This is a genomic window from Mycobacterium kyorinense, assembly GCF_001672775.1.
Lineage (GTDB): Bacteria > Actinomycetota > Actinomycetes > Mycobacteriales > Mycobacteriaceae > Mycobacterium > Mycobacterium kyorinense_A.
The window spans coordinates 1-115,343 of the sequence record NZ_LZKJ01000049.1 but is presented as its reverse complement, the minus strand read 5'-3'; the positions used below and the strand labels follow the sequence as shown (position 1 = coordinate 115,343).

General features: G+C 66.0%; 107 protein-coding genes, 1 tRNA gene, 7 pseudogenes and 1 riboswitch (1 of these 116 running past the window's edge). Of the genes and pseudogenes, 59 read left to right on the top strand and 56 right to left on the bottom strand.

Going from position 1 to position 115,343, the window contains the following annotated elements:
• The 3 genes from A5707_RS04745 to rpmF form a co-directional block, all read right to left on the bottom strand.
• Positions 1–1,442, bottom strand: partial view of a HAMP domain-containing sensor histidine kinase gene (locus tag A5707_RS04745; RefSeq protein ID WP_065013354.1) — the 5' portion only. The gene continues 67 nt to the left of window position 1, outside the view; 1,442 of the gene's 1,509 nt are visible here — the first part of the coding sequence; the start codon lies at positions 1,440–1,442; its stop codon lies beyond the left edge, outside the window.
• Positions 1,442–2,128: a response regulator transcription factor gene (locus tag A5707_RS04740; RefSeq protein ID WP_065013380.1), complete on the bottom strand. Its 687-nt coding sequence runs from the start codon at positions 2,126–2,128 to the stop codon at positions 1,442–1,444. Before A5707_RS04740 ends, A5707_RS04745 begins: the two co-directional genes overlap by 1 nt.
• A gap of 88 nt (positions 2,129–2,216) precedes the next feature.
• A complete protein-coding gene (rpmF, locus tag A5707_RS04735) occupies positions 2,217–2,390 on the bottom strand; it encodes a 50S ribosomal protein L32 (RefSeq protein ID WP_065013353.1) in 174 nt (57 codons plus the stop codon).
• A gap of 203 nt (positions 2,391–2,593) precedes the next feature.
• On the opposite strand from rpmF, the gene A5707_RS04730 reads away from it, so the two are divergent.
• The 7 genes and pseudogenes from A5707_RS04730 to A5707_RS04700 all read left to right on the top strand — a co-directional run bounded on the left by A5707_RS04730 (position 2,594) and on the right by A5707_RS04700 (position 11,832).
• On the top strand, positions 2,594–4,288 hold the full coding sequence (locus tag A5707_RS04730) for an acyclic terpene utilization AtuA family protein (protein WP_065013352.1): 1,695 nt from the start codon (positions 2,594–2,596) through the stop codon (positions 4,286–4,288).
• Positions 4,285–5,433, top strand: coding sequence for an acyl-CoA dehydrogenase family protein (locus A5707_RS04725; RefSeq protein WP_065013351.1), 1,149 nt, complete (start codon positions 4,285–4,287; stop codon positions 5,431–5,433). The genes A5707_RS04730 and A5707_RS04725 overlap by 4 nt, the downstream gene beginning before the upstream one ends.
• Before the next feature lie 106 nt (positions 5,434–5,539).
• A complete protein-coding gene (locus A5707_RS04720; protein WP_065013350.1) occupies positions 5,540–7,135 on the top strand; it encodes an acyl-CoA carboxylase subunit beta in 1,596 nt (531 codons plus the stop codon).
• Positions 7,135–9,123 carry an acetyl/propionyl/methylcrotonyl-CoA carboxylase subunit alpha gene (locus A5707_RS04715; RefSeq protein WP_197495244.1) on the top strand — a complete coding sequence of 663 codons (1,989 nt, stop codon included), beginning with the start codon at positions 7,135–7,137 and terminating at the stop codon, positions 9,121–9,123. Before A5707_RS04720 ends, A5707_RS04715 begins: the two co-directional genes overlap by 1 nt.
• Positions 9,120–10,286, top strand: a complete 1,167-nt coding sequence (locus A5707_RS04710) for an acyl-CoA dehydrogenase family protein (protein WP_065013349.1) — start codon at positions 9,120–9,122, stop codon at positions 10,284–10,286. Before A5707_RS04715 ends, A5707_RS04710 begins: the two co-directional genes overlap by 4 nt.
• Positions 10,286–11,174: pseudogene (locus tag A5707_RS04705) on the top strand (enoyl-CoA hydratase family protein). The gene A5707_RS04710 and the pseudogene A5707_RS04705 overlap by 1 nt, the downstream one beginning before the upstream one ends.
• Positions 11,175–11,232: 58 nt before the next feature.
• Positions 11,233–11,832 (top strand): DUF1707 SHOCT-like domain-containing protein, encoded by a 600-nt coding sequence (locus tag A5707_RS04700; protein WP_065013378.1) that lies wholly within the window; start codon positions 11,233–11,235, stop codon positions 11,830–11,832.
• On the opposite strand, the gene A5707_RS04695 is transcribed toward A5707_RS04700, so the two are convergent.
• Positions 11,829–13,859, bottom strand: coding sequence for a vWA domain-containing protein (locus A5707_RS04695; protein ID WP_065013347.1), 2,031 nt, complete (start codon positions 13,857–13,859; stop codon positions 11,829–11,831). The two genes, A5707_RS04700 and A5707_RS04695, sit on opposite strands and share 4 nt — an antisense overlap.
• Positions 13,852–15,237: an ATP-binding protein gene (locus A5707_RS04690; protein WP_065013346.1), complete on the bottom strand. Its 1,386-nt coding sequence runs from the start codon at positions 15,235–15,237 to the stop codon at positions 13,852–13,854. Before A5707_RS04690 ends, A5707_RS04695 begins: the two co-directional genes overlap by 8 nt.
• A gap of 90 nt (positions 15,238–15,327) precedes the next feature.
• Between A5707_RS04690 and A5707_RS04685 the strand changes: the two genes are divergently transcribed.
• On the top strand, positions 15,328–16,338 hold the full coding sequence (locus tag A5707_RS04685) for an alpha/beta hydrolase (RefSeq protein ID WP_065013345.1): 1,011 nt from the start codon (positions 15,328–15,330) through the stop codon (positions 16,336–16,338).
• A 74-nt stretch (positions 16,339–16,412) separates the two neighbouring features.
• Here the strand turns inward: A5707_RS04685 and purH are convergent, their stop codons facing one another.
• From purH to A5707_RS04665, 4 genes are all read right to left on the bottom strand, one after another.
• Positions 16,413–17,981 (bottom strand): bifunctional phosphoribosylaminoimidazolecarboxamide formyltransferase/IMP cyclohydrolase, encoded by a 1,569-nt coding sequence (gene purH / locus A5707_RS04680; protein ID WP_065013344.1) that lies wholly within the window; start codon positions 17,979–17,981, stop codon positions 16,413–16,415.
• Positions 17,978–18,607 (bottom strand): phosphoribosylglycinamide formyltransferase, encoded by a 630-nt coding sequence (purN, locus tag A5707_RS04675; protein ID WP_065013343.1) that lies wholly within the window; start codon positions 18,605–18,607, stop codon positions 17,978–17,980. The genes purH and purN overlap by 4 nt, the downstream gene beginning before the upstream one ends.
• 28 nt (positions 18,608–18,635) lie before the next feature.
• Positions 18,636–19,919, bottom strand: a complete 1,284-nt coding sequence (locus A5707_RS04670) for a DUF6350 family protein (RefSeq protein WP_082969251.1) — start codon at positions 19,917–19,919, stop codon at positions 18,636–18,638.
• Positions 19,920–20,016: 97 nt separating this feature from the next.
• The gene (locus A5707_RS04665) at positions 20,017–20,919 is read right to left on the bottom strand and encodes a DUF5336 domain-containing protein (protein ID WP_065013342.1); all 903 of its coding nucleotides are present in this window, start codon (positions 20,917–20,919) and stop codon (positions 20,017–20,019) included.
• Positions 20,920–21,164: 245 nt separating this feature from the next.
• Between A5707_RS04665 and A5707_RS04660 the strand changes: the two genes are divergently transcribed.
• On the top strand, positions 21,165–22,013 hold the full coding sequence (locus tag A5707_RS04660) for an LLM class F420-dependent oxidoreductase (protein WP_065013341.1): 849 nt from the start codon (positions 21,165–21,167) through the stop codon (positions 22,011–22,013).
• A gap of 70 nt (positions 22,014–22,083) precedes the next feature.
• Here the strand turns inward: A5707_RS04660 and A5707_RS04655 are convergent, their stop codons facing one another.
• The 3 genes from A5707_RS04655 to sucC form a co-directional block, all read right to left on the bottom strand.
• Entirely contained in the window at positions 22,084–23,613 is a 1,530-nt protein-coding gene (locus tag A5707_RS04655; protein ID WP_065013340.1) for an acetyl-CoA acetyltransferase, read from the bottom strand.
• A 5-nt stretch (positions 23,614–23,618) separates the two neighbouring features.
• A complete protein-coding gene (gene sucD, locus A5707_RS04650; RefSeq protein WP_065013339.1) occupies positions 23,619–24,521 on the bottom strand; it encodes a succinate--CoA ligase subunit alpha in 903 nt (300 codons plus the stop codon).
• A 66-nt stretch (positions 24,522–24,587) separates the two neighbouring features.
• Positions 24,588–25,751, bottom strand: coding sequence for an ADP-forming succinate--CoA ligase subunit beta (gene sucC / locus A5707_RS04645; protein WP_065013338.1), 1,164 nt, complete (start codon positions 25,749–25,751; stop codon positions 24,588–24,590).
• A gap of 254 nt (positions 25,752–26,005) precedes the next feature.
• Here sucC and A5707_RS04640 point away from each other — a divergent pair, with 254 nt between their 5' ends.
• Complete coding sequence (locus A5707_RS04640; RefSeq protein ID WP_065013337.1) at positions 26,006–27,070, top strand: M23 family metallopeptidase; 1,065 nt, start codon at positions 26,006–26,008, stop codon at positions 27,068–27,070.
• Positions 27,071–27,196: 126 nt separating this feature from the next.
• Positions 27,197–27,739: a hypothetical protein gene (locus A5707_RS24345; protein ID WP_232000627.1), complete on the top strand. Its 543-nt coding sequence runs from the start codon at positions 27,197–27,199 to the stop codon at positions 27,737–27,739.
• A 5-nt stretch (positions 27,740–27,744) separates the two neighbouring features.
• Here A5707_RS24345 and pcrA read toward each other — a convergent pair whose 3' ends face one another.
• Entirely contained in the window at positions 27,745–30,048 is a 2,304-nt protein-coding gene (gene pcrA, locus A5707_RS04630) for a DNA helicase PcrA (protein WP_065013336.1), read from the bottom strand.
• 202 nt (positions 30,049–30,250) lie between these two features.
• On the opposite strand from pcrA, the gene A5707_RS04625 reads away from it, so the two are divergent.
• A complete protein-coding gene (locus A5707_RS04625; protein WP_082969247.1) occupies positions 30,251–30,559 on the top strand; it encodes a chorismate mutase in 309 nt (102 codons plus the stop codon).
• A 72-nt stretch (positions 30,560–30,631) separates the two neighbouring features.
• On the top strand, positions 30,632–32,296 hold the full coding sequence (gene pgi, locus A5707_RS04620; protein ID WP_065013334.1) for a glucose-6-phosphate isomerase: 1,665 nt from the start codon (positions 30,632–30,634) through the stop codon (positions 32,294–32,296).
• An 85-nt stretch (positions 32,297–32,381) separates the two neighbouring features.
• Here pgi and A5707_RS04615 read toward each other — a convergent pair whose 3' ends face one another.
• On the bottom strand, positions 32,382–32,960 hold the full coding sequence (locus A5707_RS04615; protein ID WP_065013333.1) for a TetR/AcrR family transcriptional regulator: 579 nt from the start codon (positions 32,958–32,960) through the stop codon (positions 32,382–32,384).
• A 92-nt stretch (positions 32,961–33,052) separates the two neighbouring features.
• Between A5707_RS04615 and A5707_RS04610 the strand changes: the two genes are divergently transcribed.
• Positions 33,053–34,372: an oxygenase MpaB family protein gene (locus tag A5707_RS04610; RefSeq protein WP_065013332.1), complete on the top strand. Its 1,320-nt coding sequence runs from the start codon at positions 33,053–33,055 to the stop codon at positions 34,370–34,372.
• A gap of 1 nt (position 34,373) precedes the next feature.
• On the opposite strand, the gene A5707_RS04605 is transcribed toward A5707_RS04610, so the two are convergent.
• The 5 genes and pseudogenes from A5707_RS04605 to cobF all read right to left on the bottom strand — a co-directional run bounded on the left by A5707_RS04605 (position 34,374) and on the right by cobF (position 37,241).
• Positions 34,374–35,123, bottom strand: a complete 750-nt coding sequence (locus A5707_RS04605; protein WP_065013331.1) for an SDR family oxidoreductase — start codon at positions 35,121–35,123, stop codon at positions 34,374–34,376.
• A 91-nt stretch (positions 35,124–35,214) separates the two neighbouring features.
• Positions 35,215–35,688, bottom strand: coding sequence for a zinc finger domain-containing protein (locus tag A5707_RS24340; protein ID WP_232000629.1), 474 nt, complete (start codon positions 35,686–35,688; stop codon positions 35,215–35,217).
• A gap of 153 nt (positions 35,689–35,841) precedes the next feature.
• Positions 35,842–36,078: pseudogene (locus A5707_RS24335) on the bottom strand (DNA-formamidopyrimidine glycosylase family protein); the annotation flags it as partial.
• 16 nt (positions 36,079–36,094) lie between these two features.
• Positions 36,095–36,496 carry a phage holin family protein gene (locus A5707_RS04595; RefSeq protein WP_065013329.1) on the bottom strand — a complete coding sequence of 134 codons (402 nt, stop codon included), beginning with the start codon at positions 36,494–36,496 and terminating at the stop codon, positions 36,095–36,097.
• A gap of 10 nt (positions 36,497–36,506) precedes the next feature.
• Positions 36,507–37,241 (bottom strand): precorrin-6A synthase (deacetylating), encoded by a 735-nt coding sequence (cobF, locus tag A5707_RS04590; RefSeq protein ID WP_065013328.1) that lies wholly within the window; start codon positions 37,239–37,241, stop codon positions 36,507–36,509.
• A 174-nt stretch (positions 37,242–37,415) separates the two neighbouring features.
• Between cobF and A5707_RS04585 the strand changes: the two genes are divergently transcribed.
• The 5 genes and pseudogenes from A5707_RS04585 (at position 37,416) to A5707_RS04565 (ending at position 43,266) form a co-directional block, all read left to right on the top strand.
• The gene (locus tag A5707_RS04585) at positions 37,416–38,318 is read left to right on the top strand and encodes an AurF N-oxygenase family protein (RefSeq protein WP_065013327.1); all 903 of its coding nucleotides are present in this window, start codon (positions 37,416–37,418) and stop codon (positions 38,316–38,318) included.
• A complete protein-coding gene (locus tag A5707_RS04580; RefSeq protein ID WP_232000626.1) occupies positions 38,315–39,472 on the top strand; it encodes a DUF4873 domain-containing protein in 1,158 nt (385 codons plus the stop codon). The genes A5707_RS04585 and A5707_RS04580 overlap by 4 nt, the downstream gene beginning before the upstream one ends.
• Before the next feature lie 109 nt (positions 39,473–39,581).
• Positions 39,582–40,587, top strand: a pseudogene (locus tag A5707_RS04575) (chemotaxis protein CheB).
• The gene (locus tag A5707_RS04570) at positions 40,580–41,338 is read left to right on the top strand and encodes an STAS domain-containing protein (protein WP_065013326.1); all 759 of its coding nucleotides are present in this window, start codon (positions 40,580–40,582) and stop codon (positions 41,336–41,338) included. The pseudogene A5707_RS04575 and the gene A5707_RS04570 overlap by 8 nt, the downstream one beginning before the upstream one ends.
• Before the next feature lie 86 nt (positions 41,339–41,424).
• The gene (locus tag A5707_RS04565) at positions 41,425–43,266 is read left to right on the top strand and encodes a CheR family methyltransferase (protein ID WP_065013325.1); all 1,842 of its coding nucleotides are present in this window, start codon (positions 41,425–41,427) and stop codon (positions 43,264–43,266) included.
• Positions 43,267–43,275: 9 nt separating this feature from the next.
• Here the strand turns inward: A5707_RS04565 and A5707_RS04560 are convergent, their stop codons facing one another.
• The gene (locus tag A5707_RS04560) at positions 43,276–43,992 is read right to left on the bottom strand and encodes a Crp/Fnr family transcriptional regulator (protein WP_065013324.1); all 717 of its coding nucleotides are present in this window, start codon (positions 43,990–43,992) and stop codon (positions 43,276–43,278) included.
• A 67-nt stretch (positions 43,993–44,059) separates the two neighbouring features.
• Here A5707_RS04560 and A5707_RS04555 point away from each other — a divergent pair, with 67 nt between their 5' ends.
• Positions 44,060–44,701, top strand: a complete 642-nt coding sequence (locus A5707_RS04555) for a chemotaxis protein CheB (protein ID WP_065013375.1) — start codon at positions 44,060–44,062, stop codon at positions 44,699–44,701.
• 5 nt (positions 44,702–44,706) lie between these two features.
• Here A5707_RS04555 and A5707_RS04550 read toward each other — a convergent pair whose 3' ends face one another.
• Positions 44,707–45,084, bottom strand: a complete 378-nt coding sequence (locus A5707_RS04550; RefSeq protein ID WP_082969245.1) for a hypothetical protein — start codon at positions 45,082–45,084, stop codon at positions 44,707–44,709.
• Entirely contained in the window at positions 45,081–45,779 is a 699-nt protein-coding gene (locus tag A5707_RS04545) for a GAF and ANTAR domain-containing protein (RefSeq protein WP_419866387.1), read from the bottom strand. Before A5707_RS04545 ends, A5707_RS04550 begins: the two co-directional genes overlap by 4 nt.
• A 115-nt stretch (positions 45,780–45,894) precedes the next feature.
• On the opposite strand from A5707_RS04545, the gene A5707_RS04540 reads away from it, so the two are divergent.
• Positions 45,895–46,761 (top strand): LLM class flavin-dependent oxidoreductase, encoded by an 867-nt coding sequence (locus A5707_RS04540; RefSeq protein ID WP_065013323.1) that lies wholly within the window; start codon positions 45,895–45,897, stop codon positions 46,759–46,761.
• Between the two features lie 16 nt (positions 46,762–46,777).
• Here the strand turns inward: A5707_RS04540 and A5707_RS04535 are convergent, their stop codons facing one another.
• Positions 46,778–47,578, bottom strand: a complete 801-nt coding sequence (locus A5707_RS04535; protein WP_065013322.1) for an enoyl-CoA hydratase/isomerase family protein — start codon at positions 47,576–47,578, stop codon at positions 46,778–46,780.
• 124 nt (positions 47,579–47,702) lie between these two features.
• On the opposite strand from A5707_RS04535, the gene A5707_RS04530 reads away from it, so the two are divergent.
• A complete protein-coding gene (locus A5707_RS04530; protein ID WP_065013321.1) occupies positions 47,703–48,206 on the top strand; it encodes a PAS domain-containing protein in 504 nt (167 codons plus the stop codon).
• Between the two features lies 1 nt (position 48,207).
• On the opposite strand, the gene A5707_RS04525 is transcribed toward A5707_RS04530, so the two are convergent.
• Both A5707_RS04525 and A5707_RS04520 read right to left on the bottom strand, forming a co-directional pair.
• Entirely contained in the window at positions 48,208–50,145 is a 1,938-nt protein-coding gene (locus A5707_RS04525; RefSeq protein WP_065013320.1) for a fumarylacetoacetate hydrolase family protein, read from the bottom strand.
• Between the two features lie 9 nt (positions 50,146–50,154).
• Positions 50,155–50,907, bottom strand: coding sequence for a GAF and ANTAR domain-containing protein (locus A5707_RS04520; RefSeq protein WP_082969244.1), 753 nt, complete (start codon positions 50,905–50,907; stop codon positions 50,155–50,157).
• A gap of 123 nt (positions 50,908–51,030) precedes the next feature.
• Here A5707_RS04520 and A5707_RS04515 point away from each other — a divergent pair, with 123 nt between their 5' ends.
• Positions 51,031–51,414, top strand: coding sequence for an anti-sigma factor antagonist (locus A5707_RS04515; protein ID WP_065013319.1), 384 nt, complete (start codon positions 51,031–51,033; stop codon positions 51,412–51,414).
• Here the strand turns inward: A5707_RS04515 and A5707_RS04510 are convergent, their stop codons facing one another.
• Positions 51,415–53,673: an ATP-dependent DNA ligase gene (locus A5707_RS04510; RefSeq protein ID WP_269455135.1), complete on the bottom strand. Its 2,259-nt coding sequence runs from the start codon at positions 53,671–53,673 to the stop codon at positions 51,415–51,417.
• A gap of 121 nt (positions 53,674–53,794) precedes the next feature.
• Here A5707_RS04510 and A5707_RS04505 point away from each other — a divergent pair, with 121 nt between their 5' ends.
• The 16 genes and pseudogenes from A5707_RS04505 to A5707_RS04430 all read left to right on the top strand — a co-directional run bounded on the left by A5707_RS04505 (position 53,795) and on the right by A5707_RS04430 (position 72,420).
• Entirely contained in the window at positions 53,795–55,336 is a 1,542-nt protein-coding gene (locus tag A5707_RS04505; protein WP_065013317.1) for a mannitol dehydrogenase family protein, read from the top strand.
• The gene (locus tag A5707_RS04500) at positions 55,333–56,112 is read left to right on the top strand and encodes an HAD family hydrolase (RefSeq protein WP_065013316.1); all 780 of its coding nucleotides are present in this window, start codon (positions 55,333–55,335) and stop codon (positions 56,110–56,112) included. Before A5707_RS04505 ends, A5707_RS04500 begins: the two co-directional genes overlap by 4 nt.
• A gap of 13 nt (positions 56,113–56,125) precedes the next feature.
• Positions 56,126–57,532 (top strand): mannitol dehydrogenase family protein, encoded by a 1,407-nt coding sequence (locus A5707_RS04495; protein ID WP_065013315.1) that lies wholly within the window; start codon positions 56,126–56,128, stop codon positions 57,530–57,532.
• Complete coding sequence (locus A5707_RS04490; protein ID WP_065013314.1) at positions 57,529–58,440, top strand: carbohydrate kinase family protein; 912 nt, start codon at positions 57,529–57,531, stop codon at positions 58,438–58,440. The genes A5707_RS04495 and A5707_RS04490 overlap by 4 nt, the downstream gene beginning before the upstream one ends.
• Positions 58,441–58,477: 37 nt before the next feature.
• Positions 58,478–59,398 carry a Ku protein gene (locus tag A5707_RS04485; RefSeq protein WP_065013313.1) on the top strand — a complete coding sequence of 307 codons (921 nt, stop codon included), beginning with the start codon at positions 58,478–58,480 and terminating at the stop codon, positions 59,396–59,398.
• Positions 59,399–59,485: 87 nt separating this feature from the next.
• Positions 59,486–59,905 (top strand): hypothetical protein, encoded by a 420-nt coding sequence (locus tag A5707_RS04480; RefSeq protein WP_065013312.1) that lies wholly within the window; start codon positions 59,486–59,488, stop codon positions 59,903–59,905.
• A gap of 65 nt (positions 59,906–59,970) precedes the next feature.
• Positions 59,971–60,762, top strand: a complete 792-nt coding sequence (locus A5707_RS04475; RefSeq protein ID WP_065013371.1) for an SDR family oxidoreductase — start codon at positions 59,971–59,973, stop codon at positions 60,760–60,762.
• 293 nt (positions 60,763–61,055) lie between these two features.
• Entirely contained in the window at positions 61,056–62,279 is a 1,224-nt protein-coding gene (locus tag A5707_RS04470) for an Nramp family divalent metal transporter (RefSeq protein WP_065013311.1), read from the top strand.
• Positions 62,279–63,334 (top strand): annotated as a pseudogene (locus A5707_RS04465) (poly-gamma-glutamate hydrolase family protein); the annotation flags it as partial. The gene A5707_RS04470 and the pseudogene A5707_RS04465, both read left to right, overlap by 1 nt.
• Before the next feature lie 19 nt (positions 63,335–63,353).
• Positions 63,354–64,172 carry an LLM class F420-dependent oxidoreductase gene (locus A5707_RS04460; protein ID WP_156657557.1) on the top strand — a complete coding sequence of 273 codons (819 nt, stop codon included), beginning with the start codon at positions 63,354–63,356 and terminating at the stop codon, positions 64,170–64,172.
• 485 nt (positions 64,173–64,657) lie between these two features.
• Entirely contained in the window at positions 64,658–65,161 is a 504-nt protein-coding gene (locus A5707_RS04455; RefSeq protein WP_156657555.1) for a hypothetical protein, read from the top strand.
• Positions 65,162–65,379: 218 nt separating this feature from the next.
• Positions 65,380–65,452 (top strand) — tRNA-Arg (locus A5707_RS04450).
• Positions 65,453–65,597: 145 nt separating this feature from the next.
• The gene (locus tag A5707_RS04445) at positions 65,598–68,447 is read left to right on the top strand and encodes an RND family transporter (protein ID WP_065013308.1); all 2,850 of its coding nucleotides are present in this window, start codon (positions 65,598–65,600) and stop codon (positions 68,445–68,447) included.
• Between the two features lie 312 nt (positions 68,448–68,759).
• Positions 68,760–69,977, top strand: coding sequence for an acetyl-CoA acetyltransferase (locus tag A5707_RS04440; protein WP_065013307.1), 1,218 nt, complete (start codon positions 68,760–68,762; stop codon positions 69,975–69,977).
• 4 nt (positions 69,978–69,981) lie between these two features.
• A complete protein-coding gene (locus A5707_RS04435) occupies positions 69,982–71,499 on the top strand; it encodes a carotenoid oxygenase family protein (RefSeq protein WP_065013306.1) in 1,518 nt (505 codons plus the stop codon).
• Positions 71,500–72,420 (top strand): winged helix-turn-helix transcriptional regulator, encoded by a 921-nt coding sequence (locus A5707_RS04430; RefSeq protein ID WP_065013305.1) that lies wholly within the window; start codon positions 71,500–71,502, stop codon positions 72,418–72,420.
• Here the strand turns inward: A5707_RS04430 and A5707_RS04425 are convergent.
• Positions 72,407–72,844 (bottom strand): hypothetical protein, encoded by a 438-nt coding sequence (locus tag A5707_RS04425; protein ID WP_065013304.1) that lies wholly within the window; start codon positions 72,842–72,844, stop codon positions 72,407–72,409. The two genes, A5707_RS04430 and A5707_RS04425, sit on opposite strands and share 14 nt — an antisense overlap.
• Before the next feature lie 81 nt (positions 72,845–72,925).
• On the opposite strand from A5707_RS04425, the gene A5707_RS04420 reads away from it, so the two are divergent.
• Positions 72,926–73,366: a cupin domain-containing protein gene (locus A5707_RS04420; protein WP_065013303.1), complete on the top strand. Its 441-nt coding sequence runs from the start codon at positions 72,926–72,928 to the stop codon at positions 73,364–73,366.
• On the opposite strand, the gene A5707_RS04415 is transcribed toward A5707_RS04420, so the two are convergent.
• The 6 genes from A5707_RS04415 to A5707_RS04390 all read right to left on the bottom strand — a co-directional run bounded on the left by A5707_RS04415 (position 73,363) and on the right by A5707_RS04390 (position 79,146).
• Positions 73,363–74,136: a VOC family protein gene (locus A5707_RS04415; protein ID WP_065013302.1), complete on the bottom strand. Its 774-nt coding sequence runs from the start codon at positions 74,134–74,136 to the stop codon at positions 73,363–73,365. The genes A5707_RS04420 and A5707_RS04415 overlap by 4 nt on opposite strands.
• Before the next feature lie 94 nt (positions 74,137–74,230).
• Positions 74,231–74,668: an SRPBCC family protein gene (locus A5707_RS04410; protein WP_065013301.1), complete on the bottom strand. Its 438-nt coding sequence runs from the start codon at positions 74,666–74,668 to the stop codon at positions 74,231–74,233.
• Positions 74,669–74,670: 2 nt separating this feature from the next.
• A complete protein-coding gene (locus A5707_RS04405) occupies positions 74,671–74,850 on the bottom strand; it encodes an antitoxin (RefSeq protein WP_065013300.1) in 180 nt (59 codons plus the stop codon).
• A gap of 55 nt (positions 74,851–74,905) precedes the next feature.
• The gene (locus tag A5707_RS04400) at positions 74,906–77,296 is read right to left on the bottom strand and encodes a cation-translocating P-type ATPase (protein ID WP_065013299.1); all 2,391 of its coding nucleotides are present in this window, start codon (positions 77,294–77,296) and stop codon (positions 74,906–74,908) included.
• A gap of 4 nt (positions 77,297–77,300) precedes the next feature.
• The gene (locus tag A5707_RS04395) at positions 77,301–78,410 is read right to left on the bottom strand and encodes an MBL fold metallo-hydrolase (protein WP_156657553.1); all 1,110 of its coding nucleotides are present in this window, start codon (positions 78,408–78,410) and stop codon (positions 77,301–77,303) included.
• 4 nt (positions 78,411–78,414) lie between these two features.
• The gene (locus tag A5707_RS04390) at positions 78,415–79,146 is read right to left on the bottom strand and encodes an enoyl-CoA hydratase (protein ID WP_065013298.1); all 732 of its coding nucleotides are present in this window, start codon (positions 79,144–79,146) and stop codon (positions 78,415–78,417) included.
• 27 nt (positions 79,147–79,173) lie between these two features.
• On the opposite strand from A5707_RS04390, the gene A5707_RS04385 reads away from it, so the two are divergent.
• The 3 genes from A5707_RS04385 (at position 79,174) to A5707_RS04375 (ending at position 82,923) form a co-directional block, all read left to right on the top strand.
• Positions 79,174–80,667 (top strand): carboxyl transferase domain-containing protein, encoded by a 1,494-nt coding sequence (locus A5707_RS04385; RefSeq protein ID WP_065013297.1) that lies wholly within the window; start codon positions 79,174–79,176, stop codon positions 80,665–80,667.
• Between the two features lie 203 nt (positions 80,668–80,870).
• Complete coding sequence (gene prrA, locus A5707_RS04380) at positions 80,871–81,572, top strand: two-component system response regulator PrrA (RefSeq protein WP_065013296.1); 702 nt, start codon at positions 80,871–80,873, stop codon at positions 81,570–81,572.
• 10 nt (positions 81,573–81,582) lie between these two features.
• Positions 81,583–82,923, top strand: a complete 1,341-nt coding sequence (locus A5707_RS04375; protein WP_065013295.1) for a sensor histidine kinase — start codon at positions 81,583–81,585, stop codon at positions 82,921–82,923.
• 14 nt (positions 82,924–82,937) lie between these two features.
• Here A5707_RS04375 and A5707_RS23680 read toward each other — a convergent pair whose 3' ends face one another.
• The 7 genes and pseudogenes from A5707_RS23680 to pdxH form a co-directional block, all read right to left on the bottom strand.
• Positions 82,938–83,093: a hypothetical protein gene (locus A5707_RS23680; RefSeq protein WP_156657551.1), complete on the bottom strand. Its 156-nt coding sequence runs from the start codon at positions 83,091–83,093 to the stop codon at positions 82,938–82,940.
• Positions 83,090–83,242 carry a hypothetical protein gene (locus tag A5707_RS24065; protein ID WP_197495243.1) on the bottom strand — a complete coding sequence of 51 codons (153 nt, stop codon included), beginning with the start codon at positions 83,240–83,242 and terminating at the stop codon, positions 83,090–83,092. Before A5707_RS24065 ends, A5707_RS23680 begins: the two co-directional genes overlap by 4 nt.
• 27 nt (positions 83,243–83,269) lie before the next feature.
• Positions 83,270–83,899, bottom strand: coding sequence for a BON domain-containing protein (locus A5707_RS04370; protein ID WP_065013294.1), 630 nt, complete (start codon positions 83,897–83,899; stop codon positions 83,270–83,272).
• Positions 83,900–83,952: 53 nt separating this feature from the next.
• Positions 83,953–84,315, bottom strand: a complete 363-nt coding sequence (locus A5707_RS04365; protein ID WP_065013293.1) for an FKBP-type peptidyl-prolyl cis-trans isomerase — start codon at positions 84,313–84,315, stop codon at positions 83,953–83,955.
• A gap of 38 nt (positions 84,316–84,353) precedes the next feature.
• Positions 84,354–85,649 (bottom strand): citrate synthase, encoded by a 1,296-nt coding sequence (locus A5707_RS04360; RefSeq protein ID WP_065013292.1) that lies wholly within the window; start codon positions 85,647–85,649, stop codon positions 84,354–84,356.
• 109 nt (positions 85,650–85,758) lie between these two features.
• A pseudogene (locus A5707_RS04355) lies at positions 85,759–87,068 on the bottom strand (MFS transporter).
• 30 nt (positions 87,069–87,098) lie between these two features.
• Positions 87,099–87,755, bottom strand: coding sequence for a pyridoxamine 5'-phosphate oxidase (gene pdxH, locus A5707_RS04350; protein ID WP_197495242.1), 657 nt, complete (start codon positions 87,753–87,755; stop codon positions 87,099–87,101).
• 83 nt (positions 87,756–87,838) lie between these two features.
• On the opposite strand from pdxH, the gene A5707_RS04345 reads away from it, so the two are divergent.
• The gene (locus tag A5707_RS04345; RefSeq protein WP_065013291.1) at positions 87,839–88,960 is read left to right on the top strand and encodes a citrate synthase 2; all 1,122 of its coding nucleotides are present in this window, start codon (positions 87,839–87,841) and stop codon (positions 88,958–88,960) included.
• Positions 88,961–88,982: 22 nt separating this feature from the next.
• On the opposite strand, the gene A5707_RS04340 is transcribed toward A5707_RS04345, so the two are convergent.
• The gene (locus tag A5707_RS04340) at positions 88,983–90,677 is read right to left on the bottom strand and encodes an FAD-dependent oxidoreductase (RefSeq protein WP_065013290.1); all 1,695 of its coding nucleotides are present in this window, start codon (positions 90,675–90,677) and stop codon (positions 88,983–88,985) included.
• 16 nt (positions 90,678–90,693) lie between these two features.
• A complete protein-coding gene (locus A5707_RS04335) occupies positions 90,694–91,716 on the bottom strand; it encodes an AurF N-oxygenase family protein (RefSeq protein ID WP_065013368.1) in 1,023 nt (340 codons plus the stop codon).
• A 172-nt stretch (positions 91,717–91,888) separates the two neighbouring features.
• Here A5707_RS04335 and serC point away from each other — a divergent pair, with 172 nt between their 5' ends.
• Together serC and sepH are read left to right on the top strand one after the other, a co-directional pair.
• Positions 91,889–93,007, top strand: coding sequence for a phosphoserine transaminase (serC, locus tag A5707_RS04330; RefSeq protein WP_065013367.1), 1,119 nt, complete (start codon positions 91,889–91,891; stop codon positions 93,005–93,007).
• 90 nt (positions 93,008–93,097) lie between these two features.
• Positions 93,098–93,865: a septation protein SepH gene (sepH, locus tag A5707_RS04325; protein ID WP_065013366.1), complete on the top strand. Its 768-nt coding sequence runs from the start codon at positions 93,098–93,100 to the stop codon at positions 93,863–93,865.
• Positions 93,866–93,871: 6 nt separating this feature from the next.
• Here sepH and A5707_RS04320 read toward each other — a convergent pair whose 3' ends face one another.
• Genes A5707_RS04320 through A5707_RS04310 form a run of 3 tightly spaced genes read right to left on the bottom strand, consistent with a single transcriptional unit; the run spans position 93,872 to position 95,367 of the window.
• Positions 93,872–94,147 carry a DUF2537 domain-containing protein gene (locus tag A5707_RS04320; protein ID WP_065013289.1) on the bottom strand — a complete coding sequence of 92 codons (276 nt, stop codon included), beginning with the start codon at positions 94,145–94,147 and terminating at the stop codon, positions 93,872–93,874.
• A 9-nt stretch (positions 94,148–94,156) separates the two neighbouring features.
• On the bottom strand, positions 94,157–94,987 hold the full coding sequence (locus A5707_RS04315) for a TrmH family RNA methyltransferase (protein ID WP_065013288.1): 831 nt from the start codon (positions 94,985–94,987) through the stop codon (positions 94,157–94,159).
• Positions 94,984–95,367: a MarR family transcriptional regulator gene (locus A5707_RS04310; RefSeq protein WP_419866388.1), complete on the bottom strand. Its 384-nt coding sequence runs from the start codon at positions 95,365–95,367 to the stop codon at positions 94,984–94,986. Before A5707_RS04310 ends, A5707_RS04315 begins: the two co-directional genes overlap by 4 nt.
• 156 nt (positions 95,368–95,523) lie before the next feature.
• Between A5707_RS04310 and A5707_RS04305 the strand changes: the two genes are divergently transcribed.
• Both A5707_RS04305 and A5707_RS04300 read left to right on the top strand, forming a co-directional pair.
• On the top strand, positions 95,524–95,832 hold the full coding sequence (locus tag A5707_RS04305) for a DUF2530 domain-containing protein (RefSeq protein ID WP_065013365.1): 309 nt from the start codon (positions 95,524–95,526) through the stop codon (positions 95,830–95,832).
• A gap of 16 nt (positions 95,833–95,848) precedes the next feature.
• Positions 95,849–96,304, top strand: a complete 456-nt coding sequence (locus tag A5707_RS04300) for an SRPBCC family protein (protein ID WP_065013286.1) — start codon at positions 95,849–95,851, stop codon at positions 96,302–96,304.
• On the opposite strand, the gene A5707_RS04295 is transcribed toward A5707_RS04300, so the two are convergent.
• The gene (locus tag A5707_RS04295; protein WP_156657566.1) at positions 96,301–97,101 is read right to left on the bottom strand and encodes a DUF3027 domain-containing protein; all 801 of its coding nucleotides are present in this window, start codon (positions 97,099–97,101) and stop codon (positions 96,301–96,303) included. The genes A5707_RS04300 and A5707_RS04295 overlap by 4 nt on opposite strands.
• A 148-nt stretch (positions 97,102–97,249) precedes the next feature.
• On the opposite strand from A5707_RS04295, the gene A5707_RS04290 reads away from it, so the two are divergent.
• From A5707_RS04290 to A5707_RS04280, 3 genes are all read left to right on the top strand, one after another.
• Positions 97,250–98,836, top strand: coding sequence for an MFS transporter (locus A5707_RS04290; protein ID WP_065013364.1), 1,587 nt, complete (start codon positions 97,250–97,252; stop codon positions 98,834–98,836).
• Positions 98,833–99,321, top strand: a complete 489-nt coding sequence (locus A5707_RS04285; protein WP_065013284.1) for a DUF2771 domain-containing protein — start codon at positions 98,833–98,835, stop codon at positions 99,319–99,321. The genes A5707_RS04290 and A5707_RS04285 overlap by 4 nt, the downstream gene beginning before the upstream one ends.
• Before the next feature lie 95 nt (positions 99,322–99,416).
• The gene (locus A5707_RS04280; protein ID WP_065013283.1) at positions 99,417–100,283 is read left to right on the top strand and encodes a DUF559 domain-containing protein; all 867 of its coding nucleotides are present in this window, start codon (positions 99,417–99,419) and stop codon (positions 100,281–100,283) included.
• A 64-nt stretch (positions 100,284–100,347) separates the two neighbouring features.
• Here the strand turns inward: A5707_RS04280 and A5707_RS04275 are convergent, their stop codons facing one another.
• The 3 genes from A5707_RS04275 to A5707_RS04265 form a co-directional block, all read right to left on the bottom strand.
• Entirely contained in the window at positions 100,348–101,346 is a 999-nt protein-coding gene (locus A5707_RS04275) for a glutathione S-transferase family protein (RefSeq protein ID WP_065013282.1), read from the bottom strand.
• 4 nt (positions 101,347–101,350) lie between these two features.
• Positions 101,351–103,288: an acyl-CoA dehydrogenase family protein gene (locus A5707_RS04270; RefSeq protein WP_065013281.1), complete on the bottom strand. Its 1,938-nt coding sequence runs from the start codon at positions 103,286–103,288 to the stop codon at positions 101,351–101,353.
• Between the two features lie 98 nt (positions 103,289–103,386).
• Positions 103,387–103,794 carry a cold-shock protein gene (locus A5707_RS04265; RefSeq protein WP_065013280.1) on the bottom strand — a complete coding sequence of 136 codons (408 nt, stop codon included), beginning with the start codon at positions 103,792–103,794 and terminating at the stop codon, positions 103,387–103,389.
• 206 nt (positions 103,795–104,000) lie between these two features.
• Between A5707_RS04265 and A5707_RS04260 the strand changes: the two genes are divergently transcribed.
• The 4 genes from A5707_RS04260 to A5707_RS04245 all read left to right on the top strand — a co-directional run bounded on the left by A5707_RS04260 (position 104,001) and on the right by A5707_RS04245 (position 107,125).
• Positions 104,001–104,405 (top strand): YccF domain-containing protein, encoded by a 405-nt coding sequence (locus A5707_RS04260; protein ID WP_065013279.1) that lies wholly within the window; start codon positions 104,001–104,003, stop codon positions 104,403–104,405.
• On the top strand, positions 104,402–105,484 hold the full coding sequence (gene moaA / locus A5707_RS04255) for a GTP 3',8-cyclase MoaA (RefSeq protein WP_065013278.1): 1,083 nt from the start codon (positions 104,402–104,404) through the stop codon (positions 105,482–105,484). The genes A5707_RS04260 and moaA overlap by 4 nt, the downstream gene beginning before the upstream one ends.
• Before the next feature lie 3 nt (positions 105,485–105,487).
• Positions 105,488–105,766, top strand: a complete 279-nt coding sequence (locus tag A5707_RS04250; protein ID WP_065013277.1) for a MoaD/ThiS family protein — start codon at positions 105,488–105,490, stop codon at positions 105,764–105,766.
• A gap of 211 nt (positions 105,767–105,977) precedes the next feature.
• Positions 105,978–106,195, top strand: a riboswitch (cyclic di-AMP (ydaO/yuaA leader).
• 9 nt (positions 106,196–106,204) lie between these two features.
• Positions 106,205–107,125 carry a transglycosylase family protein gene (locus A5707_RS04245; protein WP_065013276.1) on the top strand — a complete coding sequence of 307 codons (921 nt, stop codon included), beginning with the start codon at positions 106,205–106,207 and terminating at the stop codon, positions 107,123–107,125.
• A 9-nt stretch (positions 107,126–107,134) separates the two neighbouring features.
• On the opposite strand, the gene A5707_RS04240 is transcribed toward A5707_RS04245, so the two are convergent.
• Genes A5707_RS04240 through A5707_RS04225 form a run of 4 tightly spaced genes read right to left on the bottom strand, consistent with a single transcriptional unit; the run spans position 107,135 to position 108,738 of the window.
• Entirely contained in the window at positions 107,135–107,566 is a 432-nt protein-coding gene (locus A5707_RS04240) for a molybdenum cofactor biosynthesis protein MoaE (protein WP_065013275.1), read from the bottom strand.
• The gene (locus A5707_RS04235; protein WP_065013274.1) at positions 107,563–108,045 is read right to left on the bottom strand and encodes a MogA/MoaB family molybdenum cofactor biosynthesis protein; all 483 of its coding nucleotides are present in this window, start codon (positions 108,043–108,045) and stop codon (positions 107,563–107,565) included. The genes A5707_RS04240 and A5707_RS04235 overlap by 4 nt, the downstream gene beginning before the upstream one ends.
• Positions 108,045–108,530: a cyclic pyranopterin monophosphate synthase MoaC gene (gene moaC / locus A5707_RS04230; protein WP_065013273.1), complete on the bottom strand. Its 486-nt coding sequence runs from the start codon at positions 108,528–108,530 to the stop codon at positions 108,045–108,047. Before moaC ends, A5707_RS04235 begins: the two co-directional genes overlap by 1 nt.
• Positions 108,531–108,537: 7 nt before the next feature.
• Positions 108,538–108,738, bottom strand: a complete 201-nt coding sequence (locus tag A5707_RS04225; RefSeq protein WP_197495241.1) for a hypothetical protein — start codon at positions 108,736–108,738, stop codon at positions 108,538–108,540.
• Positions 108,739–108,857: 119 nt separating this feature from the next.
• Here A5707_RS04225 and A5707_RS04220 point away from each other — a divergent pair, with 119 nt between their 5' ends.
• The 3 genes and pseudogenes from A5707_RS04220 (at position 108,858) to A5707_RS04215 (ending at position 112,840) form a co-directional block, all read left to right on the top strand.
• On the top strand, positions 108,858–111,104 hold the full coding sequence (locus tag A5707_RS04220) for a helicase-associated domain-containing protein (RefSeq protein WP_065013271.1): 2,247 nt from the start codon (positions 108,858–108,860) through the stop codon (positions 111,102–111,104).
• Positions 111,105–111,194 (top strand): annotated as a pseudogene (locus tag A5707_RS24905) (hypothetical protein); the annotation flags it as partial.
• Positions 111,191–112,840 carry a DNA repair helicase XPB gene (locus tag A5707_RS04215; RefSeq protein ID WP_065013270.1) on the top strand — a complete coding sequence of 550 codons (1,650 nt, stop codon included), beginning with the start codon at positions 111,191–111,193 and terminating at the stop codon, positions 112,838–112,840. The pseudogene A5707_RS24905 and the gene A5707_RS04215, both read left to right, overlap by 4 nt.
• Here the strand turns inward: A5707_RS04215 and A5707_RS04210 are convergent.
• From A5707_RS04210 to A5707_RS04200, 3 genes and pseudogenes are all read right to left on the bottom strand, one after another.
• Entirely contained in the window at positions 112,837–113,979 is a 1,143-nt protein-coding gene (locus tag A5707_RS04210; RefSeq protein ID WP_065013269.1) for a thiolase family protein, read from the bottom strand. The genes A5707_RS04215 and A5707_RS04210 overlap by 4 nt on opposite strands.
• Before the next feature lie 15 nt (positions 113,980–113,994).
• The gene (locus tag A5707_RS04205) at positions 113,995–114,408 is read right to left on the bottom strand and encodes a Zn-ribbon domain-containing OB-fold protein (protein ID WP_065013268.1); all 414 of its coding nucleotides are present in this window, start codon (positions 114,406–114,408) and stop codon (positions 113,995–113,997) included.
• Positions 114,409–114,491: 83 nt separating this feature from the next.
• Positions 114,492–115,196, bottom strand: a pseudogene (locus A5707_RS04200) (LLM class flavin-dependent oxidoreductase); the annotation flags it as partial.
• On the opposite strand from A5707_RS04200, the gene A5707_RS23675 reads away from it, so the two are divergent.
• A partial coding sequence (locus A5707_RS23675; protein ID WP_156657549.1) for an LLM class flavin-dependent oxidoreductase occupies positions 115,147–115,343 on the top strand: 197 nt, incomplete at its 3' end. The pseudogene A5707_RS04200 and the gene A5707_RS23675 overlap by 50 nt on opposite strands.

Below are 115,343 nucleotides of genomic sequence, written 5' to 3'. Positions count from 1 at the left end.
TTTTGCCCCTCACTAACTTCCGGCTCCGGATACGGCGTAACCGGCAGCGGACGTCCCGGCAACAACATGTATATCGACGTCCCCGGCGGCTGGCCGCCGGGCACAGTGTCCTCGACGCGCAGCGCTCCACCGTGTTTGAGGACCACCTGTTTGACGATCGCCAGCCCCAGACCCGAACCCGGCATTGCCCGCGCGGCGGCGGAGCGGAAGAACCGTTCGAACACCAATTGGCGTTCCTCCGGCGGGATGCCCGGGCCGTTGTCGGCCACCACCAGTTCGGCGTGCGAGGGGTCCAGTTGCGTCATCCGGACACTGACCCGCCCACCCGACGGGCTCCACTTGGCCGCGTTGTCCATCAGATTCAGCACCGCGCGCGACAGTCCTGCCAGGTCACCGTAGACCTGCCAGCCGATCACCTGCGCCTCGAAGTCGATGTCGTTGCGGCGCCGCCGGACCCGCTCGAGGCTGCGGTCGATGACCTCACCCATGTCCACCGCCTCATGCAAAACCTCACCGGCGTCGTCTCTGGTCAGGTCCACCAAATCGCCTATCAGCGTGGACAATTCCTCGATCTGGGCGATCACGTCGGCACGCAGGTCGATCATTTCCTGCTCCGGTAGTCGCGGCGCACCGGGCTGCATCGACGCCATCAGCAACTCGACGTTGGTGCGCAGCGACGTCAGCGGCGTCCGCAGTTCATGGCCGGCATCGGTGACCAGCTGGGCTTGCCGTTCTCGCGACTCGGCGAGCGCCCGCAGCATCAGGTTGAACGCTTCGGTCAGCCTGGCCAACTCGTCGCTGCCGAATACCGGGATGGGCCGTAGGTCGTCGGTGCGGGCCACCCGCTCGGCGGCCTCCGTGAGCCGGCCCACAGGGCGCAGCCCAGCGCGGGTGACCATGCCCCCGGCCACCGCGGCCACCACGACGCCCACGCCGCCGACGATCAGCAGCACCCAGCGCAGCTTCATCATCACCGCATCGGTGGGCGCCAGGCTCTTGGAAATCAGCAGCGACGCGCCGTTGGGCAGATGAATGGCCAGCACCCGCTGATCAGCCGCCGTGCGCCGGGACATGAACAAGTCACCGCGAATCACTGCTTTCTCCGGGTTGCCGACCGGCAGGATCTGACCTTCCTGGTTAGCGGTGTAGATCGATCGGCCCGGGTTGACCAGCATCGCGTTGACGTCCGAATACGCCGTGCCCTCAATAGCTTTGCCCGGGTCGGCGGACAGCGACCCGCTCGCGATCAGCAGTTGCGCTCTGCTTTGCAGTTGGTTGTCGATGTCTTTGTAGAGCGCCGCCGAGATCACTGCGTACACCGCGACGGCCATCAGCACGACGACCATCGCCACCATCGACATCGCCAGAAGCATCACCCGCCACCGCAGGGACAACGAGGGAGTCGCTCGCAGCGGAGCGCGCCGCCGGCCGAACATGGACATCAGGGGGGCGATTCGCGAAGCACGTAACCCACGCCGCGAACGGTGTGGATCAACCGCGGCTCGCCGTCGGCTTCGGTCTTTCGGCGCAGATACCCGACGTAAACCTCCAGCGCGTTGCCCGAGGTGGGAAAGTCAAAGCCCCACACCTCCTCCAGGATGCGACTGCGGGTGAGCACCCGGCGCGGGTTGGCGATCAGCATCTCCAGCAGCGCGAACTCGGTGCGGGTCAGGCTGATCTGACGCTGTCCGCGCGTGACCTCGCGGGTCAGCGGGTCGAGCGTCAGATCGGAGAACGTCATCGCCACCGACTCGGCGGAGTCCTCCGGCTGGGTGCGGCGCAACAGCGCCCGCATCCGGGCCAGCAGCTCTTCCAGGGCAAACGGTTTGGGGAGATAGTCATCTGCGCCGGCGTCCAGGCCGGCGACCCGCTCGGAGATCGCGTCGCGGGCGGTCAACACCAGGATGGGCAGATCGTCGCCGGTGCTGCGCAGCTGACGGCAGACTTCCAGGCCGTCCAGCCGGGGCATCATGACGTCCAGCACCACGGCGTCGGGCCGGTCGGTGGTGATCATGTCGAGAGCCTCGACACCGTCTTGAGCCAGCGTCACCGAGTAGCCGTTGAACGACAGCGACCGCCGCAGCGACTCACGCACCGCACGATCGTCGTCGACGACAAGAATCCGCACGGCCACCAGTTTTATCCAATCGCCTGAGAGCGACCTAAGAGGTCCGCGGCCTTACTGCAGTGCGCGCAGTCGCGTTCGACGGGCGAAGTCAGCGCCGGTCGAGGTCGATGAGACCCAGCCGGGCGGCCTTGAGCAGCCGGCGCGGCACCTTATGCCGCTGACCGGCCACCGTCACATTGACGAGTTCGGGCTTGGCGGCCTTCCACTGGGCGCGCCGGCTTCGGGTGTTCGCACGCGACATCCTGCGCTTGGGCACAGCCATAATCGAGCCTTACTCCTGGTAGGGGGGTCGCCGCGCAACAGATCGACAGCGACGATTGCTGCCCAGAATAGTCGGTGTCCTGTTAGCCACCCAAATCGGGTGATCGGCCGGGCATCCTTGACGTGACGCCTGCCGCACCGGCTAACCTACCGGTTGGTTGGTACGTTGGCTGCTCTGTCGCCGGGGAGGGAGGGAGGACGCCGATGAGCACTGCGGTCCGAATCGGGAACTGCTCGGGGTTCTACGGCGACCGGCTTTCGGCGATGCGCGAGATGCTCACCGGCGGCGAGTTGGACTACCTGACCGGTGACTATCTCGCCGAGTTGACCATGCTGATCCTGGGTCGCGACCGGATGAAACACCCCGAGCGCGGCTACGCCAAGACCTTCCTCACCCAGCTCGAGGAGTGCCTGGGGCTGGCCCACGACCGCGGTGTCCGCATCGTGGCCAACGCCGGGGGACTCAACCCCGCCGGCCTGGCCGACGCGGTGCGGTCGCTGGCCGAGCGGCTGGGCATCCCGACGCAGATTGCCCACGTCGAGGGCGATGACCTGCAGCCGCGCGCCGACGAGCTCGGGCTGGGCACACCGCTGACCGCCAACGCCTACCTGGGCGCCTGGGGCATCGTCGACTGCCTGAACGGCGGCGCCGACGTCGTCGTCACCGGGCGGGTCACCGACGCATCGGTGATCGTAGGTCCGGCGGCTGCGCATTTCGGCTGGCAGCGCGGCGACTACAACCAGTTGGCCGGGGCGGTGGTGGCCGGCCACGTCATCGAATGCGGCATCCAGGCCACCGGCGGCAACTACTCGTTCTTCACCGAGGTGCCCGACCTGACCTACGCCGGCTTCCCGCTGGCCGAGATTTTTCCCGACGGCTCCTCGGTGATCACCAAACATCCCGGCACCGGAGGTCTGGTCAGCGTCGACACATTGACCGCCCAGCTGCTCTACGAAGTCACCGGCGCCCGCTACGCCAACCCCGACGTCACCGCCCGGATGGACACCATTGCGTTGTCCGACGACGGCCCGGACCGAGTGCGGATCAGCGGTGTGGTCGGCGAGCCGCCACCGCCGACGCTGAAGGTGTCGCTGAACAGCATCGGCGGATTCCGCAACGCGATGACGTTCGTGTTGACCGGTTTGGACATCGAGGCCAAAGCCGAGCTGGTGCGTCGGCAGCTGGAGGCCGGATTGCCGGTCAAACCCGCGGAGCTGGAGTGGACGCTGGCCCGCACCGACCACGCCGACGCCGACACCGAGGAAGCGGCCAGCGCGCTGCTGCGCTGCGTGGTCCGCGATCCCGACCCGGCGAACGTCGGACGTCAATTCTCCTCGGCCGCAGTCGAACTCGCGCTGGCTAGCTATCCGGGGTTCACCGTGACAGCCCCGCCCGGCGACGGCCAGGTGTACGGCGTGTTCACCCCCGGCTACGTCGACGCGGCCAAGGTGCCGCACCTTGCAGTGCACGCCGATGGCAGTCGGGTTCAGATCCCTTGCGCCACTGAGACTCTCGAACTGGCCCCAGCCGACCCGCCGGAGTCTCCCGAGCCATTGCCGGCCGGACCGACCCGGCGGCTACCGCTGGGCGTGTTGGCGGGCGCCCGAAGCGGCGACAAGGGCGGGTCGGCCAACGTCGGCGTATGGGTGCGCACCGACGAGCAGTGGCGTTGGCTGGCCCACACACTAACCGTCGAGAAGCTGCGCGAATTGCTGCCCGAAACCGCGGATCTGCCCGTCACCCGGCACATGCTGCCCAACCTGCGCGCGGTGAACTTCGTCATCGACGACATCCTCGGTCAGGGCGTCGCCTACCAGGCGCGTTTCGATCCGCAGGCCAAAGGGCTGGGCGAATGGTTGCGCAGCCGCCATGTCGAGATTCCGGAAAGGCTGCTGTGACTATCTGGACCACACCCGAGCGCGATCAACTGCGCAAGACCGTCCGCTCGTTCGCCGAGCGGGAGATCCTGCCGCACGTCGACGAGTGGGAGCGGATCGGCGAGCTGCCACGCGACCTCCACCGCCGCGCCGGGCAGGCCGGCCTGCTGGGAGCGGGATTTCCCGAGGCGGTCGGCGGTGGCGGCGGCGACGGCGCCGACTCGCTGATCATCTGCGAAGAACTGCACGAGGCCGGCGTGCCCGGCGGGGTGTTCGCGTCGCTGTTCACCTGCGGGATCGCGGTACCGCACATGATCGCGTCGGGCGATCAGCGGCTCATCGAAGAGTTTGTCCGGCCCACGCTGCGCGGTGAGAAGATCGGCGCGCTGGCCATCACCGAGCCGGGCGGCGGTTCCGACGTCGGGCACCTACGGACGGCCGCGGTGCGGGACGGCGACGACTACATCGTCAACGGCGCCAAGACCTACATCACCTCCGGGGTGCGGGCCGACTACGTGGTGTCCGCGGTGCGCACCGGCGGTCCCGGCGCCGCCGGAGTGTCGCTGTTGGTGGTGGAAAAAGGCACGCCCGGTTTTGACGTCACTCGCAAGCTGGACAAGATGGGTTGGCGCTCCTCGGACACCGCGGAGCTGTCCTATGTCGACGCGCGGGTACCGGCAGCCAACCTGGTGGGCGCCGAGAACAGCGGCTTCGCCCAGATCGCCCTGGCATTCGTGTCCGAACGCGTTGGGCTTGCCGCGCAAGCCTATTCGAGTGCACAGCGCTGTTTGGACCTGACGGTTCAATGGTGCCGCGACCGGGAAACCTTCGGCCGGCCGCTGATCTCGCGGCAGACCGTGCAGAACACGCTCGCCGAGATGGCCCGCCGCATCGACGTGGCCCGCGTCTATACCCGCAATGTGGTGGAACGTCAGCTCGCCGGTGAGACCAACCTGATCGCACAGGTGTGCTTCGCCAAGAACACCGCGGTGGAAGCCGGCGAATGGGTCGCCCACCAAGCCGTCCAACTGTTCGGTGGGATGGGATACATGGCCGAGTCCGAAGTCGAACGCCAATACCGCGATATGCGGATCATCGGCATCGGCGGCGGAACCACCGAAATCCTGACATCACTGGCCGCCAAAACCCTTGGATACCAATCATGATCATTCCGCCTCCTCCTCATCGCTTCGCCCCCCTCGCCGTCCCCTCGCTACGCTGGGGTACCCCCGCGCGGCCGGGGGTGCCCCCACTGCATCGTCGGCGGTGGCTATGACCGTCCTGCAGTCGGTACTTGATCCCACCGCTCCCACCTACACCGAGGCGGCGGCGGCGCTGTCCGCCAAGCTCGACGAGATCAACGGCGAGCTGGCCAAAGCGCTGGGCGGCGGCGGGCCGAAATACGTCGAGCGCCACCATGGCCGGGGCAAGCTCACCGCGCGGGAACGCATCGAGCTGCTCGTCGACCCGGATTCGCCGTTTCTCGAGTTGAGCCCGTTGGCAGCGTGGGGCAGCAACTTCCAGATCGGCGCCAGCCTGGTGGTCGGGATCGGCGCGGTCTCCGGGGTGGAGTGCATGATCGTCGCCAACGACCCGACCGTCAAGGGCGGCACCAGCAACCCGTGGACGCTGCGAAAGATTCTGCGGGCCAACCAGATCGCGTTCCAGAACCGGCTCCCGGTGATCTCGCTGGTGGAATCCGGCGGCGCCGACCTGCCCACCCAGAAGGAGATCTTCATCCCGGGCGGTCAGATGTTCCGCGACCTGACCCGGCTCTCGGCCGCCGGAATACCAACGATCGCTCTGGTTTTCGGCAACTCCACCGCGGGCGGCGCCTACATCCCCGGCATGTCCGATCACGTGGTGATGATCAAAGAGCGCTCGAAGGTCTTTCTGGCCGGGCCGCCGCTGGTCAAGATGGCGACCGGCGAGGAGTCCGACGACGAGTCGCTGGGCGGCGCCGAAATGCATGCCCGCATTTCGGGATTGGCGGACTACTTCGCCGTCGACGAGCTCGACGCGATTCGGCTCGGCCGGCGCATCGTGGCGCGACTGAACTGGGTCAAGCAGGGTCCCGCACCGAAACCGGTGACCGAGCCGCTGTTCGACCCCGAAGAGCTGATTGGCATCGTCCCGTCGGATTTGCGCATCCCATTCGATCCCCGGGAAGTGATCGCGCGCATCGTCGACGGCTCCGAATTCGACGAGTTCAAGCCGATGTACGGCTCGTCGCTGGTGACCGGATGGGCGCAACTCCACGGTTACCCGCTGGGCATCCTGGCCAATGCCCGGGGAGTGTTGTTTTCCGAGGAGTCGCAGAAGGCCACCCAGTTCATTCAGCTGGCCAACCGTTCCGACACGCCACTGCTGTTCTTGCACAACACCACCGGCTACATGGTGGGCAAAGACTATGAGGAAGGCGGCATGATCAAGCACGGCTCGATGATGATCAACGCCGTGTCGAACTCCACGGTGCCGCACATTTCGCTGCTGATCGGCGCGTCGTACGGGGCCGGGCACTACGGGATGTGCGGCCGGGCCTACGACCCGAGATTCCTGTTCGCTTGGCCCAGCGCCAAATCAGCGGTGATGGGCGGCGCTCAGCTGGCCGGCGTGCTGTCGATCGTGAGCCGGGCCGCCGCCGAGGCTCGCGGCCAGCAGGTCGACGAACAGGCCGACGCCGCGATGCGGGCCGCCGTCGAGGGCCAGATCGAAGCCGAGTCGCTGCCCATGGTGCTATCCGGGATGCTGTACGACGACGGCGTGATCGACCCCCGCGACACCCGCACCGTGTTGGGAATGTGTTTGTCCGCCATCGCCAATGGCCCGATCAAGGGGACGTCGAACTTCGGCGTCTTCCGGATGTGATGCCCGTGATTACCCGAGTATTAGTGGCCAACCGCGGCGAGATCGCGCGCCGGGTATTCGCCACCTGCCGTCGGCTCGGCCTGAGCACCGTCGCCGTCTACACCGACCCCGACGCCAATGCGCCACACGTCGTTGAGGCCGACGCCAAGGTACGGCTGCCGAAGACCAACGACTACCTGTCCATCGATGCGCTGATCGCCGCGGCCCACGCTGCCGGCGCCGATGCAGTCCATCCCGGGTACGGGTTCCTTTCGGAGAACGCGGATTTCGCGACCGCCGTGCAGAACGCCGGACTGACGTGGATCGGACCGCCGGTAGCCGCGGTGCAGGCAATGGGATCCAAGATCGAAGCCAAGAAGATGATGGCCGCCGCCGGCGTGCCGGTCCTCGACGAGCTCGACCCGGAAACCGTGACACCGCAGCAGCTGCCGGTGCTGGTCAAGGCATCGGCAGGCGGCGGCGGACGCGGCATGCGGGTGGTCAACGACCTGGCGGATCTCCCCGCCCAGGTCGCGGCCGCTACACGGGAAGCGCAATCGGCGTTCGGCGACCCCACGGTGTTCTGCGAGCGCTACCTGCCCACCGGGCACCACGTCGAGGTGCAGGTGCTCGCCGACTCCCACGGCACCGTATGGGCTGTGGGCGAACGCGAATGCTCGATCCAGCGGCGCCATCAGAAGATCATCGAGGAGGCGCCCTCACCACTGGTCGAACGCACGCCGGGCATGCGCGCCAAGCTGTTCGACGCCGCGCGGCTGGCCGCTGAGGCGATCGGCTACACCGGCGCCGGAACCGTCGAGTTCCTGGCTGACGACGACGGCGAATTCTACTTCCTGGAAATGAACACCCGACTTCAGGTCGAACACCCGGTCACCGAGGAGACGACCGGACTTGACCTGGTCGAACTTCAGCTCGCCGTGGCCGACGGCGCCCGTCTGGACCCCGAACCCCCGGCTGCGCAAGGGTATTCGATCGAAGCGCGGCTCTACGCCGAAGACCCGGCTCGGGGCTGGCAGCCGCAGGCCGGGGAGGTGCAACGCATCGACGTCGCCGGCGCGCGGACACAGTTCGAGACGCTCGGTTCACGCACCGGGATCCGGCTGGATTCCGGCATCGTCGACGGGTCGGTGGTGTCCATCCATTACGACCCGATGCTGGCCAAGGTCATCTCCTACGCGCCGACGCGCCGTCAGGCGGCGCTGGTGCTCGCCGACGCACTGGCCCGCGCCCGCGTGCACGGGCTGCGCACCAACCGCGACCTATTGGTCAACGTGCTGCGCCATCCGGCGTTCCTCGACGGCGCCACCGACACCGCGTTTTTCGACACGCATGGCCTCGACACGTTGTCGGCACCGCTAGCCGACGCCGCCGGCATCCGGCTGTCCGCCGTGGCGGCCGCCCTCGCCGACGCCGCGCACAACCGCTCGACCGCGGTGGTTTACGGCTCGATTCCCAGCGGCTGGCGCAACCTGGCCTCGGGCTACCAGGTCAAGGCCTACCTCGACGACAGCGGCGAAGAACATCGAATCGAATACCGGTTCGGCAGAACCGGTTTGGAGCTTGCCGACGAGATGCGCCTGATCTCGTCCACCCCGCACGAGGTCGTGCTGGCCGACAACGCCGGGGTGTCGCGCAATTTTGCTGTCGCCCGCTACGGCGACGACGTCTACGTCGACTCGCCGCACGGACCGGTGCACCTGGTCGCGCTGCCGCGCTTCCCCGAGCCGGGCTCGGCCGTCGAACAGGGCTCGCTGGTTGCACCGATGCCGGGCAACGTCATTCGGGTCGGCGCTCAAGTGGGTGACACCGTGATCGAAGGACAACCGCTGATCTGGCTGGAAGCCATGAAAATGGAACACACCATCACCTCGCCCACCGACGGCGTGCTCGCCGAACTCGACGTCCAGCCCGGCCAACAGGTCGAGGTGGGCGCCGTCTTGGCGCGCGTCGACGCATCCGAAAACCCAGAAGGAGACCCGCAATCGTGACCGACACCAGCTTCATCGAGAGCGACGAACGCCAAGCGCTGCGCCAGGCGGTAGCCGCGATGACGGCCAACTACGGCCAGGACTACTACCTGGAGAAGGCCCGCGCACAGCAGCACACCGACGAATTGTGGAACGAGGCAGGCAAACTCGGCTTCCTCGGGGTCAACCTGCCCGAGCAGTACGGTGGTGGCGGCGCCGGAATGTATGAGCTGTCACTGGTGATGGAAGAGATGGCAACCAACGGCTGCGCGCTACTGATGATGGTGGTGTCACCGGCGATCAACGGCACCATCATCGCCAAGTTCGGCACCGACGACCAGAAGCAACGCTGGCTGCCCGGCATCGCCGACGGGTCGATCACGATGGCCTTCGCCATCACCGAGCCCGACGCCGGGTCCAACTCACACAAGATCACCACTACTGCGCGTCGTGATGGCAGCGACTGGATTCTGTCCGGGCAGAAGGTTTTCATCTCCGGCGTCGACCAAGCCCAGCTGGTGCTGGTCGTGGGCCGCACCGAGGAAACCAAAACCGGCAAGCTGCGTCCGGCGCTGTTCGTCGTGCCCACCGACGCACCCGGTTTTTCCTACACCCCGATCGAGATGGAGCTGATCAGCCCCGAACGCCAATTCCAGGTGTTCATCGACGAGGTGCGGTTGCCATCCGATGCGCTGGTCGGATCCGAAGACGCCGCGATCGCCCAGCTGTTCGCCGGCCTGAACCCCGAGCGGATCATGGGTGCGGCCAGTGCGGTGGGCATGGGCCGGTTCGCCATCAACAAGGCCGCCGACTACGTCAAGACCCGCAAGGTGTGGGGCACCCCGATCGGTGCGCACCAGGGACTTTCACACCCGTTGGCGCAGAACCACATTGAGATCGAACTGGCCAAGCTGATGATGCAAAAGGCCGCCACACTCTACGACAGCGGCGACGATTTCGGCGCCGCCGAAGCGGCCAACATGGCCAAATACGCCGCCGGGGAGGCGTCGACGCGGGCCGTCGACCAAGCCGTGCAGTCGCTGGGAGGCAACGGGCTGACCAAGGAATACGGCATCGCCGCGGCGCTGACCGCATCGCGGTTGTCGCGGATCGCGCCGGTGAGCCGGGAAATGGTGCTCAACTTCGTCGCGCAGACGTCGCTGGGTCTGCCACGCTCCTACTGATGGACAGGCTGGTCGAGTATGCCGCCGACGGGCACGTCGCGCGGCTGACGCTGAATTCCCCCCATAACCGCAACGCGTTGTCGACGGAACTTGTCAACCAGTTGCACGAGGGCCTTCGCGAGGCCGACGCCGATCCGGCAGTACGGGCGGTGGTGCTCGGCCACACCGGCGGGACGTTCTGTGCCGGCGCGGATCTCGCCCAAGCCTCAGGCGGCGATCCCCGCGGCGATCGCGAGCGCGGCGAAGCCGGGCGAAGCGGGCACCCCCAGCCGCGGAGCGGCGAGGGGGACAGGTCGCCACTATCGGCATTCGACATGGCCGCCGGCCGGGCCCGCGAGCTCACCGCGCTGCTGCGCGCCTTCGTGGCGTCGCCGCTGCCGGTGATCGGGGCAATCGACGGCCACGTCCGGGCCGGCGGCTTCGGCTTGGTAGGCGCCTGCGATATCGCGGTCGCCGGCCCGCGCAGCACGTTCGCGCTGACCGAGGCCCGGATCGGGGTCGCACCGGCGATCATCTCGCTGACGTTGCTGCCGAAACTCTCGGCGCGTGCCGCGGCCCGCTACTACCTGACCGGCGAGAAGTTCGGCGCCAGCGAAGCCGCCGCGATCGGGTTGGTCACGATGGCCGTCGACGACGTCGACGCCGCGGTGGCGTCGCTCGTCGCCGAAGTGGCGCAGGGGTCTCCGCAGGGCCTGGCGGCATCAAAAGCGCTGACCACGGCTGAGGTTCTGGCGGGCTTCGACCGCGACGCCGAACGGCTTACGACGGACTCGGCGCAACTGTTCGTCTCCGAGGAAGCGCGCGAAGGCATGCTCGCCTTCCTGCAGAAACGCCCACCCCGGTGGGTGTCCGACGACGACGCGGGCCGCTGACCGGCCCGCGAGGTAGCAAGCCACTTTAGCGAAGATGCCTTGCAGCAAAAATTCTTCGTCGTAGGCTCATGGTGATGAGCAATTCAGCGCAGCCAGGCGCGGAGGGCGAGCGGAGCGGTCTGCCGCGCGCCGCCGAAACCGACCGCATCCAGGTGGCTCAGTTGCTCACCGAAGCCGCTGCCCAGGGCCGGCTGCAGATGAGCGACTACGAAGATCGGCTCACCAAGGCGTACGCGGCCAAGACGTATGCAGAATTGGACCGCCTGCACTCCGACTTACTTGGCTCGGTGAGCCCTTGTCGTGGCGGCGACTGCCAACCCGCGCCGTCCACTCTGCTGCTGGCGATCATGAGCGCATTCGAGCGGCGCGGCCGGTGGAATGTGCCGAAGAAGTTGACGACGTTCGCGCTGTGGGGCGGTGGGGTCGTCGATCTCCGCTACGCCGACTTCACCTCCACCGAGGTGGAGATTCGCGCCTACTCGATCATGGGCGGGCAAACAATTCTGCTGCCGCCCGAAGTCAACGTCGATATCCACGGCCACGGCGTGATGGGCGGGTTCGATCAACGTGTCAGCGGCGAAGGCTCACCGGGCGCTCCGACAGTCAAGGTTCGCGGCTTCTCGCTGTGGGGCGGTGTGGGTATCAAGCGGAAGAACCGCAAAGCTCAGCGCTAGCGGCGCCGCCGCCTGGACCGCAGGTAGTCGCCGACCACCGCGGCGCCCAGCCCGTCGAGGTCGGGCACCACGACCCGGCCCTCCACGCGTCGCGCCACCTGGTCGATGAACCGGGCCAGGCCCGGATCGCTGCCGAGTCGGAAGATCGTCACCTGCGCGCCCAGCCGGGCCATGTCGTCGAATCCCCGCACGGTGTGGGCGATGGTCCGGGGGTGCGGCGGATAGTCGAAAAATACTGCCGTGCCCTCGCCGTCGATTCCTTCCAGATGCGCAGTCGGCTCGCCGTCGGTGACCACCAAAACCACCGGCTGCGCGTTGGGATGGCGACGCAGATGCTGGCCGGCCAGCGCCAGCGCGTGGTGCAGGTTGGTGCCCTGCTCGTAGACACCCTCCAAGCCCATCAGCTCGGCCGGTGTCATCGTCCGCGCGTAGCGGCCAAACGCGATGATCTGCAACGCATCCGAGCGGAATCGGGTGCTGACCAGATGGTTGAGCGCCAGCGCGGTACGCTTCATCGGCAACCAGCGGTTCTCCATCACCATCGAAAACGAGGTGTCGACCAGCAGCGCCACCGCGGCCTGTGTGCGGGTCTCGGTCTCGGAGACCTCCACGTCGTCCACGGTGATCCGGATTGGCCCGTCGACGGTCGCGGTGCCGGCCCGCCGGAGCACCGCATTGGTCAGCGTGCGGGTGACATTCCACGGCTCGGTGTCACCGAACTGCCACGGTCGGGTGGCACCGGTCAGTTCGCCTGCCGCACCGGCACGCCGGTGATCACGCTCGCCGCGCCGACTGGAAAGCTGTTCTGCCACATCGCGTAACGCCGTCTCACCCAGCCGCCGCATCGCCTTGGGCGAGAGCCTCCACTGGCCGTCCGAACCGCGGTCGAAGAAGCCTTGGTTGACCAGCGCACGCTCCAGCTCGGCCAGCGTCTGCGCGTCGATGGCCGCCTGGTCGCCGAGCTGGCGAGCCAGCGCATCGAGGTCGACGTCATCCATGGTCGCGCCCGGATAGCTCTGGGACAGCTGCTCGGCCAGTTGTTCCAGCTCGGCGATGTCGGCCAACGCCTGCGCGCCCTCCCCCATCCCCAAGGGGTTGTCACCGGAGAACTCCGACGACCCGGTCCAGTCCTCGCCCGGGCGGGCGGCCTGCAGATGCATGTCCAGCCGATCCAACGCCTGCATCAACGCCGGCGACCCAAATGCTTGCTGCGCCAGCGCATCCAACTCGGCGCGCTGCTCGGCGCTCAGGCTGTTGCGAAACCGCTGCGCTGCGGCAGCCCGCTTGGCCAGCGAGTCGAGCAGCTCGTCGACGTTGCGTGGATTCTCCGGGAAGAACTCGCCGTGCTTGTTCATGAAGTCCTGAAAGTCCTGCTGCGTGTCCTCACCCCGGGAGTGCTTGTCCAGCAGGTTGTTCAGGTCGTCGAGCATCTCGGTGACGCGCTGGCGGTCCTCGTCGGTAGCGCCCTCCAATGCCTGCTTCATCCCGGCGAAGCGCTGGTCGAGCATCTCGCGGCCCAGCAGATCTTTGATCTGCTCGTACTTTTCGCGGGCCTCGCCGCTGCGCCAGTTGTACTCGGAGAGCTCCTGAACAGCTTTGGCCGGCGATGGCGACAGCGCCTCGAGCTGCAGCTCGCCGAAGCGTGCGTCGTCGTCGAGCGCGCGGGCCAGTGCTTTGCGCTCGGCCAGCACCGCCTCGTCGAGAAGCTTTTTAACCTCCTGCAATGTGCCGTCTAAATTGTTCTGGCGCAACAAGTCCCGTCGTCGCCGGTTGGCTTCGGCAGCTAGCCGGTCGGCACCAGGCAGATTCTTGGTGCCCCGCCGCAGCAGCTCGGACAACGCCCGGCGCGGCGAAGTGCCCGCCATCACGTCCTGCCCGATCTGCTCCAGCGCCTCGCGCAGGTCCACCGGCGGAGCAAGCGGGTCCGGCCCGCCGGTGTACGCCGAGTACCGCGACGAGTGCCCTTGTGACGATCGCAAGCGCGGCGAAGCCGGGCGCAGCGAGTCGTCACCATCGAAATTAGCCATAGACGGTTTCGCCCTCACCGGACACTTTGTCGACTCGCTTGGCCAAATACAGTGCCTCCAGCGCCAGCTCCAGGGCCGCGGCGCGCTCGCCCTCGGATTCCGCGCCCAACCGCTTGGCGACCGCGTCGATCACCGGCAATTCGGGCAGCGCCGCCAGCACGTTCTTGGCCGACACCCGCTCCCCCGTCGTCACCGCCGAACCACCCTCGACCGCGGCCACTAATGGGCCGACATCGAGACCACCAAGCACCCGCGACGCGGTGTCGGCGGTGGCGCGGCGCAACAAGTGTTCGAGCACTGCCTGCTCGCGCCCTTCCTCACCGGACTCGAACTCCAACTTGCCGCGCAGCACGTCGATGACGGTGCCGAGATCCACCACTCGGGCCACCGGGTCCGTTTCGCCGAGCACCGCGCCGCGATGCCGCGCGGCGGCAGCCACCGTCTCGGCGGCCGCGATCGCGAATCGGGCCGAGACGCCGGAGCGCTGATCGACCGAGTGGGATTCACGCAAGTAGCGAGCGAACCGCGCGATGATCTGGGTCAGATGTTCAGGCACCTGAGCACTCAGGTGCGCCTCCTGCACGATGACACCCACTTCGGCGTCGAGCTCCAACGGGTAGTGCGTGCGGATCTCCGCGCCGAACCGGTCTTTAAGCGGAGTGATGATCCGACCGCGGTTGGTGTAGTCCTCCGGGTTGGCGCTGGCCACCACCAGCACGTCGAGCGGCAGGCGCAGGGTGTAACCGCGAACCTGGATGTCACGCTCCTCCATCACGTTGAGCATCGACACCTGGATGCGCTCGGCGAGGTCGGGCAGCTCGTTGACCGCAACGATGCCGCGGTGCGCTCGCGGGATCAGCCCGTAGGCGATGGTCTCGGGGTCACCGAGGCTGCGTCCCTCGGCGACTTTGATCGGGTCGATGTCGCCGACCAGGTCGGCCACGCTGGTATCCGGTGTCGCCAACTTCTCGGTGTAGCGCTCGCTGCGGTGTCGCCACTCCACCGGTAGGTCGTCGCCCAGGGTGGCGGCGCGCCGGATCGACTCCGGGGTGATCGGCGAGTAGGGATGCTCGCCGAGTTCGGCGCCGCCGATCACCGGGGTCCACTCGTCGAGCAACCCCACCAGCGCCCGCAGCAGTCGCGTCTTGCCCTGACCCCGTTCGCCGAGCAGGACGAAGTCGTGGCCGGCGATCAGCGCGCGTTCCAGCTGCGGCAATACGGTGTCGTCGAAGCCCAGGATTCCCGGCCAGATGTCGTCACCCTCGGCCAGCGCGGTGAGCAGGTTTTCCCGGATTTCCTGTTTGACTCCCCGCTCGCGGTGCCCGCCGGCGCGCAGTTCGCCGACGGTGCGGGGCAGATGGGTCGGTGCGGTCACCACTCCACGCTACGACGGCGTCTCAACCTGCGTCATGCCACGTCGGATCCGCCATGTGTCGGGCATACCCAGCTACCCGATACCCTTGGTCCCGTGAACCTGCTGGATTGGCGTGATCGTCCCGCGACCGCGCATTTCGGGCCGGCCTGCTGGCAGCAGAGCCTGCTTGCCCTGTTGACGGCGATCTTCGTGCGGCCCGTGCTGGCAACCCTGACTGTTGTCGGCATGGTCATCAACCGCTTCCGCCCAGATGCGCTGCAGCGCGCCCGCCTCGACGTGATCGACAAGCCGCTGCGAGTGATTCCGCCGCTGCCGGACACCGACATCACTGCGGTTCGGCTGCCGCACTGCTCGGCCGAGTGGGTGGTCGCGGGGTCGGCGCGGGGCGCTGAGCGGGTCATCGTCTACTTCCACGGCTCGGCGCTGGTCACCCTGGGCCTGAATTCACATCGCCGCTTCGTCAGCAAGCTCTCAGCTGCCACGGGCGCCCAGGTGTTCAATGTGGGCTATCGGCTGGCGCCGCAGGTCGGCATTGACGACGCGGTGTCCGACGGACTCGACGCCTACCGGTACGTGCTATCCCGCGGCTTTGCTGCGGAACACGTTGTGGTGGCTGGGGATTCGGCCGGCGGTTTGATGGCAGCGCAGACCGCGCTGGCCGCCAGGGACGCCGGGCTGCCGGTGCCGGCCGGGCAGGCGCTGCTGTCCCCGCTGACGTCGTCGGACATGGAGTTGAAATACCGCGCGCTGAAAAGTCACCGCGACGTGATGTTTCCGTTCATGACGGTCAAGTTCATTTACGACGTGTTCGCCACCGTCAACGGCACCCGCCCGCTACCGGTGATGCCGCCCGAAGCAGACCTGCGCGGACTCGGCCCGTTCCTGCTGCAAGTGGGCACCCACGAGATGCTGCTCAACGACGCCCGGACGCTGGCCGAGCGATTGCGGGCGGCCGAGGTGCCGGTGTGGCTGCAGGAGTGGCACAAGTCCATGCACATGTTCCAGCTGAGCTTCGACGTCAACCCCGACGCCCGCCGAGCAGTCGAGGAGGTCGCCGGATTCATCCGCTACGTGACGACCGTGCCGGACGAAGCCAGCGCCTAACTACACCGCCGAATGTGGGCTTGATGCACGCTTTTCGCGATTTCGCGTAACACAATCCCACACTCGGCGGGCTCTTAGTGCGCGAAGTGCCGCGCGCCGGTCAGATACAGCGTCACGCCGGCGTTGGCCGCAGCGGCAGTCACCTCGTCGTCGCGAACCGAGCCGCCGGGATGGACGATCGCCGTGACCCCGGCCGCGGCCAGTGTCTCCAGCCCGTCCGGGAACGGGAAGAACGCGTCGGACGCCGCGACCGCGCCCTGCACCCGCTGCCCGCCGCGCTCGACGGCCAACCGGGCCGCGTCCACGCGGTTGACCTGACCCATGCCGACACCGACCGTGGCCCCGTCGGCCGCAACCACGATCGCGTTGGACTTCACCGCGCGGCAAGTACGCCAGGCAAACACTAAGTCTTCCAACGTTTCTGGGCCAGCCGGCGACCCCGCCGCCAACGTCCAGTTAGCCGGATTGTCCCCCGGCGCGTCGAGCCGGTCACGTTGCTGCATCAGAAGTCCGCCGCTGATTTGCCGCACCTCGGTTCCGCCGCCAAGCGGTTCGGAAGCCACCAACACCCGGATGTTCTTCTTGCGCGCCAGCACGTCGACGGCCCCGGGAGCATACGCCGGCGCCACAATCACTTCGGTGAAGATAGTGCTGACGTATTCGGCCATCTCGACGCTGACTTCGGTGTTGGTCGCGATCACTCCACCGAACGCGCTGAGCGGGTCGCACTCGTGGGCTTTGCGATGCGCGTCGGCCACCGAAACCGAGGAGATCGCGATCCCGCACGGGTTGGCGTGTTTGATGATCGCCACACACGTCTGCTCGTGGTCGAACGCTGCCCGCCAGGCGGCATCAGCGTCGGTGAAGTTGTTGTAGGACATCTCTTTTCCGTGCAACTGCTCGGCTTGCGCCAAGCCGGGCCAACCACTGTCGTCGGTGTAGAGCGCTGCTTGCTGATGCGGGTTTTCGCCGTATCGCAGCAATGTCGACCGCCGCCACGACCCGGCGAACCACTCCGGGAAAGATGTCTGCGGCTGCTCGGGCGCCAGCGTCGACTCCATCCAGCTGGCGACCGCGATATCGTAGTCGGCAGTGTGCCGGAATGCCAACGATGCCAACTTCTTTCGCTCAGCCAGCGTGAACCCGCCGTTGGACACCGCGGCGAGCACGCCGTCATAGCCGAGCGGATCGACCACCACTGCGACGCTGGGATGGTTCTTGGCCGCGGCCCGCACCATCGACGGTCCGCCGATATCGATCTGTTCGACGCACTCGTCGACACCGGCGCCGGAATCCACCGTCTCACCGAACGGATACAGATTGACCACCACCAGCTCGAAGGCGGCAATCCCGAGTTTCTCGAGGGCTGCGACGTGCTCCGGCTTGCGCAGGTCGGCGAGCAACCCGGCATGCACATGCGGGTGCAAGGTCTTCACCCGGCCGTCCAGCACCTCCGGGAAGCCGGTGACGTCTTCCACCGGGGTGACCGGAATGCCCCTATCTGCAATCGTTTTCGCTGTCGAGCCGGTCGAGACGATGTCGACGCCGGCGGCGTGCAGACCGCGGGCGAGGTCGATCAGTCCCGTCTTGTCGTACACGCTGATCAATGCGCGACGGACCGGCCGTCTCCCGTCGTTGCTCACCCGATGATCGCCTTTCGTCCGCTCCACGTCACGCCGCCGGTTGCCACCGCGGCCACCACGTCCACCAACAACTGCCGCTCGGTGATCTTGATTCTCTCGTGCAGGGTCTGCTCGTCGTCGCCGTCGAGCACCGGAACGGCTTGCTGAGCAAGTATCGGCCCGGTGTCGGTGCCGGCGTCGACCAGGTGCACCGTACAGCCGGTGATCTTCACCCCGTAGTCCAGCGCGTCGGTTACCCCGTGCGGGCCGGGGAAGGCCGGCAGCAACGTCGGATGTGAGTTGACGATTCGACCCGAGAAGCGTGAAAGAAACTGCGGTCCAAGGATTTTCATAAACCCGGCGGAGATGATCAGGTCGGGCGAATGCGCGGCGGTGGCCTCGGTGAGCGCGGCGTCCCACGCGTCGCGGCCGGGGTAGTCCTTGAGCCGGGCGCTGAAGATCGGCAGCGCCGCTACAGCGGCGACCTCGGCCGCCCGGCAAGCGCGATCCACCCCGACGGCGACCACCCGGCCGGGGTAGTCCCCCGCGGCGGCGCCGAGCAGCGACTCGAGCAGCGAACCGGTACCCGAAGCCAAAACCACCAGCCGTGCCGGCGCGCTGGGAGGCACATGGAGCGGTTGCTGCACAGGCTGAGCGTAGCTGGACACCCGATCCTCAGTCCGCGCCCGGCGGCACGTCGTCCGTATCGGTCGGTGTGACGGGCTCGGCAGCGTCGGCGTCGACGACCGGATCGTGTTGCGCCTGGTCCGGCTCGACTGGTCGGTCGTCGGGTTCGGGGGCAGGCGGTACGGTCTTGGGCTTCCGGGGCCGGCGGCTGATCCCGCCGGCCATCACCACCGTGAGCAGTCCCACGATCGCAAACCAGAGGAACACCGCGACACCGAAGGTGCCTTGGTCGACACCCACACCGCCAAAGTTGCCCAACTGCCCGCCGCCGGCGTACCCCAGCAGAGCCATGGTCAGCGCCGCCAACACCGCGGCAACCACCACGTTGGCGACTGCCGCCGACGCCGGAAGCGGGCGCCGTGCGCATTGCTGCCCGACCGCCACTGCCGAGGATGCGCCGATGATCAGCAGCGCGACCCACACCGGCCCCAGCGGCGGGCTCGGAGCCGCAGCCAGCACCGGCAGCGCGGGAATGTCGCCGCCGAACACGGTGAACGAGCTAAATGTCGCGAAACCGAGATGGACACTGGATCCCACCGCAACCGCGGCGGTACCGACGATGACGTTGGGTGCATACAACACCGACAGCACGGTCAGGCTGAATTGGCCGAAAATCGAATCGGTGATCGCATAAAGGTCGTGCATCGTCCCCCAGTGCACGATCAGCGATCCGGCCGTCACCACGCCGGACAGTCCCAGCAGCGCCAGCATGCCTGCGACCGCGCCGCGCAGTGAATCAAATAGCCAGTCAGGCAACGGCGAAACCGCCAACGCCCGGCGCCCCACCCGCGAACCGACCCCGATCAGTGCGCCGATGCCGTGTACCACCAGCACGCTCACGAATGCCCGCAGCGCGCTCGGCGTCTGCAGTTCGGTGATCACCGAGGCGGCATCGTGGATCACGGCTAACGAGACCGCGGCGATCAGCAGCGGCCCGCCCAACGCTGAGGCCACGATCCAGCGGATGACAAACCAGGACGTCGTGCCGGCGGTGGCTTGGGCCGTCGTGCGGGCAACCCCCCACACCATCAGCAGCACCGGCAACAACGGCATCACACCGAGCTCACGGCCGCCGATCGAGATCGGCACCTGATGGGCACCCAGCCACATACTGGCGATGGCGCCCAGCGCGCCGGTCATGTCGCTGTTGGCCATCAGCAACTGCAGCAACGTCACCGCGGCGATGATGACCAGCGCCACCACCGCCGGGCCGAACGCCACCCGCAACAGGTCACGGGCCTGGCGGGCGCCTACCGCTGGATTGTCAGCCACCCACGTCACTCTTTGCGCACGTTGCTAACCCGCTGCGCCCGTCGTCGCCGCGCTGGCGATCACCACCGGGGTACTCGGACGCGACCCGCTGGGCTCGTCAGGACTGCGACGGGCCAGACGACGGAGACTGTGGTTGCTGGCCCTGGCCGTACGACTGCTGGCTCTGGCCCGAACCGCTTTGGGTGCCGGAACTCCCCTGACCTGTGCTCTGGGATCCCGAACCGCTCGACGGCGGTTGGCCGTAGCTGGGGAAGCCGGTGGGCGGCGTGGCCGGGCCGTGTTGGGACGACCCCTGCTGCGAAGACTGTTGCTGCTGCTGCGGGCCGGTCTGCTGGCCGACGGTGCTGAAACCGCCGGTCGACGGCGACGACGGGTAGCTGCCGTACTGCGACCCATAGCCCTGCGGCGACTGGGGGCTGTGCTGCTGGTAATGGCCCTGTTGCTGGCCGTAGTAACCGGACTGGCCGCCGTACTGGCCGTAGTGACCGCCGTACTGCTCGTATTTGGGTCGCGGCGCGGGCGGGGTGATGACGCCCGCCTCCAGCAGGAGTGCAACGACCGCGACGATCGCCTGAATCACGCCGCAGGCCAGAATGAACCACAACGCCCACGCGGCCGAGACACCGCTTGGCGTACTGAGCGTCTCTTTGATCGCCGTCAACGCGCCCAGCACCGCAATCGCCGCGACCACCGCCGCGTAGTTCTTCGCCTTGGGCACCAAACTGACGGCGGCGAGCAGCGCGGCCACCAGCGCCGCGAGGATCCCGATCCCGATGTCGCCGGAAACCGGTACGGCCGGGCCGACGTCGGAGTCGACATTAAACATTGTGCCGAAGCTCGCCAGATAGCTCGCCAAGCCGAGCGCCACCACTGCGATGGTCAAGTAGAGACCCAAATTGCTCGCGTGGTCATCGGATTTCGCGAACGACGGTGAAGACGCTCCGTAGGAGCCCGGCGACTGAGCGGGCGGATATCCGGGACTGCCGGGCGAGTAGGTCATGGCTTCTCCTGTGCTTCCAGTGCTGTTCCGGCCCCACTGTCGTGCGGCGCTTGTCACTCCCATGCGCCGCTCCCCGCGACGCTGCGTCGGACCGCTCCATGAACGCCGTGACGGCTGGCGCGGCGTTGCGACGCGATTCGATCATCCACGCTAGCGCACAGACTGGTGAAGGCGCTGCGCCCCACGCGTGTCAATCTGTGACCCCGCGGTTGCCCGGTGGATTGGAACACGTTCTAATTCAGGGCATGGATTACGGGCTTGTGCTGTTCACCAGCGACCGTGGTATCTCCCCGGCCGCGGCCGCCACCCTCGCCGAAAACCACGGCTTCCACACCTTCTACGTCCCAGAACACACGCATATCCCGATCAAGCGCGAGGCGGCGCACCCGACTACTGGCGACGAGTCGTTGCCCGACGACCGTTACATGCGCACGTTGGATCCGTGGGTGAGTTTGGGCGCGGCGTGCGCGGTCACCTCACGGGTTCGGCTGTCCACGGCAGTGGCACTGCCGGTGGAACACGATCCGATCACGCTGGCCAAATCGATTGCCACTCTGGACCATCTGTCCGGCGGCCGGGTGAGTCTCGGCGTGGGGTTCGGCTGGAACACCGACGAACTGGCCGACCATGGTGTGCCGCCCGGCCGGCGTCGCACGATGCTGCGTGAATACCTCGAGGCGATGCGGGCGCTGTGGACGCAGGAGGAAGCCGCTTACCAGGGTGAGTTCGTCAACTTCGGGCCCAGTTGGGCCTGGCCCAAGCCGGTGCAGTCGCATATCCCGGTGCTGGTGGGCGCGGCCGGTACCGAGAAGAACTTCAAGTGGATCGCACGGAGCGCCGACGGCTGGATCACCACGCCGCGGGACGTCGACATCGACGAGCCGGTGAAGCTATTGCAGGACACCTGGGCGGCCGCCGGCCGCGACGGGGCGCCGCAGATCGTGGCGCTGGACTTCAAGCCGGTGCCCGAGAAGCTGGCCCGCTGGGCCGAACTGGGTGTCACCGAGGTGCTGTTCGGGTTGCCGGACCGCTCCGAAGACGAGGTGGCCGCCTACGTGGAGCGGCTGGCCGGCAAGCTGGCCGCCTCGGTTTAGCGTCGAGCGTGCGCAGAAACGGGTTTGATGTCGGCGTGTCGACCGGGGACACGCACGCTCGCGCAAGAAGTTAAGACAGCGTGCAGCGGTTGCCGTAGTCGAACGAGCGCACCGAAACCGACTGTCCGAGCGGGTCGCCCTCGGTCAGCAGCGCGATCAAGTCGTCGTCCTCGGTGGTAGCCAAAAACCGGCTGTCGTCGGCGGTTAAGCGGCCGATGATGATCCCGGTCAACCGGCCGTTGTCGCGCCGCACCGTGTAGGTCTCCACGGTGCCGGTCCCCTCGGCCTGCTCGGTCACCGCCACGGTCGGCGCTGCGGCGATCTGTGCCTGCAGCTCGGCGCTGCGATCGGCTTTCCATTCCACCGGTGTGCTCGAGTACACCCCGACCGAGTACTTGCTCATGATGCCGCCGTTGGCGCCGACGACACCGAATTGCCCTGGCCTACTGCGCATCTGCGCGACGGTCTCGGCCACGCCGTGCATCGAGTAGTTGTTGCCGGCCCCGCCGAAGAACGGCAGGCCACCGGTCAAGGTCAGCCCGCGCCGATCGTCGGGCGCAATGCCCATCCCGTCGCAGATGTTGAACACTGGCACGGGGAAGCAGCTGTACAAGTCGAACGTGGCGATGTCGTCGATGCCGATGCCGGCTACCGCCAGCGCTTCGCGCACCGCCATCACCGCCGACGGGGCGTGCCCGAGATCGGGCCGCTCCAGCAGGCTTTGCTCTTCCATATCGGCATGCCCATGCAGGAAAACCCAATTCTCTTCGGGCACACCGAGTTTGCGCGCAGCCTCCACCGACATCAGCAGGGCCGCCGCACCTTGGTTGACCTGGTCGCGGGCGACGAGCAGCCGCGGGTACGGCTCGGAGATCATCCGGTTGCTCTCGGTGACGGTGATCAGTTCCTCGACATCGCGCCGCACCGGCGCAGCGGCGAACGGATTGTCCGCGGCCACCTTGGAAAACGGCGCGAACAGCTCACCCATTCGCCGCAGATAGTCGGCCGGCCCCAGTCCCGTCCCGGCCCGTCGGGCATTCTCCAGCAACGCGTATTGCGTGGGCGCGTCCACCAAGCCGTGCACCACCGTGTAGCGGCTGATGAGTCCCTCGATGCCGTAGCCGCGGTCTTCCAGCGAGCCCTCGACCGTCTCGGTGAAGTCCGGGCGGTTGTCGGCCGTGGCGAAGTAGCGCGTCGTCGACGTCGCGTCCGACCCGAAGATCAACACGACCTCGGCCTGGCCGGCGGCGATCCCACCGGCCAATTCGGTGATCAGGTGCTGCGGGCCTTGTCCGCCCACCACCTCCAGAATCGCCCGGGCCGGGTCGGCGCCGATCCGGTTGGCCACCGAGCGTGGGTAGTTGTTCGACTTGCCCAACACCGGCTGAGCCGGTCCGGAGATCTCGAACTGGCGCACGCCCGCGACGGTGTCGATCGCCGCGGCAACCTTGGCCACGTCGGCGCCGCAATCGTCTAACGCGGCACGAGCCCCGGCGGCGGCCAACTCCACGGCCGACATTGCGCGGTAGTACGGGTCGTCGATCCGTTCGGCAGCCTGCCCGACACCGACGACGACGGGGGTGCAGGCGTCGATACTCACCGGACCTACATGCTTTGCAGGATCTGGCGCGCCAGCGCCGCAGTCTCCGAAGGAGTCTTACCGACCTTGACGCCGGCCGCCTCCAGGGCTTCCTTCTTGGCGGCCGCGGTGCCCGACGAACCGGACACGATGGCACCGGCGTGCCCCATCGTCTTGCCCTCAGGCGCGGTGAACCCGGCGACGTATCCGACGACGGGCTTGGAGACGTTGGCCTTGATGTAGTCGGCGGCGCGTTCCTCGGCGTCGCCGCCGATCTCGCCGATCATCACGATGACTTTGGTCTCCGGATCCTTCTCGAATGCCTCGATGGCGTCGATGTGAGTGGTGCCGATCACCGGGTCGCCGCCAATGCCGATTGCGGTGGAAAACCCGAAGTCCCGCAACTCGAACATCATCTGATAGGTCAACGTGCCCGACTTCGACACCAGGCCGATCGGACCCGGCCCGCTGATGTTGGCCGGCGTGATACCGACCAGCGCCTGGCCCGGGGTGATGATCCCGGGACAGTTCGGGCCGATGATGCGGGTCTTGTTGCCCTTGCTCACGTTGTAGGCCCAGGCATAGGCGCTGTCCTGCACCGGAATTCCCTCGGTGATGACTACCAGCAGGGGGATCTCGGCGTCGACGGCCTCGATGATGGCGTCCTTGGCGAACTTGGGCGGCACGAAGATGATCGAGACGTCGGCGCCGGTCTCCTTCATGGCCTCCGCGACACTGCCGAACACCGGCAGCTTGATGACCCGGCCGCCCTTGTCCTCATGGGTGACAGTGGTGCCCGCCTTACGGGCGTTGACGCCGCCGACGATCTGGGTGCCGGCCTTGAGCATCCGAGCGGTGTGCACGGTGGCCTCGCTGCCGGTGATGCCCTGAACGATGACCTTGTTGTCCTTGGTCAGAAAGATAGACATATCTAATGGTCCTTTCAGTAGTGGCGACCCGCTGCGCCCGGCTTCGCCGAGCTTGCGATCGCCACGTCAGGCGCTCGCCAGCTCGGCGGCTTTGTCGGCGGCCTCATCCATCGTGGGCACCAGCGTCACCAGCGGGTGGTTGGCCTCGGCCAGGATGCGCCGGCCCTCCTCGACGTTGTTGCCGTCGAGCCGAACCACCAGCGGCTTGGTGGCGGTGTCGCCCAGCATCTGCAGCGCCGACACGATGCCACTGGCCACCGCGTCGCAGGCGGTGATGCCGCCGAACACGTTGACGAACACGCTTTTGACCTGCGGGTCGCCCAGGATGACGTCCAGCCCGGCCGCCATCACTTCGGCGGAGGCGCCGCCGCCGATGTCCAGGAAGTTGGCCGGCTTCACGCCGCCGTGCTTCTCGCCGGCGTAGGCGGCTACGTCCAGCGTCGACATCACCAAGCCGGCACCGTTGCCGATGATCCCGATCTGGCCGTCGAGCTTGACGTAGTTGAGGTCGTGTTCTTTGGCCTTGAGCTCCAGCGGGTCGGTGGCGTCGCGGTCTTCGAACTCGGCGTGGCCGGGCTGGCGGAAGTCGGCGTTGCCGTCGAGCGTCACCTTGCCGTCCAGCGCCAGGATCTGGTCGTCGGGGGTGCGCACCAGCGGGTTGACCTCGACCAGCGTCGCGTCCTCGGCCACGAAGCACTCCCAGAGCTTCTGGATGGTGACTGCAGCGGCGTCGAGCACCTCGGCCGGCAGATGCCCCTGCTCGGCGATGGACCGGGCGAACGCCAGATCGACGCCCTTGACCGCGTCGACGGGCACCTTGGCCAGCCGCTCGGGCTTGGTCGCGGCGACCTCCTCGATCTCCATGCCGCCCTCCACCGAGCACATCGCCAGGTAGGTGCGGTTGGCCCGGTCGAGCAGGAAGGAGATGTAGTACTCCTCGGCGATGTCGCTGGCCTCCGAGACCAGCAGCTTCTTCACGATGTGGCCCTTGATGTCCAGACCGAGGATGTTGTTGGCGTGGGTGTAGGCGTCCTCGGGCGTCGCGGCGTACTTCACCCCGCCGGCCTTGCCGCGGCCACCGGTCTTGACCTGCGCCTTGACCATCACCGGGCGACCGATTTCCTGGGCTATCGCCTTCGCGTCGTCGGCGTCGGCGGTCACCCGGCCGGGCGTGGTGGGGACGTTGTGCTTGGCGAACAATTCCTTCGCCTGGTACTCGAAAAGATCCATGGGCTCACTTCTATGTGTCGGCCTTTGTGTCCACGGGTCGGTTTCCCGAACCCCGCTTGCGGGAACTGTATCGACACGGCCGGAAGGTTCCATCGTCGGCATCCGCCGATGTGGTCGATCTCACCGCCCGGGCTGCGTGATTCAAGTCACATTCCCGGGCGGATCTTTGGCGCGGGATTGCGAGCGTCGGCGCTCTGCGGTTAACGTCTCAGGGTCCAGATAACGTTATGGTTACGACCCGAGGGACAATCAGGTTGACCCAGCACCTTTCCGCCCGGTCTCCTGCCTTAGGAGACTCCCGCGGATCGAGCGACCGCTGGTCAGATTTCGACCGCAACGAAGTCACCGACATCATCCCGTTCAATGAGTTCGGGGAGCTCGCCAACCTCGATGACTTGGACTTCTGCGACAACAGCGTCTTCGACACCGAGGCAGCGGTGCTGCGGGCGCCCGAATTGGATGACCTCGACGAGTCCGACGATCTGACCCCGCTGCAACTGGCCCGCCCCCGCGCGCACCGGCCGGCGCCGGACGAGGCGCGCACCGACCGCCACCGATTCGACCTGCACAGCCATCCCCAGGGCGTCGACGGCACCGACCTTCCTTGGCGCCGCGGACAGCACCGCAAGCAGCCGAGCAGCGCGGTGCGCGGCCGGGTGTTGATCACCGCGATGGCGGCTGGAGCCGCCGCTGCGGCCGCACACTCTGCGACGCATCCGTCCGATACCGCGAACGCCGAAACCGTGCTCGCCGCCGACGCCTCAGCGCTCAACGGCGGCTCGATCACCACGTCGCCGCGGGGCATGCAAATGGTCACCGTGCAACCGGCCGCCAGCGCAGCGGTGCACAGTGCGGAGCTCGCCAAGGGCGTGGCGTTTGCCCAAGAGCGCGCACAGCGCGAGGCGCGACTGCAGCAGCCGCTCTACGTCATGCCGACCAAGGGCCTGTTCACCTCCAATTTCGGCTACCGCTGGGGCGTGCTGCACGCCGGTATCGACATCGCGAACTCGATCGGGACGCCGATCGTGGCGGTGTCCGACGGGGTCGTCATCGACGCCGGCCCGACTGCCGGCTACGGACAGTGGGTCAAGCTGCGCCACGCCGACGGGACAGTGACGCTCTACGGCCACGTCAACACCACCACGGTCAGTGTCGGTGAGCGGGTAATGGCCGGCGATCAGATCGCCACAATGGGTAACCGCGGCAATTCGACTGGACCGCACCTGCACTTCGAGGTGTTGCTCAATGGCTCGGACCGGGTGGATCCGGTTCCGTGGCTGGCCAAGCGGGGTCTCAGCCTCGGCAGCTTCGCCGGTTGATCGGTGGCCAAGCCGACTCGGCGGTAGTGCGCCTACCATCGATCTGATGGTCCTGTTCGCGACGGCGGTGCTGCGGACGCCTCCGCGGCCACACCGCCACCCGAGGACACCACAGGAAGGCCTGAGGTGACGACATCCCACGACGAAGCGCCCCGGACTCGCATCATCCGCCGAGCGCCGACCACGCCGCTTCCGGCGATCGCAGACGATGCCCGCACCACCCACATCCCGCGCCAGCCGCCGACCCCCAGCGGCTACCAAGCGCAGCGCCCCGGCGCGGGGGCGCACACCACGGAGGTACCGGCCAGCCGGGTAGCCATCGCCGCCGCTGCGGTCAGCATCGTCAGCGGTTGGGCCACCTCCGTGGTGGCCACCGAATTGATCGCCGGCTGGTGGCAATCCGACCGGTTGTTTTGCGTCGCGGTCGGGTTTCTCGCGCTGGTGTTCGCGCTGGCCACCGTATCGGGCGTGATCCTCCTGCTGCGGCGGCGGACGCTCGGTCGCTACCTCATCGTGGCCGGTGCCGTGGTTGCGGTGCTGACTTACCTCGGGGTATTCATCGCCGGCGCACGCGTCGCCTGGATCGTGCACACGCTGTGGATACTGCCGGTCGCCAGCGCGGTGCTGGCGATGCACCCGCAAACCAAACGCTGGTTGCCTCAGCGTTAGCCAAGCTAAAGCTTGGTGACCGGGGCGTGGTTGTGCATCAGCTTGACCCGCCCCGAGCTGCCGAAGTCGATCAGCGACATCGCGGATTCCCCGACCCCGGAAACTTCCTCCACCCGGCCCAGCCCGTACTTGTCGTGTGACACCCGGTCACCGGGTTGCAGCACCAGCAGCGGGCGTTTGCTCGACGACGCGCGAGCCGGTGACGGCCGTGCCGGCCCGAATCGGCCGGCGCCGCTGACCGGTGCGCTGAATGTCGGCGCGGGGTCGGTGCGCCGCCAGTCGATGAGTTCCTCGGGGATTTCGCGCAGGAACCGCGACTCGGGGTTGAGCATCGGCTGTCCCCACGACGAGCGGACCTTGGCGCGGCTCAGATACAGCCGCTGCCGCGCCCGGGTGATCCCGACGTAGGCCAGCCGCCGCTCCTCGCAGAGCTCGGTCGGATCACCCAATGCCCGCATGTGCGGGAACATTCCGTCCTCCCACCCGGTCACGAACACGACCGGAAACTCCAGTCCCTTCGCGGTGTGCAGCGTCATCAATGTCACCACACCGGCGGTGTGCTCGGGGATCTCGTCCGCGTCGGCGACCAGCGAAACCCGTTCCAGAAACTGTGCCAGCACACCGGTGTCGGGCACGTCCTCGTCGTCCGGAGCGTCCTCGAGGGCGGCGGCGTTAGCCAGATCGGTCGCGAATTCGTGTGCGACGCTGACAAGTTCGTTGAGGTTGTCCAGTCTGGCCAAGTCTTGCGGGTCGCTGGAGGATTCCAACTCGGTGCGGTAGCCGGTGCGGTTCAGCACCGCCTCGACCAACTCGCCCAGGTCGCCGTCAAGGTGTCCCCGCAGCTCGTCGAGCATCTCGACAAAGCCCTTGATCGCATTGACCGCACGGGAATTCAGCATCGGGACTTTGCCGTCGGCGGCGGCAGCCAGCGCGTCGGCAAAGCTCGCCCCGGTGTTCTCGGCGTAGACGGCCACGCAAGCCTCGGCGCGGTCACCGATCCCGCGCCGCGGTGTGTTGAGGATGCGGCGCAGGCTCACCGCATCGCCCGGGTTGTCCAGCACCCGCAGGTAGGCGACGACGTCGCGGATCTCTTTGCGCTCGTAAAACCGCACTCCGCCAACGACTTTGTAGGGGATGCCGGCCCGGATGAACACCTCTTCCAGCGACCGCGACGAGTTGTTGGTCCGGTAGAAAACCGCCACGTCGTTGTAGGTGATCTCACCGTTCTGCGCCAGCGCGTCGATCTCCTCGGCGACAAAGCGTGCCTCGTCGTGCTCGTTGTCGGCGACGTAGCCGACGATCAGTTCGCCCTCGCCGGCATCGGTCCACAGCCGCTTCTCCCGCCGCCCGGAGTTCCGCGCGATCACCGAGTTCGCCGCCGACAAGATGTTCTGCGTCGAGCGGTAATTCTGTTCCAGCAGAATCGTTGTGGCGTTCGGGTAGTCGCGTTCGAAGTCTTCGATGTTGCGGATCGTGGCGCCGCGGAAGGCGTAGATCGACTGGTCGGCATCGCCGACCACGCAAAGCTCGGCAGGCGGCACGTCGTCGTCGCTACCGTGCCCGGCGAGTTCGCGCACCAGCACGTATTGCGCGTGGTTGGTGTCCTGGTATTCGTCGACCAGGATGTGCCGGAACCGCCTGCGGTAGTGCTGAGCGATCTGCGGGAAGGCTTGCAGCACTGCGACGGTCTCGCCGATCAGGTCGTCGAAGTCCAGCGCGTTGGCCGCCCGCAGCCGGTGCTGGTATTCGGAGTAGACGGCGGCCACGGTGCGGGCCAGGTCATCGGATTCCTCGGAAAGATCCGACAGTGCCCGTTGCGGATCGATCAGCTCGTTTTTCAGGTTGGAGATGGCGTTGGCCAGCAGCCGCGGCGAATACCGCTTGATATCCAGCCCCATGTCCTTGCCGATCATCTGCAGTAGCCGCCGCGAATCGTCGGCGTCGTAGATCGAGAAGTTGGAATTCAGGCCCGGCACCAGCGAGGCCTGGTTGCGCAGGATCCGCACGCAGGTCGAATGGAACGTCGACACCCACATCGAGAACCCAGCGCGGGCTCCTGTCAGCTGGACCACCCGCTCGCGCATCTCGGCGGCGGCTTTGTTGGTGAAGGTGATGGCCAGAACCTGGCCAGGGCTGACGCCGCGGGCGGCCAGCAGGTAGGCGATCCGTCGCGTCAAGACGGCGGTCTTGCCCGAACCCGCGCCCGCGACGATCAGCAACGGCGAACCTTCGTGCAGCACGGCCTGACGCTGCTGCGGGTTGAGCCCGTCGAGGAGTTGGTCTGCTTCGGCGTTTACATGCAGAGTCATGTCTGTCCAAACTTACCGCCGTTCGGCGACACCTTTTGCGCTGCCACGACCGTTAGTGGCACACTTCAATTCGTGCTCTACACGCAGCGTCGATTTTTCTACGGGTACCGGACAGCGGTGCCCGTGGTCTAGCTGCTTCCCAGAGCCCCGCGGTCCGCATCTGCGATCCGGGGCTCGTCTGTTGTGTGAGGCCCGGACACGGATGAGATCAGAAGCCACCAACAGCGAGAATGCGGAGTCACGACCCATGTCTACAGAAACCGAACAGCTTTCCGACATCGATGAGCTGCGGCGGGAGATCGATCGGCTGGACGCCGAGATCTTGGCCGCGGTCAAGCGCCGCACGGAGGTCTCCCAGGCGATCGGCAAGGTCCGGATGGCCTCCGGCGGCACACGCTTGGTGCACAGTCGCGAAATGAAAGTCATCGAGCGCTACAGCGAGCTCGGTCCCGACGGCAAAGACCTGGCCATGCTGCTGCTGCGGATGGGCCGCGGACGGCTCGGTCACTGACTCGCCCGTTTAGCCGCTCGTTCACCTCGCGTTCATCAGGCCCCGGCCCCGCCGTGACTAGGGTCGAAAGGTATGACTGCGGTTGAACAGATCCCTGACATCACCGCCACTCCGGCCTGGAGCGCGCTGCGCGGACACCACGACCAGATCAAAGACCGGCACCTGCGTCAGTTCTTCGCCGACGACCCCGACCGCGGCCGCGAACTGACGATCACGGTCGGTGACCTCTATATCGACTACAGCAAGCACCGCGTCACCCGCGAGACGCTCAAGCTGCTGGCCGACCTGGCCCGGGCGGCCGGCCTCGAGCAGCGCCGCGACGACATGTTCGCCGGCAAGCACATCAACACCTCGGAAAACCGGGCGGTGCTGCACACCGCGCTGCGGCTGCCGCGCGACGCCACACTGACCGTCGACGGGCAGAACGTCGTCGAGGACGTGCACGCCGTGCTCGACGCGATGGGTGATTTCACCGACCGGCTGCGCAGCGGCGAGTGGACCGGCGCGACGGGCAAACGGATCAGCACGGTGGTCAACATCGGCATCGGGGGCTCGGATCTCGGCCCGGTGATGGTGTACCAGGCGCTGCGCCACTACGCCGACGCCGGCATCTCGGCGCGGTTCGTCTCCAACGTCGATCCGGCCGACCTCGTCGCGACACTGGCTGACTTAGACCCGGCCACAACACTTTTCATCGTCGCCTCCAAAACGTTTTCCACGCTGGAGACGTTGACCAATGCGACCGCGGCGCGGCGCTGGTGCACCGACGCCCTCGGCGATGACGCGGTGGCGAAGCATTTCGTCGCGGTGTCCACCAACTCCGAACGCGTCTCGGACTTCGGCATCGACACCGAGAACATGTTCGGCTTCTGGGACTGGGTCGGCGGACGATATTCGGTCGATTCGGCGATCGGGTTGTCGGTCATGGCCGCAATCGGCCGAGAAGCCTTCGCCGACTTTTTGTCCGGATTCCACATCGTCGACGAGCATTTCAAAACCGCTCCGCTGGAATCCAACGCGCCGGCGCTACTCGGGTTGATCGAGTTGTGGTACTCCAACTTCTTCGATGCGCAGTCACGGGCGGTGTTGCCGTATTCCAATGACCTGGCCCGGTTTGCGGCCTATCTGCAGCAGCTGACCATGGAGTCCAACGGCAAGTCGACTCGCGCAGACGGCACGCCGGTGGTCACCGACACCGGCGAAATCTATTGGGGCGAGCCGGGAACCAACGGCCAACACGCCTTCTACCAATTGTTGCACCAGGGCACCCGGTTGGTGCCCGCGGATTTCATCGGGTTTTCTCAACCGCTCGACGACTTGCCGACCGCCGACGGCGACGGCAGTATGCACGACTTGTTGATGAGCAACTTCTTCGCTCAGACGCAGGTGCTGGCGTTCGGCAAGACGGCCGACGAGATCGCCGCAGAGGGAACACCGCCGGATGTGGTGCCGCACAAGGTCATGCCCGGTAACCGGCCGACCACATCGATTCTGGCGAGCCGGCTCACACCGTCGGTGCTCGGACAGTTGATCGCGCTCTACGAACACCAGGTCTTCACCGAGGGTGTGGTGTGGGGTATCGACTCGTTCGACCAGTGGGGGGTCGAGCTGGGCAAGACTCAGGCCAAGGAGCTGTTGCCGGTGCTGGCCGACGACGCCTCGCCTGGTAAGCAGTCAGACAGCTCGACCGATGCGCTGGTGCGCCGCTACCGCACCGAAAGAGGCCGCGCGAGCTGACGTTTCGCGCCGCGCCTTTAGACCGCGAGCGTGCGTGTCCCCGGGCGACACGCCGCTAGTTATTGCGGGATTGCGCACGCTCGCGCTAGAGGTGGGTTGGGACGACGAGCTCGGAACCGAATCTCCGCACAAAGGTGCGCAGGCGTTCCACGGTCGCGGTGTGCGGATCGGACAGGTGCAGCTGCAGTAACTCGCGGCCGGAAGCGTGCAGAATCCGAGCCGTGTATTCGGGGTCATGCAGTTGGGGATTGATGCGCAGCAATTCGCGGATGAAGAACTCCCGGACGGCGGCCTCAGACTGAGCAAGGCGGGCATACAACTCCGGCGGAGCCCCCTGCGGCGGGAACAAAAACAGCCGCCACGTTGCCGGGTGGGCGTCGACGGCGGCCAGCACACCGTCGAACGCGAGCACCAGCGACTCATCGCCGGCGGCAGCGTCTAATCCGGAGATCGCCTCGGCGAACTGCGCGCCGGCCCGTGCCGCCTCGCGGTCGATCAGCTCGACGAACAGCCCAGCCAGATCGCCGAACTTCTGATAGATCAACGATCGGTTGATACCGGCCTGCGCCGCAATGCGGTTCGGTGTTGCCGCGTGAAAGCCCTCGGCGTCGACGATCGCGTGCGTGACGTCGAGGATCTGCTCGCGCCGCCCTTCGGCGGTCATGCGCCGCCTGGGGCTTTCCACAGTCACCCTTGACAGCATAACTAACAACTTGTGAGTATTACTCACTAAGTGTTAGTTAGCCGGAGGCAGTGATGGTCATGTACTACCCCGAACTCGCGAAGCGAGTCCGCAGCCAGCGCGAATTGCAGCCCGACCTCTATGGGGACTTCGACTTTGACCAGCAGCCCGACCGCCTGGCCACCGAGCCCGACGTCGATTCGGCCCTGCCGAAATGGGTCGCCGACCGCGAGCCAATTCTGGAAGACGACCGTGTTCTCGAATTGATCAGCACGGCCACCCTGCTCGGCGACGTCGTCGCCGATCCCTATGCGGCGCTGATGGCCACGCACAGCGTCACGCAGCTGATCGACATGCTCAAGCGGGCATGCCGCGAAGGCATCGAGGCGGTACCGGAGGCACCCCCCGAGCTCGCGTCGTTCATCGCCGCCATGGAGGCCACCCCGGAGTGGATCGACTTCGACCAGGTACGCGAAGGCGCCCGCCAGGAACGCATCCCCGCGGCGCTGCTGGCCCCGTTCATTACCCGCGGGGCCTTCATCGCGACCTTCACCAACACCTACGCCGCGCTGCCGATGGCGTTGACCGGCGCGCTGTCGGGCAAGCGGGCCGCCCGCCGAGTCAACGAGACGGCCAGCTTCTTCGCGGTCACCACCCTGCCCGGCGCGCTGGACCGGTACGGGCCCGGCTTTGAGGCCGCGGCCATGGTGCGGCTGATGCATTCGATGGTCCGCTACAACGCGCTGAAGAAATCCGACAAATGGGACGTCGGGATCTACGGTATGCCGATCCCGCAGGTCGACCAGATGCCCGCTGGCATGATCGGCCAGTACCTGTTGGCCCGCAAGGCGCGCCAGCAGGGCCGGACGAAGTTCACCAAGGAAGAACGCGCCGCCGTCGAATTCGCCAGGTATCGCTGCTTTCTGCTCGGTTTGCCGCCCGAACTCCTGCCGTCAGAACCCGCCGACATCATGCATGTGCTGCACGCGCGCTCGGCGCTACTGCGCGACGGATTCGACGACACCTGCCGCGAACTCGTCAGCGGCACGATGGCGGCCTATCTGCGCCCCGACACCACGCTGTTCGACCGCGGCGCCGAAGCGGTCGAGAAGAGCTTTTCCAAGCTCACGTTCGTCCGCACATTTTGCGGTGGTGACCGCGAAATCGCCGAGGCGATGGGTGTTTCGATGGGAGCGACGGACCTCATGCGCGTCGCGCTGACCGCGCCGTTCATCATCGGCCGGTTCACCGCGGTTCAGCAGGCCAGCCGCATCCCCGTGCTTCGGGACATCACCGACGCCTACGTCATCGGGCTCCTCAAGCTCCGGCTGGCAACCTACGGCAAACCCGAATTCACTACTGACGCAGCGCATTACACGCCAGTGCCAGTCTGAGCTACGCGAAGCGTTTGGTCAGCCGCGGCGGCAGCACCCTCAGCAGCTGCACCAGCGGCACCCACGGCCAGGCCGGGACGACGGCGCGGCCGGATTCGCGTTCGATCGCGGCGACCATCGCATTCACCCCGGTCTCGTTGTCGACCATCAGCATGGTGCTCGCCGACTTGGCGGTCATCTCCGATTCGATGTAGCCGGGTTCCACCACTGTGATCTTGATCGGGCCCTTCGCGTACTCCGCGCGCAGCGATTCGCCCAGCGACGTCACCCCGGCCTTGCTCGCGGCGTAGGCCGCTTTCACGCCCGGCACTCCCTTGTTGCCCAGCACCGACGAGATCAGCACGAGATGCCCCGCGCCGGCCTGCTTGAACATCTCCAGCGCGGTCTCGATCTGCACCAACGCCGACACCAAATTGGTCTCGATGGTCGCCTTGTTGGCCCACAGCTTGCCCGAGCCCAGCGGCGCGCCTTTGCCGATGCCGGCGTTGACGATGACGCAGTCGATCCCGCCGAGTTCGTCGGACAGTTCGCCGAACACCTTGGGCACCTGCTCGTGGTCGTTGACGTCCAAGGCCGCGACGGCCACCGTGATGTTCGGATACTGCTGCGCCAGTTCGGCTTTGAGCTCGTCCAGCCGCTCGGTACGACGGGCGCACAGCGCCAGGTCGCGACCCTTGGCGGCGAACGCGCGGGCCATCCCGGCGCCCAGGCCAGAGCTTGCGCCGGTGATCAGAATCTTCTGTCGAGGCATTGCCACACCCTAACGGGTGTCCCTCGAACGTCGAGTTGTCGGGCCAAATCGCGGGTGGGCCGCACACCAACTCGACGCTCGCGAAGCGCAGTTATTTCAACAGCCGCGACATCCGTCGGTCGGCCAGTACCTTGCCGCCGGTCTGACACGTCGGGCAGTACTGAAACGACTTGTCGGCAAACGACACTTCGCGCACGGTGTCCCCGCACATTGGGCACGGCATCCCCGTGCGCGCATGCACCCGCAGCCCGGAGCGTTTCTCGCCCTTCAACGTCGCGGCCTGTTGGCCGACCGAGCGGGTCACCGCGTCGGTCAGCACCGACACCATCGCCTCGTGCAGCGCCGCCAGCTGACCGTCCGAGAGTTTGCCGGCGGTGGCGAACGGCGAGATCTTCGCGACGTGCAGGATCTCGTCGCTGTAGGCGTTACCGATGCCGGCGATCACCTTCTGATCGGTGACGACGGTCTTGATCCGGCCGGTGTTGCCCGCCAGCAACTCGGCCAACTCGTCGGCGCCGACCTGCAGCGCGTCCGGCCCGAGCGCGCTGATCCCCGGCACGGCCATCGGGTCGTCGACGAGCCACACCGCCAACCGTTTCTGGGTCCCGGCCTCGGTGAGGTCGAACCCGGGCGCCTCGCCGGGCACACCAAGGTGAACCCGCAGCGCAATTGGGCCCTTGCCGGGCCGCAGCGGCGCCCCGGCCAGCTTGTCGGACCACCGCAACCAGCCGGCCCGCGAGAGGTGCGCGATCAGAAACCAATCGCCGACCTGCAGCCCCAGGTACTTGCCCCAGCGCTGCGCACCGGTGACTGCCCGGCCGTGCAGCGCGTCCACCGGCGGGTCGAAGGTCTTGAGCACCGAAAACGCGACGACATCGACCCGGCCGATCGTCAAGCCGACCGCGTGCTGGCGCAGGTAGTCGGCGAGTGCTTCGACCTCGGGTAGCTCGGGCATGCGTCCAGTCTGCCGGTCACACCCGGGTGATGCGCCGGGCGTCGCGCACCACGAGGGACAACAGCCAGCTCACGATCGACAAGACAATCGCAGCCCAGATGGCGGTCCACCAGAAGTGGTCGATGTGCAAGCCCCAGTGCGTGGTGTGGTCGGTGATTCCGGCGGTGATCCACAGCATCAATGCATTGATGACGATGTGGATCAACCCGAGCGTCAGGATGTACAGCGGAATCGACAGGATCTGCACGATCGGTTTGATGAACGCGTTGACCAGGCCGAAGATCACCGCGACGATGAAGACGATCCCGGCCCTCTGCATCGGTGTGCTGCCACCGACGAAGCTGATCCCGTCGACGACGAGCGTGACGACCCACAACGCGAAGCCGGTCACCGCAGCGCGAAACACAAATGGAGCCATGGCGAGGAACCTACTCCGCAGCGCGCAATAAGTAGGTATCCATAATCCAGCCGTGGCGGGCCCGGGCCTCGGCGCGCAGCGACGCGATCCGTTCGCCGACCGCGCCGACGGTGCCCGCCACCAGCAGCTCGTCGGCGGTGCCGAGGTAGGCGCCCCACCAGATCCGGGCGTCGGCGGGACAGCCGAGAAACGAGCAGTCGCCGTCGAGCATGACGACCGCTGACCCGGTCAGCCCATGGGCGCGAAGCTGTCGGCCGGTGGTGATCAACACGGGTTCGCCGACGTCGTTGAGCGGGATCCGATGACGTGCCGTCAGCGCCTGCACGGCGGTGATGCCGGGGATGACGTCGTAGCCCACGCCGACCATGTCGAGGATGCGCAGCGTGCTGTCGTAGAGCGACGGGTCGCCCCAGGCGAGAAATGCGCCGACGTCGCCGGGGGCCAGTTCGGCGGCGATTGCGGCCGACCAGAGCCGCGCGCGGGCCGCGTGCCAATCCGACACCGCGGCCCGGTAATCACCCTCAACAGAACGCGCAGGGTCGGGTAACTCGACGAATCGATACCCCGGCTCACGGATGAACCGTGCGCAGATCTCTCGACGCAGCGCCAGCAGGTCGGTTTTGGCAGAACCCTTGTCTGCGGCAAAGAACACCTGAGTGTCGTTGAGTGCCTCAATCGCCTGCACGGTCAGATAATCGGGATCGCCGGCACCAATCCCGATGACGTGGATGTGTCGATGGCTCATTGCCGGGAAAGCCTAATCGGCATGAATAGCCAGAACCGCCAGTACCCGGTACCGTAGGTATTGACATCTGGCCTTCGCTCTTCCTACCGTCAGGGAACAGGCACCCAGAGAAGGACGTCGCCATGACTCGCGCCGGCGACGATGCAGAGCGAAGCGATGAGAAGGAGCGGCGCCATGACTACTGCGGTGAAGCCGGCCGGGCCCGGTCGCGAGGAATTCTCCGAGCGGCTGCTCAAGGGCTCGGTCAAGAAGTCCTACGCGCCCGTCGTCGACATCGACTGGGACGCCCCGCTGGACCCGGACAAGTTCTTTCTTCCGCCGAAGATCGTGTCGCTGTACGGCACGCCGATGTGGGACGAGATGACTCGCGCGCAGCGCATCGAGCTGTCCCGTCAGGAACTGGTCAACACGCTGTCGGCGGGCATCTGGTTCGAGAACATGCTCAACCAGGCCTTGCTGCGCAAGCTCATTCACAAGGACCCGACCACGCGGTCGTCGCACTACGCGCTGACCGAACTGGGTGACGAAACCCGGCACATGGTGATGTTCGGCAAGGCCATCGAGCGGGTGGGCGCCAAGCCGGTGCGCCCGCGGCTCTACCAGCGGATGGTGATCAACATCCTGCCGCTGTTCTTCCGAGGGCCGGTGCTGTGGGTGGCGGCGCTGATCGGTGAAGAGATTTTCGACTCCCTGCAGCGGCAGATGATGGACGACCCCGAGTTGCAGCCGATGATCCAGCGGCTGATGCGAATTCACGTCACCGAAGAAGCCCGCCACATCCAGTTCGCGCGCGACGGGCTGCGCAAGCGGGTGCCGCACATGGGGCGGCTCAACCGGTGGCTGGTCGCCAACATCAACGGCCTGGGCGGATGGTTCTTCCGCTACTTGTTCACCAACCCGGTGCCCTACGCGCGGGCAGGCCTGGATGCGCGACGGGCCCGGATCGCGGCCCGAAATAGCCCGCACCGACACGAGATTCAGGTGGCCGGCTTCGCCCCGTTGGCTGCCTTTCTGACCGAAGTAGGTCTGATGGGCCGGATCGCGCGGCGCGACTGGACACGCAGCAAATTCTTGTGATCGACAACGTCGTCGTCGTCGGTTCCGCGTCGGCAGCCGCGAAGCTGCGCGATGCCGGTATCACCGACTTCACGCTCGTCGACCGTGAAGTCGTCAGTTCGGTATTCGACGACGAGACCGCCACCTGGACAGTAGCGACCAATGGTGGCGAAACATGCCGTGGCGGCGTTGTCGTAGCCTGCACATCGCCTTTCGTCCCGTGGATCCCAGACCTGCCCGGGCGCAACGACTTTCGCGGGCCAGCAGTCGCGGCCGCGGCAGGCGATACACCGTTCGACCCAACCGGTAAACGGGTGGCGGTAATCGGCGGCGACTTTGCCGCCGGGCAGTGGGTCGACCGGCTGACCCCATCGGCGGCGTCGGTCGAGATCTTCCCCTATTCGCCGCGGAGGGCCATCCGCACGAACCGCCGACGATGGCGGCGCAGGCGCACATCGGTCACGCCGATGCGCTCACCCATCGACGTCATCACCGCCTCGGGCATCCGCACCCGTGACGGGGCTCACCATGACGTGGACGCGATCATCTACGGCACCGGTTTCGCGGTTCGCAAACAACTCCGCCAAGACACGCTCGTCGGCGCCCAAGGATTGCGCATCCAAGAGGCATGGCAGGACGGCATGGAACCCTACCTCGGTGTCGCTATCCACGGTTTCCCCAACTACTTCCTGGCCACCGCACCCGATAGCGAACGCTACGTCGCCGAATGCCTGCGATTGATGCACCGCAGCGGCAGCACCCGCATCGAGGTGCGCCGCAGCAGCGCGCAGACCTTCAATGAATACGTCAACACGGGCCGTCCAAGAAATCTCAAAGCATCGGCGTTCGACCTGGCATCCGGCGCGCAACTCCACGACGAGACCTATGCCGGCCCCGCAACGCTGACCATTGCCGGCACTTGCCGCGAGGTACGCGTCCACCTGACCGGCCACGTAGATCCGATCGACGGTCAATACCATTGGCAGGGAACCGTTTTCGACCAGCTTCCGCCGGATCTGCTTCGACAGGCGCGAACGGCGACGCTGGCGGTCGGCGAGCGCAACTCCTCGGCGCGCATCACCGAAGCGACACCGCAAGGCGGCTATTCGATCGCCGGCGCGGGCCCGCCACCATTCGCGCTCACGAACACCGAACTCGCCGTGCAGCGGCCCTAGAATTTCCGATTGCCCCACCCCCCGTAGACGCGCGTACTCTGGACAGACGCCCCGATAACAGGGTTGCCCTCGCATGCCTGTGGGTAACCCAGAGATGGTGGGGAGCGCTATGCCAGTCGAAAACAACACCCTCAACGTGGTCGCGGTCGGCGCCTCGGCCGGCGGGGTGGAGGCGCTCACCCAATTCGCAGCCGGCCTGCCACCGGATCTGCCGTACGCGGTCCTGGTAGCACTGCATATGCCCGTGGGCGCGCCCAGTGTTTTGGCGCGCATCCTGGACCGCAATGGTCCGCTGCCCGCGGCGCAGGCCGTCGACGGCGCACCCTTAGAACACGGCACCATCTGGGTAGCGGTTCCGAACCGGCATCTGATGGTGGAAGACAACCGGATTGCGCTCTCCGAGGGGCCTACCGAGAACGGCCACCGTCCTGCCATCAACGCGCTGTTCAGGTCGGTGGCGCTGGGCCACGGCCAACGCGCGGTGAGCGTGTTGCTGTCCGGTGTGCTGGACGACGGGACATTGGGCTCTGCCGCGATCCGATCACGCGGTGGTACGACGATCGCCCAAGCGCCCTCTGATGCGCTGTTTCCGGCGATGCCGCTGAATGCGATCGGCGCCGGCGTGATCGATCACGAGGCGGCGGCAGCGGAGGTGGGTGGTCTGCTCAAGCAGTTGGCCGACCGAGTATTTGAGGAATGTGAAATGGAGCCGGACGCGCGCATGGAGTTGGAAAACCGGATCGCGATGGCCCGGCGATTCTCGACCGAATTCGACACTGAGTCGTTGGGCCCCCGTGTCCGGGTACACCTGCCCGGATTGCAATGGCTCGCTGATCTCCGTCAGCGAGGGCAATTACCGCTGCCACGTCGGCCATGCCTGGACAGCTGATGCGTTGCTACGGGCGCGGGATGAGGAGGTCGAAAATGCGATGTGGATTGCCATGCGCAGCCTCCAGGAGAAAGCCAAACTGTCCCGCCGGCTCGCCGACCAGGTCAACCCCGGGCTCCTCAGCGAACGTTATCAAGCAATCGCCGACGAAGCAGAGCATGCGATGGCCGTCCTCGGCAGCAGGTTGTCGGACGCCTATACGAAACACCGGGAAACCAGTGGCTAGATACGCGAGCGAGCTAGCCGTTTCCAGTGACACCGTGGCGACGGCCTGCCTGCTGACCATCGACGGTGTTCTCGACAGCAGTACCTACCTGAAATTGAGGGACGCCATCATCAAAGCGGCGTTGGACGAGCCGCGGGCGGTCCTCGTCGATGTCAACGCGCTCGACGTGCCGGCGTCCTCCGCCTGGTCGGTGTTCACCAGCGCCCGCTGGCACGTGAGCACTTGGCCCGATGTTCCGATCGTTCTGGTGTGTGGCGATGCCGACCGACGGACCACCATCTCCCGGATCGGTGTGACGCGCTACGTGCCGGTACACGCAACCGTCGAAGCAGCCCTGAACGCGCTGCCCGTCGAGGGGCGGCAGGCCAGGCGGCGGGCCCGGGTGGAGTTGCCCGCTTCGCTGGCCAGCCTGCGTCGCGCGCGTGATCTGGTTGGCGAGTATCTGACGGCGTGGTCGCAGACCGAGCTGATTCCGGTGGCCACCGTCGTCGTGAACGTATTCGTGGAGAATGTCTTGCAGCACACCGCGAGCACGCCTGTGCTGGTGCTGGAAACCAACGGAGCAACTGTCACGGTGTCGGTGCAGGATTGCAGCACGACGCCGGCGGCTCGTCGGGAGGACCCGTTCCGCGGCGGCGAGCGAGTGTCCGGCTTGGCCATCGTCGCTGCGGTCTCCTGTGCCTGGGGCAGCACACCGACCCCGTCAGGGAAGGCGGTGTGGGCGGTCGTCGGTCCGGAAAACAAGCTCTAGGCAGCGTCCGCGACGATACGGACCAGGCGTCTCCGAGCCCCGAGTAATGTTCAAATTCGCCACGTTTTATCGCCAGACGGGACGAGATGGACACGAAGACCGACGAATCGTTCGAGGCCCTGCTGCGCTACATGCGGGATTCACGGGGGTTCGACTTCACCGGATATAAGCGCACCACGCTGATGCGGCGGGTGCGTCACCGGATGGCCCAGTCCGGCCATGACACCTTCGAGGAATATCTCGATGTGCTGCAGGCCAGCTCCGACGAGTTCTCGGCGCTGTTCAACACGATCCTGATCAACGTCACGGCGTTCTTCCGGGACCCGGACGCCTGGGAATACATCGCCGCCGATGTCATCCCGAAAATGCTTGCCGAGCGCGGCCCGGACGACCCGATCCGGATCTGGAGTGCCGGCTGCGCCTCCGGTCAAGAGGCCTACACGCTGGCCATGCTGCTGGCCGAGGCACTCGGATCCGATAGCTTTCGGCAGCGGGTGAAAATTTATGCGACCGACGTCGACGAGCATGCGCTGACCGAGGCGCGAGCCGCCAGCTACGACGCCAAAGCCATCGAGTCGGTTCCCACAGACCTTCTGGAGAAGTACTTCGAACAACTCAACGGCCGCTACATCTTTCACAAAGATCTACGCCGCGCGGTGATCTTCGGCCGCAACGACGTGGTCAAGGACGCCCCCATCTCCCGGGTGGACCTGCTGGCGTGCCGGAACACGCTGATGTACATGAACGCAGAAACTCAGCGGAATGTCTTGGGACGCTTGCACTTCGCGCTGGCTGCGCAAGGCACGTTGTTCCTCGGCCACGCTGAGATGTTGTTGAGTCATACCGATCGGTTCACCCCGCTGAGCCTCAAACACCGTATCTTCAAAAAGACGCCGGGATCGCACACCGGCTTGGACCGTTACGATCCAGCGGCGGCGATGTATGACCGCCGCGGAGAACTGCCCGGCCTGGGCACTGTGCGCGACTTGGCTTTCCGCGCTAATCCCGTTGCGCAGCTGGTGGTGACCGGCGAGGACACCGTGGCGATGATCAACCAGCAGGCCGAGACCATGTTCGGGCTGTCGGCCCGCGACATCGGCCGGCTGCTGCGCGACCTGGAGGTCTCGTATCGGCCGGTGGAGCTGCGCGCGTTCTTGGAGCAGGCCAAGGTCGAGCGGCGATCGGCGCGGATTCCCGACGTCAAATGGCAGCGGCCGGGCATGGAAGCCGTATGGTTCGAAATCCATGTCAACCCGCTCGTCGACGCTGAAAACGGGCTGCTGGGCGTGTCGATCGTGTTCTTCGACGTCACGGCGACACGAGCGTTGCTGGACAAGGTGGTTCAGACCAACCGCCAACTCGAAGCCGCTTATGAAGAACTGCAATCCACCAACGAAGAACTCGAGACCACAAACGACGAACTGCAGTCAACGGTCGAGGAGTTGGAGACCACCAACGAAGAGCTGCAGTCCACCAACGAAGAACTCGAGACGATGAACGAGGAGTTGCAGTCCACCAACGACGAGCTGCACACCATCAACGATGCTTTGCGCGAGCGCAGCGTCGAACTCGACGATGCCCGTACTTTCCTTGATTCCCTGGTCAATTCGGTTCATCTCGGCATGGTGGTGGTCGATCGCGAGATGCGGGTGGTGGTGTGGAACCATCGCTGCGAGGAGCTGTGGGGTTTACGCGCCGACGAGACCACCGGCGAAGTGTTGACCGCTCTGGACATCGGACTGCCGATGGACAATGTGCGGCCGCTGATCGGCAATGCGTTCGTGGACCCGGACAACCCGGGCGAGTCGATCGTCGAGGCGGTCAATCGGCGCGGCCGGCCTACTCAGGTTCGGGTGACCTGCACCGGCTTTCAAGCCCCCGAGGGCGGCGTCAACGGTGCCCTGCTGTTGATGGATGCGCAATCCTGACACGAAAGTTCACGAGTTTCGGCGGTGGTTACGCAAGTCGTCGAATTCAGCCTTGACGATGCCGTAGCACTCACATGCCCGCTGCACCAACCCGTCGCGATCGGCGATCGTGATGACGCCACGTCGGTAGCGAATGAGCTCCTGCGCCTGGATTCGTTGCGCGGTCTCGGAGACAGTTGGCCGGTGCACGCCCAGCATCTGGGCGAGAAATTCCTGGGTGAGCGGAAATTCGTCGCGGCCGACCCGGTCCTGGGTGGTGAGCAACCAGCGCGCCATCCGGGCTTCGGTGGCATGACTGCGGTTGCAGACGACATTCTGGGAGACCTGCACCATTGTCGCCTGAGTGAAGCGGTTCAGCAGTGCGTGTAACGCCCCGTCACGGTTGAGGGCCTGCCGGAAGTCACCCACGCTCATCACAGCTGTATCCCCCGGAACCTGGCAAAAGGCAGCCTGTGGGCTACTGGTGGCACCGAGATATACCGGAAGCCCCACCATCCCTTCGTGACCGACGGTGGCGACCTCGAGCTGGATCTGCCCGTCGGCCATGGCCACCAGCGAGTACACCGAGGTCAGTGGGAAATAGATGTCGGCGATCGGCTTTCCCGGCTCGTATGCCGAATGTTTGACTTCGCTCTGCTCCAGACGTAGGTGACCCTGCAACTGGGCGAATTCGTTTTCAGGTAGCTGGGCCAGGATCGCGTTGCGCCGAACCTCTTCCTCGGTCATTGCCGTCGGGTACCCAATGTGTCTGCGGTTATGTCGGGAACCCGACATAACGACTACGCTGATGGAGATGATCCCGGCCGGCGGTTCCGTTACGACACCGAACTTCGGGCGGGTCGTCATCGTTGCATCACTCGGCGGGATACCAGCCATCACGACCCTCTTGGCAGGGCTTCCAGGGGCCTATCCCGTCCCGATCGCGGTGGTGCAGCATCGTCGCCGCACACAGGCCTACGACCTGCTAGCGCCAATTTTGGCCCGCCGTACGGGCCTGCCCGTCCGGGCCGCCGAAGCCGGTTGCGCGGCGGACCAACCCGGCGTCACCGTGATACCAGCGGAGACCATGGCGACCATCGACGACGCGGGCCGATGGGTACTCGACGACAACGCCGGTGACGTCGGTCCCGGCAACGCGCTGCTGAACAGTTCGGCGCAACTTACTCCGACTGTTGCCGTCATCTTGACCGGTGCGCTCGGCGATGGGGCGGATGGATGTCGTGCAGTCAAGCGGGGCGGCGGGCGGGTGCTGGTGCAGGATCCGGCAACGGCTCGCGCCTCGAGCATGCCCGCCAATGCGATTGCGACCGGTTGCGCGGACTTCGTGCTACCGCCGGAGCGGCTGGCACCCGCGCTGCTGGCCCTCACTACTGCGCCAGGAGCGGCGGAATTGCTGACGGTGCCGCTGCCGCCGTGGGCTCGGCTCAGCTCGTAGGCGAGCTACTCCGATTTTTGCTGCTCGGCGGCGGCGTCGTCGTGGGCCGCGGCGGCGGCGCGGTGTGCCTCGGCCGCGTCCTGATGCGCCTCGCCGTTACCGTCTCCGGCGAGCATGGCGGCCTGCTCGTGCGCGGCAGCGGCACGCCGGTGCGCCGCACCGGCCTCGCGGTGCCGCTCGGCCGCGGCGTGATGCGCCCGTTTGGCTCGCGCTAGTGATTCTTGGGCGTGCAGCCGCGCCTGTTCTGCTGTGTCGGCGTCAGCGCCCAGGCCAGAAGCGAGTTCGCTTCTGCGCTTTTGCAACTCGCTGGCCCGTCGCCGCGCCGCCTCGGCCCGTGCCGCCGCGCGATCCAGGTTTGGCGGCTCCGGCTCGGTCGCGGTCATCGACTGGGATGTTCTGACTCGACCAGTTGGCGGGCTACCACGACCAGCGGCGTGTTCGAACTCTGCGACAGCCGCTTGAGCAGTTCGAATGCCTGCACCGCATCGATCTTGAACCGCTCCATGATCATGCCCTTGGCCTGGCCGATGATGTCGCGCGATGCCAGCGCGCTGCGGAACTGCTCGTCGCGGCGCACCAGATTCCATGCCAGCGCGGTGTGGGTGGCGACGATCAACCCGAGCTCGGTCGCCTCGTAGTCGAACACGTTCGGCCGCTCGGCGTAGAAGTTCAACGCTCCCATCGTCTGATGGTCGGCGAACAATTGAAACGACATGATCGACCGGATCGGCGTCTCTGCGATGGCGTCGCGGCAATACGCCGGCCAACGGTGCTCCAGCGTCATGTCTTTGATCCGGATCATGTGCTGTTCCCACGCCGCCGACAGGCACGGCCCCTGCTCGTGGCGTCCCTGAATCTCGTCGAGCAACACTGGATACCGGCCCGTCGCCGACGCCGTTCGCACTTTGCCGTTGCGGGTTGCGATCGTGATGCCGGCGTACTGCGCACCTGGCACGGACTTGACGGCACTTTCGGTGAGTTCTCCGAGGACCATGTCGGCATCGGTCTCCTGCTGTTGCAACGCCTGAATCAGGTCCGCGACTTCGCGGATCTGCTCACCCCGGTGGCTACCCATCATTCGGTTGGCTCCGATCGGCTGCTTCGATCGCGATCCCGTTATTCTTCCGCCGTCCGGCAAACGAGGCAACCTAGTATTCCGTTGACGCTTTGCGATTCCCAGGACTGGAGGCAGTGTGCGGTTCAGCTATGCCGAGGCGATGACCGATCCGACGTTTTACATTCCGCTAGCAAAGGCGGCCGAGGCAGCCGGGTACGCCAGCATGACGATTCCCGACAGCATCGCCTACCCGTTCGAGTCCGAGGCGAAGTATCCGTATACGCCCGACGGCAACCGCGAATTCCTGGACGGCAAGGCGTTCATCGAGACGTTCGTGCTGACTGCTGCGCTGGGTGCGGTGACGACGACGCTGAGGTTCAACTTCTTCGTGCTCAAGCTGCCGATCCGGCCGCCGGCCCTGGTGGCCAAGCAGGCCGGTTCGCTGGCGGCGTTGATCGGCAACCGGGTGGGTCTGGGCGTGGGCACCAGCCCCTGGCCCGACGATTACGAGCTGATGGGTGTCCCGTTCGCCAAGCGCGGCAAGCGCATTGACGAATGCATCGAGATCGTGCGCGGGCTCACCACCGGCGACTACTTCGAGTTCCACGGCGAGTTCTACGACATCCCCAAGACCAAGATGACCCCGGCACCCACCAAGCCGATCCCGATCCTGATCGGCGGGCACGCCGATGCCGCGCTACGACGGGCGGCGCGCGCTGACGGCTGGATGCACGGCGGCGGCGACCCCGCCGAACTCGACGAGTTGCTGTTGCGGCTCAAAAGATTTCGCGAAGAAGAAGGCAACGACGGCCCGTTTGAGATCCATGTGATCTCGGCCGACGCGTTCACGCTCGACGGGATCAAGCGGTTGGAGGACAAGGGCGTTACCGACGTCATCGTCGGCTTCCGCGTCCCCTACATCAAGGGACCCGACACCGAGCCGCTGGATACCAAGATCCGTAACCTGGAGAAGTTCGCCGAGAAAGTGATCGCGAAAGTCTAGGCACGTCAACCTCGCGCTACAGCGGATCCCAAGTCGCGGTCCGCTTCTCGCGGTGCGCCCTGGCCGCCTCGACCGGATTGTTGGTGAAGCCACTGATGATCTGGGTGCGGTTCTCGATCTCTTTGGCGTGTCGCAGACTGGGCGCATCCAGCGCGGCGTTGAGCCCGATTTTGGTCTGCCACACCCCGTAGGCATTGTTCGCGGCGATCGCGCGCGCCATCTCCAGCGCTGCATCGGTCAACTCGTTCGGTGCTACCACTTGATGGACCAGGGTGATCCGATAGGCCTCGGCCGCGTCGATGATTCGGCCGGTCAACATCAATTCTCGCGCCACACCCGCTCCGACGATCTTGGGCAGCAGATAACTGGTGCCCATGTCCATCGACGAGAATCCGGCTTTGATGAATACCGACCCGAACCGGGCCGCCTCGGACGCGATCCGGATGTCGCAATGCAGCGCGTACGCCAGTCCACCGCCCACGGCGACGCCGTTGACCGCGGCGATCACCGGGATGGGCAACTCGTAGAGCCGGGTCAGTTGGTCGGCCAGCCGGACCTGGCCGTCGTAGTTGGTCTTGAAGTCGGCCGCTGCCGGCGCTGTCCAGGGCTCACCCGTGCCGCTGAGGTCGGCGCCGGCGCAAAAGCCGCGTCCGGCGCCGGTCAGGATCGCCGCCCGGTACGTGCCCGCGCTGAGCTGGTCCAGCGCGCCGTCGACACCGTCGAGCAGTGCCCCGTCGATCGCGTTGAGGCGTTCCGGCCGGTTCAGCGTGACGCAGGCGATGTCGTCGTCGAGGCGTTCCACTTCCACAGCAGCCATACCGGAACCGTAGGCAAGAGGGGTAACTCGCCGAGCAACCGGGTACACAGCCACCAATCGCTGAGCCACAAGCGATGTATTTGTGGCGCGCGCCTCATCATGCGCGCCGACAAGGGGGGTCCTCATGGACACGACGTATCTGCACTCAGAACATGGTGTCGGCACGCAGCCGCACCGGATCGCGCAGCCGCTGGCCGGCGATTGGTCGGCGCAGCTGGGCTGGTTCCGGTTCTATTTCGACGACGACCGGTGGGTCTGGTCGTCGCAGGTCGAGCGGATGCACGGGTACAAGCCCGGTACCACCGCGCCGAGCACTCTGCTACTGCTCTCGCACGTTCACCTCGACGACTATCAGCGGGTGGCGGCCACGCTCTACGATGCTCGCCGCAAGCATCACCCGTTCAGTTCGCATCACCGGATCATCGACACCCGCCATCACACGCATGACGTCATCATGGTCGGTGCGCCGTTCTACGGCGCGGACGGAACGCTCCTGGGAACGCACGGCTTCTGGCTGGACGCCACACCGCTGACCCAAGCTCGGGCGAACAACCCGGCGACCAGGGCCGCCGACAAACAGCGTGCCGAGCATCGACAGCAACGGATCCGCGCCGCGACGCAGTGCTGAGTCAGCTGTGTTTGGCGAACCATTCCGCTTGCATGACCAACAGCGCCATCGGCTCCAATTCCGGTGTGGCCGGGTCGAGTTCGCGGTAGCGCTGATAGACGTTGACGACGACGCGTTCGGCGTCCAACCAGGTCGCATACTCGCCGAGGTCGATGGTGTCCGCCGCCTCGGCGAACGATAAGCCTTGGCGCCAAGCCGCTTCAGCCTGCTCGTTGACGTGAACGAGATACCCGCGAACCGCGCGGATACCGTCCGGGTCGGTCACCGGGCCGTGGCCTGCGACCACCGTCGCCGGGTCCAGGGCGATCATCGCGTCGCAGGCCGCCACCCAGTTGCCGATCGGACCAGCCCATACGATCGGCGTGCAGCCGATGAACAGCAGATCACCGGCGAACAGCACGCCGGCGTCGGGCACGTGCACCACCGAGTCGGCCGCGGTGTGGGCCGGACCCAGGTTCAGCAGCCGCACTTCCCGTCCGCCGACCTCGACGGTGAGCTCGTCGTCGAAGGTCTGGTCGGCATTTCGCAGCCGAATCCCGCTGAAATCGAAGGGCCCGAAGCGGTCTCGCAGATACCGCGTTGCGATGGGGCCCAGGTCGGCGGTCTGGGTCATCGCCAACATTTCGGGGGCCATCCCGTGGGCGATTTCCTCGGCGGTGCCCTTGGCGGCGATGATCCGCACCGAGGGATCCAGCAGTTGGTTGCCGTGGGTGTGGTCGCCGTTGGAGTGGGTGATCAGCGCATCGCTGATCGGCGCCTCATCGGTGACCGGCTTGACCGCGGCCAGCATTTCACGGGACAGCGGTAGGTCGAAGAGCGTGTCGACGAGCAGCGACGCGCCGCTGCCGGCGACCAACCCGGCGTTGCTCCAGCCGTATCCGCCGTCCGGCAGCATCCATGCCCACACCCGCGGGGCGACCTCGTGCAGGCCTCGGGTGTAGGGGACCTTCGCGGACGCCCGGTTGACCCGGGTGCCGGCCGTGGCTTGCGGGTTGGGTCGTGGCGGGAGGCGGTGCGGTGCGGGTGTGTGGCGGACTGTTTGGCGGGTTTCGCCCAGTCCCTGGACTTTCAGCGTGACGACGTCGCCGTCGTGCAGCCAGCCGGGAAACGATGCCGGGTTCGCTGGGTCGAGATGCTCGACGAGGGTGCATGTCGGAACGGTGCCCGAGCCGAAAACGTCCCCGGGAGAAAGGGTTACGCCCCGCGAAGCGTAGGAGATCACCTCACCGAAGCTCCAGTCCATCGAGCTTGTCGAGCCCGAACCGATCACCGCGTCGTTGACCATTGCGGTGACGTCGAGGCTGAGTTTGCCGTCGCGGCGGTAGGGCTCCAACTCATCGGGTGTCACGAGATAAGGGCCCAACGTCACTCCACTGTCCTTGCCCTTGGCCTGACCGATGCCCAGTTGGCCTTCCAACTGTTGCAGGTCGCGTGCCGACCAGTCGTTGAAGATCGTGTAGCCGATGATCGCCTGCTCTGCCTCCTCGACCGACAAGTCTTTAGCGGCGCCGCCTCCGATTACTGCCGCGATCTCCAATTCGAAGTCTTGCCAAGCGCTTCCGGGTGCCGTCGGGGCATCGTCATACGGTCCGAGAACGGTCGAAGGACAGGCGAAGTAGAACGCCGGGATGCGGTACCAGGTGTCTTTGAGCACCCGGCCGCCGCCCATCGCGGCCTGACAGTTGCGCATGTGGTCTAAAAAGCACAGCGAATCGCGGATCGACGGCGGGCGCGGGATCGGCGCCAAGAGCGTCACCTCGGTCAACCGCACGACGGTATGCGGCGACCGCAACACCTCCTGGCCCGCCTCGTGCAATCCGGCAGCGCCGCGCCCGATCAGCTCGAGCAACGTCACGCCTGGCGGCATCGCATGGATTGCATCGTCGGCGAGCACCCCGGTGCGCTCGTCGTGATCACTTCGATAGGTCACCCACCGCATGTCGACTCGCTACTGCGCGGTGGCGCGATTGTTGAGCCCATCCGGCAGGAAGGAATCCAGCTGTCCGCGCTTTTGTGCGTCGACGATGTTGGCCGCGACATCCCGCAGTTTGATATTCCGGTCCTGCGATATTCGGCGCAACTGTCCGAACGCCGTGTCGCTATCGCAGGAGAACCGCCGCATCAATATGCCCTGGGCCTGTCCGATGGCTTCGCGCGTCGCCAGGGCACTGTGTAGGTGATCGACGAGTTGGCGGGCGTCGTCGTACAGCGACGCATTGTCGAACGCGGTGCCGGCGTGCAGCGCGAACAGCAACACCAAGTCCAGTGCCTGATCGGTGAACTGGTGCGCGCGGCGCGAAAACAAGGTGAACCCCACCAGCGGCTGGCGTCGCACGGGCATCGGCAGCGCCAGACAACTGCGGAAGCCGGCTTCGCGCATCCGGTCGGAAAAGCCCGGCCAACGCTGTTCGGTGTCCGCCTCGTCGACCCGGCGGGGCTCGCGATAGCGCACCGCGTCAAGGATCGGTCCAGGCCACGGCGTTGCTTCGGACAGCGAGTGGCACAGCGACGTGGCCTCGCCACCGGCAACCGTCTCCAGCTTTTCCTCGGCGCCCACGGTGATCGTCACGTGATCACAGCCCGGGATGGTGCGCGCCGCACGCCGGACCAGCCGCTCGAGCACCATGGTCACGTTCTCGTCCTCGCTGAGCCGGCCGACCTCAGCCAGCTCGTGGGCCAGCGAATACACCTGGTCGTCCACGCGGCACCTCCCGATACGTCGCTTTAGACAGACCACCGTGTTCGTGCTAGAAATGCAAGATCAGTCTGTCTTCGACAGTGCAGGGCAGCGCCAAATCACACCAGAGCATTCTGGAGTTACCGCATGGGCACTGTCATCGAAGAACTACCGGATACCGCCGCCCGACTGCAGGTCGACCTCACACACCACGGTTCTGCCGTGATCATCCATGCCAGCGGTGAAGTAGACGCCTACACGTTGCCGGCCTGGCGACAAGCGACGCTTCAAGCCGCCGCCCAGGTCAGTTCACCGGGGCCGGTGATCGCCGACCTCAGCGGGCTGGATTTCATTTCCTGGGGCGGACTGCGGACTCTGGCGGACCAGGCAGCGGCGCGTCGGCGCAGCGGAACCCCCGTGGTCGTGGTGAGCCAGGCAGCGATCGTGCGCCGCATGGTCGAGGTGGCCGAACTGCACGACCTGCTTCCAGTCCATCCCAGCGTCGAGGCTGCGCTGCGCAGCGTCGGGTAGTCATTCCCGGACCACCTCGTCCGGACTCTTGTCGGGCCGCAGACCGCGCCAGCTGGGCTGGCGCAGCCGGCCGTCCGATGTCCATTCGCTGTAGCGGACCTCCCCGACCAACGTCGGCTCGACGAACGTCACGCCCTTGGCGTCGCGAGTGGGAAGCCGTGTGTTGAACGGGGATTCGTCGGTGCGCAATGGTGCCAACGTCTTCTTCAGATTGGTCAGGGCAAGTTCGGTGAAGCCGGTGCCGACCTTCCCGGCGAACTGCAAACCACCGTCGGCGGGTATGCCCATCAGCAGCGAACCGATGCCGCTGGTGCGTCCGCCCTCGCCGGCGCGCCAGCCGCCGATGACGACTTCCTGGGTATTCCAGTGCTTGTCCTTGATCCACGACGACGAGCGACGACCCGGCTGGTAGGTGGAATCGCGTTTCTTGGCGACGACGCCCTCCCAGCGATGTTTGCGTGAGTGTTCCAGTGCTTGATCGCCGTCGCCGGGCAGTAAGTCCGGAACCATGAGATCGGTGCCGGTGGCCAGCGTTTCCAGCAAACGGCGGCGATCGCGGTATCTGGCGCGCAGCAGCGACCGACCGTCCAGATACAACAGGTCGAATGCCCAATATTGGACGCGGGTGGCGCGGACCCGGTTCTGCATCTCGGAGAAACTCGGCACGCCGTCGTCGTCAAGGGCGACCACTTCCCCGTCGAGGATCATCCGATGCTCTGTGAGATCGGCTGCCAGTGACCGCAATTGAGGATATTCTTTGGTGACGTCGCGGCCACGCCGCGATCGCAGCCGAACGGTGCCGTGGTCGGCGTCGACAAGTAGCCGGTAGCCGTCCCACTTGCCTTCGAACGCCCACTGCGACGCCTTCAGGTTGGCCACCGAACCCTCCGTGGCGAGCATGGGGCTCAGCCCGTCGAGTTCGACGACCTTCTGGTCTTTCATCCGGTGTGCCAGCCACTGATCGCCGTTGGTTTGAATCAGTGCGTAACGACCCGAGATTCGGCTGCCGTGCAACGTAACGATCACTTCATCATCGCGAAACTTCTCGGCCTCGTAGGTGCCCGCGTCCCAGATGATGACCTTGCCGCCGCCGTACTCCCCCTTGGGGATCGTCCCCTCGAAGGTGGCGTACTCGAGCGGATGGTCCTCGGTGTGCACCGCCAGATGATTGACCGACGGCGTATCGGGCAGGTTCTTGGGCACCGCCCAGGACACCAGCACGCCGTCGCGCTCCAGCCGAAAGTCGTAGTGCAGCCGACGGGCGTGGTGCTCTTGGATCACGAAGGTATTGCCTTGCCCGACAACAGGCTTGCCGCTGGGTACCGGCTCCGGCGTTTTCGACGCGTCGCGCATGCTGCGGTATTTGGTGAGCCGGTCGGGGGTGACGTCGGCGTCCAGTGGCGCCAGCAGATCACCGTCGCGCTCGACTCGGGCCAGCACCTCGTCGTAGGTCAAGTGGCGAAGTTTCTTGTCGTCGAGTTCTTCCCAGCTACGCGGCGCCGCGACGGTCGGGTGATCGCGGCCGCGCAGTGAATACGGCGCGATCGTGGTCTTGGACCCGTTGTTCTGGCTCCAGTCCAGGAATATCTTGCCGGCCCGCAAGCTTTTGGTCATCGTCGAGGTGACGAGCTTGGGCATCGCCTTCTCGAGTTGCTGCGCAATACGTTTGGCTACTACCACCGCCCCGCGGCTGCTGACCGGCTTGTCCAGTGGGGCATAGAGATGCAGTCCCTTGCTGCCGCTGGTGAGCGGGAACGCCGTGAGCCCGATATCGCTGATCAGATCGCGCACCGCACGAGCCACTTCGGCGAGCTGAGCCATGGTCACGCCTTCGCCGGGGTCGAGGTCGAACACCAATCGTGTTGCAGGGCCGGGTTTGAGTTCTTCTCCGCTGCGTGTCCACTCGGCGACGAAACGCCACTGCGGCACGTGGACTTCCAGCGCGGCCTGCTGTGCGATCCAGGCCAGTCCGGTCGAGCTGTCGATGATCGGATAGGTCGTCGTTCCCGACTTGTGCACCACACTGCCGCGGGGCAGCCAGTCGGGTGCTGATGACGCCAGCTGCTTTTCGAAGAATGACGGCTCGTCGACGCCGTTGGGCCAGCGCTTGCGGGTAGCGGCGCGTCCGGCGATGTGCGGCACCATCACCTCGGCGATGCCGGTGTAATAGTCGAACACTTCGGCTTTGGTGGTGCCGGTGGCGGGATAAAGCACCTTGTCGGGGTTGGTCAGCTTCACCCGCGGCGCCATAGCGCCCAACCTACGCTGTGTGGCGTATTTCACCACGCCAGTTAATCGCCTGCTGAGGGCAGCATTGTCGGAGGCGACGGTGCCGCGCTCGCTTAACGATCTTCATCTAGACGGGTACGTTCGGCGACCTATGGGTTACGCGAACTGTCTTACGAATGTCGTCACCCAGGACCACACGACTGCGGTTCCGCTGAGTGACGCCACATTGCCCCTGCATTCGTCACGGATCGACGTGCCGACCTACGACAGGTCGGCCCTTCAGCCTGGCGTCGTCCACATCGGAGCGGGCAATTTTCATCGTGCACACCAAGCTGTGTACTTCGACGACCTTGCCCGCTCGGGCATATCCGACGAATGGGGCGTCACCGGGGTCAGTCTGCGGTCCCGCGACGTGAAGGACTTGCTGTCCGCTCAGGATGGGCTCTACACCGTCGTGCAGCGGGGCCACGACCACCAGACGGCCCGCGTGGTCGGCTCGATCGCCGCCTACCACTACGCGCCGAACGACGGCGACGCGGTCCGTGCGGCTCTGACCGATCCGCAAACCCGCATCGTCAGCCTGACAATTACCGGCAACGGGTACTTTTTGGATCCAGTTACCGGCGAATTCGACGCGGCCAACCCCGACGTGCGTGCCGACCTTGTCGCCACGTCGGATTGCTATGTGACTGCCTGGGCATACCTGGCCGAGGCGCTCGACCGGCGTCGTCGCGCCGGTACTGCCCCGTTCACCGTGCTCTGCTGCGACAACATCCCCGACAACACCCAGGCGGCGCGGACCGCGCTGGTCTCATTCGCGGCGTTGAAAGACCCTGAGCTGGCCCGGTGGATCGACAGGAATGTCGCATTCCCGTCGACCATGGTGGACCGCATCACCCCTGCGACGTCGAACTCGGAGCGCCAGTTCGTGGAGCAGACATTTGGCATCGCCGACAAGTGGCCGGTGCTGACCGAACCGTATTGCCAATGGGTCATCGAGGACACCTTCAGCTACGGGCGCCCACCGCTCGACGAGGTCGGCGCGCAGTTCGTTACCGATGTCAGCGATCACAAGCTCGTCAAGACCCGCCTGCTCAACGGAACTCATATCGCGATCGGGTGTTTGGCCACGCTGGCCGGCTATCAGCGCACCGACACCGCGATGCGGAATCCGGTCATCTTCGATTACGTCGAGCAACTCATGCGCGACGAGATTCAGCCGCTGCTACCGGCGGTGCCCGGGATGAACACACCGGACTATCGGGACACGTTGCTGGCTCGGCTGGGCAACCCTCAGATGAGTGACCAGCTGTCGCGGTTGGCGCGCCGGGGATCGACGAAGATGTCGTCGTTCCTGCTGCCGTCATTGCAGGAGGCGATTGCCCAGGGCAGACCGCACACGCTGCTGATGCTGGCGCTCGCCGGGTGGGCCCGGTATCTGCGCGGCTACGACCTCACGGGCCGCAAGATTCGCATCGAAGATCCGCAGGCAGAACTGCTGACGAACTTGGCGACCTACGGAGGGACTAACCCTGATCCGCTGCTGCGGCATGAGATCTTCACCGAATTACGTGGGATTCCTGGTTTTGCAGAGCGTCTCGGCGAGATGATTACCGACATCGACGAGCATGGTGTGGTTCCCACGCTGCGCCGGGCGTTGCGGGACAATGCGCGGGAGTTGGTGTTGCAATGAACCAGCCCGTGAAGTTTGTCCGCGACTTCGACCCCACGCCAATCACCACCTTGCTCTGCGACGCAGACGACAACCTATTCCCTTCGGAGAAACCAGCATTCGCCGCCTCGGTCGAGGTGATCAATCGGTTCCTGGCCAGGTTCGACGTGTCGGCACCTTTCACCGCAGAGCAGCTGCGCAAACAGGCCGTCGGAAAGAACTTCCGCAGCACCGCTCTCGATCTGGCTGTGCAGGCTGGGGTGTCCGTCGACCCTGACGAACTCGAGCAATGGGTGCGACAAGAACGCGAGCAGGTCACCGCACACTTAGCCGCCACCCTCAAGCCAGATCCGCACGTATTGGCTCCGTTGCAGGCGCTCGCGTCGCGGTATGCATTGGCAGCGGTCAGTTCCAGCGCCACCAAGCGACTGGACGCCTGCTTCGCCGCCACCGACCTCGATCCGCTCATCCCGGCGGCGCTGCGCTTCAGCGCGGAAGACTCCCTTCCGGTGCCGACCAGTAAGCCCGACCCCGCGGTGTATCTGCATACCGGCCAGGTGATGGACGTCGAGGCGCACGAGGGACTGGCCGTTGAAGATTCGGTAGCCGGTGTCACCTCCGCGGTCGCGGCCGGCTACCTCACCGTGGGTAACCTGATGTTCGTATCAGAGGACGAACGTCGTTGCCGCAGTGCGGAATTGATTGATGCCGGCGCGGTCGCGATAACCGACTCGTGGCAGGCTCTCGCCGATGTCCTGATGTTGTCGCCCGTGACAGGTGGAAGTTTCACCGCTTAGGAGTTGGGCAATCATGCCTAACGTGACGAACCTCAACGATGCAGCGCTGACAACGCTGCCGATCGCAACGCCGAGTTATGACCGCAGCAGCCTCAGCGTCGGCATCGCGCATCTCGGGGCCGGTCACTTTCACCGGGCGCACCAGGCCTTCTACATCGACCGGTTGCTGCAACAAGGTCTGGCGCATGAGTGGGGCATCTGCGGAGTGGGCGTGCTGCCCTCCGACTGGCCCATGCGCGACGTCCTGCGTGACCAGGACGGGCTCTACACGCTGGTTCAAGAAAGCCCCGACGGCCGTCGGGACGCACAGGTGATCGGCTCGATCATCGACTATCGCTACGCTCCGGACGATCCCGAGGCAGCGCTCGAGGTGCTGGCCGCAGCGTCGACGCGAATCATTTCGCTGACCATCACCGAGGGCGGTTACCGCGATCCCGAAGGCCCCGCGTTCGCCTTGATCACCGAGGCTCTGGCCAGGCGCCGTGACCGCGGGATCGCCGCACCGACGATTCTGTCGTGCGACAACATCGAGAGCAATGGTCTGGTCGCGCGGCGCGTCGTGCTCGCGAATGCCGAGCGGCGGGATCCAGAGCTGGCCGAGTGGGTGGCAGAACATGCCCGGTTCCCGAGTTCGATGGTGGACCGGATCACCCCCTACACCACACCGGAAATGACCGCGGCGATCCAGCGTGAGCTCGGTGTCGCCGACCGGTGGCCGGTACTGACCGAGGAGTTCGCCGCATGGGTCATCGAAGATTGCTTCGGTGACGGCAGGCCGCCGTTGGAAGAGGCGGGCGTGCTGGTGGTCGACGATGTCGTCCCCTACGAAATGATGAAGCTGCGACTGCTCAACGCGGGCCATCAAAGCCTGTGCTACTTCGCGCATCTGTGCGGCTTCAAGTTTGTCCACGACGCGGCACGCGATCCGTTGTTCAGTGAATTTTTGCGCCGCTACTTCGATTCCGAGGCCATCCCGACGCTGCCGCCGGTGCCCGGCATCGATCTGCACGACTACAGCCGCACACTGATCGAGCGGTTCGCCAACTCGGGCGTGAGCGACACGGTTGACCGGCTGTGCGCCTACTCGTCGGATCGCATCCCGAAATGGCTGTTTCCGGTCATCTGTGACAACTTGGCCAACGGTGGGCCGGTTCGGCTGGCCGCCGCGACGGTGGCTAGCTGGGCTCGGTATGCCGAGGGTGTCGACGAGCGTGGTGAGCCGATCGACGTGGTGGACCAGCTGGCGGACTCGCTGGTGCCGATTGCCCAGTCGCAACACGAGAATCCCACCGCGTTCATCGACACCGTCTTGTTCGGGGATCTGGTCTGCCAGCCACGTTTTGTCGAGGCGTACCGCTGGGCGCTGGATTCGTTGCACCGCAAGGGAGCTCGGGCGACGCTGGAGGAGCTGCTGCGGTGAGCCGCGCGCTGGTGATCGGCGAGTCTTTGATCGACATCGTCGGTGCTGGTGAGCACGTCGGCGGCAGCCCGCTCAATGTCGCGGTCGGCCTGGGCCGGCTGGGCCGCGGCGTCGATCTGCTCACTCATATCGGTGACGACGCATACGGCCGACGCATCGCTGAGCATGTCAATATGGCTGGGACGCAACTGGTTCCCGGTGGCTCTACCGCGGTGCGGACACCGACTGCGCGAGTCACGGTGGACGAGAAGGGGTCGGCCGATTACGTATTCGACCTGGCGTGGGAGTTGTCCGGTACACCGGAAGTGGCTCCCCCACTCGTCGTACACACTGGATCGATCGCCGCGGTGCACGAACCCGGTTGCCTGGCGGTCGCGGCGTTAGTCGACACCTATCGCGTCTCGGCCACGGTGACCTTCGATCCCAATGTGCGGCCGGCGTTGATTGTCGACCGCGACCTGGCCCGCGAACGCATCGAGCGTCTCGTCGAGCGCAGTGACGTCGTCAAGGTCAGCGAGGAGGATCTGCGCTGGTTCGACCCCGACCGCCCGCCCGACGTGCTTGCTCGGAGTTGGGCCGCGTCGGGGCCGTCGATCGTCGCCGTGACAATGGCTGAGCGGGGCGCTGTGGGATTCTGCGCGGGTGGCGAGGTGCGAATTCCGGCCGAACCGGCGCAGGTGGTTGACACGGTCGGCGCCGGCGATGCATTCATGGTCGGCCTCATCGATGCGCTCTGGTCGACGGGGCTGCTGGGCGCCGAGCGGCGTGACGACTTGCGCCGAATCGGACCGGACGCGCTGACCGCCGCGCTGCGGGCGGCGGCGCGGTTATCGGCGCTGACGATCGCCCGGGCGGGCGCTGACCTGCCGGATCGGGTGGCCGTCGACGCCGCGGCGCGCTCTACATAGACGCGTAGACCGCTTCCGGTACGGGCATACTGTCGCTATGCGTTCCATCTGGAAGGGTTCTATCGCCTTCGGCCTGGTGAACGTTCCGGTCAAGGTTTACAGCGCCACCGAGGACCATGACATCAAGTTCCATCAGGTGCATGCCAAGGACAACGGCCGCATCCGCTACAAGCGGGTGTGCGAGGTGTGCGGCGAGGTTGTCGAGTACCGCGACATCGCGCGGGCATATGAATCCGACGACGGCCAGATGGTGGTGATCACCGACGACGACATCGCGACGCTGCCCGAAGAGCGCAGCCGCGAGATCGAGGTGCTGGAGTTCGTTCCGGCCAGCGATTTGGATCCGATGATGTATGACCGCAGCTACTTTTTGGAGCCGGACTCCAAGTCGGCGAAGTCCTATGTGCTGCTGGCTAAGACGTTGGCCGAGACCGATCGGGTAGCGATCGTGCATTTCGCGCTGCGCAACAAGACTCGGCTAGCGGCGTTGCGGGTCAAGGATTTCAGCAAGCGCGACGTAATGGTGATCCACACCTTGTTGTGGCCCGACGAGATTCGCGACCCCGATTTCCCGGTGCTCGACAAGAAGGTCGACATCAAGCCTGCCGAGCTGAAAATGGCCGGGCAGGTGGTGGAGTCGATGGCCGATGACTTCAACCCCGACCGCTACCACGACGACTATCAGGAGCAGCTGCACGAGCTGGTCCAAGCCAAACTCGAAGGCGGCGAGGCGTTTACCACCGAAGAGCAACCCAAGGAACTGGACGAGACCGAGGATGTCTCCGATCTGTTGGCCAAGCTGGAGGCCAGTGTGAAGGCCCGCTCCGGCGACGGTAAGGCGCCGGCCAAGAAGAGCACGGCCAAGAAAGCACCGGCGAAGAAGTCGCCCGCCAAAAAGACTGCAGCCAAAAAGTCACCGGCCAAGAAGACTCGCGCCAAGGCCGGCTCGAAATCCTGATCGCCTCGGCGCGGCGGCTGTCCCCATGATTCGGACACGGCCCGGGTGGGAACCCTGCACACGTGTTCAACAACCCGAGGAGTTGACATGGCCACCAGTGCTGTCATCTGGATAGTCGTCGCGGTAATCGCCGCGATCGTGCTGATCGCCGTCGCGGTTCTGCTGACCCGGCGGCAACGCGGTGTGCAAGCACGCAATATCCGCGAGCAAGTCCAGGTCGAGACGGCGGGCGTCGAGAAACGCGAGGCGTTCGCCGACGAGACCGCAGCCCGAGCGCGAGCCGCGCAAGCCGAGGCGGAAGCCAAGGCTGCTGAGGCATCTCGGTTGGAGCAGCGGGCCGCCGCCCACCGTGAACAGGTAGCGGATTCGAGAGACCGGTTACGTCAGCAGTCCGAGCGCGCCGACTCCATCGACCCGAAGACGAGGTCGAAGGACCAGACCGTGCGGGCCGACGACGACGGTGCAGCGCAGCCGGACGCCCAGATTCCGCCGCGGACGACTACCTGAGCTCACCGCGGCACGACCGGGCAACGTGCTAGAACGTGTTCTAATTGCCTGTTACGGTGACGGCCGTGATACTCGACAAATTCCGGCTTGACGACAAAGTCGCCGTGGTGACCGGCGCCGGCCGCGGTCTTGGCGCAGCCATCGCCCTCGCGTTCGCTGACGTCGGCGCCGACGTCGTGATTGCCTCGCGGACCCAATCTGAACTAGAGGCCGTCGCAGAAAAGGTCCGCGCCGCTGGCCGACGCGCTCACGTCCTCGCCGGGGATCTGGCCCACCCGGAGGTGACGGCGGAACTGGCCAGCCAGGCCGTCGAGGCCTTCGGGCGGTTGGATGTCGTCGTCAACAATGTCGGCGGCACCATGCCCAACGCGCTGTTGAGCACCTCCACCAAAGACCTCAAAGATGCGTTCACGTTCAACGTCGGCACCGCCCACGCGTTGACGTCCGCTGCAGTGCCGCTGATGCTCGAGCACGCCGGCGGCGGAAGCATCATCAACATCACCTCGACGATGGGACGGGTGGCCGGACGCGGCTTCGCCGCTTACGGCACCGCCAAAGCTGCCCTTGCCCACTACACCCGGCTGGCCGCGTTGGACCTGTGTCCGCGGATCCGGGTCAACGCGATCGCGCCCGGTTCGATCGCCACCTCGGCGCTGGACATCGTCGCCTCCAACGACGAACTGCGCGCGCCGATGGAAAAAGCGACGCCGCTGCGCCGCCTCGGCGACCCAGACGAGATCGCCGCCGCTGCAGTATATTTGGCGTCGCCCGCGGGCGCCTACCTCACCGGCAAGGTACTCGAAGTCGACGGCGGAATCACGTTCCCCAACCTCGACCTCCCGATCCCGGACCTGTGAGATGACGCGTCGCTCAGATCGTGCTCTACACGACCGACTGTGCCGCCGCGCCGACTGGGGCCGCGCACCGGGTCTCAAAAGCCACAGCAGGCACACCAGTACCCGCCAACTGGCATGACATCTCTTTCTGAAGCGATGTCATATGCGATATCACCCTAGGAGGGCGCTCATCCACTCCGCCGAGCGACGCACGTGACTCATGGGGTTTGCGATGAACCGCCTGCCATGACACCCGAGAATTGTTTCGGTTAACCTAACTTTCTTATTCGGCCAGCGGAATGAGAGTCAGTTAGTTGAGCCACGACACCCAGACGCCGCCTAAGACGGGCTGGTATCTGCTCGGGCCGGCGTTCGTTGCTGCCATCGCCTATGTCGACCCGGGCAACGTGGCGGCCAATGTCAGCGCCGGTGCACAGTTCGGCTTCCTGCTGCTGTGGGTCATCGTCGTCGCGAACGTGATGGCAGGGCTGGTGCAGTACCTGTCCGCCAAGCTGGGCCTGGTCACTGGACGCTCGCTGCCGGAGGCCGTCGGAGCGCAGATGAATCGCCCGGCCCGGCTGGCCTACTGGGTGCAGGCCGAGGTGGTGGCAATGGCCACCGACGTCGCCGAGGTGATCGGCGGGGCCGTCGCGCTGCACATCCTGTTTCGCCTGCCGCTGCTGCTCGGCGGGCTGATCACCGGTGTGGTGTCGTTGCTGCTGCTGGGAATCCAAGATCGGCGCGGTCAGCGCCTGTTCGAACATGTCATTACCGGGATGCTGGTGGTCATCGCGATCGGCTTCACGGCCAGTTTCTTTGTCGCCACGCCGCCGCCCGACGAGGTGATCGGCGGCCTGCTGCCGCAGTTCCGCGGCACCGAGAGCGTGCTGCTGGCCGCTGCCATGTTGGGCGCAACGGTCATGCCGCACGCTGTCTATCTGCATTCCGGGCTGGCCCGGGACCGCCACGGCCATCCCGACCCCGGGCCTCGGCGGCGTCGACTGCTGCGCGTGACCCGCTGGGACGTCGGGCTGGCGATGGTTGTCGCCGGCGCGGTGAACGCAGCGATGCTGCTCGTCGCGGCACTCAACATGCAGGGCCGCGACACCGGCTCTATCGAGGATGCGTACGCCGCAGTCCGCGACACCGTCAATCCGACGATCGCAGTGTTCTTCGCGATCGGGCTGCTGGCATCGGGATTGGCCTCGTCATCGGTGGGCGCATACGCCGGCGCGATGATCATGCAGGGTTTGCTGTATCGCTCGGTTCCGATGCTCGCGCGCCGACTGGTCACGCTGACGCCCGCGTTGGTGATCTTGGCGTGCGGCCTGGACCCCACCCGCACGCTGGTGTTGTCACAGGTCGTGCTGTCGTTCGGCATCCCGTTTGCGCTGCTTCCTCTGGTTCGCCTGACCAGCGACCGCACCATGATGGGCGTCGACGTCAACCACCGCCTCACCACCGCTGTTGGCTGGGTGGTCGGCGTGCTGATTAGTCTGCTTAATGTGGTGCTGATCTATCTGACCGTCACGGGCTAGTGCCCGACCGGCGTCATGCCTACTTCGCGTACGGGTCGAACCTGTGCGTCGAGCAAATGGCGCGGCGGTGTCCGGATGCCGCAGACCCACGCCCGGCGGTGCTGCGCAACCACGACTGGTTGATCAATCAGCGCGGTGTGGCCACCGTCGAACCGTTTGCCCACACTGCGGTGCATGGCGTCATCTGGCAGATCTCCGATCATGATCTGGCCACCCTGGACAGTGCCGAAGGCGTGCCGGTGCGCTATCGGCGTGACAGGCTGGCCGTTCACACCGGCAACGGGCCGTCACCGGCCTGGGTCTACATCGACCATCGCGTCAACCCGGGCGCGCCGCGGCCGGGCTACCTCGAGCGCATCATCGACGGTGCGCTCCACCACCAGCTGCCGCAACGCTGGATCGAGTTTTTGCGCCGGTGGGATCCCGCCCACTGGCGCCGACCGCTGACCATCCCTAATTCACCTGCACCGCAATCGCTTTCAGAACTGCTCTCGGATAGCGCGGTGACAGAGGACAGTCTGCTGCGATCACGTTTTGGCTTCCTCGCCATCCATGGCGGCGGGCTGGAACAGATGACCGATGTGATCGCCGAACGTGCCGCCGAAGCCGCCGACGCGTCGGTATATGTGGTGCGCCATCCCGACCACTATCCGCACCACCTGTCGTCGGCTCGCTTCCACACGAACGAGTCGGCGCGTCTCGCGGAGTTCCTCGACCACGTCGACGTCACCGTGTCGCTGCACGGCTATGGCCGAATCGGCCGCAGCACACAGCTATTGGCCGGTGGCCGCAACCGCGCACTGGCCGACCACGTGGCCGAGCACATCAATCTGCCCGGCTATCAGGTGATCACCGATCTCGACAAGATCCCGCTCGAGTTGCGGGGCCTTCATCCGGACAACCCGGTCAACCGCACGCACAGCGGAGGCGCGCAGCTGGAATTGCCTCCGCGGGTCAGGGGCATCAGCCCACGCAGCCCGCTGCCGGGCGAGGACGGGCTGTCACCGGTGACGTCGGCTCTGGTGCAGGGGCTGGTGGCGGCGGCGCGCTCCTGGAAATTGAACGGAGAAGTTGGTGGGCAACGACTTTCGCTTTTCGATCGGCATCCACGCGGTCAAGTCACGCGCCGCACTGATCGATAAAGCGCGACGGCTGGAGGGTTACGGGTTCGATGTGCTGCATCTGCCCGATCACCTCGGGGCGCCGGCGCCGTTTCCCGCGCTGACCGCGATCGCTCAGGCCACCACGACGGTCCGGCTGGGTACCTATGTGCTCAACGCCGGCTTCTACAAGCCGGCCTTGTTGGCCCGAGACGCAGGCGCCGTCGATCTGCTCAGCGACGGCCGCCTGGAGCTGGGTCTCGGCGCGGGCTATGTACGAGAAGAATTCGAGGTCGCCGAGCTGCCGTACCCGGCTGCGGGCCAGCGCGTCGACTACCTGGCGCACGTCACGACGTACCTGAAAAAGCACTTGCCGAACGTGCCGATCCTGATCGCCGGCAACGGCGATCGCCTGCTGACAGTGGCGGCCCGGCATGCCGACATCATCGGACTGACCGGAGCCAACCCGGGCGCGGTCGACGATCCGCTGGCCGAACGCATCGGCTTCGTTCGCGGCGCTGCCGGTGACCGGTTCGAGCAACTCGAGTTGAACCTGGCGATCACCGCGGTGCCCACCGACAACTCGGGCATGCCCGATCTGTCCTTGACCCGCAGGTATGCGCCGACGCTGTCGGACGAAGAGATATTGGCGTTGCCCGCCGTATTGAGCGGATCACCACGCGATATGGCCGACAAGTTGCGCGGATTCCGCGACACCTACGGGCTGACGTCGTTCACCGTGCAAGAAAACCACGCCGACGGCTTCGCCAAGGTGATTGCGGAACTGCGCTGACCGCTGGCGGTAAGCGCCAGGCGCACGGCCCTCGTAGCTCAGGGGATAGGTTGAAAACTTCTGCCTGACGGGACAAAGGCAGCAAAGTTTCCGGGAGCCACCTGGCCGGAAACCCGCAGGCCCGATCATCTGCAGGCCACTAAAGTGGCTCTTTGTGAAGACGCTTCGAGTCAGCGATGCACTGCACGCCATAGCTGGTAGATGCGCCACCCTGAGCGGGGAGATGAGTATTGGCACGGCACATCGTCGGCATCATCGTCTCAACCGAGTGCGGCGGCGATGAGTGCTGGGCATGCGGGGGTCCAGGCAACTGCCACAACGTTAGCTGCACGGTTGCGGGCTTTTGGTGGCGATATCGCGGCGGCATCCAATTCTTATGGTGCGCAGGACGACGAAGCATCGGCGAAATTGCGGCCTGACGCGTGAGCGCCGGATATTGGATCACTCGGATGAGGCGGTCAAAGAAATTGTGGGCAATCATTGCAGTGATCGTCGTGACGGCGACAGGAGCGTACATCTTCACCCAATATCATTCCGCGCAGAAGCCATCCCCTCTCGCTAATTTTCCTGAATATCCATATGCCCGCTACCACATGAAAGGGTCGGCTTGTCCGATCAATAATTTGACATCGCAGGAACGAGCTCACGCCGAGACAACTTTGCGACAATTCGCCGCCAACGTCGAGCCCGGGTACCGCCCCACCTCGGAAAGGTTCCTAGCAGGCAAAGGCCCATTTGCGTGGGATGCGATACGCAGTGTCGTTAGCGGCTATCTATCCGACGGAAACTTTCAGATCGAATCCGTCGGCCAGACACCCGAAGAGGGCGTCGATTTTGCATACATCGTGTGGGAACGCGCCAACAGTTTGCAACGAATGTTCAACAACAACCGCATCCTCGCCGTCGCCCTACAAAATCCCATCCGTCCCGCTCCCACCGACGAGCAGGTACACGTCTGTGCCTACTTCGAGCTAACCGCCACGAGCTAAAACGGCATTCGCTCGAAGCAAGCAGATTGGGCCCCGCCGCCCGCGATCCAGCATCGCCCCAAGCATCAACCGACACCTTTCGGGCGGTACGCTGTGCCAGCATGTTCGGAACCAGAGCCTGACGTGTAGCAACACCCAGGGGCCGCACGAAAGTGAGCAACTGAAAACTGGCGAACCGCCAACGCCAGGATTTCATCCACGATCCAACCAGTCTCCCCGCCCTCGTAGCTCAGGGGATAGAGCACGGCTCTCCTAAAGCCGGTGTCGCAGGTTCGAATCCTGCCGGGGGCACTGAAATCACACACTGCCTGGGCACTCGTCGCCTGTATTACTTCGGCTGATGCTTGACAGTTACTTCGGCTGATCCTTGACAGGAGCGCCTATTAGCTACGGTGGCTTCAACGAAGAGAGGATCTCGAGCGGCGTGAACGCCCACATGAGCGCCGACGTTACCGAGGCGCCGACCGACGCCATGCCTGCCCCGGTCCAAGCGGTGCGGGAGCGCTTGCCGCTGTGGATTCACCGGCTGGCGGTGCCGATCATCCTCGCGTGGCTCGCGCTCACGGTGCTACTGAACGTCGTCGTCCCCCAGTTAGAAGTAGTGGGGCAGATGCGCACGGTGTCCATGAATCCTCAGGACGCGCCGTCGATGATCGCGATCAAACGCGTCGGCAAGGTCTTCAAAGAATTCGACTCCGACAGCTCGGCGATGATCGTGCTCGAGGGTCAGCAGCCACTGGGTGATGCGGCCCATGAGTACTACAACCAATTGGTCGCTCAATTGCGGGCCGACACCAAACACGTCCAGAACGTCCAGGACTTCTGGAGTGATCCGCTGACCGCGGCCGGCTCGCAAAGCCCCGACGGCCTGGCCGCCTACGTCCAGGTCTATCTCGCGGGCAATCAGGGCGAGAGCCTGGCCAACGAGTCGGTCAAGGCCGTTCAGGACATCATCAAGAAGACGCCCGCACCGCCCGGAGTCGACGCCTACGTGACCGGCGATGCTCCGCTCCAGGCTGACCAGAATATTGCCGGCGACCGCAGCCTCCAGCTGATCACCGGGCTCACGTTCCTGGTGATCACCAGCATGCTGCTGTACTTCTACCGCTCCGTAGCCACGGTGCTGTTAATGCTGGCGACGGTCTTCCTCAACCTCGCAGCGACCCGCGGCTTCGTGGCATTCCTGGCCTACCACAACCTGATTGGGCTCTCGACGTTCGCGACCAATCTGCTGGTGATGCTGGCGATCGCCGCCTCGACCGACTACGCGATCTTCCTGATCGGCCGCTATCAAGAAGCGCGCAGCGCCGGCGAGGACCGCGAGAATGCGTTCTACACGATGTATCGCGGAACCAGCCATGTGATCTTGGGCTCGGGGCTGACGATCGCCGGTGCGACGTTCTGCTTGCGCTTCACCCGGATGCCCTACTTCCAGTCCCTGGGTGTCCCGTTGGCCATCGGCATGCTCGTGACTGTCGCTGCCGCGATGACGTTGGGTGCGGCTGTCGTGGTGGGGGCCAGCCGGTTCGGGCTGCTGGAACCCAAGCGGGCCATGCGGATTCGGGGCTGGCGCAAGATCGGCGCGGCCGTCGTGCGCTGGCCCGGGCCGGTGTTGGTCGCGACGGTGGCGGTTGCGCTGGTCGGGCTGATCACCCTGCCGGGCTACAAGGCCGGCTACAACGATCGTAAATATCTGCCGGCTGACATCCCGGCGAACGAGGGCTATGCGGCTGCGGACCGGCATTTCTCGCAGGCCCGGATGAACCCGGATCTGTTGCTGGTCGAAACCGACCACGACATGCGCAACCCCGCCGACTTCTTGGTCATCGACAAAGTGGCCAAGGCCGTGTTTCGCACCTCGGGCATCGGCCGGGTGCAGGCCATCACCCGACCCCTGGGGACCCCGATCAACCACGCCTCGATCCCGTTTGCGATCAGCATGCAAGGCACCACCCAGCAACTGAACATGCAATACATGCAAGACCGCATGAAAGACATGTTGGTGATGGGCGAAGACATGCAACGCAGCATCGACAGCATGGAAGCGATGCTCGAGATCACCCGCGGCATGGCCGAGACCACCCACAGCATGGTCACCAAGATGCATCTAGTAGAGGAGCACATCCAAGAACTACGAGAACACATGGCCGATTTCGAAGACATGTGGCGCCCGATCCGCAGTTACTTCTATTGGGAAAAGCACTGCTATGACATCCCGATCTGCTGGTCGCTGCGCTCGGTGTTCGAAGCCTTCGACAGCATCGACATCATGACCGATGACATCAGCAATCTGATGCCCGACCTGGACCGCCTGGACACGCTGATCCCGCAGATGCTCACGGTCATGCCGCCGATGATCCAGACCATGAAAAGCATGCGGATCACGCAGCTGACCATGCAGCAGACCATGGGCGGGCTGCAGGATCAGATGGCAGAAATGATGAAAAACCAGTCGGCGATGGGCCACGCCTTCGACGAAGCCAAAAACGACGACTCGTTCTATCTGCCGCCCGAAGCATTCGACAACCCCGATTTCAAGCGCGGCCTGAAGATGTTCTTGTCCCCCGATGGCCACGCCGTGCGAATGATCATCTCCCACGAGGGCGAACCCATGTCGACGGAGGGCATCTCGCGCGTCGAGCCGGTCAAACACGCCGTACACGAGGCCATCAAAGGCACCCCGCTGGAAGGCTCCAAAATTTACCTCGGCGGTGCAGCGGCCATGTACAAGGACCTCGCCACGGGCACGAGTTATGACCTGGTCATCGTCGGGATCGCATCGCTGTGCCTGATTTTCATCATCATGCTGATCATCACCCGAAGCGTGATCGCGGCCGCCGTCATCGTGGGTACGGTGACGCTGTCGCTGGGCAGTGCCTTCGGCCTGTCGGTGCTCATCTGGCAGCACCTCATCGGCCTCGAACTGGATTGGTGGGTGCTGCCCATGGCGCTCATCATCCTGCTGGCGGTCGGGTCGGACTACAACCTGCTGCTGGTGGCGCGGTTCAAAGAGGAGATCCACGCCGGGCTGAAGACCGGCATCATCCGGGCGATGGGCGGCAGCGGCTCGGTCGTCACCTCAGCCGGGCTGGTGTTCGCCTTCACCATGTCCTCGATGGTGGTCAGCGAGCTGCGTGGCCTCGGACAGGTCGGCACCACGATTGGCCTGGGCCTGCTGTTCGACACCTTGGTGGTCCGCTCGTTCATGACACCGTCGATCGCCGCGCTGCTGGGCCGCTGGTTCTGGTGGCCGCAACGGGTACGCACCCGACCGGCAGCTGTCTAATAAGACTTCGCCGTTGTCGATCTTGAAGCAGATCTCACCCGCCAAAAACCTTCTGCCACAAGAATATCAACGCTAAGCCCGGTCACCGCAGCCCATCATGCGGACCGACCAGCCACCGGCCACGATGTTTGTCAATCGCCGCCAATGGCAATGTGCTTGCACCAGGCGGGTACGTCGGTCGACCGTCGTACCCGCTCAGGTCTCGTCGGTTCAGCCGAGAGCCGACGAGACCGTCTCCGCCGGCAACCCCCGCGTCGACCGTTCCATTGAAGGGGCTTATGTCACTCTCTTAATTGTAGTAGCGTGCGGGCTATGGACCCGGGTGTGTGGATTCTCGGCGGCTACCAAAGCGACTTCGCACGCAACCTCACCAAGGAAGGTCTCGACTTTGCGGATCTGACCCGCGAAGTTGTCGATGCCACCCTCGCCGTGGCCAAGCTGGATGGCGCCGAGATCGGCGTGGTCCACGTCGGCAACGCGTTCGGGGAGATGTTTGCCGCACAGGCTCACCTCGGCGCGATGCCGGCCAGCGTCTGCGAGGCGCTGTGGGACGTGCCGGCGTCGCGCCACGAGGCCGCTTGCGCCTCGGGCAGCGTGGCGACGCTGGCGGCGATCGCGGATCTGCGCTCGGGAAACTACGACACCGCGCTAATCCTCGGCGTCGAGTTGGAGAAGACCGTCCCCGGCGACGTCGCCGCCCAGCACCTGGGCGCCGCCGCCTGGACCGGACACGAAGGGGCCGAGGCGAAGTTTCTGTGGCCCTCGATGTTCGCTCAGGTCGCCGACGAGTATGACCGCCGCTACGGCTTGGACGACACTCATCTGCGCGCGATCGCAGAACTCAGCTTTGCCAACGCACGTCGAAATCCCAACGCGCAAACCCGCGACTGGACGGTGCCCGACCCGATCAGCGACGACGACGCCGCCAACCCCGTCATCGAGGGCCGGCTGCGGCGGTTCGACTGCAGCCAGATGACCGACGGCGGAGCAGGACTAGTCCTGGTCACCGATCGCTACCTGCGCGAGCATCCCACCGCGCGACCCCTCGGCCGCATCGTTGGGTGGGGGCATCGCACCGTTGGGCTAGGACTGCGGCAAAAGCTTGACCGCGCAGCCGAAAACCCGTATGTCCTACCGCATGTGCGAGCGGCAGCACTGGATGCGCTCGGCCGCGCTGCGGTATCGGTCGACGAGCTCGATGGCATCGAGGTGCACGACTGCTTCACCCCGAGCGAATACTTGGCAATCGACCACATCGGCCTGACCGGCCCCGGCGAATCGTGGAAGGCCATCGAAAACGGCGAGCTCCAAATCGGTGGCCGGCTGCCGGTCAATCCCAGCGGCGGGCTGATCGGCGGCGGACATCCCGTCGGCGCATCCGGGATACGGATGCTCGTCGACGCGGCCAAGCAGGTCAGCGGAACAGCCGGCGACTATCAGGTCGAAAATGCGAAAACGTTTGCCACGTTGAACTTTGGCGGGAGCACCGCGACCACGGTCAGCTTCGTCGTCGGTGCAGTAGCGGGCTGATCACGTGGACGTCGAGATCGTCGGCAAGTTCCTGTCCACGCTCCCCGAGGACGACGACCACCCCTACCGGACGGGTCCGTGGCGACCCCAGAGCACCGAATGGGATGCCGACGACCTGACCGCCGTCGAGGGCGAAATCCCCCGCGATCTCGACGGTGTGTATCTGCGCAACACCGAAAATCCGCTACACCCGGCGTTGAAGACATACCACCCCTTCGACGGCGACGGGATGCTGCATGTCGTCGGCTTCCGCGATGGAAAAGCCTTCTACCGCAACCGGTTCATCCGCACCGACGGCTTCCTGGCCGAAAACAAGGCCGGTGGACCGCTGTGGCCAGGCCTGGCCGAGCCACCGTCTCTGGCTCGGCGCGACGATGGGTGGGGCGCTCGGGGCAGGATGAAGGACGCGTCGAGCACCGACGTCGTCGTGCATCGGGGAACCGCGTTGACCAGCTTTTATCAGTGTGGTGATCTGTATCGGCTCGACCCGTACTCCGCCGAAACCCTTGGAAAAGCACAGTGGAACGGCAACTTTCCCGTCGGCTGGGGAGTGTCGGCGCATCCGAAAATCGACACCACGACCGGCGAACTGTTGTTCTTCAACTACAGCAAGCACGCACCGTACATGCACTACGGCGTCGTCGACGCCGACAACAACCTGGTGCACTATGTCGATGTCCCGTTACCGGGGCCGCGGCTGCCACACGACATGGCTTTCACCGAAAATTACGTCATCCTCAACGATTTTCCGCTGTTCTGGGAGCCCGAGCTACTGGCCCGCGATCTGCACGTGGCGCGGTTCCATCGCGAGATGCCGTCGCGGTTCGCGGTAATGCCGCGGCGCGGGCAGACTGCCGACATTCGATGGTTCGAAGCCGAGCCGACGTTCGTGCTGCATTTCGTCAACGCCTACGAGGACGGCGACGAGATCGTGCTGGACGGCTTCTTCCAGGCCGACCCGGAGCCGGCCGACACCGGCACCGGCACCAAATGGCAACGGGCCTTTCGCTTCCTGGCTCTCGATCGCATGCAGGCCCGGCTACACCGGTGGCGGCTCGACTTGGTGACCGGTTCGGTGCGAGAAGAACAGCTATCGGAGACGATCACCGAGTTCGGCATGATCAATGCCGACTACGCCGCCCGCGACTACCGCTATGCTTACGCCGCCACCGGTAAGCCCGGCTGGTTCCTGTTCGACGGCCTGGTCAAACACGACGTGCTCACCGGTCGCGAACAGCGCTATGCATTCGCTGACGGCGTCTACGGAAGCGAGACCGCGATGGCTCCGCGGCCAGGCGGCGGCAGCGAAGACGACGGTTATTTGATCACGCTGACCACCGACATGAACGCCGACGCCTCCTACTGTTTGATCTTCGACGCCGCACGACTCAGCGACGGCCCGGTATGCAAACTCTCGCTGCCGGAACGTATTTCCAGCGGCACCCATTCCACCTGGGCGCCCGGTCCGCAGTTGCGGCGGTGGGAATCCGTCGACTCGCCGGCCGAGGCGATCGGGCTCTAGGTGCCAACCGCACTTGTTCCCGGAGGCACTAATGCGGTGGGCCGGATCCTCGGATTGCTCGGCGACGAGTGGACGCTGCTGATCATCCAGCAGGCGCTATTGGGAGTGACCCGCTACGGCGAGTTCACGGCGCGGTTGCCGATCTCCAATTCTGTACTCGCCAACCGGCTGCAGGCGCTGACGCAGAACGAGTTGTTGAACCGAACCATCTACCAGACCCGCCCGGTCCGCGCCGAATATCGGCTCACCGAGCGTGGCCGGGCGTTGTGGCCTGTGCTGCTGTCGATTTGGGAGTGGGAACGGCGCTGGGCGTCCGAACATACCCCCCGACTTCCCGACATGCGCCACCACGCCTGCGGCAGTGACTTCACGCCGTTGTTGACGTGCCGATCATGCGCCCAAGTAGCGACCGAGAAGCAGGTGGCGGCCCGTTGGGGTCCCAGCGGCGGCTGGTCGCGGTCGGTGCCCGAAGCGGTGACCCGTCGCCGAACATCGCCCGGCAAGGGGAAGACGCAGGCGGGGCTTTTCCCCGAGACGATGAGCGTATTCGGGAACCGTTGGTCAGCAGCATTATTGGTGTGCGCATTCTTGGGAACCACCCGCTACACCGACTTTCAGTACCAGCTTGGGGCGCCGCCCACGCTGCTGGCCGGCCGGCTGCAGACATTCTGCGCGAACGGCGTGCTGTCGTCGCCGCGGCAGGACGGCCCGCAAAGCGCTCGCTACCAACTCACCGAAAAAGGGCGGGCATTCTTCCCCGTGCTGATCACCACACTGCAATACGGACAGCAATGGTTTCGCGCCCCCGAGGGACCGGCGGTGCTGCTGACACATCGCACCTGCGGCGCGTCCTTCATCGGCGAGTTGAGCTGCGACCAGTGTGCGCGGCGGTTGGCAGGTGCAGAGGTCAGCGCGGTCTGATCCCGCGGTCCCGATAGAGCGAGGACGCCAGCGCCCACACTGAACAAATGACCGCGCCGGCGGCGCCGACGACACCGACATACAAGCCGTAGGCCGCCGACACCGGCGGACTGACATTGACGTCGTAGTACCACAGTGTCAACGCCGCGATCAGCAGTGAAAGGATTAGCGCGGCAATCGATGCCAGCTTGGCCGACAGGCCGCGGCCAACCATCGCGCCGGCCACCAGCAGCGTCGACGAAAGCAAGACGATCAGCTGCCCGGTCCCAAATCCTCGCGGCAAATCCAGGCTTCCCATGCTGCCGCCGATGGCGTTCGCCCGGCCGCCGCCGTTGACACTCGTCGCCAACCACGGCAGCCACGTGCTGATCGACACCACCGCAGCGAACAGCGCAACCAGCCAACCGGGATGCAGGCGGGACATACTGCGACAGTAGCGCGCACGAGTGACTTCGCTGTTCGGCACGCTCTAGGGTGGAATTCGACGTTAAAGGCGGTGCATGTGATGACCGAGCTGCCCGATTGGGCACGCCAGCTGGACCTGACGCCCAACCCCGAGGGCGGCTGGTTCCGGCAGACCTGGCGCAGTGATGTCACGATCGGGCAATCTGCGCTGCCGCCCGACTACACCGGGCCCCGCAGCGCCGGAACAGCCATCTTGCTGCTGCTGATGCCGGGCCAGCAATCGGCATGGCACACCGTGCGCAGCGCCGAATTGTGGCTGCATCATCGCGGCAGTCCGTTGCTGCTCGACATCGGAGCCGAACGGCACAGCAGCACAACGCATGTGCTCGGGAGCGACATCCTGGCCGGTGAGCGACCCCAGCTGCTGGTGCCGCCACGGCACTGGCAGCGGGCCAGACCGCGCGACGACGAGCCCAGCCTGGTCAGCTGCGTCGTGGTGCCCGGTTTCGACTACGCCGATTTCGGTCTCGGCGCAGATTAATCCTGCAGCGAGGACAGGTTGAACACCGCACCCGTCGGGTCGGTCGCCGCAGCCAGCCGCCCGTACGGGGTGTCCTCGGCGGCCTGCAGCACCGTGCCGCCGTTGTCGGCAATCACCTGCAGCGTCTTGTCGACGTCCTCGGCGCCGAAGAAGGTCGTCCAGTGGGACGGGACGCCGTCGGGCAGACAACTACTGCCGTCCATCACCCCGAGCAACTGCTGATCGCCGAACCATGCCGTGGTGTAACGGAATTCGTCGGTATCGGAGATCTGCTCGGTCCGCCACCCGAATATCTCGCGGTAGAAGCCGACCGCGGCGTCGTAGTCACGCGTCGTCAGCTGGTGCCAGACCGGCGCGCCGGCTTCACCGATCACCTCGAACCCGAGGTGCTCGGCGGGCTGCCACAAGCCGAACGCTGCGCCGGACGGGTCGGTGGCCATGCTCATGGTTCCCTTGGCCGGTATCTCCATCGGCGCAAGGCATGACGAGCCACCGGCCGCAGTCAACGCCGAGACGGTGGCGCTGACGTCTGCGGTGTGAAAGTAGATGGTCCACGCGTCGGGACCCTGCCATTCCGGATTGTTGGCCATCAGCCCGGCAACAGGCCGCCCGGCGGTGGTGACGTTGAGGTAGCCGCCGTATTCGGGGCCCGCCGATTCGAAGGACCAGCCGAACACCGTGCCGTAGAAATCTTGGGCACGGTCGAGGTCCGACGACATCAGGTCGATCCAGGTGGGCGCGCCCAGCGGCGCGCCGTGACGAATGGGCACGGTGTTCTCCTTCGGTGCGGTCTAGCCCCGTACGGGGTTCACCAATACCGACTACCGCTGCCGCACAAACTCATCGCGGTGTCACGAATCCGGCTCACGCCGGGGCGAATACCGTGACGAACTTCTGCAATGACTCGCGGATATCGCCCTTGAGCGCACCGGCGACCACCATGCCGATCGGACCGAACAGTGCCGGACCACCCAGATGCACATCGAAACTCACGACGGAGCCGTCGCCGTTGGGTTTGACTTTGGCGAGCAGCTTGACCTTCACACCGCCGACACCCTGACCGTTGAGGGTCATGGCCTCCGGTGGCTTGTAATGCACGATCGTCCATTTGATCCGGTTGGGCATGCCCTTGACTTCCACGATCGACTCGATGACCGTGCCCTTTTCCAGGGTTTCAGGAAGTTTGCTGCGCCAGACCCGGTGGATGGTCAGCCATTCCTTGAAGCGGGAGAGGTCGGAGGCGTGTGTCCAGGCCTGCTCAGGCGGCAGGGGCACATCGATGGAGCCGGAGAGTTTTGCCATGGCTAGTTCTGCGGGTCGCCCTTGTCGACGGCTTTTTTGGCCGCGTCCTGCACTTTGTCGACGGTGTCCTTGTACTTGCCTTGAGTCTTGGTGTCGACGAAGTCACCTGCTTTGTCGATCGCCTGCTCGACTTTGTCGGCGTTCTGCGACAGCAGATCCTTGGCCTTGTCCAGGAATCCCATGAGTCCCTCCCTTCAGTTGCAGAGCCTATCGCCCGGCCATTCTTACCGTCTGCCGCTATTGCCACAACTGCCGGCGTTCGCCCAGAACAAAGCCTTGAATCCACCACACCGCCTCGACCGCCGCCGCTCCGAGCACGCCGATACCCATTGCCGTCGACGTGATAACCACGTTGGAGGGATCCAGCAGGAACTTCTCCTGTGCCAGCGGCAGACTGAGAATCACCGCGTACGCCAGCCCCGACGCGCTTACCAGCGCCAACCGCCACCACTGATACGGGCGCGCCACCACGGCGAGCACCCAGATCGCGGTCATCAGCAACGTAATCAGCGCACCGGTCGACGCTTGGGTCTGCTGTTCCGGGCTGGCCGCCCGGCCCTGATAGGCCGCCAGATACGAGACGAAGGTGGCAATGCCGACGACGAGCCCGAAGGGCAGCGCGGACGTCATTACCCTGCGGACAAAGCCGGGGTGGGCGCGCTCGTTGTTGGGCGCCAGCGACAGAATGAACGCCGGAATACCGATCGTGAACCAGGCCGCGATCGTGACATGGATGGGCTGAAAGGGATACAGCAACGGATCGGCGCCGAACAGCTTCGAACCCAGCCCGGCAATACCCACCAGCAGCGCCAGCAATACCGAGTACACCGTTTTGGTCAAGAACAGATTCGCGACCCGCTCGATGTTGCCAATCACCCGGCGGCCCTCGCCGACGACGTAGGGCAACGTGGCGAATTTGTTGTCCAGCAACACGATCTGTGCCACCGCGCGCGATGCGGGGCTGCCCGATCCCATCGCGACGCCGATGTCGGCGTCTTTGAGCGCCAGCACATCGTTGACTCCGTCGCCCGTCATCGCCACCGTGTGCCCATGCGCCTGCAGCGCATGCACGATTGCCCGCTTCTGGTCGGGGCGCACCCGACCGAAGGTCGTGTACTGATCCAGCGTGTCGGCCAACTCGGCCGGCTCGGTGGGTAGTCGTCGTGCATCCATGGTCGCGCCGTGCAGGCCAAGCTTGTCGGCGATCGCACCGACCGACACCGCGTTGTCGCCGGAGATAACTTTGATCGAGACCTGCTGTGCAGCAAAGTATTCCAATGTCTTACGAGCATCCGGACGCACCTTCTGCTCGAGAACGACCAGCGCGATGGGCGTCACCCGGCCGGGCGCGTCGGGATGCTCGACAGACACATCACTGGATCCCAGCAGCAGGACGCGCAGTCCGCGCGCGCCGATCTGTTCGGCCCGCTCGGCGGCCGCCGATGTCGGATCGGCCAACACATCGGGCGCACCGATCACCCAGTTGCCGTGGTCGCGGTAGGAGGCGCCGCTCCACTTGGTCGCCGATTTGAACGGCGCCATCGCGGTCGCCACCCAGCCGGGCGGCCGGTTATAGGCGCTGCCGATGGCCTGCATGCTGGCGTTCGGCCGGGCGTCGGCGACAGCCAGCGAGGCCAGCGCATCGGTGATGTCATCGCGGTGTGGGCTCGAATCGCCGACCTCGACGACCTCCGAGACCCGCATCCCGCTTTCAGTCAGCGTGCCGGTCTTGTCCGCGCAGACCACGTCGACTCGGGCCAGACCCTCGATGGCGGGCAATTCCTGCACCAGGCACTGCCGCTGGCCGAGCCGAATGACGCCGACCGCGAACGCAATCGAGGTCATCAGCACCAGGCCTTCGGGCACCATCGGCACCAGCGCGCCGACCATCCGCAGCACCGACTCCCGCCAGCCCGCGTGCGTGGTGAACAGTTGGCTGTAGATCGTCAGCAGACCGGCGGGCACCAGCAGGTAAGTGATGAACTGCAGGATTTTGTTGATACCGATGCGCAGTTCGGATTTCACCAGCGTGAACTTGCTGGCTTCCTCGGCCAGCCTGGCCGCATACGCTTCCCGGCCCACCTTGGTGGCGCGGTATGCGCCGATCCCGGCGACGACGAAACTGCCGGACATGACCGAATCACCGGCATTCTTGCCGATGGGATCGGCCTCCCCGGTGAGCAGCGACTCGTCGACCTCGAGGTTGGCCGCCTCCACCAGGTCACCGTCGACGACGACCTGGTCGCCGGGACCCAGCTCGATGATGTCGTCGAGCACCACCTCGTTGGCAAGCACCTCGCGAATCCCGGATTGCCGGCGCACCACCGGTTTTGACTGCCCGACGATCGCGAGCTTGTCCAACGTCTGCTTGGCCCGGATTTCCTGAACCATGCCGACGATGCTGTTGGCGACGATGAGCAACCCGAACATGCCATTGATCACCGAACCGGTCGCCAACACGATGACCAACAGCACACTCAAAATCGCGTTGATCCGGGTGAAGACGTTGGCGCGGATGATTTCTGGCACGCTGCGCGTCGCGCGCGCGGGGATGTCGTTGCTCTTACCGTCTGCTACCCGCTGCGCCACCTCGGCGTCGGACAGGCCAGCGCTCAGCGAGGCGGTCATCGACTTAATGCCGCCACCATGGTTCGAATTCAGCGGGGCGCGCGGGATCCACACGTTCGCCGGGCTTGGGCACGACCACGTGTACGTCGGATGCCTCGGCGGCGGCCAGCAGCCGCTCGATCGGTTCGGCCCATGGGTGCGGCGCCAGCCGGAAGGTACACCAGTGAATCGGCACCAACAGTCGGCCACCGACGTCGAGGTGTGCCCGGACCGCTTCCTCGGGATTCATGTGGATGTCCGGCCAGGCCTTGTTGTAGGCACCGACCGGCATCAGCGTCACGTCGAACGGCCCGTGGTCGGCGCCGATCTGCTCGAAGCTTCTGGTGTAGCCGGAGTCACCGGCGAAAAACGCCCGATGGTTCGGACCGATGATCGCCCAAGACGACCACAGGGTGGTGTTGCGGCTCAAAAACCGGCCGGAGAAATGCCGCGCGGGTGTGCACACCAGCGTGAGTTCGTCGATCTGAGTGCGTTCGTTCCAGTCGAGTTCGATGATGCGCTGCTCGGGGATTCCCCATTCGCGCAGGTGTGCGCCGACCCCGAGTGGGACGACAAACGGTGCCCGTTGGCTGCGGGCCAACGCAAAGATGGTGTCGATGTCCAGATGGTCGTAATGGTCGTGGCTGATCACAATGGCGTCGACGGCGGGCAGTCCGTCCAACTCGCCCGGTGGCGGATGCATCCGCTGTGGGCCAATCACATCGGAGGGCGAGCAGCGCTCACTCCACACCGGATCGGTCAGCACGCGGTAGCCGTCGATATCGAGCATCGCCGTGGCGTGTCCGTACCAGCACACCTCGAGAGCGTTCGAGCCGCTGTCGCAGCCCGGCGGCGATTCCATCGGAATCGGCGCCGAGGGCCGGGAGGCCGCGCGCCCGCCGAGGACCTCGCGCAGCACCAGTCGCTGTTGTTCGCGGTCCATGCTGAACAGGGACGCCGGTTCGAGATTGGTGAAAACGCCGTCGTGGAAATTGGGTGAGCGATCGGCTACCGCACGAATCTTGGCCGGGCCCGCGCCGAGGGCCGCCGGTGCGCCGTGCACCGCGCGTAGCACCCACCCGCCGCCGGCCAGCGTCACCGTGCCGGCGGCCAGTCGCAGCGCTCCGCGCAGCATGCCGTCAGGCCCCCTGGAACTTGGGCGACCGCTTTTCCACCCGAGCGACCTGCGCTTCGATCACGTCCTGACTGCCCCACGCCTTGTCGAAAAGCTCCTTGTGCACGGGCCACGGCTCTTCGATGGCGCCGTCGTCATTGAGCACCCGCTTGGCGTGCTGCAGCGCCAGCGGCGCCAGCCCGGCGATTTCGGCGGCCCACTCTTGTGCCTCGGCCAGCGTTCCGATCCGGTTGGCCATCCCGGTCTGAAGGGCGACGTCGGCGGTCAACTTTTCCGCCGACAGCAGCATCGCCCGTGCGCGGCCATGGCCGACCAGCGATGCCAATCGGCGGATGCTCCAGTTATCCAGCGCCAGGCCGTATTTCGATGTGGGGAACTGGAAGAACGCGTCGGGTGCCACCACCCGCAGGTCGCATTGCATCGCCAGCTGAAGCCCGGCGCCGATCGCTGGCCCGTTGATGGCCCCGATGATCGGCATCGGCGCGGCATCCAACACTTTGTGCAGCTCGACGAGCCGGTCCGGGTAGTCGGCGGCGAACGCGTCGCCGCTCAGGTCCGCGCCGGCGCAGAACACGGTGCCCTGCCCGGTCAGCACGATCGCGCGGACGTTCTCGCCCGATGCCTTCAGCACGGCCTCCCGCAATTCCTCGACAAGCTGGGAGTTCAGCGCGTTGCGCCGCTCGGGTCGCTGCAACTCGATGGTCATGACGAGTTCGACGTGGGTGACACCGATCATGCAGGCAAGCGTAGTTAGCTTTATCGGGTGAGCCGGATCGGGACCGTCGAACTGCGCGACGCCGTGCTCGACGACGGATCCTTTCGCAGCTGGGACGACACGCCGCTGGCCGTGCCGACTAACGAGGCCTACGCGCGCGAGCTGGCGAAGGCCCGGGCCGCCACCGGGCGCGACGAGTCGGTGCTGACCGGCGAAGGTCGCGTGTTCGGCCGGCGGGTGGCCGTGGTCGTCGGCGAGTTCGGCTTCCTGGGTGGCTCGATCGGCGTCGCCGCGGCCGAACGAATCACGGCCGCTGTGGAGCGTGCGACCGCCGAGCGGCTGGCGCTGGTGGCCTCACCGAGCTCCGGGGGCACCCGGATGCAGGAGGGCACCGTCGCCTTCCTGCAGATGGTGAAGATCGCGGCGGCCGTCACGCTGCACAAGCACGCGAACCTGCCCTATCTGGTGTATCTGCGCCATCCGACAACCGGCGGGGTGTTCGCGTCATGGGGATCGCTGGGCCATGTCACGCTCGCCCAGCCCGGAGCTTTGGTCGGCTTTTTGGGTCCACGCGTCTACGAGCAGCTCTACGGCGAACCGTTCCCGGCCGGTATCCAGACCGCAGAGAACCTGCTGCGCCATGGCGTGATCGACGGCGTGGTACCGCTAGCGGAGCTGCGAGAAACGCTGGACCGCACGTTGACGGTGATCGCCGACGAGCCCGGGCCGCCGCCGCCACCGGCGCCGGTCACCGAACTGTCCGACGTCGACGCGTGGGTCTCGGTGGTCGCATCACGACGCCCCGACCGGCCCGGAGTCAAGCACCTGCTGCGGCATGGCGCGACCGACCTGGTGCTGCTGTCCGGCACGGGCTCCGGCGAGGCGGCGACCACGCTGTTGGCGCTGGCCCGGTTCGCCGGCCAGCCCGCGGTGGTCCTCGGCCAACAGCGTGTGGTCGGCGGGATCGTGGGGCCGGCGGCGCTGCGGGAGGCTCGCCGGGGCATGGCGCTGGCCGCCGAATTGCGCCTGCCGCTGGTGTTGATCATCGACACTGCCGGACCCGCGCTGTCGGCCGATGCCGAAGAGGGCGGGTTGGCCGGGGAGATCGCCCGATGTCTATCCGACCTGGTCACGCTGGACACGCCGACGGTGTCGGTGCTGTTGGGGCAGGGCAGCGGCGGCCCGGCGCTGGCGATGGTGCCCGCCGACCGCGTCCTGGCCGCCCGCCACGGCTGGCTGGCGCCGCTGCCGCCGGAGGGCGCCAGCGCGATCGTCTTCCGGGACACCGCGCACGCCGCCGAACTGGCTGCCGCACAAGGCATCCGGTCGGCGGATCTGGTGGCCTCGGGGATCGTCGACGTGGTGGTGCCCGAATACCCAGATGCCGCCGACGAGCCCGTCGAGTTCTCCCAGCGCCTCTCCGGCATGATCGCCGCCGAGCTTCACGCGCTGCGCGGGGTGCCGGTCGCCAAGCGCACGGCGGCGCGGTTGCAGCGCTACCGCCGCATCGGGCTTGTCGAGCCGCCGATGCCACGCGACTAACCTCACCGGCCTCAGCCGCCCTTCGGGGCGCTGGCGGCAGGACGAGCACCCTCTCGAACGTGATAGCGGATGCGATATCACTTTCGAGCAGCACGTCATGGTTGTCGCCAGATACGGATGTGGCTGATGGTGGCCATGTGATTGACCGGCGACCCGGCCGCCTCCTCCCACAGCCAAGCCTCTCGATCAGGCAAGATGGGCGCATGGACACTGCTGCGACCTCACCCCGGGTTTTGGTCGTCGACGACGACTCCGACGTGCTGGCCTCGCTGGAACGTGGCCTTCGGTTGTCTGGTTTCGAAGTGTCGACCGCCGTCGACGGCGCCGAGGCGCTGCGCAGTGCCACCGAGACCCGGCCGGACGCGATCGTGCTCGACATCAACATGCCCGTGCTGGACGGCGTCAGCGTGGTCACCGCGCTGCGCGCCATGGACAACGACGTGCCGGTCTGCGTGCTGTCGGCACGCAGCTCGGTCGACGACCGGGTGATGGGTCTGGAGGCCGGCGCCGACGATTACCTGGTCAAGCCGTTCGTGCTGGCGGAACTGGTGGCGCGGGTCAAAGCGCTGCTGCGTCGGCGCGGATCCACCGCGACGTCGTCGTCGGAGACCATCACGGTAGGCCCGCTGGAGGTAGACATTCCCGGCCGCCGGGCCCGAGTCAACGGTGTCGACGTCGACCTGACCAAGCGCGAATTCGACCTGCTTGCAGTGCTGGCCGAGCACAAGACCGCGGTGCTGTCGCGCGCTCAGCTGCTGGAGCTGGTGTGGGGCTACGACTTCGCCGCGGACACCAACGTGGTCGACGTGTTCATCGGCTACCTGCGGCGCAAACTGGAGGCCGGCGGTGGCCCGCGGCTGCTGCACACTGTGCGTGGAGTGGGATTCGTACTGCGTATGCAGTGACCATGCGGCCATGAACTTCTTGTCCCGGATCCTGACCCGTACGCCCTCGCTACGTACCCGGGTGGTGATCGCGACCGCGATCGGCGCCGCGATTCCGGTGCTCATCGTCGGCACCGTGGTATGGGTCGGCATCACCGGCGACAGCAAAGAGCGGCTGGACCGCCGACTCGACGAGGCGGCAGGTTTCGCAATTCCCTTCCTGCCCCGCGGCCTCGACGAGATTCCCCGATCGCCGAACGACCAGAACACGGTCATTACCGTGCGCAAGGGCACTCAGGTGACGTCCAACGCAAACGTCACGCTGCCGGAGCTGCCCGTCGGTTATGCCGACACCTACGTCGACGGAGTCCGCTACCGCGTGCGCACCGTTGAAATCCCGGCGCCGCAACCGATTTCGGTGGAGGTGGGTGCCACCTACGACGACACCATCCTGCGCACCAACAACCGGCATCGGCGAGTGATTCTGATCTGTGGCTTGGCGATTGGCGCCGCGGCGGTATTCGCTTGGCTGCTGGCCGCATTCGCGGTGCGGCCGTTCAAACGGCTGGCCCAGCAGACCCGGGCGATCGACGCCGGCGACGAAGCGCCGCAGGTGAAAGTTCGCGGCGCGACCGAGGCGGTGGAAATCGCCGAGGCGATGCGCGGCATGCTGCAGCGAATCTGGAACGAGCAGGACCGCACCAAAGACGCACTCGCGTCGGCCCGCGACTTCGCGGCGGTGTCGTCGCATGAATTACGCACCCCGCTAACCGCAATGCGCACCAACCTCGAAGTGCTGTCCACCCTGGATCTGCCCGACGATCAGCGCAAGGAAGTGCTCAACGACGTGATCCGCACACAGTCGCGCATCGAAGCCACCCTGAGCGCATTGGAGCGGCTAGCCCAAGGTGAGTTGTCGACATCGGACGATCATGTGCCGGTCGACATCACCGAGCTGCTGGATCGCGCCGCCCACGACGCCATGCGGGTCTACCCCGATCTCGACGTCTCCCTGGTCCCGTCGCCGACGTGCATCATCGTGGGGCTGCCGGCCGGGTTGCGACTGGCCGTCGACAACGCGATTGCCAACGCCGTCAAACACGGCGGCGCCAGCCGGGTTCAGCTGTCAGCGGTCAGCTCGCGAGCGGGGGTTGAGATCACCGTCGACGACAACGGCAGCGGAGTACCCGAAGAGGAACGGCAAGTGGTGTTCGAGCGCTTCTCGCGCGGCTCGACGGCGTCGCATTCGGGCTCGGGTCTGGGTCTGGCGCTGGTGGCTCAGCAGGCTCAACTGCACGGCGGGACAGCGTCTCTGGAGAACAGCCCGTTAGGCGGGGCGCGGCTACTGCTGCGACTCCCCCCGCCACGCTGACCCTGACTTGCGGATCAGCCGTCAGTGCCGTCCGTCGTGGCGTCGTCCTCAGCGACAACCGAAGACCCAACGGGCACTTCACGTTTGACCCGGCGAATCATCAGCGCGAAGGTGAGCGCCAGCCCGAGCGCGAAAGCCAGCACCATCAACCACCAGTTCGGGTCAGTCATGACGCTCCTATCTCCCGCGAACCGGGCATCTCGGCGAGGGCCTGCTCTTCGCTGGTGTGCCGGACAGTCACCACGGTGATCACCCAGGCGACCCCGGAACCCACCACGAAAGCCAATAGATACCAAAGCCATTGGATGACGAAGTCCATATCGGGTTCTCCTCAGCGGCCGCGATCTCAGCGCGGTCCGGTCGGCATGACGGGACCGCTGGTCTCCATCTCATTGACGAGATTCAGGTTGGGCCAGGCGTCCTCGGCGGCCTGCTCGACCGCATCCTCCTGATCGGCCGACGCCGCGGTCCCGGTCAGCGTGATGGTGTCACCCTCGACGGACAGGCTGAAATCGGGAATCGCCGCTGCGGCGTTGAAAACCGGCCCCGCGTCCGAGAAATCGAGCGAGTTGACGTCCGGGTTGATGCCGAGGTAGTCGATCACGTTGGCGTTCGAACCGACCGATGCGATCACCGCGTCCAGCAGGGCCGCCTTGGCTTTGGCGTCGGGAAATTCCCCGCGGAGCGTGATGTCGTTGCCCGTCCGGATGACCGACACCGGTGCCAACGATATCGGCGGAATGGTCGGGGTATTCGGCAACGCCCCCGGCTGCGACGGCGGGCTCAGCGTCGGCAGCGCTCCGGGCGACTCATTGGTCTCCGAACGCGTTCGATCCAGCAAGCCGTAGCCGATCACTCCCAACAGCAGCGGAATAACGACCAACCCGATCAGCCACGGGACGCCAGGGGATCGTCGGTAGAACTTCGAAGCCCGCCGCCACTCGGTGGTTTCGGATGCTTCGCCGGAATCCGCCATCGGCCCTCCACGGTCGAGTTCTTGTTCGGGCGATTGAAGCCTAAGCCTGCGGGCTATCGGGTGGCGAGTAGGTCGATGACAAAGATCAGCGTCTTGCCGGATAACTGGTGTCCCGAGCCGGCCGGGCCGTAGGCCTGTGCAGGTGGGATGACCAGTTGGCGCCGACCGCCCACCCTCATTCCAGGAATGCCGTCCTGCCAGCCCTGGATGAGGCCACGCAGCGGAAATTCGATCGGCTCGCCGCGACTCCACGAACTGTCGAATTCCTCACCGGTGTCGTACTCCACCCCCACGTAGTGGACCTCGACGGTGCCGCCCGGGACGGCTTCGGGCCCGTCGCCGACCACAAGGTCTTGGATGACCAAGTCAGCAGGCGCAGGACCGGTCGGGAATTCGATCTCTGGTTTCTGTGTCACCGGGCCACCATAGCCTCGGAGCCTGGGCGGCCGGTTAGCTACCGCGCGTCGATCGTGGCGTAGTTCCGCTCGGTGTAGCCGGTGTAGATCTGGCGTGGCCGACCGATCTTGGAATCGCCCTCGTCGTGCATCTCGCGCCAGTGCGCGATCCAGCCCGGCAGCCGCCCGAGCGCGAACAGCACGGTGAACATCCGCGTCGGGAAGCCCAGCGCCCGATAGATCAGCCCGGTGTAGAAGTCGACGTTGGGGTACAGCTTGCGCTCGACGAAGTAGTCGTCGGTCAGGGCGGCCTCTTCGAGTTCCTTGGCGATGTTCAGCAGGTCGTCGTCACCGCCGAGCTTGGCGAGGATCTTGTCGGCCTGTTCCTTGACGATGCGCGCCCGCGGGTCGTAGTTCTTGTAGACGCGGTGGCCGAAGCCCATCAGCTTCACGCCTTCTTCGCGGTTCTTGACCTTGCGGACGAACTCGCCGACATTGTCGTCGCTTTCGCGGATCTGCTCGAGCATCTCCAGCACCGCCTGGTTGGCGCCGCCGTGCAGCGGCCCCCACAACGCATTGATGCCACCCGAGATCGAGGTGAACAGGTTGGCCCGCGACGAGCCCACCAACCGCACCGTCGACGTCGAACAGTTCTGCTCGTGATCGGCGTGCAGGATGAACAGCATGTCCAGTGCCCGAACGATCTCCGGGTCGGGGTGATAGGGCTCGGCGGGCAACCCGAACGTCATCCGCAGGAAGTTCTCCACCAGCGTCAGCGAGTTGTCCGGGTAGAGGAACGGCTGGCCGACCGACTTCTTGAACGCGTAGGCGGCGATGGTCGGCAGCTTGGCCAGCAACCGGATCGTGGAGACCTCCACCTGGTCGCCGTCCATCGGGTCCAGCGAATCCGGGTAGTAGGCCGAGAGCGCGTTGACCACACTGGAGAGCACCGGCATCGGGTGCGCGTTGGGCGGGAAGCCGTCGAAGAACCGCTTCAGGTCCTCGTGCAGCATGGTGTGCCGCTGGATACGACGGGTGAACTCGTCCAGTTCGTCCTTGGTCGGCAACTCCCCGTAAATCAGCAGATAACTGACCTCGATGAACGTCGACTTCTCGGCGAGCTGCTCGATCGGGTAGCCGCGGTAGCGCAGGATGCCGGCCTCGCCGTCGATGTAGGTGATCGCGCTCTTGGTGGACGCGGTGTTCATGAAGCCACTGTCGAAAGTGGTGTACCCGGTCTTGGCCAGCAGCGAGCCGAGCGCAATACCGTCGGCCCCCTCGGTGGCGTGTGTGATCTCCAGGTCCAACTCACCACCCGGGTACCGAAGAGTGGCGGTGTCGTCGGTTGCGGCCACAAGAACCCCTTTGCGCGTTTCTGATGCTGCCTAGGTTGCGTATAGCTGAAGGTAGTCGTTATTGCGACGGCGCGCCCGCCCGGGGGCGGAGTGCGCGACAGGCTGATGGTCAGGTAGAGCCTCGGCGCATCGCCGCTCTCGGTGCGCGGTAGCGGACGAACGCCGGGGCGGCCAACGCGGCGACCACGATACCCGCGACGACCAGCACGCCTCCGCCCGCGGCGGTGGCCGATGTCCCGATCACTTCCGCCGCGGCGCCGTGCACAGCATCGGCCAATCTGGGCCCGCCCGCGACCACGACGATGAACACTCCCTGCAGGCGCCCCCGCAGGTCGTCGGAGGCGGCCTCCTGCAGGATCGTCGAACGGAAGGCGGCCGACACCATATCCGCGGCACCGCCGAGCGCCAGAAACGCCAACGCCGCCCACAACAGCGCCCCGGCCCGGCCGTGCGCCGCGCCGCTGACCACTCCGAAGCCGACCATCGCCACCCCCCATACCGCGATCGCGGCGACGGTCACCAGGCCTTGGCGCCCGACGCGCGGCAACCAGCCGGAGAACACACCGCCTGCGACCGCGCCGACACCCATCGCGCCAACAACGCCATCGCGGTTCCGCCCTCGACCGGTCCGCCAAAGCTTTCGTGGGCCATCTGCGGGAACAACGCCCGCGGCATGCCCAGGATCATCGCGATCAGGTCCACCACGAACGACATCAGCACCACGGTGTTGCCGGCGAGGTAGGCAAACCCGGCCAACACGGCGCGGAAACCCCACCGCGACGAGGCGGCTCGCGGTTCGATGACCGGCATCGGCGTCAGCCGAAACGTCGCCCAGATGGGCGCTAAACAGGCCAGCGTGTCAATCAGATACAACGTCGACAGGTCGACCCAGTTCAGCATCAATCCGGCCAACAGCGGCCCGACGATGACGCCGAACGACGTCACCGTCATGTTCAGCGAATTGGCGGCCGGCAACAGGTGGCCGGGCAGCATTCGCGGAATAGCCGCCGAGCGGGTCGGCGAATTGACCGCATAGAACGCTTGCTGCACCGCCAACAGACTCAGCACCACCCACACGTCGTCGACCGACAGCGCAGCTTGCAGCCACAGCAGCAGCGACGACACCGCCAGCCCCCATGAGGCGATGATCAGCAGGATCCGCCGGTCCATCGCGTCGGCCCAGGCCCCGCCCAGCAGACCGAACACGATCAGCGGGACCAATGCGAAAATTCCGGAAAGCCCGACATATGCCGAATTGCGGGTAAGCGCATAGATTTGCACCGGCACCGCGAAGATCGTCAGGTTCGCGCCGATGGCGGTGAGGATGCCCGACAGCCACAGCCGGCGAAAGTCTGCGGTCCGCAGCGGTGTGGTGTCGGCGATGAGCCCGCGCGGTCTAATGGCCCGACTCCTCCTCATCGCGCTGCGCGCTCTGCATCGTCGTCGGGCTTACGGCTGCAGGCGCTCGATACGATCGCCGGTCACGCGAATTCGGTTGTGTACCCGGTTTTCTCGGCCCTGCCAGAATTCCACTACGTCGGGTGCGATGCGGTAGCCGCCCCAGGTGGGCGGGACTGGGATGTGCTCGGTGTCGGCGAAGCGCACGGTCACCTCGGCGAGCTGATCGAGCAGCGCGGCACGCGACGCGATGGGCCGGGACTGCTGCGACGCCCACGCGCCCAGCTGCGAACCGCGGGGCCGTTTCGACCAGTAGTCTTCAGTAGTCTGCGGATCCACTTTGGTGACCGGGCCGCGGATGTGGAATTGCCGGCCCAGCTGATACCACGGAAAAGTCGCCGACGCGTACGGCGTGGCGGCAAGTTCGACGCCTTTGGCCGAGTCGTAGTTGGTGTAGAAGGTCAGGCCGTCCTCGTCGACATGCTTGCACAGCACCGACCGGCTCACCGGCCTCCCGGACTCGACGGTAGCCAACACCATGGCGTTGGGCTCGGGAATCCCTGCGCGTTCGGCATCGTCGATCCACTTGCAGAACAACGCAAGCCAACCCTCGCCGAGCCATTTCTCGTCGAGGTCGTCGCTGCCGTCTTTCTCTGACCCGTATTCCACTCGCATTGCCGCCAGGTGCTCGTTGTCTAGACCTGCCACCGGTCAACGCTACCGCCCGGGTCACCGCCCGTTGATTACCGGCCGGTAGCAACGGTCCCGAAGCGGGGTGCGAGAATTTACCTATGACTGTGGTCCCGGAGAATTTCGTTGCCGGCCTCGATGGTGTGGTGGCATTCACTACCGAGATTGCCGAACCGGACAAGGACGGCGGCGCGCTGCGCTATCGCGGCGTGGATATCGAGGATTTGGTCAGCCAACAGGTCACCTTCGGTGACGCGTGGGCGCTGCTGGTCGACGGAAAATTCGGTCACGGTTTGCCGCCGGCCGAACCGTTCCCGCTGCCGATCCACACCGGCGACGTGCGGGTCGACGTGCAGGCGGGCCTGGCGATGCTGGCACCGATCTGGGGATACCAGCCCCTGCTGGACATCGACGACGAGACCGCCCGCGCTCAGCTGGCGCGGGCGTCGGTGATGGCGCTGTCCTACGTGGCCCAATCGGCGCGCGGCATCTACCAGCCCGCGGTGCCCCAGCGTGTGATCGACGAATGTCGCACGGTCACAGCGCGTTTCATGACTCGATGGCAGGGCGAGCCAGACCCGCGGCACGTCGAGGCCATCGACGCCTACTGGGTGTCGGCCGCCGAGCACGGCATGAACGCCTCGACGTTCACCGCGCGGGTGATCGCCTCGACCGGTGCCGACGTGGCCGCCGCGCTGTCAGGAGCGATCGGGGCGATGAGCGGCCCGTTGCACGGCGGTGCGCCGGCCCGGGTGCTGCCGATGCTCGAAGAGGTCGAGCGCACCGACGATGCGCGTGGTCTGGTCAAGGGCATCTTGGACCGCGGCGAGAAGCTGATGGGATTCGGTCACCGGGTCTACCGTGCGGAGGATCCGCGCGCCCGGGTGTTGCGCGCCACCGCCAAGCGATTGGGCGCGCCGCGCTACGAGGTGGCGCTAGCGGTCGAGCAGGCGGCCTTGTCCGAACTGCGCGAGCGGCGGCCGGATCGCGCGATCGAGACCAACGTCGAATTCTGGGCCGCAGTGATCCTGGACTTCGCCCGCGTGCCGGCCAACATGATGCCGGCGATGTTCACCTGCGGCCGCACCGCCGGGTGGTGTGCTCACATTCTCGAGCAGAAGAAGCTGGGCAAGCTGGTCCGCCCGTCGGCCATCTATGTCGGCCCGGAGCCGCGGAGCCCCGAATCCGTGGAGGGCTGGGACCAGGTTCACAAGGCCTCCTAGTCCGCCGCGATGACCGTGGCGCCTAGGAGATTCGGTCCACCAGCGCATGGAACAGTCGTCGGCCCACCGACGGCCTGGGCGCGGTGGCCGCGATCGCCAGCATGTCGTCGACCGCAGTGAACTTGTCCCGGGGCCGGTCATCGGCGGCGCCGCGCGCAATCTCAGCGGTGTCGATCGCGTGCCAACCGGCGGCGTCGATAACCTCGGGCCGACGCGCGTGTACCAACCGGGCCAATGCCCGCGGCCCGGCTTGCGGATCGGCGAGCAGCCCGTCGTTGAAGTCGGCGACCAACGCCTGCACGGTGTGCAGGGAGCAGGACTTGTTGGTGCCGATGAACCCGGTCGGTCCGCGCTTGATCCAGCCGGCCACGTACGCGCCGGTCACCGGTTGCCCCGAGTCCGGATCGACGACGCGGCCCTCCTCGTTCGGCACTACCCCAGCGGCATCGTCGAACGGCAGATCACGAATCGCATTGCCGTGGTAGCCGATTGACGTCAAAAGCAGTCCAGCGTCCAACTGGCGCACCTCATCGGTGCCGGTGACCGTGAACTCCATCCCGCTGGCGCGCTGCTCGCCGAGGACACGCGCGGGGGTGAGCTGATAGGCCAGCCGGATCCGCGGTCTCGACGGCACCGCCGAGGCGTCGCCGAGCTTGCTGAGGATGTCCAGCTTCTGCCGGGTCAATCTGTCGGAGGCGCTCGCAAGGTCGCGGCGCACCAGCTCGTGGTCGGCAGCGTCGAGCACCACGTCGGCACTGGTGGTCAACCCGATCAGCTCCGGCAGCGTGAACGCCGACTGTGCGGGTCCGCGCCGGGCAGCGATCACCACCTCCTGTACCCGCGACGCGCGGAGCACGTCCAACGCGTGGTCGGAGATATCGGTGCTCGCCAGCTGATCGGGATCGGCCGTGAGAACGCGGGCAACATCGAGCGCAACATTGCCGTTGCCGACGATGACCACTCGCTCATGGCTCAAATCGACTGGCAGATCAGTGAAATCGGGATGACCGTTGTACCACGCCACCATCTCCGTCGCGGTGCCGGTGCCCGGAAGGCCCATCCCGTCGATCTCGAGGCGTCGGTCATTGGGCGCGCCAACGGCATACACCACGGCGTGGTGATGAGCCAGCAGATCCGCGTGGCTCACATGCTTACCGACTTCCACGTTGAGAAAGAACTGAAAGCCCCGACGGTCGGCGACCTGATCGAACAGCCGAGTCACCCGTTTGGTGTTTTGATGATCCGGCGCCACCCCGGCGCGAACCAATCCATAAGGGGTGGGCAGCTTTTCGAAGACGTTGACCCGCACGTTGGGCTGAGTGAGCAGCTCGTCGGCGGCGTACATCGCTGCCGGCCCGGAGCCGACGATCGCCACGGTCAGCGGGCAGCCCCGGGCATGCACCTCCGATGCCGGAATAACCGGGGCCAGCTTGGAGGTCGGCGGCAGCTTCACATCAGCGGGCCGATCCGGATAAAACGACGAGTTGATCTCGACGAACGGCAGTTGCTTGGGCTCCAGCCGGGTATCGGGCGCAATGGCTCCCACCGGGCAGGCGCTCACGCAGGCTCCGCAGTCCACGCAGGCCACCGGGTCGATGTAGAGCATCTCGGAGGTGGCGAAACCCGGCTCGTCCGGTGTGGGGTGAATGCAGTTCACCGGACAAGCGAAGACACAGGACCCGTCGTTGCAGCACGACTGGGTAATAACGTGCGGCATGAAACAACCGGGACTGTCAGGCAGCCGGCACCGCGGCCAAATGCTGGCGCGCTGGCTCGCTGCGGTAACGCGACGGCTTACCGTTGATCTTGCAGATCCGCCATATCAACTTGGCGACCGGGTTCATCAACCCGGTGTCGTGACACAGCATCCGCACATCGCCGAACATGTCGCGGAGCATCTGCTGCGACTCCGGCGAGCGGAAGAACACGTCCTTGCGCACCTGACGAGGAATATCGAACTCACGCCAGAAGGCCTTCGGGGGCACCACGATTGCCGAGCACAGGATCCGCATGGTCACGGGAACAAACAGTGACAGCCAGAACCGCTTGCGGCGCGGCAGGTCCGGGACACGCTTGCGTAGGTACTCGTGGGCAAACGAGATGTGGCGCGCCTCTTCGGCGACGTGAATGGCCATCACCCGTTCCATGATCGGGTGCAGCTCTTTGCCCTCGCGCAGCACGTTCTTCTGCGTGTGGTCGATGGGCTCCTCACCCGCGAGGATGCCGAACCAGAACGGGATCGGCAGTGGGCCGGCGACCAACGGGATCAACGGCTGAACCCATTTCAGCAGCCGTGGCATGCCGGGCACGTCGGCCCCGATGTGGTTCACCATCTCCTGGAACATCATGGTGTGGTTGCACTCTTCGACGGCCTCGTGCAGGCAGTACCGATACTCCGGTGAGCCGTTGGGCACCCAGAAGGCGTATTCCATCAGGCCGCGAATCAGGATCGACTCGAAGTGCAAGCCGACCTTGGCGACGTTCGCCTGCCGCCACATGCCGATCTGAATCTGGCGTTCGTCGGACTGCGCCTGGTACCAGGGGTGGCGGCCCAACGGATCGGTCGCCGGCAGTTTCCAACGCGGGTCGTTGTCGGTGACTGCGAACTCGGGTGACTTCCAGTCGATGTCGGTGTACGGGTTGAAGTTGCGCCGCACCGACCCCTCGGACAACGTGTTCAGCATGTCCACGTACTGCTGGTCGTCCTGGACATCCATGTTGCGGCGCCAGCGCCGTACCATCTTCGTCCGAGCCATCTTCTGAGCCATTCCCGGTCTCCTGATGCGGTTTACATTTAGACGTCTAATGTCTAGACAGTACCGCAGGTATCGCAAACTTTCCAGACCCGTGCGAACACTGTGGTGTAGCAGCGAACGACGACCATGATGTGGTCTGGCTCACACCATGGGGGTCATTAGCCTGGTGATCATGGCTGAGGCATTGACGATCCCCGACAGCATCAAACCCGGCGACGGTCGGTTCGGATCGGGACCTTCCAAGGTACGTCCCGAGCAGCTGCAGGCGCTGACTACCAGCGCCGCGGGGCTTTTCGGAACCTCGCACCGGCAGGCGCCGGTGAAGGATCTGGTCGGCCGGGTCCGTACCGGGCTGCGCGACTTCTTCTCGGTGCCGGACGGCTACGAAGTCATCCTGGGCAACGGCGGCGCGACCGCGTTTTGGGACGCCGCCGCGTTCGGCTTGATCGACAAGCGGTCGCTGCACCTGTCCTACGGCGAGTTCAGCTCGAAGTTCGCCTCGGCGGTCACCAAGAATCCGTTCGTCGGGGAGCCGATCGTCGTCAAATCCGAGCCCGGTAGCGCACCCGAGCCGCAGAGTGACCCGTCGGTCGACGTGATCGCCTGGGCCCACAACGAGACCTCGACGGGCGTGGCGGTGCCCGTGCGGCGCCCCGCCGACTCGGGTGACGCGCTGGTGGTCATCGACGCCACCTCCGGGGCCGGCGGGCTGCCGGTGGACATCACCGAGACCGACGCCTACTACTTCGCGCCGCAGAAGAACTTCGCCAGCGATGGTGGTTTGTGGCTGGCGATTCTGAGCCCGGCGGCGCTAGCCCGCATCGAGGCCATCGCGGCATCCGGACGGTGGGTGCCCGACTTCCTGTCGCTGCCGATCGCGGTGGAGAACAGCCTGAAGAACCAGACCTACAACACCCCCGCCATCGGGACACTGGTGCTGTTGGCCGAGCAGATCGACTGGCTGTTGGGCCAGGGCGGGCTGGACTGGGCGGTCAAGCGCACCGCCGATTCGTCGCAGCGGCTGTATGACTGGGCTCAGCAGCGGCCCTACACCACGCCGTTCGTCGCCGACCCCGGCCTGCGTTCACAGGTGGTCGGCACCATCGACTTCAACGACGACGTGGATGCAGCCGCGGTCGCCAAGGTGCTGCGGGCCAACGGCATCGTCGACACCGAGCCGTACCGCAAATTGGGGCGCAACCAGTTGCGCGTCGCGATGTTCCCCGCCGTGGAGCCCGACGACGTCAGCGCTCTCACCGAATGCGTCGACTGGGTCGTCGAACGGCTCTGAGCCGGGCGGCGTGTCACAACGGTAACGGTCGGTCGCTGCACTAAAGTGCGCACCAATCGGGTCGGATGCAACGGCTCGGAGGAGGTCGCCATGCGGGAACTCAAAGTTGTCGGACTCGACGTCGATGGCAACCACATCATCTGCGAGAGCGACAATCCGGCCGACAAGTTCACCCTGCGGCTCGACGACCGGTTGCGGGCCGCAGTGCGCGGTGACGGGGCACGGGTGGGCCAAACTCAGATCGAGATCGAGGTCACCAGCATGCTGCGTCCCAAGGAGATTCAGGCCCGGATCCGCGCCGGCGCGTCTGTCGAGCAGGTGGCCGCGGCTGCCGGGGTGGACGTCGCGCGGGTCGAGCGGTTCGCTCACCCGGTGCTGCTGGAACGTTCGCGCGCCGCTGAGCTGGCGACCGCCGCACATCCCGTCCTGGCCGACGGTCCCGCCGTGCTGACTCTGCTGGAAACCATCACCGCCGCGCTGGTGGCGCGGGGCCTCAACCCGGATGCCACCACGTGGGATGCCTGGCGCAACGAGGATGGACGCTGGACGGTGCAGTTGGGTTGGAAGGCCGGACGCTCGGATAACCTGGCGCATTTCCGGTTCGTCCCCGGTGCGCATGGCGGGACGGTCACCGCGATCGACGACCCGGCCAATGAGCTGATTGACCCCGACTTCGATCGCCCCCTGCGGCCGCTGGCACCGGTCGCCCAGTTGGACTTCGACGAACCGGAACCGCCGACCGCGCAAGACGCTGCACCGGACCCCCCGAGCGAGCCGGCGCGCGGGCGTCGCGGCAAGCCGCCGGTCCCGGCGTGGGAGGACGTGTTGCTGGGGGTCCGCTCCGGCGGACAACGCTGATCTGCGCTACGTCCCCAGCATCGCCAGCGTCAGCAGGGCCAGCCACGCGCCCGTGACACCCACTCCGGCGCCCAACACGAACCAGCGCAACACTGGCGTGCGGCGCCACCCCCACAGAGTGGGCGCTAGACCGCCGACCGCGACCACGTTGAGCCCGACCGCCAGTACCGGATGCACGCGAACCAGCCCCAAGCTGAGCACCACGATCGCGACGGCAATCACTGCGGCGACGAACCCGGCCACCGTCAAACCTGTTGCCCACGGCGTGGTTTCGTCAGACACCAGCCGAGCTTAACCTGGCTGCTCGCGTGCGCGTTCGTAGAAGGCGAGTGCCGCAGCGGTAGCCACGTTGAGCGAGTCGGTGCCGCGCGACATCGGAATGCGCACCCGTAAATCGCTTGCTTGCATCGCAGCACGACTCAGTCCGTGTCCCTCGGCGCCCACCAGCACTGCCACCGGGTCGTCACGCACCGTGCGCATCGCCGCGGCCAGCGTCTTGGTATCGCAGCCCGGGGTCATGGCAAGCAGTCGAAATCCCTTCTGCCGCAGAATGTTTAGGTCATCAGGCCACTCGACCGCCCGGGCGTACGGCACTAACAGCGCGTGACCCATGGACACCCGCACGGCGCGCCGGTACAGCGGATCGGCGCATCCCGCACCGAACACCACCGCGTCCACGCCGAGGCCGGCCGCGTTGCGAAAGATAGCACCCAGGTTCTCGTGATCGTTGACGCCTTCGAGCACCGCGACGGTCCGCGCTTCGTCGATCACCTGCGCGACACTCGGATCCGGCACCCGACGCGCGGCGGCCAGCACGCCGCGGTTGAGATGAAACCCGACCACTTGTGCCATCACTTCCGCGCGGACCCGATAGTACGGGGCGGTGTTGCCGGCCAGGTCGGAGCGGAGCTCGGCGAGCCTGCGATCGGTGCCCAGAAACGCCAGCGGCGCAAACCGGGACGCCAACATGCGCTGCACCACCAGCACACCCTCGGCGATGACCAGACCCTTGCCGGTCGGAAGGTCGGGGCGACGATCGATGCTGTTCAAATCCCGGAAGTTGTCCAGCCGCGGGTCGCCGGGATCGTCGATATCGCAGACGACGACGTGGTCTGTGCTCACGGACTTTCGTCGACCAGGGCCAAAATGAGGTCTGCGGCATTGCGCAACGTGTCCCGTTCGGCCCGGTCCAGTCCCGCCAGCCGCTGAGCGAGCCACTCCTGGCTGGCCCGATATTCGGCCTCCAGCAGCTCACTGCCGGCGTCAGACACCGAGACCAGCACCTGCCGACCGTCGTCGGGATGCGCGACGCGGTCGACGAACCCCAGATCGGCCAGCGACGCGATTACCCGGGTCATCGAGGGTGGCCGAACGCGTTCACGACAGGCCAAGGCACCGGGCGTCATCGGACCGTCTTTGGCCAGCGTCGACAACGCCGACAGCTGCGACAGCGATACCGGGGACTGCGGGCGCCGAAATCGGAGTTGCCGGGCCAGCCGCATGACTGCCAACGACAAGTCGCTGGCCAGCCGCGTATCGCCGTTGATCACAGCGCGAAGGTTACGACACAACGTCCGTTCGTAAACAGCGAATCACCGACACGTGCGGCGCCGGGCTCGGTTTGATGGCCCGCTTGCCGCCGGGCTAGCGTGATCTCGATGTCCGTCGAGCCGAGGCAAAGCCCCAAACCGCCACGTCTGCCGGTTGCGCTGCTGGAAGTGTGGCCCGTGATCGCGGCGGGCGCGCTGGCCTGGCTGATCGCCGCGGCGGCCGCGTTCGTCGTGCCGAGCCTGGAAAGTTGGCGACCGGTGACGCTGGCGGGGCTGGGCGTCGGACTGCTGGGCACCGCGATCTTCCTCTGGCAGCGAGACGCTGCTCGCCGCGGCGCGCGCGGCGCACAGATCGGGTTCGCATCCCAGCTCAATCAGACCCAGCGTGGCTTTCACCCAACGACCGAAGACCACTAGCAGGAGGGACAGTTCAATGGCAGCGCCGCTATTGCAAGCAGAAATCGACATCAAGGCACCCGTGGCCAAAGTCTGGTCGTTGGTGTCGGATTTCCGCCGGATGCCGCAGTGGAGTCCGCAGTGCCGCTGGATGAAGCCGCTCGGCCCGCTACGTCAGGGCACCCGGACCCTCAACCTCAACCGCCGCAACCGCCTGTTCTGGCCGACGACGTGCACCGTCACCGAGGTCATCCCCGAGCAGAAGCTGGCGTTCAAGGTCAACGCCAACGGCACCATTTGGAGCTACGAGTTGCAGTCGATCCCCGAGGGCACCCGGCTGGTCGAGAGCCGGCACGCCGAAAACGGGGTCAAGGCAATCTCCACCTTGACGGTGAACGCACTGATGGGTGGGTCGGACAACTTCGATCGGGAACTGGTCGAGGGAATGAACGTCTCGCTGGCCAACATCAAAGCCGCCGCCGAGAACGGCTAAGACTCCGCAGGTTCGTCGGCGGGTTTCTCGGCGACGTCGAGCACCCCGTCGTCGTAGGGCTCGTATGCCGGCGAGCCGCTGCCGGCCGGCGCCGGTGTGTCGGAATGCGCGCCGCACCCGTACTCGTGGTCGACGACGTGACCATCGGCCGACATCTCGTTGCCGCAAACGCCGAACATCGCGCCCAGCGACCCCGCCAAGGGCAAGAAGAAGCCACAGTCGCGGCACACGCGTTTGGTGGAGCGCGCCATCGGCGAACTGGGGCCGTAGTCGCCGTCGTGCCAGCGGCCGGCCGCCTGCGAACGGCCCCAGGCACTCATCACGCGCCGCCGCCCGAATCCCACCTCGGCGGCGACGTCGTCGACCTGCGGGTCGCCGCTGGCCAGGTAGCCCGGCACCAGCCGCGGATCATCGGGCAGCGGTGCGAGGAGATCTCCGGGACCCAGGTCGCCCGGTCGGACCCGTTGATCCCACGGCACCCATTCCGGTGCCAGCAGCGCCGTCGGGCCCGGAACCAGCACGACCTCGCTGACGGTGGCGTGGTCGGCGCCGGGGTAGGCAGCGACGACGACGGCCCACTGCCACCCTTGATAGCCGGGCATGTGGGCCAGAAACCGGTGAGTGGCAGCGGTTGGGCCCTCGTAGCCGACGCCCAGGTATTCCCCGACCACGTCGGCATCGCTGAACTCGATTATGGCCGTCCGAGCCTGCTCGACCGCACCGGTGAGGACGGCGGCCAACTCTGCCGGCCACTCGGCCGTTGCCGTCGCCGCCGATTCCCCTGTGGGCCCGGTCACGCTGTCCGCTGTCTCCATACTTCTTCAATACTGCCGCAGGTCCGTGGCGGCCAGCCACACCGGTCGCCTACGCGCTCGATCATCGGCGATGAGTGAGAATTGATTCGTGGCGCAACGGCGGCGTGATCACCCCACCGAGCATCCCGGGATGGCCAACTATCCGGCGGCCGACCCGGGTTACGGTCGACCGCGCACGCCGCGCGCCACGATGCCCAGCGCCAACCGCTACCTCCCGCCGCTGGATCGTCAGCCCGAATCCAGCCGTCGCAGTGAGACGCCGCGTACCGTTCCCACCGCCGAGCGGGTCACCGTCACCCGCGCGGCAGCGCAGCGCAGCCGCGAAATGGGTTCGCGGATGTACGGTTTGGTGCAGCGGGCCGCGACCGCAGACGGCGCCGACAAGTCCGGTTTGACCGCGTTGACCTGGCCGGTGGTGGCAAATTTCGCAGTCGACTCCGCGATGGCCGTGGCGCTGGCCAACACCCTGTTCTTCGCGGCGGCCACCGGCGAAAGCAAGGACAGAGTCGCGCTGTACCTGCTCATCACGATCGCGCCGTTCGCGGTGATCGCCCCGCTGATCGGTCCGGCGCTGGACCGGCTTCAGCACGGCCGCCGCGTTGCGCTGGCGCTGTCGTTCGTGCTGCGTACCGCACTGGCCGTGGTGCTGATCACCAACTACGACGGCGCCACCGGCAGCTTCCCGTCCTGGGTGCTCTATCCGTGCGCGCTGGCCATGATGGTGCTGTCGAAATCGTTTTCGGTGCTGCGCAGCGCGGTGACGCCGCGGGTGATGCCGCCGACGATCGACTTGGTACGAGTCAACTCCCGGCTGACCACCTTCGGCCTGCTGGGCGGCACGATTGTCGGCGGCGGCATCGCCGCCGGCGTGGAGTACGTGTTCGACCATCTGTTTGCGCTGCCTGGCGCGTTGTTCGTCATCATCGCGGTCACGATCGCCGGTGCGTTTCTTTCGATGCGGATTCCGCGGTGGGTCGAGGTGACCGCGGGCGAGGTGCCCACCACCTATCGCTATCGGCAGTCGCGCCGAAACTGGCCCGAAGAGGTGCGCCGGGCCAGCGGAGCGATTCGACAGCCGTTGGGCCGCAACATCATTACTTCATTGTGGGGCAATTGCACAATCAAAGTCATGGTCGGGTTCTTGTTCCTGTATCCCGCCTTCGTCGCCAAGGCGCACGACGTGAGCGGCTGGGTGCAGTTGGGCATGTTGGGGCTGATCGGCGCTGCGGCCGGGATCGGCAACTTCGTGGGCAACTTCGCCAGCGCACGCCTGCAATTGGGTAGGCCTGCGGTGCTGGTGGTGCGTTGCACGGTGGCGGTGACGGCCGCGGCGCTGGCCGCCGCGGTCGCGGGCAGCCTCGTTGCGGCGACCATCGCCACCTTGGTCACCTCCGGGTGTAGTGCGATCGCCAAAGCCGCACTCGATGCGTCATTGCAAGACGACCTGCCTGAAGAGTCACGCGCCTCGGCGTTCGGACGCTCGGAGTCGACGCTGCAGTTGGCCTGGGTGCTCGGCGGCGCGCTGGGTGTGCTGGTCTACACCGAGCTGTGGGTCGGGTTCAGCGCCGTGGGCGCATTGCTGATCCCCGGTCTGGCGCAGACCATCCTCAGCTTCCACGGCGACTCGCTGATACCGGGCTTCGGGGGTAACCGGCCCGTCATGGTCGAACAGCAAGGCCGCCGCCGCGACGACGCCGAAGCAGTGCTGCGCAAGTGAAACGCCCTGTCGCGGTGCTGGTCGCCGTCGTGGTGGTACTGGCCGCGGCAGGCGCCGGGTTCGGCGCCTGGCTGCTGGTCCGCGGGCACGGCCCGTCGCGGCCCGAGATCAGCGCGTATTCGCACGGTCATCTGACTCGGGTCGGGCCATACCTGTACTGCAATGTGCTCGACGTCAGCGATTGTCAGACGCCAGGCGAACAAGGCGAGTTGCCGGTGAATGACCGCGATCCCGTGCAGCTTTCGGTTCCGACGGCGATCGGCCGGGCACCCTGGCGACTGTTGCGGGTGTATGAGGATCCGACCAATACCACGACGACCGTGTTCCGGCCGGACAGCCGGCTGGCGGTCACCATCTCCACCGTCGACCCGCAACGCGGCCGGCTGAGCGGCATCGTCGTCCAGTTGATGACACTGGTGGTCGACCCAGCCGGCGAATTCCACGATGTCCCGCATGCCGAGTGGTCGGTACGCCTGATCTTTTGACGCCGAGCGTCGAGTTGTTGGGTGAAATTGCGTGATTTCGCCCAACAACTCGACGCTCGGCCGTAGGTGTCGGTGCCGACCGGCATCGTTTGCGCATGGCAACCCTGGATTGGCCCTTCCGAGGCAACGAAGCTCTGGCGGCGGGAATCGTCACACCGCATCAGCTGCGAACCGAGTTCGAAAGCGTGCACCGGAATGTGTACATCCCACGCGGGCAACCGCTGACACCGGTGACCCGCGCGGTCGCGGCCTGGCTGTGGTCGGGGCGCGTCGCAACCGTGGCCGGATTATCCGCCGCAGCCTTGCATCGAACAGCGTGGATCGATGCGTGGCTGCCTGCCGAGCTGAATCGACGAAGCCGCGACAAGACGCGCGGCATTGTTCTGCACAGCGACACGTTGTGGGACGACGAGTGGTGTGTGCGAGACGGTATCCGATTAACGACTCCAGCGCGTACGGCATTCGACCTCGGGCGACGAAACGGATTCGCTGCCGCGGTAATTCGGCTTGACGCGCTCGCGCATGCCACCGGCTTGAAGGTGGCCGATGTGGAGCCGCTGGCGGACCGTCATCGCGGGGCGCGTGGGCTGGTGCAGCTGCGCCGGGTGTTGTCGGTGATCGACGGCGGTGCCGAATCGCCGTACGAGACCAAAACCCGGCTGCTGCCCGTGGCGAACGGCCTGCCGCGTCCGCAGACCCAGATCGAGGTGCTCGGCGAATGGGGCACGGTGCTGGCGCGCATCGACATGGGTTGGCAAGAGTGGAAGGTGGGCGTGGAGTTCGACGGCGCCCACCACTGGACTGATCCGGCGCAGCGGACCTACGACATCGACCGTCTTGCCGAACTAGAGGCCCGCGGATGGATCATCATCCGGGTGAGCGCAGATCTGCTGCGTTACCGTCCGGCGGTGGTCATCGCGCGGATACTTCGGGCGCTGCGCGCTGCCGGATGCCCCATTTGACCTATCGAGCGTCGAGTTGTTGGGTGAAATTGCGTGATTTCGCCCAACAACTCGACGCTCGGCGTTAGAGGGTGTTTGGCACCTGTTCATCCTCCAACGGTGGGCCGGGCGGGCTGCCGTCACCGAAGGGCTTGCCGCCCAGCTCTTCTCGGCTGTGTGGAGTCAGCCATCCAGCCAACTCGGGGCCCTTGGGCACGATCCGGGTGGGATTGATGTCGGCATGCACGATGTAGTAGTGCTGTTTGATTTGGACGAAGTCGACGGTGTCGCCGAAACCCGGCGTTTGGAACAGGTCACGCGCATACGCCCACAGCACCGGCATCTCGGAGAGTTTGGATCGATTGCATTTGAAGTGTCCGTGATAGACCGGGTCGAAGCGGGCCAGCGTGGTGAACAACCGCACATCGGCTTCGGTGATGGTGTCGCCCACCAGGTATCGCTGCCGACTGAGCCGCTCGCTCAGCCAGTCCAGCGCAGTGAACAATCGGTCGTAGGCTGCGTCGTAGGCCCCCTGCGAGCCGGCGAACCCACACCGATACACCCCGTTGTTGATCTCGGTGTAAACCCGTTGGGCCACCTCGTCGATCTCGCCACGCAACGGCTCAGGATAGAGCTCCGGTGCGCCCTCACGGTGGTAGGCCGTCCATTCGGTGGAGAAGTCAAGGGTGATCTGCGCGAAATCGTTGGTGACCACGGCACCAGTGGGCACGTCGACCATCGCCGGTACGGTGATGCCTTTCGGGTAGTCGGGGAAGCGCGTGAAATAGGCGTCCTGCAAGCGGGGGATCTTCAGCACCGGGTCGACGCCACCGGGGTCGAGGTCGAAGGTCCAACTGCGCTCGTCATGGGTGGGGCCGCAAAAACCAATGGAGATAACCTTTTCCAGCCCTAGCAGTCGCCGGACGATAATCGTGCGATTAGCCCACGGACACGCGCGGGCAACGATCAAGCGGTATCGGCCCGGTTCGACGGGATACCCGTCCCGGCCGTCAGCGGTGATGCGGGTCTCGATGTAGTTGGTGTCACGGGTGAACTCACCCGCGCCGGCGACATAGGAGGCCATGCCGTCAGGGTTCCGTTACGGTCAGGATCCGCCGGGACACGTCCTCTTCGGTGGACGGGCCCGGTTCCCATTCGGCGATCCACGGCCCGGTGCCCTCCGACGGGTCCAGGATTCCGGCTTCCAGCCATGTGTAGCGTCCGTCCAGCACCTCGCCGGCCAACCGAACGTCGGTGCTGTCGGTGTTGGACCACAGGGCGCCGAACAGTGCCTCGACCCGCAACGTGGCCTGCTGGCAGAACGCGTCGGCAAGCTCGTATGCCTGCCCGCCCTCAGCCCGGTCCGCAACCCGCTGCGCCTCGGCGCGCACACACACCGCCGACATGGCGAACAACTCCGCACCGATATCCACGATGCGGCCGAGGAATCCCTGCTTTTGCTCCAAAGCAGCTTGCCAGCGCGCCATTCCGTAGAACGTGTTGCGGGCGAGCTTGCGCGCCGAGCGCTCGACAAACCGCAGATGCGTCGCCAGCTTGCCGAATTCGCGATAGGTGGTCGGCAGTTGCCCTTCGCCGAATGCCAATTGCGGCAACCATTTTGCATAGAAACCACTGGCGTCGGCTGCCGCCTTGGCCTTCTGCCGCATGTCGGCTTTCGGATTCGCCAAATCTCCGGCTGCACTCAGGTGAGTGTCGACCGCCTCACGGGCGATCAGCAGCCGCATGATCTCGCTGGACCCTTCGAAGATGCGGTTGATCCGCAAGTCGCGCACCAACTGCTCCACCGGGACCGCGCGCTCTCCGCGCGCGGCCAGCGACTCGGCGGTCTCGTAGCCGCGACCACCCCGGATCTGCAGCAGCTCGTCGGCAATCACGTCGGCCATCTCGCTGGACCACAATTTCGCCAGCGCCGCCTCGATTCGGATGTCGTTGCGGCCTTCGTCGGCCATCTGAGCAGACAGCTCAAGCACCGCTTCCAGCGCGTAAGTGGTTGCGGCGATAAACGAGATCTTGCCCGCGACCGCCGCGTGCTTACCGACCGGTTTGCCCCACTGGACGCGTTCACACGACCACTCGCGGGCGATCTTCAGCGACCACTTGGCGGCGCCGGCCGCCATTGCGGGGATGGAAAGCCGTCCAGCGTTGAGTGTCGTCAGCGCGATCCTCAGCCCGTCGCCTTCCCGGCCGATCAGGTTCTCCCGCGGGACGCGAACCTTATGCATGCGAGTCAGGCCGTTCTCGATGCCGCGCAATCCCATGAACTTGTTGCGCCGCTCGACGGTAATGCCCGGCGAATCGGCCTCGACGACAAACGCGCTCACTCCCCCGCGGTGCCCTTCGCTCTTGGGGACTCGGGCCATCACCACCAGCAGATCGGCGACCACACCGTTGGTCGTCCACAACTTCACGCCGTCGAGTTCGTATGCCTGACCGTCGTCGACCGGCGTCGCCGTCGACGCCAGCCGGGCCGGGTCAGAGCCCACATCGGGCTCGGTGAGCAGAAATGCCGAGATCCCTCCGGCCGCGCAGCGCGGCAGGAATTTCCGCTTCTGTTCTTCAGTGCCGGCCAGTTTGAGTGGTTCGGGCACCCCGATCGACTGGTGCGCCGACAGCAGCGCGCCAAGACTGGGGTTGACCGTCGCAACCATGACCAATGCGCGGTTGTAGGCGATCTGCGACATGTTCAGGCCGCCGTACTCCGCGGGGATTTTCATGCCGAAGCATCCGAGTTCGGCAAGGCCCTTGACGTACTCGTCGGGAATCTGGGCCTCTCGCTCGATCACGCTGCCGTCGACGCCCTCGAGAAACTCCCGCAGCTTGGCCAGGAATTCCTCGGTGCGGGCCGCGTCCTCGTCCGACGGACGGGGAAACGGGTGAATGAGGTCTAAAGGGAAGCGACCAAGGAATAACTCCTTTGCGAACGACGGCTTATCCCAACCGCTTTCGCGAGATTCCTCGGCTACAGCTCTTGCTTGCTCCTCGCTGACCTGTGCCTGCTGTGCCATCGGACACTCCTCTGGTTCTCCCCGACCGTTTTTGAGGCTCCGATTACCAGTGTTCCCTCAGGCGCGTCGCAGTGCACACTTTTACTTCAACGAGCGACTCAGCCGTCCAACTCCCGGGCCACAGCCTTGACCACTTCAGAAACCCGCCGGGCTGTCTTTCGGTCCGGATAGCGACCTTTGCGCAGTTCGGGCTGCACGGCGCTTTCCAGCAAGGTGATCATGTCCTCGACCATGCCGTGCAGCTCGTCGGGGCTGTGCTTGTGCTCGGCCGGCCCCTCGCGGCGAGTACGCGACAGGCTGGGCGGCGGATCAATCAGCTTGAGGCTCAATGCCTGCGGTCCGCGACGACCAGAGGCCACGCCGAATTCGACGCGCTGCCCGGCCTTGAGGTCCTCGACGCCCGCGGGTAACGCCGACGAACGCACGTAGACGTCCTCGCCGTCCTCCTGTGACAGGAAGCCGAATCCCTTCGCGGCGTCGTACCACTTCACCTTGCCAGTCGGCACTGGTCTCACCTGCTTGTCTAACGAAATCTCTAGAATGGGCAACACAATGAAGCGTCCCGCCTGCGCAGGACGCAATGATTGCTGATCCTACTCGGATGCGGGCCGGCCGAGCACCCCCGTTACTGGCACAGTGGCGACCCGCAGCGCCCGGCTGGGCCGCGCTAACGAGCGGTACTGGGTAGGCTGGCAGGACCGCTGGAGGTGATATGCGCCTGATCCTGAACGTTATCTGGCTGGTCTTCGGCGGCCTTTGGCTGGCCGTCGGCTACCTTGTGGCGGCGCTTGTCTGCTTCCTGCTCATCATCACCATCCCGTTCGGCTTCGCGGCGCTGCGCATCGCCGCATACGCACTGTGGCCGTTCGGACGTACGATCGTCGAAAAGCCGGGCGCCGGGACGGGCGCGCTGATCGGAAACGTCATCTGGGTGCTGCTATGCGGCATCGCGCTGACGATCATCCATCTGACAACCGCGATCGCCCAGGCGGCGACGATCATCGGTATTCCGCTGGCACTGGCCAACCTCAAGTTGATCCCGGTGTCGCTGGTGCCGCTGGGCAAAGAGATCGTGCCGGTCAGTTCGCGCACTCGACCTGAGTCGGTGCTGGCATGACGTTGATCGCGCTCGGCGTGCCGACGGTGCGCCGCCCCGAGACCGACCCCGGCAACCACGGGCCCGCCCCCGAGACCGGGCCGCTGGTCGACACCTTCGGGCGGGTGGCCACCGACCTGCGGGTCTCGTTGACCGACCGCTGCAATCTGCGCTGCACCTACTGCATGCCCGCCGAGGGGCTGGACTGGTTGCCCAGCGAGCACCTGCTGCAGCCCGATGAACTGGCCCGGTTGCTGCGCATCGCGGTGACCCGGCTCGGGATCACCAGCGTGCGGTTCACCGGCGGTGAGCCGTTATTGGCCCGCCACCTCGAAGAGGTGGTGGCCGCGGCAGCGGCGCTGGAGCCACGCCCGGAAATCTCGCTGACCACCAACGGCCTGGGACTGGACCGGCGAGCCGCCGCGCTCGCGAAGGCCGGCCTGGACCGGGTCAACGTGTCGCTGGACACCGTGGACCGCGACCACTTTGCCGCCATCACCCGGCGCGACCGGCTCGACGACGTACTGGCCGGGCTGGCCGCGGCCAAAGAAGCCGGCTTCGATCCTGTCAAGGTCAACGCCGTCCTCGACCCCGCCACCGGGCGAGCAGACGTGGTGGAGTTGCTGCGGTTCTGTCTGGAGCACGGCTACCAATTACGGGTCATTGAGCAAATGCCGCTCGACGCCGGCCACCAGTGGCGCCGCGGGGCGGTGCTGAGCGCCGACGACGTGCTGGCGGCGCTGCGGCCGCACTTCCGACTGCGACCCGACCCGGCGCCACGCGGATCGGCGCCGGCGGAGCTGTGGCTGGTGGACGAGGGCCCGGGCACTCCGGTCGGAAAAGTCGGCGTCATCGCCTCGGTATCGCATCCGTTCTGTTCGACGTGTGACCGGGTGCGGTTGACCGCCGACGGACAAATCCGCAACTGCCTCTTCGCGAAGCAGGAGACCGATGTTCGGGACCTGCTGCGCAGCGGGGCCGACGATGATGCGATCGAAGCAGCGTGGCGCACGGCGATGTGGACCAAAGCTGCCGGGCACGGCATCAACGACCCCGACTTCATTCAGCCGGACCGCCCGATGAGTGCGATCGGCGGCTGATCCGTGGCTCAATCGTCGGACGCGCTCACCGAGATACCGGTCACGGTCCGTTATTTCGCCGCGGCGCGGGCCGCGTCCGGTGTCGAGTCGGAAACCATCGCAGTCCAGGCCGGCGCCACGGTGGCTGAACTGGTCGGCAGCCTCGCCGGACGCGATCCACGCCTGGCCACAGTGCTGAGTCGATGCTCCTACTTGTGCGACGGAATCGCGGTCAAAGACGACGCGACGGTCCTGCGCGCCGGCGACACGATCGACGTGTTGCCGCCGTTCGCGGGCGGCTGATTGCGTGATTTGCATCACATAACGGTTTGATCACAGCACGGACACGGCCCGGTTGCGACCGTCCGTGACCTGCGCAAACTAGCCCCGTTCCTGGCGTTTCGGCGGTGTGCCGCAACGGAAATCGCCGTATTCATTGAGACGTGACTCTCTGGTCGAGACCCGCTACCGTCGTCCGCGGGCTTGCCGCGTCTACTCGACCGCCGGGCCTACTCCACCTGTAGCGCCGAGCTCCATCCAGCAGGCGGGGGCCAACGACAACCCGTGGATGGAGGCGGGGGACCCACCGGTCCGCCGAAATCGGACTGGAGCCTCACCGAGGCTCCTAGGGGTGAAGCCGCCGTCGTTTCCCCGTGGACACGGCAGCGGCCGGGCGACCTCTCCTAGCCCGAACCCGACAGCTGACCTCGTAGGCGCATACAGAGAGGACATCACCGGCGTATGAGTGGACGGCATCGTAAGCCCACGACATCTAGCGTCAGCGTCGCCAAACTCGCCTTTACCGGCGCCGTGATCGGGGGCGGCAGCATTGCCCTCGCCGGCCACGCCGCGGCGGCGACCGACGGCGAATGGGACCAGGTGGCCCGCTGCGAGTCCGGCGGCAACTGGGCGATCAACACGGGCAACGGCTACCAGGGTGGGCTGCAGTTCAACCGCGGGACCTGGGCCGCTCACGGCGGCGGCGAGTTCGCCCCGTCGGCCCATCTGGCCAGCAAGGAGCAGCAGATCGCCGTCGCCGAGCGGGTGCTGGCGACTCAGGGCCGCGGCGCCTGGCCGGTATGCGGTCGAGGCTTGTCGGCCGCTACGCCGCGCAACGTCGTTGCCGACGAGCCGGTGAACGCACCCGAAGACGCCCCGGATGACAACGCCGAGCCCGCGGCGCTCGATGCCCCGTTGCCGCCGCCCGCCGAAGACCCGGCTCCGCCCGTCGAGTTGGTGGCCGTCGACGAACCGGCGGTCGAGCCCGCGCCGATGGTCGAGCCCGTGGCAGACGAAGCGCCCGCCGAAGACCCGGCTCCGCCGGTCGACGAGCCCGCGCCGATGGTCGAGACCGTCGCAGACGAAGCGCCGGTCGACGAGCCGGCCCCGCCGGTCGACGAACCCGGCCCGCCCGTTGAGGCCGTCGCGCTGGAGGAGGCCCCGCCCGCCGACGTCCAGGAGGATGTGCCCCAGGCGCAAGCGGTGGCGAACTGGACCATCGTCGACAGCGCGCCCGCATCCGAACCGCCTGCCGCGGCACCACAGAACCTGGACGACGGCTTCCTCAAGGACCTGTGGCAAGCCATCCAGGCCGAAGGTGTCAACGGCAACGACGCGCTAACCGCCCTCGGCCAGCAGCCGGAGACCACACCGGCCCCATAAGCCGGGCGGTCAGGCCGAACCCACCCACTCGTCGCTACCGTCGGCGAAGAACTGGTGCTTCCACACCGGTAGCCGCGCCTTGATGGTGTCCACCAGATGCGCGCACGTCTCGAATGCCGCGCGGCGATGATCGGAGGCCACCGCCGCCACCAGCGCCGCCTCGCCGATCTGCAGCACACCGACGCGGTGACTGGCCGCGATCGCCCGCACTCCTTGGCACTGCTCGGCGACTTCGGCCAACACGTCGGCCATGACCTGCTCGGCCGACGGGTGCGCGGAATACTCCAACCGCAGCACGCCCCGGCCGCCGTCGTGGTCGCGGATCATCCCGACGAATCCCACGACCGCGCCGGCAGCCTGATGCCCCACTAACTCCTCGTGTTCGGCCAGCAGGATCGGCTGCTCGGTCAGCGCAGCACGCAGAACCTCGGCGCGCGTCATCGCGGATGGTCCCCGCCGGCGAGTTGATCCAGCGCATGGTCCAGCACGCCGTCGAGCACGCCGAGCCCGTCGCGCACGCCGCCGGTCGAGCCGGGCAGGTTGACCACGAGGGTCCGACCGGCCACCCCGCATACCCCACGGGAGAGCACCGAGGTCGGCACCTTCGGCAAACCCGAGCTCCGGATCGCGTCAGCCAGTCCGGGAACCTCGTAGTCGAGCACTGCTGTCGTCTGAGCCGGCGTGTCGTCGCTGGGTGAGATGCCGGTGCCACCCGAGGTGATGACGACGTCGACACCCTCGCCGACGGCGTCGCGCAGGGCCTTGCCGACCGGGTCGCCGTCGGGTACTACCACCGGCTCAGGCGGTGAAAACCCGCGCTGCTCAAGCCATTCGGCGATGATTGGCCCGCACCGGTCGTCGTAGACGCCGGCAGCCGCGCGAGTGGAGGCGATGATGACGCGTGCCGATCGGGCGGCCATCACCGCACCCAGGTCCCGTGCCGGCCGCCGTCTTTGCGCAGCACCCGGATGTCGTCGATGCGAGCTGCCGGGTCCACTGCTTTGATCATGTCGTAGAGCGTCAGACCGGCCACACTGACAGCGGTCAGCGCTTCCATCTCCACACCCGTGCGGTCGGTGCTACGCACGGTTGCGGTGATGTCGATTGCCGACTCGCCGACTGTGAAGTCGACCTCGACACCGGTCAGCGCGAGCTGGTGACACAGCGGAATCAAGTCGCTGGTGTGCTTGGCGGCCAGGATGCCCGCGACTCGCGCGGTGGCCAGCGCATCGCCTTTGGGCAGCCCGCCGGCCGAGATCAGCGACACCACCTCCGCAGAAGTGTGGAAGGTGCCGGCCGCGACGGCAGTGCGCTTGGTTGCTCCCTTTTCGGTGACGTCGACCATGTGCGCGGCACCCCGCTCGTCGATGTGCGAGAGCGGGCCCGAAGCTGCAGCGCCAGACATCGACCGGCTATCGGTTGACGTCAGTGACCGGGTGTAGGTAGGGCAGGTCGTCGGAGGGCAGCGGGAAGACCAGATCACCGAACGGCGACAGCGCCCCGACTCGGTCGGTCGCCAGTTCGCTCACCGCGTGATCGTCGGGGTCGGTCGTCGGCCAGCCCTTGTCGACGTACCGCGTCTTCTGCGCCTTTTTGCCAGCGTTGTCAGCCACGACGTCCATTCTGACAGGTCGCCGATCCAGGGACCTTCCGACTAGCCAGTTACTGCACCCGGTCCGGGCCACTCGGCCGTCACGGGCCACGTCAGCCGACTGCTTTACGCTGGTCAGCAATGACCGAACACACCCCGAGCATCGCGTTGGGGTCCTGGCTGGCCGACTTGCCCGACGAGCGGCTGATCCGCCTACTGGAGCTGCGGCCCGACCTTGCCCAGCCGCCGCCCGGCAGTATCGCGGCCCTGGCCGCCCGGGCTCAAGCGCGTCAGTCGGTGCGAGCTGCCACCGACGAGCTGGACTTCCTGCGGCTGGCAGTGCTTGATGCGCTGCTGGTGCTGCATGCCGACACCGCGCCGGTGCCGGTCGCCAAGCTCGTCTCGCTGATCGGTGACCGCGCACCCGAGGCCGACGTCGTCGCCGCCCTCGACGACCTCAAAGAGCGCGCCCTGGCCTGGGGCGACGCCGAGGTTCGGGTGGCCGCTGACGCCGCCGCCGGATTGCCCTGGCATGCCGGGCAGGCAATCTTGGAAGACGAGCCGCGCACCCGGGAGCAGATCGTTGCGCTGCTCGACGAGCTCGACGAGTCAGCTTTAGACGTGTTGGACAAGCTGCTGGAGGGCTCCCCACTCGGCCGTACCCGCGACGCTGCACCCGGCGCCCCGCCGGACCGCCCGGTGCCGCAACTGCTGGCCAAGGGCTTGTTGCGCCGAGTCGACGCCGAGACGGTGATCCTGCCCCGCCAGGTCGGGCACGTGCTGCGCGGCGAGGACCCGGGGCCGGTGCAGCTGACCGCGCCGGATCCGGTCGCCGCCACCACCACGGCCGCCGATGCCGATGCTGCGGCCGCCGGAGCGGTCATCGACCTGCTGCGCGAACTCGAAGCGCTGCTGCAAACCCTCAGTGCTGCACCGGTTGCCGAGCTGCGCAGCGGCGGTCTGGGGATACGTGACGTCAGACGGCTGGCGAAAGCCACCGGCATCGACGAGGCGAGGCTGGGGCTGATTGTCGAACTGGCGGCCGCAGCCGGCCTGGTCGCGAGCGGCACGCCGGACCCGCCGCCCGACGATGGCGAGGGCCCGTTTTGGGCGCCGACGGTGGCGGCGGACCGGTTCGCGGAGATGCCCACCGCGCAGCGGTGGCACCTGCTGGCCAGCACCTGGTTGGACCTGCCCAGGCGTCCTGCGTTGATCGGCACGCACGACCCGACCGCCAAACCCTATGGGGCCCTGTCGGATTCCATCTACTCCACGGCAGCACCGCTAGATCGCCGCCTACTGTTGAACATGCTGGCCGAACTACCGCCCGGCACCGGGGTCGACGAGATTTCCGCCTCGGCGGCGTTGGTGTGGCGCCGGCCGCGCTGGGCCAAGCGGCTACAGCCGGGCCCCGTCGCCGACCTGCTGGACGAGGCGCATTTCCTCGGGCTGGTCGGCCGCGGAGCGATCAGCACCCCGGGCCGCGCGCTGCTGGGCCAGGACGAGCACGACGCAGTGCTCGACGCGATGAACCGGGCGCTTCCTCCGCCGATCGACCATTTTCTGGTGCAGGCCGACCTAACCGTGGTGGTGCCGGGGCCGCTGGAACGAGAACTCGCCGAGGAACTATCCGCGGTCGCCACCGTTGAATCGGCCGGCGCGGCGATGGTTTACCGGGTCACCGAGCAGTCGATCCGACACGCACTCGACGTCGGCAAAACAGCTGACGAGCTGCACGGATTGTTCAAGACCCACTCCAAAACGCCGGTGCCGCAAGCACTTACCTACCTCATCGACGACGTGGCCCGTCGACACGGACAGCTGCGAATCGGTATGGCGGCCTCCTTCATCCGTTGCGAAGACCCGGCGCTGCTGGCCCAGGCGGTGGCCGCAGCCGAGCAGCTGGGTCTGCGGGTGCTGGCTCCGACGGTGGCGATCTCTCAGGCACCGATCGCCGAGGTGCTCGCGGCCCTGCGCCACGCGGGTTTCGCACCGGCCGCCGAGGACTCCACCGGGACTATCGTCGACATCCGGGCCCGCGGCGCTCGGGTGCCCACCCCGCAGCTGCGCCGGGCGCATCGCCCGATTCCTCGCCCCAGCAGCGACACCCTCAGCGCGGTAGTCGCCGTGCTACGCAAGGTCAGCGCCGCTCCGTTTGCCAACGTACGGATCGACCCGGCAGTCGCGATGTCGCTGTTGCAACGCGCCGCGCGCGATGGCATCACGGTGGTGATCGGTTACGTCGACGCCGCCGGGGTGGCCACTCAGCGGGTGGTGACGCCGGTCGCGGTGGTGGGCGGCCAGTTGGTGGCCTTCGATGCGACGTCCGGGCAGGCCCGGGAGTTCGCCATCCATCGCATCACTACCGTGTCGGCCGAGTCGGGATAATGGGGCTTTATGCGCGCCGGCGACGATGCAGAGCACAAGAGCGATGTGGGGGTACCTCCCGCCTGCGGGGGAGAGGAGCGGCGCTTGTGACCGACGGGCCGTTGATCGTGCAGTCCGACAAGACGGTGCTGCTCGAGGTTGACCACGAGCTGGCCGGTGCTGCACGCGCGGCGATCGCCCCGTTCGCGGAACTGGAACGCGCCCCCGAGCATGTGCACACCTACCGCATCACCCCGCTGGCGCTGTGGAACGCCCGCGCCGCCGGCCACGACGCCGAGCAGGTGGTCGACGCGCTGGTCAGCTACTCGCGTTACGCGGTCCCGCAGCCGTTGCTGGTCGACATCGTCGACACCATGGCCCGCTACGGGCGGCTGCAGCTGGTCAAGCACCCCGCACACGGACTGACACTGGTCAGCTTCGACCGCGCGGTGCTCGAAGAAGTGCTGCGGCACAAGAAGATCGCACCGATGCTCGGCGCCCGCATCGACGACGACACCGTCGTCGTTCACCCCAGCGAACGCGGCCGGGTCAAGCAGATGCTTCTCAAGATCGGTTGGCCCGCTGAGGATCTGGCGGGCTATGTCGACGGCGAAGCCCACCCGATCAGCCTGTGCCAGGACGACTGGCACCTGCGGGACTACCAGGAGATGGCGACCGAGTCGTTCTGGTCGGGCGGCTCCGGTGTGGTGGTGCTGCCGTGCGGGGCGGGCAAGACGTTGGTCGGTGCGGCCGCGATGGCGAAAGCCAGTGCGACGACGCTGATTCTGGTGACCAACACCGTCGCTGGTCGGCAGTGGAAGCGCGAGCTGCTCGCCCGCACGTCGCTGACCGAAGAAGAGATCGGCGAATATTCCGGTGAGCGCAAGGAGATCCGCCCGGTCACCATCGCCACTTACCAGGTGATCACCCGGCGCACGAAGGGCGAATACCGCCACCTGGAATTGTTCGACAGCCGCGACTGGGGACTGATCATCTACGACGAGGTGCATCTGCTGCCCGCGCCGGTGTTCCGGATGACCGCCGATCTGCAATCGCGACGAAGGTTGGGCTTGACCGCCACGCTGATCCGCGAGGACGGCCGCGAAGGCGATGTGTTCAGCTTGATCGGCCCGAAACGCTATGACGCGCCGTGGAAAGACATCGAGGCGCAGGGCTGGATTGCACCGGCCGAGTGCGTCGAGGTGCGAGTGACCCTGACCGATAACGAGCGGATGACCTACGCCACGGCAGAGCCCGACGAACGCTATAGACTCTGCTCGACCGCGCATTCGAAGATCGCGGTCGTGCGCTCGATTCTGAGCCGACACCCCGGCGAGCAGACGCTGGTCATCGGCGCCTATCTGGATCAACTCGACGAACTCGGCACTGTGCTCGACGCCCCGGTGATCCAGGGATCCACCAAGACCGCCGAACGCGAAGCGTTGTTCGACGCGTTTCGCCGCGGCGAGATCACCACCTTGGTGGTCTCCAAGGTGGCCAACTTCTCCATCGACTTGCCGGAAGCAGCAGTGGCGGTGCAGGTTTCGGGGACGTTCGGTTCACGTCAGGAGGAGGCGCAGCGGCTGGGCCGGCTGCTGCGGCCCAAGGCCGACGGCGGCGGAGCGATCTTCTACTCGGTGGTGGCCCGCGATAGCCAGGACGCGGAATACGCCGCGCACCGGCAGCGCTTCCTTGCCGAGCAGGGCTACGGCTACATCATTCGCGACGCGGACGACCTCCTGGGTCCGGCAATTTAGAGCGTCAGGATCGTCGCCGAAGCCGTGCCGGGCGCGCCGTACACCTGGGCCAAGCCGACGCGGGGGTTGCCGGGAACCTGCCGCTCGCCGGCCTCGCCGCGCAACTGGCGCACCAGCTCATGCACCTGCCGCAATCCCGAGGCGCCGATCGGCTCGCCGTTGGCGATCAGACCGCCGTCGGTGTTGACCGGAATCGAGCCGTGGATTTCGGTGGCGCCGTCGGCCACCAGCTTCTCTTGCTCGCCGTCGTCGCACAGCCCCGTTTCGGCCATGTGGATGACCTCGGCGCCGGCGTCGGTGTCCTGCAGTTGAGCAATGTCGACATCCTCGGGACCGATGCCTGCGGCTTCGTATGCGGCTTTGGCCGCGTAGACCGTCGGCGAGGCGTCCTCGTCCAGCGGGGCTGACGTGGCGTGTACTTCGTAGGCTCCAAAGCGCCGGGTGCGGATCTCACTGGCTTGCACGTAAACCGGCTTGTCGGTGAACTTGCGCGCGATGTCGCCGCGGCACATGACCACCGCGGCCGCTCCCTCGTCGGGCGCGCAGAACATGTACTGCGTCAACGGGTAGTTCAGCACGGTCGAGTTGAGGATCTCCTCCTCCGGAATCGGCTTGCGGCGGAAGGCATTCGGGTTCAGCGCACCGTTGCGGAAGTTTTTGGCGGCGACTTTGGCCAGTGTGCTTTGCGAGATGTTGTGGTCGTGGATGTACTTGTTGGCCTTCATTCCGAAGAACTTGGTGGTGACGAATTGCCCGTTCTCGGCATACCACTGCGGCAACGCCAGCTTGGCGGGGTCGTCGGTGAATGCGCCACGCGGGTGTTTGTCCAACCCGATCGCGATGCCGATGTCGTACTTGCCCAACCGGATGGTGTCGGCGGTCTGCTGAATGGCGCTGGCGGCGGTGGCACAGGCGTTGAACACGTTGGTGAACGTGATACCGGTCAGGCCGACCAGACGGGTCACCGCGTCGGGGTTGGATACTTCGTAGCTGCCGCCGAAGCCGAACTGGATGTCTTTCCAGTCCAGACCGGCATCGGCCAGTGCGGCCTGAATAGCATCGGCGCCCATCTGCATCGCGGTCTTGTCGAATCGGCCGAACGGGTGCAGGCCCACTCCGATGATGGCTACGTCGTTCATCGCTTGACTTCCTGATCAGGCCGGCTGGAAGGCGAACGTCACGACCTCGTTGCCCTCCTCGTCGGTGGTGAACGGCACCATGGTCAGCTCGACGTCCATGCCGAACTGCAGCTTGTCCGGATCGTTTTCGGTCAGGCGTCCCTCGACGCGGATCACGTCGCCCAGTTGCACCAAGCCGACCCCGAAGGGGACGAAGGCCTTGCCCGTCGGTCCCGCGTAGGGAGCTCCCGGGGGGAAGCCCTGCGTGGTCCAGGCCACCAGGGTTCCGCGGCGCGGTAGCAACAGCTCGGACATCGCGGCGCCGCTGCACCGCGGGCATCGCTGCTGCACGGGAAACGTGGTGGCGCCGCAGCTGTCGCATCGGCTACCGATCAGTTGCGGACTGTCGTCAGGCCAGGTCGAAATGTCGGGCGCCAGTGCCTTCTGCATCGAACGATCCTCCTAGTACGACACGAGAATAATGCTGACTAGACGGTACAACAACGTTCGATCAAAACGGAAACCACATTCTCCTAGCTCAAAGCCGGGATCACCTCGCGCTCGAAGAGCTCTACGCCCGAGCGGTCATAGGCCGCCTCGGGGAAATAACAGATCACGTATCGGCACCCGAGGTCGCGCAGGCGCTGGAGGCGCTCGACGATTTGCTCGGTTGTGCCGGTGGCCGACTCGGGCCCGCTGGTGCCGGCGATCATCGAGTCGGCCGCGGCTTCCGGGACGTAGCCGGCCAACCGGTCGCGGACCCGGCCCAGCCGGTCTTTGACTTCGGCCTCGGTGGCGCCGACGACGGCGTTGAGGTTGGCCGAGCGCACGATGGCATCGAAATCGGTACCCAAGTCGCGGCAATGCTGCGCCAGCACCTCGGATTTGTGGGCGAACGCGTCGAGCTCTGGTGTGAAATTGGTGTACTGCGCATACTTAGCGGCGATCCGCAGCGTCACCTTCTCGCCGCCGCCCGCGATCCACAACGGAATACCGCTGGCTTGCAAAGGTTTGGGTGCGACGATTGCTCCGTCGACCTGGTAATGCTGGCCGTCGAAGCTGACCTTGCCGTCCCGCCAGGCGTCACGCATGATCTGCACACCCTCGTCGAGGCGACCGAGGCGCACTTTCGCAGACGGGAAGCCGTAACCGTAAGCGCGCCATTCGTGTTCGTACCACCCGCCGCCGATGCCCATCTGGATCCGGCCTCCGGAGATGATGTCGGCGGTGGCGGCCACGACGTCGCGGATCAAACTCGGCCAGATGTGCACGGCGATCAGCTACCGCAATCCGGTCTATCTGGCGAAGGTGGCAGCGACGGCAGACATCATATCCGGAGCCCGGAGACATATGGGCATCGGCACCGTGTGGTACGAACACGAATG

Coding starts and splice junctions, on each gene's coding strand:
- rpmF (WP_065013353.1), bottom strand. CDS start 2,390: ATGGCTGTGCCCAAGCGCAGGATGTCGCGTGCGAACACCCGAAGCCGG.
- A5707_RS04730 (WP_065013352.1), top strand. CDS start 2,594: ATGAGCACTGCGGTCCGAATCGGGAACTGCTCGGGGTTCTACGGCGAC.
- A5707_RS04720 (WP_065013350.1), top strand. CDS start 5,540: ATGACCGTCCTGCAGTCGGTACTTGATCCCACCGCTCCCACCTACACC.
- A5707_RS04715 (WP_197495244.1), top strand. CDS start 7,135: ATGCCCGTGATTACCCGAGTATTAGTGGCCAACCGCGGCGAGATCGCG.
- A5707_RS04700 (WP_065013378.1), top strand. CDS start 11,233: ATGAGCAATTCAGCGCAGCCAGGCGCGGAGGGCGAGCGGAGCGGTCTG.
- A5707_RS04695 (WP_065013347.1), bottom strand. CDS start 13,859: ATGGCTAATTTCGATGGTGACGACTCGCTGCGCCCGGCTTCGCCGCGC.
- A5707_RS04665 (WP_065013342.1), bottom strand. CDS start 20,919: ATGACCTACTCGCCCGGCAGTCCCGGATATCCGCCCGCTCAGTCGCCG.
- A5707_RS04660 (WP_065013341.1), top strand. CDS start 21,165: ATGGATTACGGGCTTGTGCTGTTCACCAGCGACCGTGGTATCTCCCCG.
- sucD (WP_065013339.1), bottom strand. CDS start 24,521: ATGTCTATCTTTCTGACCAAGGACAACAAGGTCATCGTTCAGGGCATC.
- sucC (WP_065013338.1), bottom strand. CDS start 25,751: ATGGATCTTTTCGAGTACCAGGCGAAGGAATTGTTCGCCAAGCACAAC.
- pcrA (WP_065013336.1), bottom strand. CDS start 30,048: ATGACTCTGCATGTAAACGCCGAAGCAGACCAACTCCTCGACGGGCTC.
- A5707_RS04625 (WP_082969247.1), top strand. CDS start 30,251: ATGAGATCAGAAGCCACCAACAGCGAGAATGCGGAGTCACGACCCATG.
- pgi (WP_065013334.1), top strand. CDS start 30,632: ATGACTGCGGTTGAACAGATCCCTGACATCACCGCCACTCCGGCCTGG.
- A5707_RS04615 (WP_065013333.1), bottom strand. CDS start 32,960: ATGACCGCCGAAGGGCGGCGCGAGCAGATCCTCGACGTCACGCACGCG.
- A5707_RS04610 (WP_065013332.1), top strand. CDS start 33,053: ATGGTCATGTACTACCCCGAACTCGCGAAGCGAGTCCGCAGCCAGCGC.
- A5707_RS04605 (WP_065013331.1), bottom strand. CDS start 35,123: ATGCCTCGACAGAAGATTCTGATCACCGGCGCAAGCTCTGGCCTGGGC.
- A5707_RS24340 (WP_232000629.1), bottom strand. CDS start 35,688: ATGGCCGTGCCGGGGATCAGCGCGCTCGGGCCGGACGCGCTGCAGGTC.
- A5707_RS04595 (WP_065013329.1), bottom strand. CDS start 36,496: ATGGCTCCATTTGTGTTTCGCGCTGCGGTGACCGGCTTCGCGTTGTGG.
- cobF (WP_065013328.1), bottom strand. CDS start 37,241: ATGAGCCATCGACACATCCACGTCATCGGGATTGGTGCCGGCGATCCC.
- A5707_RS04585 (WP_065013327.1), top strand. CDS start 37,416: ATGACTACTGCGGTGAAGCCGGCCGGGCCCGGTCGCGAGGAATTCTCC.
- A5707_RS04565 (WP_065013325.1), top strand. CDS start 41,425: ATGGACACGAAGACCGACGAATCGTTCGAGGCCCTGCTGCGCTACATG.
- A5707_RS04560 (WP_065013324.1), bottom strand. CDS start 43,992: ATGACCGAGGAAGAGGTTCGGCGCAACGCGATCCTGGCCCAGCTACCT.
- A5707_RS04555 (WP_065013375.1), top strand. CDS start 44,060: ATGATCCCGGCCGGCGGTTCCGTTACGACACCGAACTTCGGGCGGGTC.
- A5707_RS04550 (WP_082969245.1), bottom strand. CDS start 45,084: ATGACCGCGACCGAGCCGGAGCCGCCAAACCTGGATCGCGCGGCGGCA.
- A5707_RS04545 (WP_419866387.1), bottom strand. CDS start 45,779: ATGATGGGTAGCCACCGGGGTGAGCAGATCCGCGAAGTCGCGGACCTG.
- A5707_RS04535 (WP_065013322.1), bottom strand. CDS start 47,578: ATGGCTGCTGTGGAAGTGGAACGCCTCGACGACGACATCGCCTGCGTC.
- A5707_RS04530 (WP_065013321.1), top strand. CDS start 47,703: ATGGACACGACGTATCTGCACTCAGAACATGGTGTCGGCACGCAGCCG.
- A5707_RS04525 (WP_065013320.1), bottom strand. CDS start 50,145: ATGCGGTGGGTGACCTATCGAAGTGATCACGACGAGCGCACCGGGGTG.
- A5707_RS04515 (WP_065013319.1), top strand. CDS start 51,031: ATGGGCACTGTCATCGAAGAACTACCGGATACCGCCGCCCGACTGCAG.
- A5707_RS04505 (WP_065013317.1), top strand. CDS start 53,795: ATGGGTTACGCGAACTGTCTTACGAATGTCGTCACCCAGGACCACACG.
- A5707_RS04500 (WP_065013316.1), top strand. CDS start 55,333: ATGAACCAGCCCGTGAAGTTTGTCCGCGACTTCGACCCCACGCCAATC.
- A5707_RS04495 (WP_065013315.1), top strand. CDS start 56,126: ATGCCTAACGTGACGAACCTCAACGATGCAGCGCTGACAACGCTGCCG.
- A5707_RS04485 (WP_065013313.1), top strand. CDS start 58,478: ATGCGTTCCATCTGGAAGGGTTCTATCGCCTTCGGCCTGGTGAACGTT.
- A5707_RS04480 (WP_065013312.1), top strand. CDS start 59,486: ATGGCCACCAGTGCTGTCATCTGGATAGTCGTCGCGGTAATCGCCGCG.
- A5707_RS04445 (WP_065013308.1), top strand. CDS start 65,598: ATGAGCGCCGACGTTACCGAGGCGCCGACCGACGCCATGCCTGCCCCG.
- A5707_RS04440 (WP_065013307.1), top strand. CDS start 68,760: ATGGACCCGGGTGTGTGGATTCTCGGCGGCTACCAAAGCGACTTCGCA.
- A5707_RS04425 (WP_065013304.1), bottom strand. CDS start 72,844: ATGTCCCGCCTGCATCCCGGTTGGCTGGTTGCGCTGTTCGCTGCGGTG.
- A5707_RS04420 (WP_065013303.1), top strand. CDS start 72,926: ATGACCGAGCTGCCCGATTGGGCACGCCAGCTGGACCTGACGCCCAAC.
- A5707_RS04410 (WP_065013301.1), bottom strand. CDS start 74,668: ATGGCAAAACTCTCCGGCTCCATCGATGTGCCCCTGCCGCCTGAGCAG.
- A5707_RS04405 (WP_065013300.1), bottom strand. CDS start 74,850: ATGGGATTCCTGGACAAGGCCAAGGATCTGCTGTCGCAGAACGCCGAC.
- A5707_RS04400 (WP_065013299.1), bottom strand. CDS start 77,296: ATGACCGCCTCGCTGAGCGCTGGCCTGTCCGACGCCGAGGTGGCGCAG.
- A5707_RS04395 (WP_156657553.1), bottom strand. CDS start 78,410: ATGCTGCGCGGAGCGCTGCGACTGGCCGCCGGCACGGTGACGCTGGCC.
- A5707_RS04390 (WP_065013298.1), bottom strand. CDS start 79,146: ATGATCGGTGTCACCCACGTCGAACTCGTCATGACCATCGAGTTGCAG.
- prrA (WP_065013296.1), top strand. CDS start 80,871: ATGGACACTGCTGCGACCTCACCCCGGGTTTTGGTCGTCGACGACGAC.
- A5707_RS04375 (WP_065013295.1), top strand. CDS start 81,583: ATGAACTTCTTGTCCCGGATCCTGACCCGTACGCCCTCGCTACGTACC.
- A5707_RS23680 (WP_156657551.1), bottom strand. CDS start 83,093: ATGACTGACCCGAACTGGTGGTTGATGGTGCTGGCTTTCGCGCTCGGG.
- A5707_RS24065 (WP_197495243.1), bottom strand. CDS start 83,242: ATGGACTTCGTCATCCAATGGCTTTGGTATCTATTGGCTTTCGTGGTG.
- A5707_RS04370 (WP_065013294.1), bottom strand. CDS start 83,899: ATGGCGGATTCCGGCGAAGCATCCGAAACCACCGAGTGGCGGCGGGCT.
- A5707_RS04345 (WP_065013291.1), top strand. CDS start 87,839: ATGACTGTGGTCCCGGAGAATTTCGTTGCCGGCCTCGATGGTGTGGTG.
- A5707_RS04340 (WP_065013290.1), bottom strand. CDS start 90,677: ATGCCGCACGTTATTACCCAGTCGTGCTGCAACGACGGGTCCTGTGTC.
- A5707_RS04335 (WP_065013368.1), bottom strand. CDS start 91,716: ATGGCTCGGACGAAGATGGTACGGCGCTGGCGCCGCAACATGGATGTC.
- serC (WP_065013367.1), top strand. CDS start 91,889: ATGGCTGAGGCATTGACGATCCCCGACAGCATCAAACCCGGCGACGGT.
- sepH (WP_065013366.1), top strand. CDS start 93,098: ATGCGGGAACTCAAAGTTGTCGGACTCGACGTCGATGGCAACCACATC.
- A5707_RS04310 (WP_419866388.1), bottom strand. CDS start 95,367: ATGCGGCTGGCCCGGCAACTCCGATTTCGGCGCCCGCAGTCCCCGGTA.
- A5707_RS04305 (WP_065013365.1), top strand. CDS start 95,524: ATGTCCGTCGAGCCGAGGCAAAGCCCCAAACCGCCACGTCTGCCGGTT.
- A5707_RS04300 (WP_065013286.1), top strand. CDS start 95,849: ATGGCAGCGCCGCTATTGCAAGCAGAAATCGACATCAAGGCACCCGTG.
- A5707_RS04290 (WP_065013364.1), top strand. CDS start 97,250: ATGGCCAACTATCCGGCGGCCGACCCGGGTTACGGTCGACCGCGCACG.
- A5707_RS04280 (WP_065013283.1), top strand. CDS start 99,417: ATGGCAACCCTGGATTGGCCCTTCCGAGGCAACGAAGCTCTGGCGGCG.
- A5707_RS04275 (WP_065013282.1), bottom strand. CDS start 101,346: ATGGCCTCCTATGTCGCCGGCGCGGGTGAGTTCACCCGTGACACCAAC.
- A5707_RS04270 (WP_065013281.1), bottom strand. CDS start 103,288: ATGGCACAGCAGGCACAGGTCAGCGAGGAGCAAGCAAGAGCTGTAGCC.
- A5707_RS04260 (WP_065013279.1), top strand. CDS start 104,001: ATGCGCCTGATCCTGAACGTTATCTGGCTGGTCTTCGGCGGCCTTTGG.
- moaA (WP_065013278.1), top strand. CDS start 104,402: ATGACGTTGATCGCGCTCGGCGTGCCGACGGTGCGCCGCCCCGAGACC.
- A5707_RS04245 (WP_065013276.1), top strand. CDS start 106,205: ATGAGTGGACGGCATCGTAAGCCCACGACATCTAGCGTCAGCGTCGCC.
- A5707_RS04240 (WP_065013275.1), bottom strand. CDS start 107,566: ATGACGCGCGCCGAGGTTCTGCGTGCTGCGCTGACCGAGCAGCCGATC.
- A5707_RS04235 (WP_065013274.1), bottom strand. CDS start 108,045: ATGGCCGCCCGATCGGCACGCGTCATCATCGCCTCCACTCGCGCGGCT.
- moaC (WP_065013273.1), bottom strand. CDS start 108,530: ATGTCTGGCGCTGCAGCTTCGGGCCCGCTCTCGCACATCGACGAGCGG.
- A5707_RS04220 (WP_065013271.1), top strand. CDS start 108,858: ATGACCGAACACACCCCGAGCATCGCGTTGGGGTCCTGGCTGGCCGAC.
- A5707_RS04210 (WP_065013269.1), bottom strand. CDS start 113,979: ATGAACGACGTAGCCATCATCGGAGTGGGCCTGCACCCGTTCGGCCGA.
- A5707_RS04205 (WP_065013268.1), bottom strand. CDS start 114,408: ATGCAGAAGGCACTGGCGCCCGACATTTCGACCTGGCCTGACGACAGT.